Source organism: Streptomyces sp. NPDC036984 (assembly GCF_055607665.1).
The window spans coordinates 54,880-166,389 of record NZ_JBVJRL010000007.1 but is presented as its reverse complement, the minus strand read 5'-3'; the positions used below and the strand labels follow the sequence as shown (position 1 = coordinate 166,389).

At 72.2% G+C, this 111,510-nt stretch carries 106 protein-coding genes, 2 pseudogenes and 1 riboswitch (2 of these 109 cut by a window edge); of the genes and pseudogenes, 62 read left to right on the top strand and 46 right to left on the bottom strand.

Going from position 1 to position 111,510, the window contains the following annotated elements; all coding sequences use genetic code 11:
* Positions 1–950, bottom strand: the beginning of a protein-coding gene (gene tkt / locus ACZ7DL_RS16035) for a transketolase (protein WP_470774769.1). It extends 1,138 nt beyond the left edge of the window; 950 of the gene's 2,088 nt are visible here — the first part of the coding sequence; the start codon lies at positions 948–950; its stop codon lies beyond the left edge, outside the window.
* A 362-nt stretch (positions 951–1,312) separates the two neighbouring features.
* Between tkt and ACZ7DL_RS16030 the strand changes: the two genes are divergently transcribed.
* From ACZ7DL_RS16030 to ACZ7DL_RS16015, 4 genes are all read left to right on the top strand, one after another.
* On the top strand, positions 1,313–2,284 hold the full coding sequence (locus ACZ7DL_RS16030) for a heme o synthase (protein WP_470774768.1): 972 nt from the start codon (positions 1,313–1,315) through the stop codon (positions 2,282–2,284).
* A 93-nt stretch (positions 2,285–2,377) separates the two neighbouring features.
* The gene (locus tag ACZ7DL_RS16025; protein ID WP_470774767.1) at positions 2,378–2,698 is read left to right on the top strand and encodes a hypothetical protein; all 321 of its coding nucleotides are present in this window, start codon (positions 2,378–2,380) and stop codon (positions 2,696–2,698) included.
* Positions 2,699–2,914: 216 nt separating this feature from the next.
* Positions 2,915–4,021: an amidohydrolase family protein gene (locus ACZ7DL_RS16020; RefSeq protein WP_470774766.1), complete on the top strand. Its 1,107-nt coding sequence runs from the start codon at positions 2,915–2,917 to the stop codon at positions 4,019–4,021.
* A gap of 18 nt (positions 4,022–4,039) precedes the next feature.
* The gene (locus ACZ7DL_RS16015) at positions 4,040–4,777 is read left to right on the top strand and encodes a nucleotidyltransferase (protein ID WP_470774765.1); all 738 of its coding nucleotides are present in this window, start codon (positions 4,040–4,042) and stop codon (positions 4,775–4,777) included.
* Between the two features lies 1 nt (position 4,778).
* Here ACZ7DL_RS16015 and ACZ7DL_RS16010 read toward each other — a convergent pair whose 3' ends face one another.
* The 4 genes from ACZ7DL_RS16010 to ACZ7DL_RS15995 form a co-directional block, all read right to left on the bottom strand.
* Positions 4,779–5,789, bottom strand: a complete 1,011-nt coding sequence (locus ACZ7DL_RS16010) for a COX15/CtaA family protein (protein ID WP_470774764.1) — start codon at positions 5,787–5,789, stop codon at positions 4,779–4,781.
* A 59-nt stretch (positions 5,790–5,848) separates the two neighbouring features.
* A complete protein-coding gene (locus tag ACZ7DL_RS16005; protein ID WP_470774763.1) occupies positions 5,849–6,622 on the bottom strand; it encodes an ABC transporter permease in 774 nt (257 codons plus the stop codon).
* 180 nt (positions 6,623–6,802) lie between these two features.
* The gene (locus tag ACZ7DL_RS16000) at positions 6,803–7,726 is read right to left on the bottom strand and encodes an ABC transporter ATP-binding protein (protein WP_470774762.1); all 924 of its coding nucleotides are present in this window, start codon (positions 7,724–7,726) and stop codon (positions 6,803–6,805) included.
* 31 nt (positions 7,727–7,757) lie between these two features.
* Complete coding sequence (locus ACZ7DL_RS15995) at positions 7,758–8,573, bottom strand: AAC(3) family N-acetyltransferase (protein WP_470774761.1); 816 nt, start codon at positions 8,571–8,573, stop codon at positions 7,758–7,760.
* Positions 8,574–8,757: 184 nt separating this feature from the next.
* Between ACZ7DL_RS15995 and ACZ7DL_RS15990 the strand changes: the two genes are divergently transcribed.
* From ACZ7DL_RS15990 to ACZ7DL_RS15930, 13 genes are all read left to right on the top strand, one after another.
* On the top strand, positions 8,758–9,492 hold the full coding sequence (locus ACZ7DL_RS15990) for a helix-turn-helix transcriptional regulator (protein WP_470774760.1): 735 nt from the start codon (positions 8,758–8,760) through the stop codon (positions 9,490–9,492).
* Positions 9,489–10,910, top strand: a complete 1,422-nt coding sequence (gene sufB, locus ACZ7DL_RS15985; RefSeq protein WP_189985224.1) for a Fe-S cluster assembly protein SufB — start codon at positions 9,489–9,491, stop codon at positions 10,908–10,910. The genes ACZ7DL_RS15990 and sufB overlap by 4 nt, the downstream gene beginning before the upstream one ends.
* Positions 10,911–10,966: 56 nt before the next feature.
* Positions 10,967–12,151 (top strand): Fe-S cluster assembly protein SufD, encoded by a 1,185-nt coding sequence (sufD, locus tag ACZ7DL_RS15980; protein ID WP_470774759.1) that lies wholly within the window; start codon positions 10,967–10,969, stop codon positions 12,149–12,151.
* Positions 12,148–12,477, top strand: a complete 330-nt coding sequence (locus ACZ7DL_RS15975) for a non-heme iron oxygenase ferredoxin subunit (RefSeq protein ID WP_066992152.1) — start codon at positions 12,148–12,150, stop codon at positions 12,475–12,477. Before sufD ends, ACZ7DL_RS15975 begins: the two co-directional genes overlap by 4 nt.
* Positions 12,478–12,484: 7 nt before the next feature.
* Positions 12,485–13,249: a Fe-S cluster assembly ATPase SufC gene (gene sufC / locus ACZ7DL_RS15970; protein WP_356116133.1), complete on the top strand. Its 765-nt coding sequence runs from the start codon at positions 12,485–12,487 to the stop codon at positions 13,247–13,249.
* Complete coding sequence (locus tag ACZ7DL_RS15965) at positions 13,246–14,502, top strand: cysteine desulfurase (RefSeq protein WP_470774758.1); 1,257 nt, start codon at positions 13,246–13,248, stop codon at positions 14,500–14,502. The genes sufC and ACZ7DL_RS15965 overlap by 4 nt, the downstream gene beginning before the upstream one ends.
* A 16-nt stretch (positions 14,503–14,518) precedes the next feature.
* Positions 14,519–14,986, top strand: coding sequence for a Fe-S cluster assembly sulfur transfer protein SufU (sufU, locus tag ACZ7DL_RS15960; RefSeq protein WP_470774757.1), 468 nt, complete (start codon positions 14,519–14,521; stop codon positions 14,984–14,986).
* Positions 14,983–15,315 carry a metal-sulfur cluster assembly factor gene (locus ACZ7DL_RS15955; RefSeq protein ID WP_076092463.1) on the top strand — a complete coding sequence of 111 codons (333 nt, stop codon included), beginning with the start codon at positions 14,983–14,985 and terminating at the stop codon, positions 15,313–15,315. Before sufU ends, ACZ7DL_RS15955 begins: the two co-directional genes overlap by 4 nt.
* A 116-nt stretch (positions 15,316–15,431) precedes the next feature.
* The gene (locus tag ACZ7DL_RS15950; RefSeq protein ID WP_470774756.1) at positions 15,432–15,755 is read left to right on the top strand and encodes a DMT family transporter; all 324 of its coding nucleotides are present in this window, start codon (positions 15,432–15,434) and stop codon (positions 15,753–15,755) included.
* On the top strand, positions 15,755–16,288 hold the full coding sequence (locus ACZ7DL_RS15945) for a TetR/AcrR family transcriptional regulator (RefSeq protein ID WP_470774755.1): 534 nt from the start codon (positions 15,755–15,757) through the stop codon (positions 16,286–16,288). The genes ACZ7DL_RS15950 and ACZ7DL_RS15945 overlap by 1 nt, the downstream gene beginning before the upstream one ends.
* Positions 16,289–16,352: 64 nt before the next feature.
* Positions 16,353–17,339: a 2,3,4,5-tetrahydropyridine-2,6-dicarboxylate N-succinyltransferase gene (gene dapD / locus ACZ7DL_RS15940; protein ID WP_470774754.1), complete on the top strand. Its 987-nt coding sequence runs from the start codon at positions 16,353–16,355 to the stop codon at positions 17,337–17,339.
* Between the two features lie 216 nt (positions 17,340–17,555).
* Positions 17,556–18,107, top strand: coding sequence for a SigE family RNA polymerase sigma factor (locus tag ACZ7DL_RS15935; RefSeq protein WP_470774753.1), 552 nt, complete (start codon positions 17,556–17,558; stop codon positions 18,105–18,107).
* Entirely contained in the window at positions 18,104–19,348 is a 1,245-nt protein-coding gene (locus ACZ7DL_RS15930) for a WD40 repeat domain-containing protein (protein ID WP_470774752.1), read from the top strand. The genes ACZ7DL_RS15935 and ACZ7DL_RS15930 overlap by 4 nt, the downstream gene beginning before the upstream one ends.
* A 23-nt stretch (positions 19,349–19,371) precedes the next feature.
* Here ACZ7DL_RS15930 and dapA read toward each other — a convergent pair whose 3' ends face one another.
* Complete coding sequence (dapA, locus tag ACZ7DL_RS15925) at positions 19,372–20,271, bottom strand: 4-hydroxy-tetrahydrodipicolinate synthase (protein ID WP_470774751.1); 900 nt, start codon at positions 20,269–20,271, stop codon at positions 19,372–19,374.
* Positions 20,272–20,434: 163 nt separating this feature from the next.
* Between dapA and ACZ7DL_RS15920 the strand changes: the two genes are divergently transcribed.
* From ACZ7DL_RS15920 to ACZ7DL_RS15905, 4 genes are read left to right on the top strand one after another with little or no spacing between them, the layout of a single operon-like run.
* Positions 20,435–20,584, top strand: coding sequence for a hypothetical protein (locus ACZ7DL_RS15920; protein ID WP_470774750.1), 150 nt, complete (start codon positions 20,435–20,437; stop codon positions 20,582–20,584).
* Positions 20,581–21,276: a hypothetical protein gene (locus ACZ7DL_RS15915; protein ID WP_470774749.1), complete on the top strand. Its 696-nt coding sequence runs from the start codon at positions 20,581–20,583 to the stop codon at positions 21,274–21,276. Before ACZ7DL_RS15920 ends, ACZ7DL_RS15915 begins: the two co-directional genes overlap by 4 nt.
* A gap of 52 nt (positions 21,277–21,328) precedes the next feature.
* Positions 21,329–21,748 (top strand): phage holin family protein, encoded by a 420-nt coding sequence (locus ACZ7DL_RS15910; RefSeq protein ID WP_470774748.1) that lies wholly within the window; start codon positions 21,329–21,331, stop codon positions 21,746–21,748.
* Positions 21,745–22,278: a DUF3618 domain-containing protein gene (locus ACZ7DL_RS15905; protein WP_470774747.1), complete on the top strand. Its 534-nt coding sequence runs from the start codon at positions 21,745–21,747 to the stop codon at positions 22,276–22,278. Before ACZ7DL_RS15910 ends, ACZ7DL_RS15905 begins: the two co-directional genes overlap by 4 nt.
* A 57-nt stretch (positions 22,279–22,335) precedes the next feature.
* Here ACZ7DL_RS15905 and ACZ7DL_RS15900 read toward each other — a convergent pair whose 3' ends face one another.
* Positions 22,336–24,171, bottom strand: a complete 1,836-nt coding sequence (locus ACZ7DL_RS15900) for an endonuclease/exonuclease/phosphatase family protein (protein WP_470774746.1) — start codon at positions 24,169–24,171, stop codon at positions 22,336–22,338.
* Between the two features lie 267 nt (positions 24,172–24,438).
* On the opposite strand from ACZ7DL_RS15900, the gene ACZ7DL_RS15895 reads away from it, so the two are divergent.
* The 5 genes from ACZ7DL_RS15895 to ACZ7DL_RS15875 all read left to right on the top strand — a co-directional run bounded on the left by ACZ7DL_RS15895 (position 24,439) and on the right by ACZ7DL_RS15875 (position 31,188).
* Positions 24,439–25,866 (top strand): hypothetical protein, encoded by a 1,428-nt coding sequence (locus ACZ7DL_RS15895; protein WP_470774745.1) that lies wholly within the window; start codon positions 24,439–24,441, stop codon positions 25,864–25,866.
* A gap of 182 nt (positions 25,867–26,048) precedes the next feature.
* The gene (locus tag ACZ7DL_RS15890) at positions 26,049–27,503 is read left to right on the top strand and encodes an alkaline phosphatase PhoX (protein WP_470774744.1); all 1,455 of its coding nucleotides are present in this window, start codon (positions 26,049–26,051) and stop codon (positions 27,501–27,503) included.
* 497 nt (positions 27,504–28,000) lie between these two features.
* Positions 28,001–29,584, top strand: coding sequence for a TROVE domain-containing protein (locus ACZ7DL_RS15885; protein WP_470774743.1), 1,584 nt, complete (start codon positions 28,001–28,003; stop codon positions 29,582–29,584).
* A gap of 276 nt (positions 29,585–29,860) precedes the next feature.
* Positions 29,861–30,580: a 2'-5' RNA ligase family protein gene (locus ACZ7DL_RS15880; RefSeq protein WP_470774742.1), complete on the top strand. Its 720-nt coding sequence runs from the start codon at positions 29,861–29,863 to the stop codon at positions 30,578–30,580.
* 38 nt (positions 30,581–30,618) lie between these two features.
* A complete protein-coding gene (locus ACZ7DL_RS15875; protein WP_470774741.1) occupies positions 30,619–31,188 on the top strand; it encodes a TetR/AcrR family transcriptional regulator in 570 nt (189 codons plus the stop codon).
* 149 nt (positions 31,189–31,337) lie between these two features.
* On the opposite strand, the gene ACZ7DL_RS15870 is transcribed toward ACZ7DL_RS15875, so the two are convergent.
* The 7 genes from ACZ7DL_RS15870 to ACZ7DL_RS15840 all read right to left on the bottom strand — a co-directional run bounded on the left by ACZ7DL_RS15870 (position 31,338) and on the right by ACZ7DL_RS15840 (position 38,705).
* Entirely contained in the window at positions 31,338–32,525 is a 1,188-nt protein-coding gene (locus tag ACZ7DL_RS15870) for a TerD family protein (protein WP_470774918.1), read from the bottom strand.
* Between the two features lie 96 nt (positions 32,526–32,621).
* Positions 32,622–33,611 carry a zinc-dependent alcohol dehydrogenase family protein gene (locus tag ACZ7DL_RS15865; RefSeq protein ID WP_470774740.1) on the bottom strand — a complete coding sequence of 330 codons (990 nt, stop codon included), beginning with the start codon at positions 33,609–33,611 and terminating at the stop codon, positions 32,622–32,624.
* The gene (locus tag ACZ7DL_RS15860) at positions 33,608–34,453 is read right to left on the bottom strand and encodes a carbohydrate ABC transporter permease (protein WP_470774739.1); all 846 of its coding nucleotides are present in this window, start codon (positions 34,451–34,453) and stop codon (positions 33,608–33,610) included. The genes ACZ7DL_RS15865 and ACZ7DL_RS15860 overlap by 4 nt, the downstream gene beginning before the upstream one ends.
* On the bottom strand, positions 34,450–35,385 hold the full coding sequence (locus tag ACZ7DL_RS15855; RefSeq protein ID WP_470774738.1) for a carbohydrate ABC transporter permease: 936 nt from the start codon (positions 35,383–35,385) through the stop codon (positions 34,450–34,452). Before ACZ7DL_RS15855 ends, ACZ7DL_RS15860 begins: the two co-directional genes overlap by 4 nt.
* A complete protein-coding gene (locus ACZ7DL_RS15850; protein WP_470774737.1) occupies positions 35,382–36,752 on the bottom strand; it encodes an ABC transporter substrate-binding protein in 1,371 nt (456 codons plus the stop codon). The genes ACZ7DL_RS15855 and ACZ7DL_RS15850 overlap by 4 nt, the downstream gene beginning before the upstream one ends.
* Positions 36,753–36,851: 99 nt before the next feature.
* The gene (locus ACZ7DL_RS15845; RefSeq protein WP_470774917.1) at positions 36,852–37,616 is read right to left on the bottom strand and encodes a DeoR/GlpR family DNA-binding transcription regulator; all 765 of its coding nucleotides are present in this window, start codon (positions 37,614–37,616) and stop codon (positions 36,852–36,854) included.
* Between the two features lie 279 nt (positions 37,617–37,895).
* The gene (locus tag ACZ7DL_RS15840; RefSeq protein WP_470774736.1) at positions 37,896–38,705 is read right to left on the bottom strand and encodes an NAD-dependent epimerase/dehydratase family protein; all 810 of its coding nucleotides are present in this window, start codon (positions 38,703–38,705) and stop codon (positions 37,896–37,898) included.
* 239 nt (positions 38,706–38,944) lie between these two features.
* Between ACZ7DL_RS15840 and ACZ7DL_RS15835 the strand changes: the two genes are divergently transcribed.
* Together ACZ7DL_RS15835 and ACZ7DL_RS15830 are read left to right on the top strand one after the other, a co-directional pair.
* Positions 38,945–39,886, top strand: coding sequence for a 5-dehydro-4-deoxyglucarate dehydratase (locus ACZ7DL_RS15835; RefSeq protein WP_470774735.1), 942 nt, complete (start codon positions 38,945–38,947; stop codon positions 39,884–39,886).
* Positions 39,887–39,935: 49 nt separating this feature from the next.
* Positions 39,936–41,099 (top strand): hypothetical protein, encoded by a 1,164-nt coding sequence (locus ACZ7DL_RS15830; RefSeq protein WP_470774734.1) that lies wholly within the window; start codon positions 39,936–39,938, stop codon positions 41,097–41,099.
* On the opposite strand, the gene ACZ7DL_RS15825 is transcribed toward ACZ7DL_RS15830, so the two are convergent.
* Positions 41,036–42,268 carry an MFS transporter gene (locus ACZ7DL_RS15825; RefSeq protein WP_470774733.1) on the bottom strand — a complete coding sequence of 411 codons (1,233 nt, stop codon included), beginning with the start codon at positions 42,266–42,268 and terminating at the stop codon, positions 41,036–41,038. The two genes, ACZ7DL_RS15830 and ACZ7DL_RS15825, sit on opposite strands and share 64 nt — an antisense overlap.
* A 418-nt stretch (positions 42,269–42,686) precedes the next feature.
* On the opposite strand from ACZ7DL_RS15825, the gene ACZ7DL_RS15820 reads away from it, so the two are divergent.
* From ACZ7DL_RS15820 to ACZ7DL_RS15740, 17 genes are all read left to right on the top strand, one after another.
* Positions 42,687–43,268: a TIGR03086 family metal-binding protein gene (locus ACZ7DL_RS15820; protein WP_470774732.1), complete on the top strand. Its 582-nt coding sequence runs from the start codon at positions 42,687–42,689 to the stop codon at positions 43,266–43,268.
* A gap of 184 nt (positions 43,269–43,452) precedes the next feature.
* Entirely contained in the window at positions 43,453–43,758 is a 306-nt protein-coding gene (locus tag ACZ7DL_RS15815) for a hypothetical protein (protein ID WP_470774731.1), read from the top strand.
* Positions 43,759–43,796: 38 nt separating this feature from the next.
* Positions 43,797–44,075: a hypothetical protein gene (locus ACZ7DL_RS15810; protein WP_470774730.1), complete on the top strand. Its 279-nt coding sequence runs from the start codon at positions 43,797–43,799 to the stop codon at positions 44,073–44,075.
* Positions 44,076–44,227: 152 nt separating this feature from the next.
* Entirely contained in the window at positions 44,228–44,989 is a 762-nt protein-coding gene (locus ACZ7DL_RS15805; protein WP_470774729.1) for an MBL fold metallo-hydrolase, read from the top strand.
* 137 nt (positions 44,990–45,126) lie between these two features.
* The gene (locus tag ACZ7DL_RS15800; RefSeq protein WP_470774728.1) at positions 45,127–45,783 is read left to right on the top strand and encodes a GntR family transcriptional regulator; all 657 of its coding nucleotides are present in this window, start codon (positions 45,127–45,129) and stop codon (positions 45,781–45,783) included.
* Positions 45,780–46,691 carry a dihydrodipicolinate synthase family protein gene (locus ACZ7DL_RS15795; RefSeq protein WP_470774727.1) on the top strand — a complete coding sequence of 304 codons (912 nt, stop codon included), beginning with the start codon at positions 45,780–45,782 and terminating at the stop codon, positions 46,689–46,691. The genes ACZ7DL_RS15800 and ACZ7DL_RS15795 overlap by 4 nt, the downstream gene beginning before the upstream one ends.
* On the top strand, positions 46,688–48,421 hold the full coding sequence (gene araD / locus ACZ7DL_RS15790; protein WP_470774726.1) for an L-arabinonate dehydratase: 1,734 nt from the start codon (positions 46,688–46,690) through the stop codon (positions 48,419–48,421). The genes ACZ7DL_RS15795 and araD overlap by 4 nt, the downstream gene beginning before the upstream one ends.
* Positions 48,422–48,501: 80 nt before the next feature.
* Positions 48,502–49,437: a carbohydrate ABC transporter permease gene (locus ACZ7DL_RS15785; RefSeq protein WP_470774725.1), complete on the top strand. Its 936-nt coding sequence runs from the start codon at positions 48,502–48,504 to the stop codon at positions 49,435–49,437.
* Complete coding sequence (locus tag ACZ7DL_RS15780; RefSeq protein WP_470774724.1) at positions 49,434–50,318, top strand: carbohydrate ABC transporter permease; 885 nt, start codon at positions 49,434–49,436, stop codon at positions 50,316–50,318. The genes ACZ7DL_RS15785 and ACZ7DL_RS15780 overlap by 4 nt, the downstream gene beginning before the upstream one ends.
* Positions 50,315–51,454, top strand: coding sequence for a Gfo/Idh/MocA family protein (locus tag ACZ7DL_RS15775; RefSeq protein ID WP_470774723.1), 1,140 nt, complete (start codon positions 50,315–50,317; stop codon positions 51,452–51,454). Before ACZ7DL_RS15780 ends, ACZ7DL_RS15775 begins: the two co-directional genes overlap by 4 nt.
* On the top strand, positions 51,454–52,299 hold the full coding sequence (locus ACZ7DL_RS15770) for a DUF6807 domain-containing protein (RefSeq protein ID WP_470774722.1): 846 nt from the start codon (positions 51,454–51,456) through the stop codon (positions 52,297–52,299). The genes ACZ7DL_RS15775 and ACZ7DL_RS15770 overlap by 1 nt, the downstream gene beginning before the upstream one ends.
* Positions 52,296–53,858 (top strand): glycoside hydrolase family 43 protein, encoded by a 1,563-nt coding sequence (locus tag ACZ7DL_RS15765; RefSeq protein ID WP_470774721.1) that lies wholly within the window; start codon positions 52,296–52,298, stop codon positions 53,856–53,858. Before ACZ7DL_RS15770 ends, ACZ7DL_RS15765 begins: the two co-directional genes overlap by 4 nt.
* On the top strand, positions 53,855–55,195 hold the full coding sequence (locus tag ACZ7DL_RS15760; RefSeq protein WP_470774720.1) for an ABC transporter substrate-binding protein: 1,341 nt from the start codon (positions 53,855–53,857) through the stop codon (positions 55,193–55,195). The genes ACZ7DL_RS15765 and ACZ7DL_RS15760 overlap by 4 nt, the downstream gene beginning before the upstream one ends.
* Positions 55,196–55,324: 129 nt before the next feature.
* Entirely contained in the window at positions 55,325–56,104 is a 780-nt protein-coding gene (locus tag ACZ7DL_RS15755) for a rhamnogalacturonan acetylesterase (protein ID WP_470774719.1), read from the top strand.
* Positions 56,105–56,121: 17 nt separating this feature from the next.
* Positions 56,122–57,435: a pectate lyase family protein gene (locus tag ACZ7DL_RS15750; protein WP_470774718.1), complete on the top strand. Its 1,314-nt coding sequence runs from the start codon at positions 56,122–56,124 to the stop codon at positions 57,433–57,435.
* Positions 57,436–57,504: 69 nt separating this feature from the next.
* Positions 57,505–58,644 carry a pectinesterase family protein gene (locus tag ACZ7DL_RS15745; protein ID WP_470774717.1) on the top strand — a complete coding sequence of 380 codons (1,140 nt, stop codon included), beginning with the start codon at positions 57,505–57,507 and terminating at the stop codon, positions 58,642–58,644.
* A gap of 48 nt (positions 58,645–58,692) precedes the next feature.
* Positions 58,693–59,055: a hypothetical protein gene (locus ACZ7DL_RS15740; protein ID WP_470774716.1), complete on the top strand. Its 363-nt coding sequence runs from the start codon at positions 58,693–58,695 to the stop codon at positions 59,053–59,055.
* Between the two features lie 124 nt (positions 59,056–59,179).
* On the opposite strand, the gene ACZ7DL_RS15735 is transcribed toward ACZ7DL_RS15740, so the two are convergent.
* From ACZ7DL_RS15735 to ACZ7DL_RS15725, 3 genes are all read right to left on the bottom strand, one after another.
* Complete coding sequence (locus ACZ7DL_RS15735) at positions 59,180–59,638, bottom strand: hypothetical protein (RefSeq protein WP_470774715.1); 459 nt, start codon at positions 59,636–59,638, stop codon at positions 59,180–59,182.
* An 18-nt stretch (positions 59,639–59,656) separates the two neighbouring features.
* The gene (locus ACZ7DL_RS15730) at positions 59,657–60,028 is read right to left on the bottom strand and encodes a hypothetical protein (RefSeq protein ID WP_470774714.1); all 372 of its coding nucleotides are present in this window, start codon (positions 60,026–60,028) and stop codon (positions 59,657–59,659) included.
* Positions 60,029–60,130: 102 nt separating this feature from the next.
* On the bottom strand, positions 60,131–60,358 hold the full coding sequence (locus ACZ7DL_RS15725; RefSeq protein ID WP_470774713.1) for a hypothetical protein: 228 nt from the start codon (positions 60,356–60,358) through the stop codon (positions 60,131–60,133).
* Between the two features lie 254 nt (positions 60,359–60,612).
* Between ACZ7DL_RS15725 and ACZ7DL_RS15720 the strand changes: the two genes are divergently transcribed.
* Positions 60,613–61,410, top strand: a complete 798-nt coding sequence (locus ACZ7DL_RS15720; RefSeq protein WP_470774712.1) for an HAD family acid phosphatase — start codon at positions 60,613–60,615, stop codon at positions 61,408–61,410.
* 9 nt (positions 61,411–61,419) lie between these two features.
* On the opposite strand, the pseudogene ACZ7DL_RS15715 reads toward ACZ7DL_RS15720, so the two are convergent.
* The 3 genes and pseudogenes from ACZ7DL_RS15715 to ACZ7DL_RS15705 form a co-directional block, all read right to left on the bottom strand.
* Positions 61,420–62,454: pseudogene (locus ACZ7DL_RS15715) on the bottom strand (glycoside hydrolase family 43 protein); the annotation flags it as partial.
* 138 nt (positions 62,455–62,592) lie between these two features.
* Positions 62,593–63,432 (bottom strand): hypothetical protein, encoded by an 840-nt coding sequence (locus tag ACZ7DL_RS15710; protein ID WP_470774711.1) that lies wholly within the window; start codon positions 63,430–63,432, stop codon positions 62,593–62,595.
* Positions 63,429–63,998, bottom strand: coding sequence for a SigE family RNA polymerase sigma factor (locus tag ACZ7DL_RS15705; RefSeq protein WP_470774710.1), 570 nt, complete (start codon positions 63,996–63,998; stop codon positions 63,429–63,431). Before ACZ7DL_RS15705 ends, ACZ7DL_RS15710 begins: the two co-directional genes overlap by 4 nt.
* 246 nt (positions 63,999–64,244) lie before the next feature.
* Here ACZ7DL_RS15705 and ACZ7DL_RS15700 point away from each other — a divergent pair, with 246 nt between their 5' ends.
* Positions 64,245–65,642, top strand: a complete 1,398-nt coding sequence (locus ACZ7DL_RS15700; protein WP_470774709.1) for an NCS2 family permease — start codon at positions 64,245–64,247, stop codon at positions 65,640–65,642.
* A gap of 96 nt (positions 65,643–65,738) precedes the next feature.
* On the opposite strand, the gene ACZ7DL_RS15695 is transcribed toward ACZ7DL_RS15700, so the two are convergent.
* The 4 genes and pseudogenes from ACZ7DL_RS15695 to ACZ7DL_RS15680 all read right to left on the bottom strand — a co-directional run bounded on the left by ACZ7DL_RS15695 (position 65,739) and on the right by ACZ7DL_RS15680 (position 68,835).
* Positions 65,739–67,193, bottom strand: coding sequence for a peptidoglycan D,D-transpeptidase FtsI family protein (locus ACZ7DL_RS15695; RefSeq protein ID WP_470774708.1), 1,455 nt, complete (start codon positions 67,191–67,193; stop codon positions 65,739–65,741).
* 53 nt (positions 67,194–67,246) lie between these two features.
* Positions 67,247–67,392: pseudogene (locus tag ACZ7DL_RS15690) on the bottom strand (LuxR C-terminal-related transcriptional regulator); the annotation flags it as partial.
* A 143-nt stretch (positions 67,393–67,535) separates the two neighbouring features.
* A complete protein-coding gene (locus ACZ7DL_RS15685; protein ID WP_470774707.1) occupies positions 67,536–68,006 on the bottom strand; it encodes a GNAT family N-acetyltransferase in 471 nt (156 codons plus the stop codon).
* A 55-nt stretch (positions 68,007–68,061) separates the two neighbouring features.
* Complete coding sequence (locus ACZ7DL_RS15680) at positions 68,062–68,835, bottom strand: IclR family transcriptional regulator (RefSeq protein WP_470774706.1); 774 nt, start codon at positions 68,833–68,835, stop codon at positions 68,062–68,064.
* A 153-nt stretch (positions 68,836–68,988) separates the two neighbouring features.
* On the opposite strand from ACZ7DL_RS15680, the gene ACZ7DL_RS15675 reads away from it, so the two are divergent.
* From ACZ7DL_RS15675 to ACZ7DL_RS15660, 4 genes are all read left to right on the top strand, one after another.
* Complete coding sequence (locus ACZ7DL_RS15675; protein WP_470774705.1) at positions 68,989–70,518, top strand: aldehyde dehydrogenase (NADP(+)); 1,530 nt, start codon at positions 68,989–68,991, stop codon at positions 70,516–70,518.
* A gap of 247 nt (positions 70,519–70,765) precedes the next feature.
* A complete protein-coding gene (locus tag ACZ7DL_RS15670) occupies positions 70,766–71,281 on the top strand; it encodes a GNAT family N-acetyltransferase (protein WP_470774704.1) in 516 nt (171 codons plus the stop codon).
* 75 nt (positions 71,282–71,356) lie between these two features.
* On the top strand, positions 71,357–72,076 hold the full coding sequence (locus ACZ7DL_RS15665) for a DsbA family oxidoreductase (protein ID WP_470774703.1): 720 nt from the start codon (positions 71,357–71,359) through the stop codon (positions 72,074–72,076).
* 95 nt (positions 72,077–72,171) lie between these two features.
* Positions 72,172–73,233 (top strand): aminotransferase class V-fold PLP-dependent enzyme, encoded by a 1,062-nt coding sequence (locus tag ACZ7DL_RS15660; protein ID WP_470774702.1) that lies wholly within the window; start codon positions 72,172–72,174, stop codon positions 73,231–73,233.
* A gap of 103 nt (positions 73,234–73,336) precedes the next feature.
* Here the strand turns inward: ACZ7DL_RS15660 and thpD are convergent, their stop codons facing one another.
* The 5 genes from thpD to ACZ7DL_RS15635 form a co-directional block, all read right to left on the bottom strand.
* Positions 73,337–74,230, bottom strand: coding sequence for an ectoine hydroxylase (thpD, locus tag ACZ7DL_RS15655; protein ID WP_470774701.1), 894 nt, complete (start codon positions 74,228–74,230; stop codon positions 73,337–73,339).
* A 6-nt stretch (positions 74,231–74,236) separates the two neighbouring features.
* Entirely contained in the window at positions 74,237–74,641 is a 405-nt protein-coding gene (locus ACZ7DL_RS15650) for an ectoine synthase (protein ID WP_468392972.1), read from the bottom strand.
* Positions 74,642–74,660: 19 nt separating this feature from the next.
* Positions 74,661–75,932, bottom strand: coding sequence for a diaminobutyrate--2-oxoglutarate transaminase (gene ectB / locus ACZ7DL_RS15645; protein WP_470774700.1), 1,272 nt, complete (start codon positions 75,930–75,932; stop codon positions 74,661–74,663).
* Positions 75,933–75,945: 13 nt separating this feature from the next.
* On the bottom strand, positions 75,946–76,464 hold the full coding sequence (gene ectA, locus ACZ7DL_RS15640; RefSeq protein WP_470774699.1) for a diaminobutyrate acetyltransferase: 519 nt from the start codon (positions 76,462–76,464) through the stop codon (positions 75,946–75,948).
* A 255-nt stretch (positions 76,465–76,719) separates the two neighbouring features.
* On the bottom strand, positions 76,720–77,820 hold the full coding sequence (locus tag ACZ7DL_RS15635) for a pyridoxal-phosphate-dependent aminotransferase family protein (protein WP_470774698.1): 1,101 nt from the start codon (positions 77,818–77,820) through the stop codon (positions 76,720–76,722).
* A gap of 143 nt (positions 77,821–77,963) precedes the next feature.
* Here ACZ7DL_RS15635 and ACZ7DL_RS15630 point away from each other — a divergent pair, with 143 nt between their 5' ends.
* The 5 genes from ACZ7DL_RS15630 (at position 77,964) to ACZ7DL_RS15610 (ending at position 82,604) form a co-directional block, all read left to right on the top strand.
* Complete coding sequence (locus ACZ7DL_RS15630) at positions 77,964–78,812, top strand: transporter substrate-binding domain-containing protein (protein WP_470774697.1); 849 nt, start codon at positions 77,964–77,966, stop codon at positions 78,810–78,812.
* The gene (locus tag ACZ7DL_RS15625) at positions 78,809–79,642 is read left to right on the top strand and encodes an amino acid ABC transporter permease (RefSeq protein ID WP_470774696.1); all 834 of its coding nucleotides are present in this window, start codon (positions 78,809–78,811) and stop codon (positions 79,640–79,642) included. The genes ACZ7DL_RS15630 and ACZ7DL_RS15625 overlap by 4 nt, the downstream gene beginning before the upstream one ends.
* Positions 79,639–80,433, top strand: coding sequence for an amino acid ABC transporter ATP-binding protein (locus ACZ7DL_RS15620; RefSeq protein WP_470774695.1), 795 nt, complete (start codon positions 79,639–79,641; stop codon positions 80,431–80,433). The genes ACZ7DL_RS15625 and ACZ7DL_RS15620 overlap by 4 nt, the downstream gene beginning before the upstream one ends.
* A gap of 18 nt (positions 80,434–80,451) precedes the next feature.
* Positions 80,452–81,543, top strand: coding sequence for an amidohydrolase family protein (locus ACZ7DL_RS15615; protein WP_470774694.1), 1,092 nt, complete (start codon positions 80,452–80,454; stop codon positions 81,541–81,543).
* A gap of 134 nt (positions 81,544–81,677) precedes the next feature.
* Positions 81,678–82,604, top strand: a complete 927-nt coding sequence (locus ACZ7DL_RS15610) for an SCO1860 family LAETG-anchored protein (protein ID WP_470774693.1) — start codon at positions 81,678–81,680, stop codon at positions 82,602–82,604.
* A gap of 102 nt (positions 82,605–82,706) precedes the next feature.
* Here ACZ7DL_RS15610 and cobC read toward each other — a convergent pair whose 3' ends face one another.
* The 6 genes from cobC to cobM are packed head-to-tail and all read right to left on the bottom strand — an operon-like array spanning position 82,707 to position 89,039.
* Positions 82,707–83,801 carry an Rv2231c family pyridoxal phosphate-dependent protein CobC gene (cobC, locus tag ACZ7DL_RS15605; protein ID WP_470774692.1) on the bottom strand — a complete coding sequence of 365 codons (1,095 nt, stop codon included), beginning with the start codon at positions 83,799–83,801 and terminating at the stop codon, positions 82,707–82,709.
* Positions 83,791–84,717 (bottom strand): sirohydrochlorin chelatase, encoded by a 927-nt coding sequence (locus ACZ7DL_RS15600; RefSeq protein WP_470774691.1) that lies wholly within the window; start codon positions 84,715–84,717, stop codon positions 83,791–83,793. Before ACZ7DL_RS15600 ends, cobC begins: the two co-directional genes overlap by 11 nt.
* Positions 84,714–85,304: a precorrin-8X methylmutase gene (locus tag ACZ7DL_RS15595; RefSeq protein ID WP_470774690.1), complete on the bottom strand. Its 591-nt coding sequence runs from the start codon at positions 85,302–85,304 to the stop codon at positions 84,714–84,716. Before ACZ7DL_RS15595 ends, ACZ7DL_RS15600 begins: the two co-directional genes overlap by 4 nt.
* On the bottom strand, positions 85,301–86,992 hold the full coding sequence (cobJ, locus tag ACZ7DL_RS15590) for a precorrin-3B C(17)-methyltransferase (RefSeq protein ID WP_470774689.1): 1,692 nt from the start codon (positions 86,990–86,992) through the stop codon (positions 85,301–85,303). The genes ACZ7DL_RS15595 and cobJ overlap by 4 nt, the downstream gene beginning before the upstream one ends.
* Positions 86,989–88,224, bottom strand: a complete 1,236-nt coding sequence (gene cbiE / locus ACZ7DL_RS15585; protein ID WP_470774688.1) for a precorrin-6y C5,15-methyltransferase (decarboxylating) subunit CbiE — start codon at positions 88,222–88,224, stop codon at positions 86,989–86,991. Before cbiE ends, cobJ begins: the two co-directional genes overlap by 4 nt.
* A complete protein-coding gene (cobM, locus tag ACZ7DL_RS15580) occupies positions 88,221–89,039 on the bottom strand; it encodes a precorrin-4 C(11)-methyltransferase (protein WP_470774687.1) in 819 nt (272 codons plus the stop codon). Before cobM ends, cbiE begins: the two co-directional genes overlap by 4 nt.
* Positions 89,040–89,134: 95 nt before the next feature.
* Between cobM and ACZ7DL_RS15575 the strand changes: the two genes are divergently transcribed.
* A complete protein-coding gene (locus ACZ7DL_RS15575; protein WP_470774686.1) occupies positions 89,135–89,866 on the top strand; it encodes a ZIP family metal transporter in 732 nt (243 codons plus the stop codon).
* Positions 89,867–89,880: 14 nt separating this feature from the next.
* Here ACZ7DL_RS15575 and cobI read toward each other — a convergent pair whose 3' ends face one another.
* From cobI to ACZ7DL_RS15540, 7 genes are read right to left on the bottom strand one after another with little or no spacing between them, the layout of a single operon-like run.
* Positions 89,881–90,612, bottom strand: coding sequence for a precorrin-2 C(20)-methyltransferase (gene cobI / locus ACZ7DL_RS15570; protein WP_470774685.1), 732 nt, complete (start codon positions 90,610–90,612; stop codon positions 89,881–89,883).
* Positions 90,609–92,048: a cobyrinate a,c-diamide synthase gene (locus tag ACZ7DL_RS15565; protein ID WP_470774684.1), complete on the bottom strand. Its 1,440-nt coding sequence runs from the start codon at positions 92,046–92,048 to the stop codon at positions 90,609–90,611. Before ACZ7DL_RS15565 ends, cobI begins: the two co-directional genes overlap by 4 nt.
* Complete coding sequence (gene cobO, locus ACZ7DL_RS15560) at positions 92,048–92,647, bottom strand: cob(I)yrinic acid a,c-diamide adenosyltransferase (RefSeq protein WP_228623965.1); 600 nt, start codon at positions 92,645–92,647, stop codon at positions 92,048–92,050. The genes ACZ7DL_RS15565 and cobO overlap by 1 nt, the downstream gene beginning before the upstream one ends.
* Positions 92,647–94,650 (bottom strand): putative cobaltochelatase, encoded by a 2,004-nt coding sequence (locus ACZ7DL_RS15555; RefSeq protein WP_470774683.1) that lies wholly within the window; start codon positions 94,648–94,650, stop codon positions 92,647–92,649. Before ACZ7DL_RS15555 ends, cobO begins: the two co-directional genes overlap by 1 nt.
* Positions 94,647–98,297 carry a cobaltochelatase subunit CobN gene (cobN, locus tag ACZ7DL_RS15550; RefSeq protein ID WP_470774682.1) on the bottom strand — a complete coding sequence of 1,217 codons (3,651 nt, stop codon included), beginning with the start codon at positions 98,295–98,297 and terminating at the stop codon, positions 94,647–94,649. The genes ACZ7DL_RS15555 and cobN overlap by 4 nt, the downstream gene beginning before the upstream one ends.
* Entirely contained in the window at positions 98,294–99,802 is a 1,509-nt protein-coding gene (locus tag ACZ7DL_RS15545; protein WP_470774681.1) for a cobyric acid synthase, read from the bottom strand. The genes cobN and ACZ7DL_RS15545 overlap by 4 nt, the downstream gene beginning before the upstream one ends.
* A complete protein-coding gene (locus ACZ7DL_RS15540; RefSeq protein WP_470774680.1) occupies positions 99,799–100,743 on the bottom strand; it encodes a cobalamin biosynthesis protein in 945 nt (314 codons plus the stop codon). Before ACZ7DL_RS15540 ends, ACZ7DL_RS15545 begins: the two co-directional genes overlap by 4 nt.
* Positions 100,744–100,846: 103 nt before the next feature.
* Positions 100,847–100,986, bottom strand: a riboswitch (cobalamin riboswitch).
* A gap of 204 nt (positions 100,987–101,190) precedes the next feature.
* Here ACZ7DL_RS15540 and ACZ7DL_RS15535 point away from each other — a divergent pair.
* Both ACZ7DL_RS15535 and ACZ7DL_RS15530 read left to right on the top strand, forming a co-directional pair.
* Entirely contained in the window at positions 101,191–101,556 is a 366-nt protein-coding gene (locus tag ACZ7DL_RS15535; protein ID WP_470774679.1) for a CU044_2847 family protein, read from the top strand.
* Positions 101,537–105,823, top strand: a complete 4,287-nt coding sequence (locus ACZ7DL_RS15530; RefSeq protein WP_470774678.1) for an nSTAND1 domain-containing NTPase — start codon at positions 101,537–101,539, stop codon at positions 105,821–105,823. The genes ACZ7DL_RS15535 and ACZ7DL_RS15530 overlap by 20 nt, the downstream gene beginning before the upstream one ends.
* A gap of 39 nt (positions 105,824–105,862) precedes the next feature.
* Here the strand turns inward: ACZ7DL_RS15530 and ACZ7DL_RS15525 are convergent, their stop codons facing one another.
* The 3 genes from ACZ7DL_RS15525 to ACZ7DL_RS15515 form a co-directional block, all read right to left on the bottom strand.
* Positions 105,863–106,090, bottom strand: a complete 228-nt coding sequence (locus ACZ7DL_RS15525; protein ID WP_470774677.1) for a hypothetical protein — start codon at positions 106,088–106,090, stop codon at positions 105,863–105,865.
* Positions 106,091–106,124: 34 nt separating this feature from the next.
* Entirely contained in the window at positions 106,125–107,369 is a 1,245-nt protein-coding gene (locus tag ACZ7DL_RS15520) for an inorganic phosphate transporter (RefSeq protein ID WP_470774676.1), read from the bottom strand.
* 143 nt (positions 107,370–107,512) lie between these two features.
* Complete coding sequence (locus ACZ7DL_RS15515) at positions 107,513–108,397, bottom strand: lysozyme (RefSeq protein WP_470774675.1); 885 nt, start codon at positions 108,395–108,397, stop codon at positions 107,513–107,515.
* A gap of 223 nt (positions 108,398–108,620) precedes the next feature.
* Between ACZ7DL_RS15515 and ACZ7DL_RS15510 the strand changes: the two genes are divergently transcribed.
* The 3 genes from ACZ7DL_RS15510 to ACZ7DL_RS15500 form a co-directional block, all read left to right on the top strand.
* Positions 108,621–109,310 carry a class II aldolase/adducin family protein gene (locus ACZ7DL_RS15510; protein WP_470774674.1) on the top strand — a complete coding sequence of 230 codons (690 nt, stop codon included), beginning with the start codon at positions 108,621–108,623 and terminating at the stop codon, positions 109,308–109,310.
* Between the two features lie 286 nt (positions 109,311–109,596).
* Entirely contained in the window at positions 109,597–110,724 is a 1,128-nt protein-coding gene (locus ACZ7DL_RS15505) for an alpha/beta hydrolase (protein ID WP_470774673.1), read from the top strand.
* 321 nt (positions 110,725–111,045) lie between these two features.
* Positions 111,046–111,510 carry the start of a hypothetical protein gene (locus tag ACZ7DL_RS15500; protein ID WP_470774672.1) on the top strand. The gene runs 804 nt beyond the window's last position, so 465 of the gene's 1,269 nt are visible here — the first part of the coding sequence; the start codon lies at positions 111,046–111,048; its stop codon lies off the right edge, out of view.

Genomic DNA, 111,510 nt, shown 5'->3' with positions numbered 1-111,510 from the left:
GCCTTGCGGGTGTGCGCGATGACCTCGTCGGCGACCTCGAAGCTCTGCTCCGGGTCGAAGCCGAGGACGCGCTTGGTGGCCGCGACCTCCTCCTCGCCCAGCGCCGAGCCGTGCGCGGCCTCGGTGTTCTGCGCGTTCGGGGCCGGCCAGGCGATGATCGAGCGCATCGCGATGAAGGACGGCTTGTCCGTGACCTTCTTCGCCTCCTGGATCGCGGCGAAGATCGCCGCCGGGTCCAGGTCGCCGTTGTCCTGGGCCTCCACGCGCTGCACGTGCCAGCCGTAGGCCTCGTACCGCTTGACGGTGTCCTCGGAGACGGCCGTCTCGGTGTCGCCCTCGATCGAGATGTGGTTGTCGTCCCACAGCAGGATCAGGTTGCCGAGCTTCTGGTGGCCGGCCATCGAGGACGCCTCGGCGGAGATGCCCTCCTGGAGGCAGCCGTCACCGGCGATGCAGTAGACGAAGTGGTCGAAGGGGGACTCGCCGGCCGGCGCCTCCGGGTCGAACAGACCGCGCTCGTAGCGGGCGGCCATCGCCATGCCGACCGCGTTGGCGACACCCTGGCCGAGCGGACCGGTGGTGGTCTCGACGCCCTTGGTGTGCCCGTACTCCGGGTGGCCGGGGGTCTTGGAACCCCACGTCCGGAACGCCTTCAGATCATCCAGCTCCAGGCCGAAACCGGCCAGGTACAGCTGGGTGTAGAGGGTCAGGGACGAGTGGCCGGCGGACAGCACGAAGCGGTCGCGCCCGACCCACTCCGGGTCGGCCGGGTCGTGCCGCATCACCTTCTGGAAGAGGGTGTAGGCGGCCGGAGCCAGGCTCATCGCCGTACCGGGATGGCCGTTGCCGACCTTCTGTACGGCGTCGGCGGCCAGGACGCGGGCGGTGTCCACGGCCCGCTGGTCCAGCTCGGTCCACTCGAGGTCTGTGGTGGTCGGCTTGGTGCTCACCCTGGGTCAGGGCTCCTCTCCACATGATCGGTCGCCGGTCGTCGGGGCACGCGCCCACCCGGCCGCCGGCGTGCTTCTGCCCGCCGGCCGGTGCCGAGCCTACCCCCGTAAGGACGTGCGTTTTTTCGAGTGTTTCCAGACTGCCGGGACTCGGTGCGATCCGCCTCCCGACTGGCCGAGACGGCATTGGGCACATGAATACGGACCCTGTCATCTGAGCGCTCAATCGAGGGGTGGGCCACCTCTTATGGGGCGTGCGCCAACACGACCCCACCCCCGCGACGGCCGGGGTATGGGCAACGTCTAAAGTGGCGTGGTACGCGCGAGCCTTTACCGGATCCTCAGACGGGGGGCTTGCTGGGATGTCTCTGTCAGGGGTGTGCGTGACGGCCGTCGAATCCCGTCCAGCGGGTGTGCTCGGTGGTGCGAGCCAGAGCCCGGTTCACCGGCCGTTCGGGGCCCGTGTCAAGGCGTTCGTGGCGCTGACCAAGCCGCGGATCATCGAGCTGCTGCTCATCACCACGGTTCCGGTGATGTTCCTGGCCCAGCAGGGCGTGCCCGACCTGACGCTGGTCCTGCTGACCTGCGTCGGCGGCTACCTCTCCGCGGGCGGCGCCAACGCGCTGAACATGTACATCGACCGGGACATCGACGCCCTGATGGACCGCACCTCGCAGCGGCCGCTGGTGACCGGCATGGTCAGCCCGCGCGAGTGCCTGGCCTTCGGCATCACCCTGGCGGCCGTCTCGACGCTGCTGTTCGGCCTCACCGTCAACTGGCTGAGCGCCTGGCTGTCACTCGGGGCGCTCCTCTTCTACGTCGTCGTCTACACGATGATCCTCAAGCGGCGCACGTCACAGAACATCGTGTGGGGCGGCATCGCGGGCTGCATGCCGGTGCTGATCGGCTGGTCCTCGGTCACGAACTCGATGTCCTGGGCGCCGGTCATCCTCTTCCTCGTCATGTTCTTCTGGACCCCGCCGCACTACTGGCCGCTGTCCATGAAGGTCAAGGACGACTACGCGCGCGTGGGCGTGCCGATGCTCCCGGTCGTCGCCTCCAACAAGGTCGTCGCCAAGCAGATCGTCATCTACAGCTGGGTGATGGTCGCCGTCTCCCTGCTGCTGACCCCGCTCGGCTACACCGGCTGGTTCTACACGGCCGTCGCCCTCGCGGCCGGCGGCTTCTGGCTCTGGGAGGCGCACGGGCTGCAGAACCGGGCGAAGGCCGAGATCACCGGCGCCAAGCTGAAGGAGATGCGGCTCTTCCACTGGTCGATCACCTATGTGTCGATCCTCTTCGTCGCCGTCGCGGTGGACCCCTTCCTGCGCTAGACCCCCTTTTTCTCCGGTACGGGAGGGGTGGGTGGCCAAGGCCACCCACCCCTCCCGTCGCCGTTTGATCTACCCGTCGGTAGCATCCTGGCCATGGCAGACACGCAGCAGGTTGACGCGCGGGCCGAGCGCAAGGTGTCCCGGCTCGCCCACCAGATCAGCGCCTTCGCGAAGGCGCACGGCGGCGCGGAGGGCCAGGTGGCCCACATCGGCGAACGCGGCGCCCGCATCGTCCTCGTCGGCGAGGACGGCGGCTGGGGCGACCTGGTGGCCCCCAGCAAGGAGATCGCCGAGCAGGCGGTGGCCAGGTCCGGCATCACGGTCCACGAGTCCTTCGACGGTGAGTTCGCGGCGAAGGTGACGACGGGCCCGTACGAGTGGAAGCGGATGGCCGGCATGCAGATCGGCGGATGACCCGGGCGGTGCCGGTGGTTCGCCGACCGCCGGCTGCTCGTGGCCGGTCGCGCCCCGCGGCGGAGCCGCATCCGGATGCAGCCCCGTGCCCTGCGTCGGAGCCGCCTGCACATGCAGCCCCGACGCCCCTTCGGGGCGCTGCCGCCACCTGAGCCCCGATTCACCCGTTAGGACGTGCAAGGCAGCAAGCGCGCCCACGTCCTACGGGGAGCCCGGATGATCGAAACGCCGTCCCTCGTGGACCAGTACTGCCACGGGGTGCTCCGCACGGAGCTGGGACTCGGCACCTTCGAGGCCCAGTTGGCGCGTACCGAGGGGCCGCCCGCCCCCGGCACCACCCTCTTCGACACCCAGACCGGCTTCGCCGTACGGCGCTGGTGTCCGCCCCTGCTCGGCCTGGAACCGCACTGCCCGCCCGCCCGCTATCTGGCCCGGCGCCGGGAACTCGGCGTCTTCGAAGCAGACCGGCGGCTGCTGCGCGGCAGCGGTATCACCACCTACCTGGTCGACACCGGCCTGCCCGGTGACCTCACCGGCCCGGCGGAGCTGGCCACCGCGGGCGCCGCCCAGGCCCGCGAGATCGTCCGGCTGGAGCTGCTCGCGGAGCAGGTCGCCGACACCTCCGGCACCGTCGAGTCCTTCCTGGCCAACCTCGCCGAGTCGGTGCACGGGGCAGCCGCGAGCGCCGTCGCCTTCACCTCCGTCGCGGGCCTCCGACACGGGCTGGCCCTGGCGCCGGAGCCGCCGGGACCGGGGGAGGTGCGCGGAGCGGTGGGCCGCTGGCTGGCCGGACGGCGGGTCGGCGGCGCGCTCACGGACCCCGTGCTGCTGCGGCACCTGCTGTGGATCGCGGTCGCGTCCGGCCTGCCCGTGCAGCTGCACGCGGGCCTCGGCGAGCCCGGCTCCCGCATCGACCGCACGGACCCGGTGCTCCTCACGGACTTCGTCCGCGCCACCGCCGGCCTCGGCACCGACCTGATCCTGCTGCACGGCTATCCCTACCACCGCCACGCAGCGCATCTGGCCGGCGTCTTCCCGCACGTCTACGCCGACTCGGGCGCCGCGCTCGTCCGCACCGGCGCCCGGGCGGCCACGGTCCTCGCCGAGATCCTGGAACTGGCGCCCTTCGGCAAGATCCTTTTCTCCACCGGCGCCCAGGGCCTGCCCGAACTGCACGTCGTCGGCGCCCGCCTCTTCCGCGAGGCCCTGAGCCGTGTCCTCGGCACCTGGGTGGCCGAGGGCGCGTGGTCCCCGGAGGACGCCCAGCGGGTGGCCCGGCTGATCGCGGCGGACAACGCGCGCCGGGTGTACGGGCTCTGCTGAGCCGCCCAGACTGAGTGGATGACGACCACGTCCCTGCTCGACGGATTCCTGCACGCCCTGCTGTCCCTGCGCCCTCGCGCTGTCTGGGCGCACGGCTCACTGGCCGGCGGCGACTACCAGGAGGGCCGCAGTGACCTCGACCTGATCGCCGTCCTGCCCGGCCCGCTGGCCCTGGGGACCGTACGACGGCTGGTGGGGCTGCACCGGAGGCTGCACAGGGAACCCCTCGCGGCGAGGCTGCACTGCAGCTACCTCACCCCGGCCACCCTGCGCGACGTGGACCGCTCGCACCTCACCTGGGCGCACGGACGGGTGACGCGCCGCCCGGTCACCCCCGTGACCCGGCGCGAGCTGCACGCCTTCGGACGCGTGCTGTACGGCGAGGCCCCGGCCGCGCTGCTCCCACCGGTACCGGACCGGCAGCTGGCCGACTTCGTCGTGCGCGACCAGCGCGACTACTGGCGCCCGGCGGTGGACAGGGCGCGGCTGTGGCGGCAGGACGTCTGGGTCGACCTGGGCCTGCTGACCTTCGCCCGGGCCACGGTGACGCTGCGCGACGGCCGCCTGATCTCCAAGCGGGAGGCCCTGACCGAGCTTCCGGCGCTGGGCGCTCCGGCGGAGGTCGTCGAGGACATCACCCGCCGCCGGTACGACACCCCGGCTCCGGCCTCCACCGCCTGGCTCACCCGGCGCGCCGAGCTGACCCGCGCCTATCTGGCGCCGGCGATCGATGCCCTCGTCGCGGATTCCGGGTGACTCACGCGCGCGTGCCGACCGTCACCTCGGCCGAGGGGCCCGGCAGGTCCAGGGCGGCCTCCGGGCGTTCCCGCAGCGACAGCAGGACGCGGAGCACCCCGATCCACACCAGGCACGAGCCCAGCATGTGCAGGGCCACCAGGACCTCGGGCAGATGCGTGAAGTACTGCACGTAACCGAGCACGCCCTGCGCGAGCAGGATCAGGAAGAGGTCGCGCGTGCGGGCCAGCGGCCCCTGCGGTGCGTCGACCGCCTTCAGGACGAACCACAGGGCGAACGTCAGCGTGACGACGATCCAGGCGAGCACCGCGTGCAGCTTGGCGACCGTCTCCCAGTCGATCGGGATGCGATCCACCTCGCTGGAGTCACCGGCGTGCGGCCCGGCCCCGGTCACCACCGTGCCGACCGCGATGAGCAGCACGGACGCGGCCACCAGGAACCACACCAGCTGCTGTACGGCCTTGCCGACCAGCGGACGCGGCGCCCCGTCGCCCTCCCGCGTGCGCTGCCACATCACCGTGGCGACGGCGATCAGGGCCGAGGAGAGCAGGAAGTGCGCGGCGACCGTGTACGGGTTGAGACCGACCAGGACGACGATGCCGCCGAGCACCGCGTTGCTCATGACCACCCAGAACTGGGCCCAGCCCAGCCGGGTCAGTGAGCGCCGCCACAGCTTCTGGGTGCGCGCCGCGATGATCGCCCAGCCGACGGCCGCGCACAGCACGTACGTCAGCATGCGGTTGCCGAACTCGATCACCCCGTGGACGCCCATGGCCCGGGTGGTGGTCAGCGACTCGTCGGTGCAGGTGGGCCAGGTCGGACAGCCGAGGCCCGAGCCGGTCAGGCGGACGGCGCCGCCGGTCACGACGATGACCACCGACATCACGAGCGCGGCGAGCGCCGCCCGTCGGACGGTCCGGGAATCCGGGGTCCAGCGGTCGGCGATGAAGGCGAGCGGGTTGCGCAGGGCCGCTACGGCGTCGGCGCGGTTCAGCTTTGGCACGCCCCCCATCGTAGGCCGCCGCTTGTGCACGCGTTCACGAGGGGCACCCCCGGCGCGCGTCACACCGCTCACTCCCAGCGGAAGAACTTCCCGGCCGCGGCCAGGCCGGCCACCGCCCAGACGGCCAGAACGCCCAGGTCGCCCCAGGGCATGCCGGCGCCGTGCTGGAGCACGTCCCGCAGGCCGTCGGAGAGCGCCGCGATCGGCAGCAGACCGAGGGCGTGCTCCCCGGCCGTGCCGAACTTCTCCAGCGGCACGATCACTCCGCCGCCCACGAGCAGCAGCAGGAAGACCAGGTTGGCGGCGGCCAGCGTCGCCTCCGCCTTCAGCGTGCCCGCCATCAGCAGGCCGAGCCCGGAGAAGGCGGCCGTGCCGACGATGAGCAGCAGCAGGACGGCGGCGGGGTTGCCGTGCGGGGACCAGCCCAGCGCGAAGGCGATGACGGTCAGGAGGACGACCTGGAGGACCTCGGTGACCAGCACGGACGCCGTCTTCGCGGTCATCAGGCCCCAGCGGGGAAGCGGGGAGGAGGCGAGCCGCTTCAGGACGCCGTAGCGGCGCTCGAAACCCGTCGCGATGGCCTGGCCGGTGAACGCCGTCGACATCACGGCCAGGGCCAGGATGCCGGGGGCGAGGAAGTCGACCGCCTTGCCCTTGCCGGTGTCCACGATGTCGACCGAGCCGAAGAGCACCAGCAGCAAGGTCGGGATGACGACCGTCAGCAGCAGCTGCTCGCCGTTGCGCAGCAGCATCTTCGTCTCCAGCACCGCCTGCGCCGCGATCATGCGGGGGAGGGGGGCCGCACCCGGCTTGGGGGTGTAGGTGCCCGACGCGGTGGTCATGAGCGCAGCTCCTTGCCGGTCAGCTCCAGGCTGTGTCTTTCCGGGGGGCAACCCCCGGGCCCCCGGCCGGTCCGCGTGCGTGCCGGAATCATGAGCGCAACTCCTTGCCGGTCAGCTCCAGGCTGTGTCTTTCCGGGGGGCAACCCCCGGGCCCCCGGCCGGTCCGTGTGCGTGCCGGAATCATGAGCGCAACTCCTTGCCCGTCAGCTCCAGAAAAACGTCTTCCAGGGTGTGCCGCTCCACCGAGATCCGGTCCGGCATCACCCCGTGCTGGGCGCACCACGAGGTCACCGTGGCCAGCAGCTGGGGGTCGACCTTGCCGCCGACCCGGTAGGCGCCCGGGGTCAGCTCGGCGGCCGTGCAGTCGGCCGGGAGCGCCTTGAGCAGGGAGCCGACGTCGAGGCCGGGGCGGCCGGTGAAGCGCAGCGTGTTCTCGGCGCCGCCCTTGCACAGCTCCTCGGGGGAGCCCTGGGCGATGACCCGGCCGCCGTCGATGATCGCCACGTCGTCGGCGAGCTGCTCGGCCTCGTCCATGTGGTGGGTGGTGAGGATCACCGAGACGCCGTCGGCGCGCAGGTCCCGCACCAGGTCCCAGGTGGCCCGGCGGGCCTGCGGGTCGAGGCCGGCGGTCGGCTCGTCCAGGAAGACCAGCTCCGGGCGGCCCACGACGGCCATGGCCAGCGCGAGCCGCTGCTGCTGGCCGCCGGAGAGCCGGCGGTAACTCGTCCGGCCGCAGGAGCCGAGACCGAGGCGTTCGATGAGGGCGTCGACGTCCAGCGGGTGCGCGTGCAGCCTGGCGATGTGCCGCAGCATCTCGTCGGCGCGGGCGCCCGAGTACACGCCCCCGGACTGGAGCATCACACCGATGCGCGGCCGCAGCTCGGCGGACTGCCGTACGGGGTCGAGGCCCAGGACGCGCACCGCGCCGGAATCCGGCTTCCGGTACCCCTCGCAGGTCTCGACCGTGGTCGTCTTCCCCGCCCCGTTGGGGCCGAGTACGGCGGTCACGCCCGCCTGGGCCGCCAGGTCGAGGCCGTCCACCGCGGTCTTCGTGCCGTACCGCTTCACCAGGGCCTGGACCTGGACCACGGGCTCACTTCGCATGGTTCCAGAGTCTAGGGAGACCGGCCGCCGCTCAGGCGGCCGGGTGGGGGAAGTCCTCCGCACGGGGCCGGTGCAGCGGCAGCCACCGCTCGGCGTAGGCGACGGCGTCCGCCAGCGGGAACAGCCGTGCCTCCGCCGCGCCCACCTTGCCGCGTACGACGGGCCGGTCCCGCTCGAAGTCGTGGCCCAGCTCGTCGAACCGGTCCGAGGTGATCGACACCTCGCTCACCGTCTCCCAGCCGCCGCCGGGAGCCGGCCGGCCGACCCGCACGCGCGGCGCCGGTATCCGGTACTCGGCCAGGTGGAACGCGGTGCACGCGGTATAGCCGGCGCCGAGCAGCAGCACCCGGGCGCCCAGCTTCTCCAGCCGGCCCAGGGGGCTCCGCTCGCCGAGCCGGCAGTCGGGCGCGTGGCCGTCGGTGATCTCCCGCGCGCGCGGGCCGAGCGCCGCGAAGGAGGTCTGCGGGTGCGCACTGCGCAGGGCGCCCGGCCAGGTCCGTACGGTCTCCGGGACCACGCCGACCCCGAGGCTGGGCGTGATCAGGGGGTCGTACGGCGGCATGGTGGCCCGTATCCGGTCCCACCACTCCTCGGGCACCGGCGGGTTGCCCCACACGGCCGGATCGGACTGGTCGCCGGTCTGGGTGGGGACGACGAGCGTGCCGGACGGGCCGAGGGCGTCCAGGAGCCCCTGGACGACGGCGACCGCGCCTCCGTTGACCCAGCCGAGGGAACTCAGCGAGGAGTGGACGAGGAGGATCTCGCCGGTCTCGGCACCGAGCAGGCGCAGCTGTGCGGCGAGGGTGTCCCGAGTGACAAGAGGGCCGGTCGGAGGGGGTGCAACCATGGTCCGGGAGTCTTCCGGACAGGGCCTCTGGACGCCACCGGATTGACCTCGGACCGGTCCCGGAATGATCGATCAGAAGATCGTTTCCGCAGGTCAGATTAGGTATACCTAAGTGACGCAGGGCACCACCCGATGATCCGGACGGCGCTTGTCAGGCTCCGCGGAATTACGCAACAATGGCGTTGTGAAAAACGTCGGCGAGGCTCGGGAGACCCCCACGGGGGCCCCTCAGGAGGAGCTAGCGACCGGTGAGCGCTCGACGCGCAACCGGGTCGCTCGGTCCATCCTGGATCACGGGCCTTCGACCGTCGCCGAACTCGCGGGCCGGCTGGGACTGACCCAGGCGGCCGTCCGGCGTCACCTGGACGCACTGGTGGCCGACGACGTCGTGGAGCCGCGCGAGCAGCGCGTGTACGGCACGCGCACGCGTGGCCGCCCCGCGAAGGTCTTCGCCCTCACCGACTGCGGCCGGGACGCCTTCGACCAGTCGTACGACAAGCTCGCCGCGGACGCGCTCCGCTGGATCGCCGAGCAGGGAGGCGGTCCCGAGGCGGTCGCCGCCTTCGCCCGCGCCCGGATCGCCGCCCAGGCGAGCGCGTACCGCAAGGCGATCGAGGCCGTGACCCCGGACAAGCGCGCCGAAGCGCTGGCCAAGGCCCTGAGCGTCGACGGGTACGCTGCTACGGCGCGCAGCGCACCGGTCGGCGAGCAGCTCTGCCAGCACCACTGCCCGGTCGCCCACGTCGCGGAGCAGTTCCCGCAGCTGTGCGAGGCGGAGACGGAGATCTTCGCCGAGCTGCTGGGTACCCATGTCCAGCGACTGGCGACCATCGCGCACGGCGACGGCGTCTGCACGACGTTCATCCCCAAGATTTCCACTGACGCACCTGCAAGCACGGCCGGGAGGAACCCCGCATGACTCTCCCCACGGAGACTGCCCACCCCGAACTGGAGGGTCTGGGCAAGTACGAATACGGCTGGGCCGACTCGGACGTGGCCGGTGCCTCAGCCAGGCGCGGCCTGAACGAGGACGTCGTCCGCGACATCTCGGACAAGAAGTCCGAGCCGGAGTGGATGACCAAGCTGCGCCTGAAGGGCCTGAAGCTCTTCGAGAAGAAGCCGATGCCGAACTGGGGCTCCGACCTCTCGGGTATCGACTTCGACAACATCAAGTACTTCGTGCGCTCCACGGAGAAGCAGGCGGAGTCCTGGGAGGACCTGCCCGAGGACATCAAGAACACCTACGACAAGCTGGGCATCCCGGAGGCCGAGAAGCAGCGCCTGGTCGCCGGTGTCGCCGCCCAGTACGAGTCGGAGGTCGTCTACCACCAGATCCGCGAGGACCTGGAGGAGCAGGGCGTCATCTTCCTCGACACCGACACCGCCCTGAAGGAGCACCCGGAGCTCTTCAAGGAGTACTTCGGCACGGTGATCCCGGCCGGTGACAACAAGTTCGCCGCGCTGAACACCGCCGTGTGGTCCGGCGGCTCCTTCATCTACGTGCCGAAGGGCGTGCACGTCGAGATCCCGCTCCAGGCCTACTTCCGCATCAACACGGAGAACATGGGCCAGTTCGAGCGGACCCTGATCATCGTCGACGAGGGTGCCTACGTGCACTACGTCGAGGGCTGCACGGCGCCGATCTACAAGTCGGACTCGCTGCACTCCGCGGTCGTCGAGATCATCGTCAAGAAGAACGCCCGCTGCCGCTACACGACCATCCAGAACTGGTCGAACAACGTCTACAACCTGGTCACCAAGCGCGCCGTGGCCTACGAGGGCGCGACCATGGAGTGGGTCGACGGCAACATCGGCTCCAAGGTGACGATGAAGTACCCGGCCGTCTACCTGATGGGCGAGCACGCCAAGGGCGAGACCCTCTCCATCGCCTTCGCGGGCGAGGGCCAGCACCAGGACGCGGGCGCCAAGATGGTCCACATGGCGCCGAACACGTCGTCCAACATCGTCTCGAAGTCGGTCGCGCGCGGCGGTGGCCGCACCTCCTACCGCGGTCTGATCGAGATCGGTGAGGGTGCCGCCGGCTCGAAGTCCAACGTCCTGTGCGACGCGCTGCTGGTCGACACCATCTCCCGCTCGGACACGTACCCGTACGTCGACGTCCGCGAGGACGACGTCTCCATGGGTCACGAGGCCACCGTCTCCAAGGTCTCCGAGGACCAGCTCTTCTACCTGATGAGCCGCGGCCTCTCCGAGGACGAGGCGATGGCGATGATCGTGCGCGGCTTCGTCGAGCCGATCGCCAAGGAGCTGCCCATGGAGTACGCGCTGGAGCTCAACCGGCTGATCGAGCTGCAGATGGAGGGCGCGGTCGGTTAAGACCGCCCCCATCGCCAGCAGACGTCTTACTCAGGAAAGAGAGCACTACGACAGCCATGGCTGAGGCCCAGAACATCCCCGTGGGTTCCACCACCGCGGGCTCGATCGCGGTCGCCGCGGAGTCGACCGTCGTCTCGCGCATGAGCGCGCCCCCGTCCTTCGACGTCGCGGACTTCCCGGTCCCGCACGGCCGCGAGGAGGAGTGGCGGTTCACCCCGCTGGAGCGCCTGCGCGGGCTGCACGACGGCACCGCAGCAGCGAACGGCGACGGCGTGAAGGTGGAGGTGCAGGCCCCCGAGGGCGTCACCGTCGAGACCGTCGGCCGCGACGACGCGCGGCTCGGCAAGGCGGGCACCCCGGTGGACCGCATCGCCGCCCAGGCGTACTCCGCCTTCGAGAAGGCCTCGGTCGTGACCGTCCCGAAGGAGACCGTCCTCACCGAGCCGATCCGCATCGCGGTGCACGGCCAGGGGGGCACCTCCTTCGCCCACCAGGTGATCGAGCTGGGCGCCTTCGCCGAGGCCGTCGTGGTCATCGACCACACCGGTGACGCGGTGCTCGCCGCCAACGTCGACTACGTCCTGGGCGACGGCGCCAAGCTGACCGTCGTCTCCGTCCAGGACTGGGCCGACAAGGCCGTCCACGTCGCCCAGCACAACGCGCTGGTCGGCCGGGACGCCTCCTTCAAGTCGGTGGTCGTGACCTTCGGCGGCGACGTGGTCCGCCTGCACCCGCGGGTGGAGTACGCCGGCCCCGGCGGCGAGGCCGAACTGTTCGGCCTGTACTTCACCGACGCCGGGCAGCACCAGGAGCACCGCCTGCTGGTCACCCACAACACCCCGCACTGCAAGTCGAACGTCGTGTACAAGGGCGCGCTCCAGGGCGACAACGCGCATGCGGTCTGGATCGGTGACGTGCTCATCGAGGCCGAGGCCGAGGGCACGGACACCTACGAGATGAACCGCAACCTGGTCCTCACGGACGGCGCGCGCGTCGACTCGGTGCCGAACCTGGAGATCGAGACCGGCGAGATCGTCGGCGCCGGCCACGCCTCCGCCACCGGCCGCTTCGACGACGAGCAGCTCTTCTACCTGATGGCCCGCGGTATCCCGGAGCACGAGGCCCGCCGCCTGGTGGTCCGCGGCTTCTTCGCCGAGCTGGTCCAGCAGATCGGCGTCGCCGACATCGAGGAGCGCCTGCTCGCCAAGATCGATGAAGAGCTGGAGGCGTCGGTCGCATGACTGCCTCGTCGACGTTCCTGCGCGCCTGCGGGCTGAGCGAGCTGGAGGAGGACACCCCGAAGCGGGTGGAACTCGACGGCACGCCGGTCTCGGTCGTCAAGACCGAGGGCGAGGTGTTCGCCATCCACGACATCTGCTCCCACGCGAACGTCTCCCTCTCCGAGGGCGAGGTGGAGGACTGCCAGATCGAATGCTGGCTGCACGGCTCCGCCTTCGACCTGCGCACCGGCAAGCCGTCCGGCCTCCCCGCGACGCGCCCCGTCCCCGTATACCCCGTAAAGATCGAAGGGGACGACGTGCTCGTCTCCCTCACCCAGGAGTCCTGAGGCACCCATGGCAACGCTTGAAATCCGAGACCTGCACGTCACCGTCGAGGCCGACAACGCCACGAAGGAGATCCTCAAGGGCGTCGACCTCACCGTGAAGCAGGGCGAGACGCACGCCATCATGGGCCCCAACGGCTCGGGCAAGTCGACCCTCGCCTACTCGCTCGCGGGTCACCCGAAGTACACGATCACCAGCGGCACCGTGCTGCTCGACGGCGAGGACGTCCTGGAGATGTCCGTCGACGAGCGCGCCCGCGCGGGCCTGTTCCTGGCGATGCAGTACCCGGTCGAGGTCCCCGGCGTCTCGGTCTCCAACTTCCTGCGCACCTCCGCCACCGCCATCCGCGGCGAGGCCCCCAAGCTGCGCACCTGGGTGAAGGAGGTCAAGGAGGCCATGGAGCGCCTCAACATGGACCCGTCCTTCGCCGAGCGCAACGTCAACGAGGGCTTCTCCGGCGGTGAGAAGAAGCGCCACGAGATCCTTCAGCTGGAGCTGCTCAAGCCGAAGGTCGCGATCCTGGACGAGACCGACTCCGGTCTGGACGTCGACGCTCTCCGCATCGTCTCCGAGGGCGTCAACCGCGTCCGCGAGACCGGCGAGGTCGGCACCCTGCTGATCACGCACTACACGCGCATCCTGCGCTACATCAAGCCCGACTTCGTCCACGTCTTCTCCGCCGGCCGGATCGTGGAGTCCGGCGGTGCCGAGCTCGCCGACAAGCTGGAGGACGAGGGCTACGAGGCATACACGAAGGGTGGCGCATCCGCGTGACACAGCTGCCGGGCCTCCTCGACACCGAGGCGATCCGCAAGGATTTCCCCGTCCTTGACCGCCTGATCCACGACGGCAAGAAGCTCGTGTACCTGGACAACGCGGCGACCTCGCAGACCCCGCGCCAGGTGCTCGACGTGCTCTCCGAGTACTACGAACAGCACAACGCCAACGTCCACCGCGGTGTGCATGTGCTCGCCGAGGAGGCCACGGCGCTGTACGAGGGCGCGCGCGACAAGGTCGCCGCGTTCATCAACGCGCCGAGCCGCGACGAGGTGATCTTCACCAAGAACGCCTCCGAGTCGCTGAACCTCGTGGCGAACATGCTGGGCTGGGCCGACGAGCCCTACCGGGTGGACCACGAGACCGAGATCGTCATCACGGAGATGGAGCACCACTCCAACATCGTGCCGTGGCAGCTGCTGTCGCAGCGCACGGGCGCGAAGCTGAAGTGGTTCGGCCTGACCGACGACGGCCGTCTGGACCTGTCCAACATCGACGAGATCATCACCGAGAAGACGAAGATCGTCTCCTTCGTGCTGGTGTCGAACATCCTGGGCACGGTCAACCCGGTCGAGACGATCATCCGCCGTGCCCAGGAGGTCGGTGCTCTCGTCTGCATCGACGCCTCCCAGGCGGCGCCCCACATGCCGATGGACGTGCAGGCCCTCCAGGCCGACTTCGTGGCCTTCACCGGCCACAAGATGTGCGGCCCGACGGGTATCGGCGTGCTCTGGGGCCGCCAGGAGCTGCTGGAGGACCTGCCTCCGTTCCTCGGCGGCGGCGAGATGATCGAGACGGTCTCGATGCACTCGTCCACGTACGCCCCGGCACCGCACAAGTTCGAGGCGGGCACGCCCCCGATCGCGCAGGCGGTCGGTCTCGGCGCGGCCATCGACTACCTCCAGTCGATCGGCATGGACAAGATCCTCGCCCATGAGCACGCGCTGACGGAGTACGCGGTGAAGCGCCTGGCCGAGGTCCCGGACCTGCGGATCATCGGCCCGACGACGGCCGAGGACCGGGGCGCGGCGATCTCCTTCACGCTGGGCGACATCCACCCGCACGACGTGGGCCAGGTCCTCGACGAGCAGGGCATCGCGGTCCGTGTCGGCCACCACTGCGCGCGTCCCGTCTGCCTGCGCTACGGAATTCCTGCGACCACGCGAGCGTCGTTCTATCTGTACTCCACGCCGGCCGAGATCGACGCTCTGGTCGACGGACTGGAGCACGTACGGAACTTCTTCGGCTGAAGGGCGTGCTGAAAAGGTGAAGCTGGACTCCATGTACCAGGAAGTCATCCTGGACCACTACAAGAACCCGCACGGGCGTGGTCTGAGGGATGGCGACGCCGAGGTGCACCACGTGAACCCGACGTGCGGCGACGAGATCACCCTTCGCGTGAAGTACGACGGCACGAGGATCGAGGACGTCTCGTACGAGGGCCAGGGCTGCTCCATCAGCCAGGCCTCGGCCTCCGTGCTGAACGACCTCCTCGTCGGCAAGGAGCTGGCCGACGCGCGGAAGATCCAGGAGACCTTCCTGGAGCTGATGCAGTCCAAGGGCAGGATCGAGCCCGACGACGCGATGGAGGACATCCTGGAGGACGCCGTCGCGTTCGCCGGTGTCTCCAAGTACCCCGCGCGGGTCAAGTGCGCCCTCCTGAGCTGGATGGCGTGGAAGGACGCGACGGCCCAGGCGCTGGGTGGCGCCGACGCCGAAAGGAAGACGGCATGACCGACACCGCTGAGATGAAGCCGGCCTCGGAGGAAGAACTCCGGGAGGCCCTGATGGACGTGGTCGACCCCGAGCTGGGTATCGACGTCGTCAACCTCGGCCTGATCTACGGGATCCACGTCGACGAGTCGAACATCGCGACCGTCGACATGACCCTCACCTCCGCGGCCTGCCCGCTGACGGACGTCATCGAGGACCAGGCCAAGTCCGCCACGGACGGCCTCGTCAACGAGCTCCGGATCAACTGGGTCTGGATGCCGCCGTGGGGCCCGGACAAGATCACGGACGATGGCCGCGAGCAGCTTCGGGCGCTCGGGTTCAACGTCTGACACAGAGCCGGTGAAAGGGGCCGTGGCCAGCTGCCACGGCCCCTTTCGTGTGCTCGCTCCAGCCCGTCCGGCAGGCGCGGCGGCCGGCCGGAGGCCTCATATGTACGCTCGTACACATGGGATACCTGTTGCTCGCCGGCGCCATCGCCGCCGAGGTCGCCGCGACGACGGCGATGAAGTACACCGAGGGGTTCAGCCGGCTCTGGCCCTCGCTCCTGACCGCCCTGGGGTACGTCGTCTCGTTCGCGCTGCTCGCGAGGACGCTGAAGACCGTCCGGATCGGCACGGCGTACGCGATCTGGTCCGGCGTGGGCACCGCAGCCATCGCCGTGCTCGGCCTGCTGCTGTTCGGCGAGGGGCTGACCCTGGCCAAGGTCGCGGGGATCCTGCTGATCATCGTCGGTGTGGTGGTGCTGAACCTGGGCGGGGCGACGCACTGATGCCCCGCCGCCACGACCCCGATCGGCGCCGGCGCATCATCGACGCGGCGATCCGCGTGGTCGGCCGGGACGGCATCGCCGGGCTGAGTCACCGCACGGTCGCCGCCGAGGCCGACGTACCGCTCGGCTCCACGACGTACCACTTCGCCACCCTGGAAGAGCTGCTGGTGGCCGCGCTGCGGCAGACGAACGAGGGCTTCGGCAGGGTGCTGGCCGAGTGCCTCCCGGAGGGCGGCACGGGCGATCTCGCCGCGGAACTCGCCGGGGCGCTGGGGGAGTGGCTCGGCGGCGAGCGCACCGGCGTGGAGCTGGAGTACGAGCTGTATCTGGCCGCGCTGCGCCGGCCCGCGCTGCGTCCCGTCGCCGGCGAGTGGACGGAACAGACGGCCGCGCTGCTGGCCCGGCACACGGACCCGGTCACGGCGCGGGCGCTGCTCGCGCTGATGGACGGCATCTGTCTCCAGGTGCTGCTCACGGGCGGTTCCTACGACGAGGAGTACGCGCGCGCCGTGCTGGCTCGGCTGATCCCCTGAAGCCGCGCCCGGCACGTGAGACACGGTTCGCCCTGACCACCCCGCCCACGTTAGGTTTTCCTCCATGACCGAGTCTGCAACCCGTACCACCGGCGCCGTCGCCGCCGGCCTCGCCACGATCGCCTCCGACGGCACCGTTCTCGACACCTGGTTCCCCGCCCCCGAGCTGGTCGATGAGCCGGGCCCGGCCGGCACCGAGCGGCTGACCGCCGAGCAGGCGGCCGAGCTGCTGGGCGGCGGCGCGACCGCGGCGACCGGCCCGGACGCCCGCCGGGGCGTCGAGGTGGTCGCGGTCCGCACGGTCATCGCCTCGCTGGACGACAAGCCGGTCGACGCGCACGACGTCTACCTGCGCCTGCACCTGCTCTCGCACCGCCTGGTCAAGCCGCACGGCCAGAACCTGGACGGCATCTTCGGCCACCTCGCCAACGTCGCCTGGACCTCGCTCGGCCCGGTCGCCGTGGACGATCTGGAGAAGGTGCGGCTGAACGCCCGCGCCGAGGGCCTGCACCTCCAGGTGACCTCGGTCGACAAGTTCCCGCGCATGACGGACTACGTCGCCCCGAAGGGCGTGCGCATCGCCGACGCCGACCGGGTCCGCCTGGGCGCGCACCTCGCGGCGGGCACCACCGTCATGCACGAGGGCTTCGTCAACTTCAACGCCGGGACGCTCGGCACCTCCATGGTCGAGGGCCGGATCTCCGCGGGTGTCGTGGTCGGCGACGGCTCGGACATCGGCGGCGGCGCCTCCACGATGGGCACCCTGTCCGGCGGCGGCAACGTGATCATTTCCATCGGCGAGCGCTGCCTGATCGGCGCCGAGGCGGGCGTCGGCATCGCCCTCGGTGACGAGTGCGTGGTCGAGGCCGGCCTCTACATCACCGCGGGCACCCGCGTCACCATGCCCGACGGCCAGATCGTCAAGGCCCGCGAGCTGAACGGCGCCTCCCACATCCTCTTCCGCCGCAACTCGGTCACCGGCACGGTCGAGGCCCGCCCGAACAACGCGGTCTGGGGCGGCCTGAACGACATCCTGCACAGCCACAACTGACGCACCCGCCCAGAGCGTCCGCAGCGCCCCTCGCCGTCCGCGCAGGGGCGCTTCGTCATGTGGGCAGGGCCGCGGCCAGACCCGCAGCCGGCGCCGGGTGCGGCGGGCCCGGCGGAAATTTCTTCGGGCGGGAGGCATAGCGGGCGGCCGGTCGGCACGTCAGGAGGGGTGCAGGGCCTGGACAACGGGTGGGGCCCGGGGGAAGAGAAGGTGACGATGGATGCCGAAGCGCAGGAGAATTTCCGCGAGTTCGTGGCCGGCAGGTCGTCCGCGCTGCTGAAGACGGCCGTCCTGCTGACCGGCGGTGACCGGCACGCCGCCGAGGACCTGCTGCAGAACGCGCTGGTCAAGGCGGCCGGCCGATGGCAGCGGATCGACGAGCCGGAGGCGTACGTCCGGCAGATCCTGTACCGGCAGCAGATCAGCCGCTGGCGGCTGAAGTGGCGGCGACGCGAGGTCACGGTCGCCGAGCCGCCGGAGGCCGGTCACGACCCGGACGCCCCGGGCGCCGCCGAGCTGCGGCTGGTGCTGCGGACGGCCCTGTCCCGGCTCACCGCCCGCCAGCGCACCGTGCTGGTGCTCCGCTACTTCGAGGACCTGCCGGAGGCCGAGGTGGCCCGGCTCCTGGGCTGCACCGTGGGCACCGTACGGTCCACCACCCACCGGTCCCTGGCAAGGCTCCGTGAGCTGGCGCCCGAGCTGGCGTCGGTCGATCCCCGGCCGCAGCGGCCGTCCCGTGACTTCTCGCCCGTGGAGGTGCGTCCGTGAACGTGGAGGAACTCGTGCGCGAGGCGCTGCGGGAGCAGGCCGACCGGGAGCCGCCGGTACCGGCCGGGTTCGCCGACCGGGTGCTCGGGGTGCGCCGGCGCCGCCGTACCCGCAGGCTGGCCTCGGTCGCCGCGGCCACCGCCGCGGTGCTCGCGATCGCCGTCGGGGTGCCGCTGCTGGACTCCGGTCACAGGGCCGACGTGCGGCCGTCCGGGGTGCTGGACTCCGGCGATGTCCGGGCCCACCCGGACCAGTCGCCGCCGCGCGAACTGATCGGAGCCGGGGACGCGGTGCTGGCCGCCTACTACACCGCGGAGTCGAAGCCGCTGACCGAGAACCAGGCCGTCTCGGCACGCACCTACTGGCTGCTCGACCCGAGGAGCGGAAAGTACGAGAAGGACTCCCGCTGGTCCTTCGTCGCCGTCGCCCCCGGCATGAAGACCGCCGCCGTGCTGGAGCGGAACCTGCCCGCGCACCGGATCGGCCTGCTCGACCTCGCGACGGGGGAGGTCGAGCGGTGGATCCCGGTCCAGCACGGCGTCGGCGGGCTCGCGTTCTCGTACGACGGCACGAGGCTCGTCGCGACGACGTACGGCGAGAACCCCGATCTGCGGATCAGGGAGAAGGTGCACACCACCGACGGCAGGGCCGCGTGGATGTGGGCGGCCCGGTTCGGACAGTCGAGCCGGTCGGGGTTCTACGATCTCGACGTGGCCTCCGGCACGGGCTCCTGGACCCGGGTCGCACCCGACCGCAACACCAACTCCCGCGCGGACTTCGCCTTCAGCCGCAGCGGCGGGCTCGTGTACGCGCAGTACATCGGCGGCCGGGACGGCCTGCAGCGGTTCTACGACCTCAAGGGCAACAAGGTCGCCGCGCCCGCGGACGAGAAGCACCTGCGGTCGGACGTCCCCGCGCGGCTGTCCCCGAGCGGCAGGCTCGCCGCTCTCGGCCTGACGAAGGAGGTCGCCGGCTCGCCCGGCAGGTCGTACTCCTCCATCCGTGATCCCCGTACGGGCAAGGAGATCACCAAGGTCCGCGGAGGTCACCTGCTCGCCTGGGCCGACGACAGGCACCTCATCGCCTGGGAACGGGTGACGAGCCTGGAGGAGGAGTACCGACCCCGGCTCGTGCTGGTCACGATCGGCAGCGACAGGGTCGTACCGCTCAGTGGTGTCCAGGAGCCGGCTGAGCCCACCGGTCCGCGGCAGCCGTGGGAGCCCGTCTTCACCCGCCGCTGAGGCCTCGCCCCGGCCGCCGCGGATCAGCCCGCGGTGAGCGCCTCGTACACCGCCAGCAGCCCGTCGGCCGTCTCCCGGCCGGCGGGCAGCAGCGGCGCGCGCACCGGTCCGGCGGGTAGCCCGAGGCGGCCCAGCAGCGCCTTCGCGGTGACGGTGCCGGGCAGGCCCGCGCCCATCATCGCCTCGATCAACGGCATCGCCGCCAGCTGGAGCTCGGTCGCCCGGGCCGTGTCGCCGGCGTCGAACGCGGCAAGGATCGCGGCGACGTGCGCCGGTACAGCGTTGGCGACCGTGCTCACACAGCCCGCCGCGCCGACCGCGTACAGCGCCAGTACGTGCTCGTCGCAGCCCGCGTAGTAGGCCAGGTCCGTCTGGGCCAGCACCTTCTGGGTGCCGAGGAAATCGTAGGAGCAGTCCTTGACGGCCACGATCCGCGGGTGCCGCGCCAGGCGGATCATGGTGTCCGGTTCGATCCGGGTGCCGGTGCGGCCCGGGATGTCGTACAGCATCACGGGCACGTCGCTCGCGTCGGCGACCTCACGGAAGTGCGCGGCCACGGACTCCTGGGGCGGCTTGCTGTAGTACGGCGTCACCACCAGGACGCCGTCCGCGCCCGCCTTCCCGGCGGCGAGAGCCAGCTCCACGGTGTGCCGGGTGTCGGGCGTGCCCACGCCCGCGACCAGCGCGGCCCGGTCGCCGACCGCCTCCCGGACGGCCGCGACCAGCCGCGCCTTCTCCTCGTCGGTGGTGGTGGGCGACTCGCCGGTGGTGCCGTTGAGGACCAGGCCGTCGCACCCCTCGGCCACCAGCCGCGCGGCCAGCCGCTGGGCACCGTCCAGGTCCAGGGCGCCCGCCGCGGTGAGCGGCGTGATCATCGCGCAGAGGGTGCGGCCGAAGGGAGGGGGCTTGCGTGTACTCGTCATGGCAGTAGTCTCGGCAGCGCTTCGGTGAAGCTCTACTTAATTCTCCTACGGAGTATTGCTAAGAATTGCTGATGTGTGGGGGGTGTGGCCGGAGGCCCTGTGTCCAACTCGGCCCCTCATGGGTCACTATGGCCGAAAGGGTCACCGACACCCAGGAGGCGCCATGAAGCTCGGCAAGGCACTGGCCACCGGGGTCGCCGAGGAGCGGCCGCTCGTCCGGGAAGAGGAGCTGCGGCTGCCCGAGGAGGCCGCCCGCACCGAAGCGGCCGAACCGGCCGAGCCGGCCCGCGAAGAGGTCCCGGCCGTCCGATGAGGCTGCGGCTCCCGGCGGAACGCCCGACGGAGCCGCCGACCGGCTACAAGATCGCCCACCCGGTGCTGTCCCAGGACGGCACCCGGGCGGGGTTCACCGGAGTGTCGCTCGGCGGCGCGCTGCCGTACGGCGTCCTCGACGACGCCTCCTGCGTCTACGGCCGCCGGCACCGCCCGCCCGCGCGCCGGTGCGACTGCGGCTTCCACTGCGTGCACGACCGGGCGGCCGCCGAGGCCCTGCTCTGCACCACCGAACACCGGGCGGCCGTCCTGCTGGAGGTCTCGGTCCTCGGCGCCTACATCCGCTTCGAGCGCGGCTTCCGCTACGCCCGGCAGCGGGTGCGCACGGCCACGGCCGGACCGTGTACCTGCGGCGCCGGTTCCGTCGCGCTGGCCGAAGCCGGCTGGGGCCGGCCGGGCTGGCGGGCCCTGGCCCCCGTCTGCGCGGGGTGCGCGCGTGCGCGGACGTCCGTCTCGCTCGCGGGGTTCGCCCGGCTGGCCGGGCAGGGGCTGCTCGTGATCGCCGGAGCCGGCGGGGCCAGCCCGGCGGACGCCGAGTTGACGCCCGCCGCCGACCTCGGAGTCCCCGAACTCGTCGCCGAGGCCGCCCTGTTGCAGGCGCGGCTCGACTGGTTCCAGTCCCAACTCGCCCGCCTCGGCGAACGCGGGGCGGGCGGCGCCGGCGGGGGCTAAGGAGCCCCCGCATGGGTACCCGGATGTTCCGCACAGGAAGGAGGCGGACACCGTGACCGTCACCCCGCACGCACGGCCCGCGGCCGACGGCCACCCCTCCACGGGCGAACTCGTCGGCCAGGCCACCGAACAGCTCTCCCGGCTCCTGCGGCAGGAGGTCGCCCTCGCCAAGGAGGAGCTGGCCGAGAAGGGGCGCCGAGCCGGGCGCGGCGGCGGACTGCTGGGCGCCGCGGGCGCCGTCGGCTACGTCGGGCTGATCGTCCTGGCCGGAGCGGCCACCGCCGCCGTCTCCCTGGCGCTCCCCGTGTGGGCGGCGGCGCTGATCGTGGCCGCGGTCTTCTTCGCGGTGGCCGGCCTGCTGGCCGCGACCGGCCGCGCCCAGCTGCGCCGCGCCGCCCCGCCCACACCCGAGGAGACCCTCGGCAGCGTCAGGGCGGACGTCGACGCGATCAGGGAAAGGGCACACCGATGACGCACAGGAACCCGCACGGCTCGGGCGCCAAGGGCCCCGACGAGCTGCGGCAGCAGATCGAACACACCCGCAGCCAGCTCGGCGACACCGTCGCCCAGCTGGCGGAACGGGCCGATGTGAAGGGCCGGGCCCGGGCCCGGGCCAGCGACCTGAGGGACAAGGCCGGCGCCATGACCGTCCAGCTGCGCGCGAGCGCCGCCCAGGCGGGGCACGGGATGCAGGACCGGGCGGTCAAGGCGGGGCACGTCGTCCAGGAGCGCGCCGCGCGAGCCGGCCACACCGCGCAGGAACGGATGACGAAGGCCGGGCACCTGGTGCAGGAGCGGGCCGGTCAGGGCGGGCACGCCCTGCACCACCGGGCGGCGCACGCCGGTGACACCGCGCGGCACGACCTGCGCGTGCCGCGGCCGGTCCGGTCCGTCGTGGGCGCCGCGAAGCGGCATCCGCGGCCGGCCCTGCTCATGGGCGCGGTGGGCGGCTGCGTCGTCGCCGCGGCCGTGATCTGGCGCAGGATCGACCGCCGGCAGTGAGCACGGGACGCGGGGCCGGCCGGGCGCTCCGTCCGTCCGGCCGGCCCCGCCGCCGTGTCACGGACGGAACCGCAGCACCTGCGGGTCGTGGTCACTGATCTGGTCGTGGAACTCCGAGTTGACGTGCACGCTGTCGTACTCGAAGTCGCAGCCGCGGCGGATCGCCGGGCTGATCAGGATCTGGTCCAGGACCTGCTGGTTGCCCTGGTAGTCGTAGGTGTAACGCTCGCTCTGCGGCAGCGACTTGATCGCCGACCACAGCTCGCCGTCACCCTCGAGGATCTGCGTGGTCCCGGAGAACTCGAAGTCGTTCATGTCACCGAGCGCGATGACGTTCGCGTTCTTCTGGACGGACAGGATGTCCTTGACGAACGCGTTCACCGCGGTCGCCTGGGCGTGCCGCTGGATCTCCGAGCTGCGCATCGGCGGCTGGTACTGCGAGGCCAGACCCTGGTCGCCGCCCTTGGAGTTGAGGTGGTTGGCGATCACGAAGACGGTCTTGCCGCGGAAGACGAACTCGCCCGCGAGCGGCTTGCGGCTGTTGCTCCAGGCCGCGTTCGCCGGGTCGATCCGCCCCGGCGAGACCGTCAGCCGGGCCTTGCCGTGCACCTTGGTGACCCCGGCCGCGGTGGTCGAGTCGCCGCCCGCGCGGTCCACGAAGGAGACCCGCTCCGGGTTGAACAGGAACACCTGGCGGATGTTGCCGCCGGGCTCGCCACCGTCCTGGTCGTTGACCGGGTTGATGGAGCGCCAGTCGTACTTCGGGCCGCCCGCCGCGACGATCGCGTCGACCAGCTTGGTCACGGTCTCGTTCGCGTCGACCGTGCCGTCGTCCTTGGCGCCGTTGTTGTCCTGGATCTCCTCCAGGGACACGATGTCCGGCGACTGGAGGTTGTTCACGATCGCGGAGGCGTGCTTGTCGAAGGTGGCGTCCGACGGGTCGAGGTTCTCGACGTTGTACGTCGCCACCGACAGCTCGCGGCTCGACTGCTTCTGCGTGGTCTCGCGCTCCAGGCCGCCGCTGTCCAGCGTGCCGAGCTTGCTCGCGACGAGGGTGTAGCCGCCGAACTGGTTGAAGTCCAGCGGGCCGGTGGTGGTGCCCTCGAGGGTGTCGCCGACGTTCGCCTTCGGGAAGTCGGCGGTCGAGCCCAGCGACTGGACCTGGAGCCGGCCGGTGTTCTGGGAGTCGTAGGAGCCGTAGACCGTGCCGCCCCGGCGGCTCTGGTGCTCCCGCGGCTTCACCGTCACCCACAGCTCGCTGTACGGGTCGGTCGCGGTGACCACGCGAACGTCCTCGACCTGGACGTTCATGCCCTCCAGGGACTCGTAGTAGTCCAGGGCGTACGCCGACGGGTCCAGGGGCAGGCCGTTGATCGAGTTGCTCGCGGCGGTGTCCCCGGCGGGCGCGTACGCGTCCGGCACGGCGTCCTCGTCGACGACGGCCGGCGCCGGGACCGCGTTGCCGGCGGAGACGGTGGTGATCGTCGGCTTGGTGATCTCCGTCACCGACTGGTTGCCGGACGAGGTGCCGCCCGGGACGTACTCGGAGACCGTGCCGGCCACCTTCACCGAGTCGCCGACCGCGACCTTCGGGGCGGAGCTGGTGAAGACGAACACGCCCTCACTGGTGGCCGGGTTGTCGTCCGGGGCCGGGTCCTGGACCCAGAAGCCCTTGGAGGAGCCGTACGTGCGCGTGGCCGTGACGATGCCCGGGACGTCGGTGACCTTCTGGCCCGCGAACGGCGATATCCGGGTGGTGCCCTGAACGTCGTGGATGCGCACCGAGTCGGCATGCGCGGGCGTGGGGAGGACAACCATCTGGGCGGCTGCCGCCGCGGAACAGACGGCGGCGACGGTGAGCGCGGCGAGGCGCGCGGAAGACCTGCTCGGCAAGGGATCCCTCCGGGGACGTGCGTGAGCGCCGGGACGAGGGTGAACAAGAGCGTGTGAGGGGCTCGTAGCCCTCTGTGACACGCGTAGAGCCGAGTGAACAGTTGTCCCCCCAACTTCTACGCGCGTCAATCTCCTGCCTGGTGCCGGGAGTTGTCAAGGTTTCGGCCATGTACGGCTACTGACGGGGAGATGAACCGGGCGGCATGGGTGGAAATCCGTCTAGGCTGAGCGGCTGAGCCCGTTTCACGGTCCGAGGAGAACCAGCCGATGTCAGACAGCTCCCCCCTGCCGCCCGCGCGGCTGCACCCCGAAGCGGAGCTGGCGCGTGCCGCACTGTCCACGCCGTTGCTCTCCCGGGCCGCCCGCCTCGCCCGCTGGGCCGGGCCCGAGACCCGCGTGGACGCCGGCGGCGGACTGGCCGAGGAGCAGCTGCCCGCCGCCGCGGACCTGCTCGGACTCACCGGTGACGACGCCGCCGCGTACGCCGGCGAGGCATGGCGGGTCGCCGTCGACGCCGGCCTGGTCGAGATCGCCGACGAGGAGGCCGGCACCGTCCGAACGGGGGAGGAGCTGAAACTGCTCACCGGCGGCTCCCCGCGGGACGTGCTCACCGTGTGGCTCGCCGCGCTGGAGACCGTCATCGCCGACGCGGGCGTCCCCGACCTGGACGACCTGGTCGACGCGCTGGACGAGGGTGGCGAGGTCGATTTCGCGTCACTCGACTGGGATCCGCAGGCCGAGGCGGAGTTCCTCGACGGTGTCCTCGGCAACCTCTACCTGCTGACCGTCAGTGAGGACGGCCCCGGCCAGGGCCCCGTCCCGCTGCCCGCCCTGGCCGCCTCCGTGATCGTCCCCGACGACATGGGCGAGCCCACCAACGAGGTCCTGGAGCAGGTCTCCGACGCGATGATGCGGCTGGACGACCAGTTCCGGATGCTGGAGCCGGCCGGACTCGTGGAGTACCAGCCGGTGGACGAGGCGCTCATGGCCGACGCGGCGGAAGAGCCCGCGGCGCCCGTGGACGACACCGACGTCTTCCGTTACGGCATGGTCCGCCTCACTCCGCTCGGCGTGTACGGGCTGCGGGCGCGGCTGCTGGAGGCCGGGTTCGCGGCGCCGGCCGTCGGCGACCTCGTCGACAAGGGCGCGGACGTACTCCTCGACGGCACCGCCCGGTTCGGGCAGTCCGCCGCCCGGGCGGAGACCGAGCAGTGGCTCGCCCGCCGCGAACCACTCGCCGCCGCCCGGGAGTTGCTCGCTGCCGCCCGCGGCGCGGACGCGGGGGCGCCGCTGCGCAGGCTCCGCTGCCAGCAGGCGCTGTCGCTGGTGGGCGCCGAAGCCGAGCCCGCGCTGCGGGAGGTGCTGGACGACCCCGAGCTGGGCGGGCTCGCCCGGGTCTGGCTGAGCGAGCGGGGCGCGGCCGGCGTGCCGGCCCCGACCCAGCAACTGGTGTTCTGGCTGACCGTCGACACCGTGGCCGCGCAGCTCCAGGCCGAGGGCAACTCGGAGGAACTCCAGGCCCTGGTGGAGGGGCTGGCCGCGCAGCACAGCGGGTTCTTCGCGGCGGCCTGGCGGGTCGACCATCCCGCCACCGCCGAGGTGCTCGACGCGATGGGGCGGCTGCACCCGGACAAGAAGGTGGCCAAGGAGGCACGGAAGGCCGCGTTCAAGGCACGGTCCCAGCAGGGCGGATGAGCCCCGGCGCCTGAGACGACGGTGCTTTTGCCGGCCATGGCCCGGCGCATACGGATTCATGGAACAGGCGCCCCGGTGGTAGCCCCGTGTTCAACTCCCGTTCAGAAGCGGCGGGGAGCGTGTGCGCCGAACCGAGGCCCCCCACCCTCCACGGCACTACGACCGTCGTCACAGGAGACACCATGTCGCTCACCCGCAGGGACTTCGCCAGAAAATCCGCGATCACCGGTGCCGGGGTCGCCCTGGCGGGCAGCGTCGGCGCACTCGCCACCGCGCCGAACGCCCTTGCCGCCACGGACAACGAGGGAGCCGAGACCGAGTCCGCGCACGGGGGCCACCACCGCGGTGTCGGCTACGGCCCGCTGATCGCCGACCCGAACGGCATCCTGGCCCTGCCGGCCGGCTTCACGTACAAGATCATCACCTACACCGGCAAGACCAGGCTGGAGTCCGGCGAGTCCACCCCGTCCAACCACGACGGCACGGCCACCTTCGCCGGCCCGCGCGGCACCACGCTGCTCGTCAACAACCACGAGCTGGCCGGCGCCCGCGCCCAGTGGCCGCACCCGGTGCCGCTCATCGAGGGCCTCGTCTACGACCCGGCGGCGGCCGGCGGCTGCACGGTGGTCGAGGTCCGCCGCAGCGGCGAGGTCGCCGAGTGGGTGGGCATCGCCGGCACCGCCACCAACTGCGCGGGCGGCCGCACCCCCTGGGGCACCTGGCTGACCTGCGAGGAGACCGAGGACAAGGCCGGCAAAAACGGTTTCACCAAGGACCACGGCTACGTCTTCGAGGTCGACCCGCAGGACCGCCGGGCCAACCGCGACCCGAAGCCGATCAAGGCCCTGGGCCGCTATGCCCACGAGGCCGTCGTCGTCGACCCCAAGCGCGGCCACCTCTACCTCACCGAGGACGCCTCCGGCCCCAACGGCCTGTTCTACCGCTGGACCCCGCCGGAGGGCTTCCGCCACGGCCGCGGCAAGCTGCGCACCCTCGCCGACGACGCCGGCGTGCTCCAGGCGTTCAAGTGCTTCGACTCCGGCGGCAGGTTCGTGGACGACCTGTCCCGCGCCACCAAGATCGGCACCGTGTACGGCGTCGACTGGGTCGACGTCCCCGACCGCGACGCCAAGACCGTCTCGGTCCGCAAGCAGTTCACCGACGGCCAGATCACCCGCGCCCGCAAGCTGGAGGGCATGTGGTGGGGCGACGGCGGCATCTACGTCGTCTCCTCCTACGCCCGCCAGGAGAGCCCGATCCAGCACGACGGCCAGGTCTGGTTCTACGACCCCAAGCGCCGCACGCTGACGCTGAAGGTGCTGTTCGGGGTGAACCCGGACCCGGCCGAGGACGGCGCCTTCGACGGCCCCGACAACATCACCGTCTCCCCGTACGGCGGCCTGGTCATCGCCGAGGACGGCGAGGGCGTCCAGCACCTGTTCGGCGCGACCGACAGCGGCCGGACCTACCCGATCGCCCGCAACGAGCTGAACATCGGCACCGCCGAGGCGCCGGAGTACAGCGAGTTCACCGGCGTCACCTTCTCGCCCGACGGGAAGACCCTGTACGCCAACATCCAGAGCCCGGGCATCATGCTCGCCATCACCGGCCCCTGGAAGCGGCAGAAGTGCGACTGAGTTCCGCGCGGTGATTAATTCGCTCGCTCGTCCCGCGGCCTTTCTCCTAAAGTGATCCTCGTCCAGGTGCGACAGGCAGGACCTACTTCCGCTCATAACGGGGAGGCCGCGGGTTCGAGTCCCGCCACCGGCTTCGACGTGCCGGTGTAGCTCAGAGGCAGAGCACCATACGTCGGTTCCGCCGACCTCGATCTCTGGACACCGAAAATTCATGCACCTCCCGGTGCGCAGGCTGCGGTTACTTCTTTTGTGAAGAGAATCCGAACCGCCGCCGAACCGATCTCGGGAGGCGCAGCACACGGTGGGTGTCCGGTGCGCAGGCAGCGGTTACTTCCTTGGACAGCCGGTCGCGGGATTCGATACCCGTCAGCACCTTCGGGGTGCTGTAGCTCAGTGGTAGAGCAGCTGTATGTGTTCCGTCGCCGACTCCCGATCTCGGGCACCCTCCCTTTGCTGCGCCTCCCTCCGAAATGCGAAAGAATTCGGGGGAATTCACCATGGCGCGATTCAACACGCGTGCCGTCAAGGCGCAGCCGACGTCCGCGGTGACATCGACCGGCCGCGTCCTGCGGACCTACGAGGGCGGCCGAGGCCAGGAGCGCGACCCGCGCTCGGAACTTTTCCTGCTCGCCGTCGCCAACTTCGTCTCGCAGCAGACCTTCTACGAGAGCGGCGACCAGCGCGACGACCGGTTCACCCGCCTCGTCCGCGACCTGGCCGTCACCGACCCCGCCTGGACGGCCGGCCTGCTCGGCTGGCTGCGCGGCGAGGCCAACATGCGGACGGCATCCATCGTGGGCGCCGCCGAGTACGTGCACGCACGGCTGGCGGCCGGCGCCACCGACGGCCCGTCGAACCGGCAGGTCGTGAACTCCGTGCTCCAGCGCCCCGACGAGCCCGGCGAGCTGCTCGCGTACTGGACGTCGACGTACGGCCGTGCGATCCCCAAGCCCGTCAAGCGGGGCGTCGCCGACGCCGTACGACGGCTCTACCACGTCAGGTCGCTGCTGAAGTACGACACCGCGTCCAAGGGCTACCGCTTCGGCGACGTCCTCAACCTGGTGCACGCGGCGCCGGACCCGGACAAGCCCTGGCAGGGCGACCTGTTCCGGTACGCGCTGGACCGGCGGCACCACCCGGACACCGCCGTGCCGCCCGCCTCGCTGCCGGCCCTCGGCCTGCACCGCGAGCTGATGGCGCTGCCCGTCGACCGGCGGCGGGCGGTCGTCACCGCGCCCGACGGCGCCGAGCGGCTGGCCGCGGCCGGCATCACCTGGGAGGCGCTGGCCGGCTGGCTCCAGGGCCCCATGGACAAGGCGGCCTGGGAGGCCGTCATCCCGTCCATGGGCGCGATGGCCCTGGTCCGCAACCTGCGGAACTTCGACGAGGCCGGGGTCTGCGACGAGGTCGCCGCCCGGGTCGCGGCGAAGATCGGCGACCCGGCGGAGGTGCGCCGCTCGCGGCAGTTCCCCTTCCGCTACCTGGCCGCCTACCAGCACGCGCCCTCGCTGCGCTGGTCCTACCCGCTGGAGCAGGCGCTCGGCCACTCGCTGGCCAACGTGCCCGCACTGCCGGGCCGCACGCTGGTGCTGGTCGACCGCTCGGGCTCGATGTTCTGGTCGCAGGTGTCCGATCGTTCGCGGCTCAGCCGGGCCGACGCGGCGGCGGTCTTCGGCACGGCGCTCGCGCTGCGGGCGGCGGACGCCGACCTCGTGCAGTTCGGCTCGACCAGCGCGAAGGTGGAGTTCCGTACGGGCGAGTCGGTGCTGAGGATCCTCGAGCGTTTCGGCGACCTGGGCGGCACCGACACCACCGAGGCGGTGCGCCGGCACTACGCGCAGCACGACCGGGTGCTGATCGTCACCGACGAGCAGTACGCCCCGAACCGGCACGGCGCCCCGACCGACCAGATCCCGGACCGCATCCCGGTCTACACCTGGAACCTGGCGGGCCACCGGGCGGGCCACGGTCCGTCGGGCGCCGGCAACAGGCACACCTTCGGCGGCCTCACGGACGCGGCTTTCCGGATGGTGCCGTTGCTGGAGCGGGCGAAGAGCGCCGACTGGCCGTGGGCGGCCTGAACACCGAGGCCCTGATCCTGGCCCGCACTCCACCCGGGGTGCGGGCCACCCCGTGCCCGCCGCGGCCTCCCTCGGCGGGCGACCCGCGCTCGACGCCCCTCTCCTACCGCGGCAGGACCAGGAGGTGCCGGTGGCGGGAGGGGAGGACGGAGAGGCCGATGGTGAGGCGCCGAAGAGACACAGGCGGTCGAGCGGGCGGCCGACCGCCTCCGGGGCCTGTACCGGCCGGGACCGCCGAAGGGGTGCGGCCCGGGCGGGCGGGGCCATGATGGGGGTGTGCCCCACCCGCCGACGACCCGCCCGCCGAAGCCCGGCCCGCCCGAGGTCCCTGGCCCGCCCGAGGCCCCTGGCCCGCCCGAGGTCCCCGGTCCGGCCGCGGCCCCGGGTCGTCTCGAATCGTTCCCCACGCCCCGGACCGCCGTGGCCTGGCTGCCCCCGGCCGAACTCTGGCCCGCCATCCAGCGCATCCGCGCCGAGCACGACCCGCAGATCCGCCGCTGGCCGCCCCATGTGAACCTGATCTTCGGCTTCGTGCCGGAGGAGGACTTCCCGGCGGCGCTCCCCCTGCTGGCCGCCGCGGCCGCGGAGTGCGCGCCCTTCGACATCCGGCTCAGCGGGGTCCGCGCCTTCCGCCACCGGTCCTGTGCCACCGTGTGGCTCGACCCCGCGGCGGCCGGCGCCGCGCCCTGGACGGAGCTCCGGTGCGCGCTGGCGGAACCCTTCCCGTACTGCACGGACCGCTTCCCGCGCTACATCCCGCACCTCTCGCTCGGGCGCACCCGCGCCCCGCGGGTCCTCGCGGCCGAATGCGCCGCCCGGCTCGGCGTGCTGCACGCGCGCGTGGCCGACGTCGTGCTGCTCTCCCGCCGCGGCGACGGCCCCATGCGGACGCGCGCCACGGTCGCCCTGGGCACCGGCGCGACAGACCGCCGGCTCGGACCGGACCCGGAGACCGGCGGATACGAGCCACCGGAAGGGCGAACAGAGGCTCGATAAGATACGGGGAGGATCCCCGGTTGGCGAGGAGTACCCGGATGCCGCAGGTGAGGCCCATGCGCGCGGACGCCCGGCGCAATCACGAGCGGTTGCTGAAGGTGGCCGCGGAGGCGTTCGCCGAGCACGGGGAGAACGCCTCGCTGGACGACATCGCCAAGCGGGCCGGCGTCGGCTCGGGCACGCTCTACCGGCATTTCCCGACCCGGCGGGCGCTGCTGGAGGCGGCGTACGTCGACCGGGTCGAGGCGCTGGGGACGCGGGCCGGCGAACTGGCCGGGGAACTCCCGCCGGGCGAGGCCCTCAGGGAGTGGCTGTACGAGCTGAGCGTCGGCACCCTTCAGGTGCGGGGGATGAAGGCCCTGCTCAGCTCGGCGGTGACGGACGGCAGCGCGGCGGCGCCTACCGTGTGCGGGACCGTCGTCCAGGGTGCCGCGGTGCGGCTGGTGGAGGCGGCCCAGGCGGAGGGCACGCTGCGGCCGGACGTGCAGCCGGTCGAGGTGCTGCGGCTGGTGCACGGGGTGGCCGCGGCGGCGGAGCTGGGGGGTGGGCGGACCGAGGAGATCCGCCGTTATCTGCGACTGCTGCTGGAGGGACTGCGGGTCGGCTGAGGACGAGGGCTGCCGCGCCCCGAAGAGGCGCGCGGCTGTGCTGATGTGCGGCTCCGCCGCGTGGGCGCGACCAGCCACAGCTTGGCCGCAGCCGGGGACGGCCGCAAGGCCGGCGGCGAGTCCCCGGCGCGGCTTCGGCGCCTGCCGGGCTACAGTGCCCGCGCCCCCGGCTCCACCATGTTCCGCACCGTCCGCGCCTTCACGAAGTCGCCCATCGCCGTCATGTCCCACTCGCCGGAGAACTGGCGGATCAGCTTCGCCATCAGCACGCCCGTCTGCGGCTCGGCGCCGGTGAGGTCGAAGCGGACCAGTTCCTCGCCCGTGGCCGAGTCGACCAGACGGCAGTACGCCTTGGCGACGTCGGTGAACTTCTGGCCGGAGAACGAGTTCACCGTGAACACCAGGCCGGTGACCTCCTGCGGCAGGCGGCCGAGGTCGACGACGATCACCTCGTCGTCACCCCCGCCCTCGCCGGTCAGGTTGTCCCCGGAGTGCTTGACCGCGCCGTTGAGGATCGTCAGCTTGCCGAAGTAGCAGCTGTCGATGTGGTTGCGCTGCGGGCCGTAGGCGATCACCGAGGCGTCCAGGTCGATGTCCCTGCCGCGGAACGCCGGCTCCCAGCCGAGGCCCATCTGCACCTGGGAGAGCAGCGGCCGGCCGCCCTTGACCAGGGACACGGTCTGGTTCTTCTGGAGACTGACCCGGCCCTTGTCCAGGTTGATCTTCCCCGCACCCGGCGCGGGGGCCGGCGCCGGAGCGGCCGGCTGCGGCGGGGCGGCGGGGACTGCCGGGGCGGCGGCCGGCTGCGGCGGGGCCGCGGGGGCGGCGACCGGAGCAGCGGCGGGCTCCTCCACCGTCACGCCGAAGTCCGTCGCGATGCCGGCCAGTCCGTTGGCGTACCCCTGGCCGACGGCGCGGGCCTTCCACTGGCCGCCCCTGCGGTAGATCTCCACGATCACCAGCGCGGTCTCGGTGCCCAGCTGCGGCGGGGTGAACGCGGCCAGCACGGCGCCGCCGTCCGCGTCCCGGATCGTGGCCGTCGGCTCGATGCCCTGGAAGGTCTGGCCGGCCGCGTCCGGGCTGGCCGTGACCACGATCTTCTCGATCTCCGGCGGCACGGCGGCGGTGTCGACCGTGACCGCGTCGGGCGCCGTACCACCGCCGGAGCGGTACGTCACGCCGGGGCCCGTCGGCTGGTTGTAGAAGATGAAGTCGTCATCGGAACGCACCTTGCCGTCGGCGGTGAGCAGCAGGCCCGACACGTCGAGCCGCACCGGAGCGGAGACGTCCACCGTCACGCGCGCGGCCGAGAGAGGGATGTTCGAGCCTGGGGTCATAGCTGTCATGCCCGGTGAACGAACGACATGGCTTTACCGTTCCCTTACCAGCCGAACGGCCTACGGTGCCTCAGCGGCCCCGGCCCGCCGCGCGGCTCACGGCACCATCACGATCTTGCGTCCGACGCCGGCCGCGAACTGCGCCAGCGCCTGCGGGTAGCGCTCCAGCGGGATCCGGTCGCTGATGAACACCTCGGGGTCCAGGACACCGCCCGCGAACAGCTCGGCCGCCCGCTCGAAGCTGTGCAGCACCGCCATGGAGCCGGTGATGGTGATCTCCTGGTTGTAGATGCGGTACGGGTCGACGGTCACCCGGGTCGCGTAGTCGGCCACCCCGAACTGGAGGAACGTGCCGGCCTTCGCCACCCGGCCCAGGCCGTCCTGGATGGCCTTCGCGTTGCCGGTCGCGTCCACCACCACGTCCCAGCCCTGCGGCCGGTCCAGCTCGTCCGCGCTGCCGGCCGCGCCCGAGACACCGAGCCGGCGGGCCGTCTCCAGGCGGGCCGGGTTGACGTCCACCACGTCCACGCTCGCCGCGCCGGTCCGCTTGGCCAGCTCCAGCATCATCAGGCCCATGGTCCCGGAGCCGTAGATCAGCACATGGGCTCCCAGGCGGGCCTTCAGGACGTCGTAGCCGCGCACCGCGCAGGACAGCGGCTCCACAAGCGCCGCGTCCTCGGTGCGCACGTGCTCGGGCAGCTTCACGCAGTTCGCCACCGGGGCCACCGCGTACTGTGCCGCCCCGCCCGCCGTCGTCACGCCGATCGCGGCCCACCGCTCGCACAGGTTGTTGTGGCCGGTACGGCAGTAGCGGCACTCGTGGCAGTACAGGGACGGGTCCACGGCCACCCGGTCGCCGACCGCGACCTCGGTGACCTGGCTGCCCACGCCGACCACCTCGCCCGCGAACTCGTGACCCGGCACGATCGGCAGTTCGGGCGCGAACTCGCCCTGGAGGATGTGCAGATCGGTGCCGCACAGCCCGCACGCGGCGACCTCGACGACGACCTCGCGCGGGCCCGGCGTCGGGTCCGGGACCTCGGTGACGACGGCGCGGCCCACGGACTCGATGACGGCGGCCTTCATTTCACGGCTCCCAACGACAGGCCCTGGACCAGCTTGTCCTGGGCGGCGAACCCCGCGGCGAGCACCGGCAGGGAGATGACGAGCGACGCGGCGCACACCTTCGCCAGGAACAGGCCCTGGCTGGTGATGAAGCCGGTCAGGAAGACGGGGGCGGTCTCGGCGACCACGCCCGTCAGGACTCGGGCGAAGAGCAGTTCGTTCCAGCTGAAGATGAAGCAGATCAGGCCGGTCGCGGCGATGCCGGGCAGGGCGATCGGGGCCACCACGCGCGCGAGGATCGTCGGCAGCCGGGCGCCGTCGATCTGCGCCGCCTCGATCACCGCCACCGGCACCTCGGCGAGGAACGACTGCATCATCCACACCGCGATCGGCAGGTTCATGGAGGTGTAGAGGATGACCAGGAGCCAGATGTTGTCGAGCATCCCGGTGTTCTTCGCGAACAGGTAGATCGGCAGCAGACCGGCTACGACCGGCAGCATCTTCGTGGACAGGAAGAAGAACAGCACGTCCGTCCACTTCCGCACCCGCCGGATCGACAGCGCGTACGCCGCCGGCAGGGCGAGGAGGAGCACGCAGAGCGTCGAGACGAGCGACGCGACCGTCGAGTTGACCAGCGCCGGCCAGGGGCTCGCCCCGCCGCCGCTGCCGAAGAACTCGCGGTAGCCGTCCAGGGTGAGGGCGGCGCCGAAGGAGGGCGGGTTGGTCGCCGCGTCCGCCTCGGAGTGGAAGGACGTCAGCGCCATCCAGGCGATGGGGAGGAAGAAGACGATGCCGGTCAGCCAGGCCACCAGGCCGAGGGCCGGACCCCGGTGCTTGCGGACGGGCAGGGCGATGTCGCTCATGCGCGGGACACCTCCTCGCGGAACAGGGACGACACCACGCGCAGGGCGAAGGTCGCGATGAGGATCGAGCCGATGACCACCAGGACGCCGGCGGCCGAGGCGAGGCCGTTCTCGTGGGCCTGGTAGAAGCTCTGGTAGACGGTGTAGGGGAGGTTGGCGGTGCCCAGCCCGCCGGACGTGAGGGTGAAGACCGCGTCGAAGTTCTGGACGATGTAGATCGAGCCCAGCAGAGCGCCGAGTTCGAGGTAGCGGCGCAGATGCGGGAGGGTCAGGTGGCGGAAGATCTGCCAGTCGTTCGCGCCGTCCACCCGCGCGGCCTCGATCTGCTCGGGGTCACGGCTCTGGAGTCCGGCGAGCAGGATCAGCATCATGAACGGCGTCCACTGCCACACCAGGGAGGCCTCCACGGCGAGCAGCGGAGTACCGGAGATCCAGTCCGGCTGTGGGCCGCCCACAGAGTGCAACAGGCCATTGAGCAAGCCGTATTCAGGGTTGTAGAGCACATGCTTCCAGAGCAGGGCCGCGGCCACCGGGACCACCAGGAAGGGGGCGATCAGCAGGGTGCGGACGAGACCCCGGCCGCGGAACCTGTGGTTCAGCAGCAGTGCGAGCGCCAGCCCGAGGACCAGGCTGACCAGCACCACCGTGACGGTGAGCAGCACGGTCGTCCACACCGAGTGGCGCAGGTCCGCGTCCGTCAGCACCTGGCGGTAGTTGTCGAGGCCGGTGAAGCGGCGGGCCTTGGGGTAGAGGGCGTTCCAGTCGAAGAAGGAGATCGCCAGCGTGGCCACGAACGGCAGCTGTGTCACGACGATCAGGAAGACGAGGGCGGGCAGGAGAGGGGCCCGGGTGGCCCAGGCGCGCAGCCGGGCGGAGGGCTGCCGCGCGGTGCGTACCGGTGTCGCCGCACAGGGGGCTGTGGTCGCGGTCATCGTCCCTCGTACTCCTTCGAGATCCGCTCGGCGAGCTGCTGGGACTTCTTCAGGGCCGAACCGGCGGACTGGCGTCCGGCGATGGCCGAACTGATCTCCTGGGAGACCTTGGTGCCCAGATCGGTGAACTCCGGGATGCCGACGAACTGGATGCCGGGCGCGGGACGCGGCTGTACGCCGGGGTCGTTCGGGCGGGCGTTCTCGATGGCCTCCTTGGTCATGTCCTGGAAGGCGGCGGCCGACGCGCGGTAGTCGGCGTTCGTGTACGTCGAGGCCCGCTTGCCCGCCGGGACGTTCGACCAGCCGCTGGTCTCACCGACCAGCTGCTCGTACCGCTTGCCGGACGCCCAGGACACGAACTTCCACGCCTTGTCCGGGTTGCGGGAGGCCTTCTGGATGCCCCAGGCCCAGGTGTAGAGCCAGCCGGAGGATGTCGTCCGCTCGACGGGGGCGGGTGCGTAGCCGAGCCTGCCCTTGACCGGGGAGCCCTTCGCCTCCAGCAGTCCGGCCGCCGAGGTGGCGTCGTACCACATGGCGACCTTGCCCTGGGTCATGTTGTTCAGGCACTCGGCGAAGCCCGACTGGGCGGCGCCGGACTCGCCGTGCTCGCGGACGAGGTCGACATAGAACTTCGTGGCCTTCTCGAAGGCGGGGGAGTCGAGCCGGGCCGTCCAGTCCTTGTCGAACCAGGTGCCGCCGAAGGTGTTCACGACCGTCGTCAGCGGTGCCATCAGCTCGCCCCAGCCGGGCAGTCCGCGCAGGCAGATGCCCCGCATCCCGGGCCGGGCGCCGTCCGCCTTCGCGGCCAGCTCGGCGACCTGCCGCCAGGTGGGGCGGGCGGGCATCGTCAGGCCCTTCGCCGCGAACACGTCCTTGCGGTACATGAGGAAGGACGACTCGCCGTAGAAGGGCTGGCCGTAGAGCTTGCCGTCGGCGCCGGTGAGGGACTCGCGCATCGGCTTCAGGACGTCCTGCTCGTCGTAGGCCGGGTCCTTCGCGACGTACGAGTCCATCTCGTGCAGCCAGCCGTTGCGGGCGTAGATCGGTATCTCGTAGTTGGACAGGCTGGCCACGTCGTACTGGCCGGCCTGGTTGGCGAAGTCCTGGCTGATCTTGTCGCGGACGTCGTTCTCGGGCAGGACCGTGAAGTTGACCTTGATGCCGGTCTCCTTCGTGAAGTGCGCGGCGGTCAACTTCTGCAGTTCGGTCATCTGCGGGTTGTTGACCATCAGGACGTTGAGGGAGTTGCCGCCGGAACCGGTTCCGCCCGCACCGGCCCAACAGCCGGAGAGCAGCGGGGCGAACAGCGTCCCTACGGCGGCCAGGGCGAGCGTGGCTCGCGGCCTCCGTCGGCTCGGGGTGCGCATGGATCGCTCCTGGAGGGAGGGGAACATGAATAGGGAGGTATATGGATATATGGGGCGCTCGACGGTGTGGAGCGCCCTGGGGGACGGGGGATGGACGGGTCAGACCCGGACGACCTGCGGGCCCAGCAGGGAGTAGCGGTGGGCCTCGGCGGCCTGGAGCTGGGTGCTGGTCACGATCGTCTCCAGTGCGCCGATCTCCGCGAACCGGCAGAAGCTGACCGCGCCGAATTTGGTGTGCACGCCCACGAAGACCGTGCGCCGGGCGGCCCGGACGGCCTGCGCCTTGACCTCGCTGACCGCCGGGTCCGGGGTGGTCAGGCCGTGCTCGCGGGAGATGCCGTTGGCCCCGATGTAGGCGAGGTCGATCACGAAGCCGGCCAGCATCTTCGTCGTCCAGTGGTCGACGGTGGCCAGCGTGCCCGGGCGGACCCGGCCGCCGAGCAGCAGTACGGAGACCTGGCCGGCCTCCGCGAGGGCGCCCGCGACCGGCAGGGACGCGGTGACCACGGTGAGCGGCCGGTCCCTGGGCAGTGCCTCGGCGATGAGCTGCGGGGTGAAGCCCTCGTCGACGAAGACCGTCTCGGCGTCCCCGAGCAGGTCGGCAGCGGCGGCGGCGATCCGGCGCTTCTCGGGCACATGGCTGGTGGCCCGGAAGGCGAGTGTCGTCTCGAAGCCGGCGCTCTCCACCGGATAGGCGCCGCCATGGGTGCGGCGGAGCAGGCCGTGGTCCTCCAGTGCGCGCAGATCGCGCCGGATGGTCTCCTTGGCCACGCCCAGGTCGGAGGCGAGCGCGGTGACGTCCACCGAGCCGGTGGCACGCGCGGCCCGCACGATCTCGCGCCGGCGTTCTTCCGTCGTCCACATGCTCACGTCGTCACCCACTTCCCCGGGGAGCTGCCCGTTCGGGCCCCTGGGGGAAGTTCTACCGCCGGTGCGGGACGCTGACCAGGTCTGTTCCGGGCCCGATGGTGCCCGAGTGGGCCCGTTCCACACGGGCCGTGCCCGCTGCGGACCTGCGTGGCCGCCCGGAAGGGAGTGGGCTCGGGCACGGTGGATGCCCGGATACGGCGACGGGCGGGCCCGTTCGGTGCCCGCCCGCGCGTGTGGACGATCGTTTCCGGCCGCTCGTGGCCGCCGGTGGGGTCAGTACGGCCAGATCGGCGGATCGTTCACGAAGTGCCCGCCCAGGTGGCTGTGGGCCGGGTTCTCCGGGTCCAGCTCGCCCTGCTCGGCGATCAGCTTCTCGGCGTACGGCTCGGAGTCGTCGCGCGGGTCGTAGCCGAGCGCCCGCGCGGTCGTCAGGTCCCACCACAGCCGCGTGTTGGCGGAGGAGCCGTAGACGACCGTGTGGCCGACATCCTCGGCGGTGAGGGCGGCGTGGAAGAGGCGGGCGCCGTCGGCCGGGCTCATCCACACCGAGAGCATGCGGACGCCGGTCGGCTCCGGGAAGCAGGAGCCGATGCGCACGGAGACTGTCTCCAGGCCGTGCCTGTCCCAGTAGAGCTGGGCCAGGTCCTCGCCGAAGGACTTCGACAGGCCGTAGAAGGTGTCCGGGCGGCGCGGGGTGTCGACGGGGATCAACGGGTCGCCCGCGCGCGGGGCCGGCGTGAAGCCGACGGCGTGGTTGGAGGAGGCGAAGACGATCCGTTCCACGCCCTCCTGGCGGGCCGCCTCGTACAGGTTGTAGGTGCCCTCGATGTTCGACTTCAGGATCTTCTCGAAGGGCGCTTCCAGGGAGATCCCCGCGAGGTGGAGGACCGCGTCGACGCCCCGCACGGCCTCGCGCAGCGCCGCCTTGTCGGTGAGGTCCGCGGTGATCGCGTCCGGCTCGCCCTCGACGGGGCGCATGTCGAACAGGCGCAGCGCGTAGCCGTACTCCGGGAGCAGGGACCGCATCAGGGTGCCGAGCCCGCCGGCGGCGCCGGTGAGCAGGATGGTGCGGGGAGCGGGCATCCGTCGATCTCCTCGGGGGTCCTCGATGACAGGGAGGGGCTGCATGTGTGATCGTGATTCACATTCGTGGACACGCTAGGGAGCGGCCGCATGCCCCGTCAAGTGTGCCGTGACGGGCGGGAATCCGCTGCCCCTGTTGCGGGTTTCATGCGCTTGACCCGCGGCAACACCGGCCCGTAGCGTGAAGTCGTTCAGAAATATAGACGCCGATCAGAAGCATGCACCGACAGGGAGTGCCTGTGACGCCAGCCCCTCTCGCCGCCCGGCTCCGCGACCCGAGCGGGCCGCTCTTCTTCCCCGTCACCGCCTACGGCCCCGGCGGCTCACTCGACCTGGACGTCTACCGCACCCATGTACGCCGGGGCGTCGCGGCCGGTGCCGCCGCCGTCTTCGCCGCTTGCGGCACCGGGGAGTTCCACGCGCTGCTGCCGGAGGAGTTCGCGGCCTGCGTCCGGGCGGCCGTCGAAGCGGCCGAGGGGCGCGTCCCCGTGGTCGCCGGGGCCGGTTACGGTACCGCGCTCGCCGTCCGCTACGCGCGTCTCGCCGCGGACGCCGGCGCCGACGGCCTGCTCGCCATGCCGCCGTACCTGGTGCACGCCGGCCAGGAGGGCCTGCTGCGGCACTACCGCGAGGTCGCCGCGGCCACCGACCTGCCGGTCGTCGTCTACCAGCGCGACAACGCCGTGTTCACCCCGCGGACGGTGGTCGAACTCGCCCGCACGGACGGCATCATCGGCCTCAAGGACGGCCTCGGCGACCTCGACCTGATGCAGCGCACCGTCAGCGCCGTCCGCACCGAGGTCCCCGGCGACTTCCTGTACTTCAACGGCCTGCCCACCGCCGAGCAGACCCAGCTCGCCTACCGCGCGCTCGGCATCACCCTGTACTCCTCGGCAGTGTTCTGCTTCGTACCGGAGATCGCCCTCGCCTTCCACCGGGCCCTGGAGACCGGCGACCTGCCCACCGCGCACCGCCTCCTGGACGGCTTCTACCGCCCGTTCGTCGAACTGCGCGCCCAGGGCCGCGGATACGCCGTCTCCCTCGTCAAGGCCGGGGTACGGCTGCGCGGCCTGGACGTCGGCGAGGTCCGGCCCCCGCTGCACGAGCCGGCCGAGGAGCACGTCAAACAGCTCGCCCAGCTGATCGAACGCGGGTATGCCCTGCTGGAGGAGGACGCGTGAGCGAGCACGGCCGCGCGCCGGACGAGCGGTACGAGGACGAGGAGGACGTGTGAAGGCATCGGCGTTCGTCTACCCCTGGGACGTCAACGGGGACCCGGCGGCCCCCGCCCGCATCGCCGGACTCGGCGTCGAGCAGGTCACGCTCGCCGCCGCCTACCACTCCACCCGCGCGCTGACCCCGCGCCACCCCCGCCACCGCATCGTCACCGCCGAGTACGCGGCCGTCCTCTACCCGCCGGGCGACCGCTGGGCGGGCCGCGGCCTGCGGCCCTGCCCCGCCGGCCGCTGGGCCCCCGGCAACGCCTACGGAGAGGCCGCCGAAGCCCTCGCCGCGGCCGGTCTCGAGGTGCACACCTGGGTCGTCCTCGCCCACAACTCCCGCCTAGGCGCCGAACATCCCGACACCTCGGTCGTCAACGCCTACGGCGACCGCTACCCGTGGGCGCCCTGCATCGCCCAGCCCGCCACGCGCGCGTACCTGGTCGACCTGGCCGCCGAGGCCGCGGTACGCCCCGGCGCGCACGGCACCGAACTGGAGTCCCTCGGCTGGTACGGGCTCCAGCATCTGCACGCCCACGACAAGACCGCCGGCGTGGGCCTCGGGGACGCCGGGCAGTACCTGATGTCCCTGTGCTTCTGCCCGTCCTGCCGCACCGGCTACGGCGAGCAGGGCCTGACCGCCGACGCGCTGGCGGCGTCCGTACGCGAGGCGCTGGAACCACTGTGGCGGGGCGCGGCGGACGACGAGGGCTGGCCGACGGTCGCCAAGCTCCTCGGGGAGGACACGGCGACGGCCACGCGCGCATGGCGCGACATGACCGCCCGCACCCTCCAGGAGGAGGCCGTGGCCGCCGTACGGGCCGCCGCGCCCGCCGGCTTCCAGGTCCTGCTGCACGCCGACCCCGTCTCCTACCACTGCGGTGCCAACGTCGGCGTCGACCCCGCGCACATCCTGTCCGTGGCCGACGGCGTAGTGGTGCCCTGCACGGGCGGTACGGCCCTGCTGGCGCCCTTCGCCGCGCGGGTCCGGGAGCGGACGGTGCTGGCCGCCAACCTCACCGTCGTCTCCGGGATGGGCGGCAGCCCCGGCACGCTCGCGCGGGCCGCGGCACGCGCGCGTGCCGAAGGCGCGACGGAACTGCGGCTGTATCACGCCGGATTGGCGTCGGACGGGGACCTCGCGGCCGTGCGCGAGGCCCTCGGCGCCCGCTGAGCCAGGGGCAGCGCCGTCAGCAGCAGCGCCCCGCCGTAGAGCGGCAGCAGCAGGGCGGGGCCGCCCAGTTCGACCAGGCCGGCCCCGAGGGCGAGGCCGAGCACGTTCGGGGTGAAGAGCAGCGTGTTGGCGGTGGCCGTCGCCCGGCCGAGCAGCGGGCCGGGGGTCTCGCCCTGGACCGCGGTGAGCGCGGCGATCAGCACACAGGGCAGGCCCAGGCCGCTCGCCGCACCGGAGACCAGGGCCACCGGGTCCGCCGGAACGGCCCGTGCCACCACCGCCATCCCCGTCAGCGCGATGCCGGCCGCCGCGAACCGGCGCCCGCCGAGCCGCCGCAGCGCCGGCCCGGCGAGCAACCCGGCGGCCACCGAGCCGACGCCCTGGGCGGCGTAGAGCACGCCCGTGTAGGCGGGGGAGTGGCCCAGGCGGTCGACCACCGCGTACACCGTCGTACCGGCCAGCGCCGTCAGCAGCATGGTCGTACCGCCCGCCCGGACCATGGGGCGCAGCACCGGGTGACCCCACAGATGCCGGACGCCCTGCGCGGTCTGCTCCCGCCAGCCGCCACCGGGCCGGGCGGGCGGCTCCTCGCGCACCCGCAGCAGGCCGCACAGCCCGGCGGCCAGCACGAAGGTCGTGGCGTCCAGGCAGGCCACGGCCGGGCCGCCGTAGACCGTGTAGAGGCCCGCCCCGGTCAGCGGGGCGACGAGCTTCATGCCCTCCGTGAGGGCCATCCGCAGCCCGTTGAAGTCGCCGAGGAGATCCGGACCGGCCACGGCGGTCACCAGCGCCGACTCGGCGGCGTCGTGGACGGCACCGGCGGCGCCGTACAGGAACAGGACGGTGAACAGCAGCCACAGGCGGCCGGCGGAGTCGACGGCGAAGAGGGTCGGGAGCAGGGCCGCGAGGCCCAGGTTCAGGGCGATGAGCAAGGGCCTGCGCGGGACACGGTCGGCGAGCGTGCCGAGCACCGGGCCGGCCAGGGTGGGCGCCCACATCGCGAGCAGGCACAGGGCGGCCAGACCGTCGGACCCGGTCAGCTCCTTCACCCACACACCCGACGCCAGCCACAGCGAGGAGGTGCCGAAGCCGGACACCACCAGGCCGGTGAGGTACAGCGCCGCGTCGCGGTCGCGCAGCACGCGGAACACGGTCCAGGAAGTCGTCATGCCCGGTCATCGTGGGCCTAAGGCGGGGGCCGGCGGATCGGTCGGATGCCCTAGGGGGCTTCGTTTGGATCAGCCCGGGTCCGCGACGCCCGGCACGGCACCTCGCCGCGTTGTCGGACCACCCGAGTACGCCCAGTACGCGGGTGATCCTCCGCCTTGCGATGCACCGCACCATGCGCCGCGGCCTGATCCGACCTGATCCAAACGAAACCCCCTAGGTGTGTGCCGCACGGCCACGGTTGCGGTGAGGTGTTCGCCCCTGGCCCGCCCGGGTCCGCGTACCCGCGGTCGACCGCACGCGCTGTGGTGCCTCGGGGAGGGCCGCGGGCCGTGGGAGCGGCGGCGCGGCACCGATGAGATTCCGGGAGCCGGCCGGTCCATCCTTCGTACGCGGAGCACGACCGTGCAGGAGTGAGCGATGACCATGATGGACCTCGGCCCGCAGACGAAGATCCTGGCCCGGCTCGCCGAGTCGGTGACCGACGAGCAGCTGACCGCCGCCACACCGTGCCCGGACTACGCGGTGCGCAACCTGCTGGGCCATCTGCTGAAGCTGTCCGTGGCCTTCCGGGACGCAGCCCGCAAGGAGCTCGGCCCGACGACCGACACCAGCCCGGCCGCCGCCGTCCCGGACATCGGCCCCGGCTGGCGCGAGCGGCTGCCGGAGGCGCTGGACGAGCTGGCCGACGCCTGGCGCGACCCGGCCGCCTGGACCGGCGACACCCGCGCCGGCGGGGTGGACCTGCCGGGCGCGGTCGCGGGCGCCGTCGTCGCCGACGAGCTGGTGATCCACGGCTGGGACCTGGCCCGCGCCACCGGCCAGGACTACGCCCCCGACCCGGCCGCCGTCGACGCGGCCCTCGGGTTCCTGCTGGCCGCGACCGACGACCCGAACCGCGGCAACGGCCCGTTCGGTCCCGTCGTCCCGGTCCCGGAGGACGCGCCGCTGCTGGACCGGGCTATCGGTCTCGGCGGGCGGGACCCGGGATGGCGGCCCTGAGTCCGCTCCCCATGCGGCGGGTCCGCCCCCCATGCGGCGGGTCCGCCCCCCCCATGCGGCGGGTCCGCTCCCCATGTGGCGGGTCTCGGGGCCGACCGGCGGTCGCCGGGCGGCGGAAGCGGCGCATCGGGCCTACGGTGACGCTGAGAGGGGGGCAAGCCGAACGGGTACGGAGGAAGCCACCATGCAGGAGCACTACGTGTGGGTGACGACGCGCCGCCTTCAGCCGGGCACCTTGGACGACTTCGAGAGGGCGTGGCGCCCGGAGCCCGCACCGCAGGGCATGCACCGGGCCTACGCGTACTGGTCCGAGGACGGACAGGAGATCACCGGAGTGTCGTTCTGGGACTCCCGGGAGGCGTGCGACGCATGGCGGGCCTCCGAGCCGGAGGCGCAGCGGCGGGCGGCCATGGCCCCGTACGTCGCCGAGGAGCGCGAAGGCTTCTACCGCGGCCGCGAACTCACCCTGCCCAGCGCCACCCGCGGGTGACCGCGGCTGCCCCGGGCCGCCGCGCCTACGGTGGTGACATGAGCGAGATCGTCGTCGTGTACGAGCTGGAGCAGGCGGCGGCCGCACGCACTCCCGCGGACGGACCGCCCGAGGACCGGCTCCCCCGCAGGGTGCACGCGGCACCCGCCGCCCCCGGCAGGCCCGACGCCGCCGGCCCGCGGACCCTGTGCGGCAAGGACACCTTCGCCATGGCGAAAGCTCGTCGGATGCCGTCCCGGCGCCCTGGGGAGCCGTGGTACCCCGAGGAGTACGCGTCCGTGGTGTGCCCGGACTGCGACGCGGTGATGGAGATCTGATCCGCGCCGTGGACTGCGACGGGGTGACGGAGATCCGACGCGGGCCGTGGCCGGGCGGCCCACGGCCCCGGGACCCGTGAGCCGGACGGGGAGCGGGAGCTTCATGGCGAAGTGTGCCGGAGCGGGGCGCAAGGCGTCGTACCCTCCTGGCTATGCCGCTCACTCTCACCGTCCTCGGTACCGCCTCGCCGCACCCGGGTCCCGACCGGCCCTGCTCCGGGTATCTGCTGGCCGGATCGGGTGCCGAGGTGTGGGTGGACGCGGGGCCGGGCACGTTCGCCGCATTGCAGCGGCACACGGATCCCGCGCGACTCGCGGCGATCTGGATCTCTCACCTGCACGCCGACCACAGCGCCGATCTGCTGTCCGCCGCCTACGCCTTCGCCTTCGGCGGGATGACCCCGCCCGCGCCGATCCCGGTGTACGCGCCCCAGGGCTGCGCCCGCCGGCTGGCCGGCTTCTTCGGGCGGCCGGACGTCGACTTCCTGAAGAGCGTCTTCGACTTCCGCGACCTGTACGACGGCCACGACGTGCGGCACTGGAACCTCCGGCTGACCGCGCGCGCCGTTGCCCACGGCACCGAGGCGTACGGGCTGCGCGCCGAATGCCAGGGGAGCGTGTTCGCGTACTCCGGGGACAGCGGGCCCTGTGCCGCGCTCACCGAACTCGCCGTCGGCGCCGATGTGTTGCTGTGCGAGGCGGACATCGACGCGCATCGCGAGGGCGAACACCCCGGACAGGTGCATCTGACGCCGGAGGACGCCGGCCGTGTGGCCCGCGAGGCCCGGGTGCGCGAGCTGCTCGTCACCCATGTCGGGCCCACCCTCACCCGCGAGTCGGCCACCGCGCGGGCCGCCGCCGTCTTCGGCCGGCCCACCGCCGCGGCACACGAAGGCGCCATCCGCACCTTCTGAACCGGCCGTCGCACCTTCCTCCGGCTCAACTTCCTTTGTCAGAAGCATTGACGAAACCCTGGCCCCCTCCTACTTTCAACGCGTCGTACTTCGTACGTCATATATGAGACGCGATACGCGAGATCCGAGAGGGCCGTATGACCTCTGTGCCCACCCCGATCCCGTCCCGCACGCAGTACGTGCTCGACGCGATCAAGCACCGCATCCTCACCGGGCAGCTGACGCCCGGCCAGGCCCTGGTCGAGACGGAACTGGCCGCGCAGTTCGGGGTGTCCAAGACCCCGGTGCGGGAGGCTTTGAAGACCCTCGCCGGGACCGGCCTGGTCGTGATGAGCCAGTACAAGGGCGTCACGGTGCGCATGGTGGACGCGGACATGGCGCGCGAGGTCTACGACGTGCGGCTGCTGCTGGAGCCGGAGGCACTCCGCCGGGCGGTCGGGCGCGGCGCCTGCCTGGACGCGGCCCGCGACGCGCTGACGCGTGCCGACAACGCCACCGACACCGCCGAACGCTCCCTCGCCAACCGGGAGTTCCACCGCGCCCTCTATCTGCCGTGCGGCAACCCGCTGCTCGGCCGGATGCTGGACGAGGTCCGCGACCAGGCCGCCCTCGTCTCCGCCGTCGCCTGGGCCGCCGACCCCTCCTGGGAGCGGGAGGCCGCCGAGCACCGGGAGATCCTGCGGCTCGCGCTGGCCGGGGACGCGGACGGCGCCGCGCGCGCCCTGCACGGCCACATCGCGTCCTTCGTGCGCCGTGCGTTCCCCGAGCCCCTCCCTGAGGAAGGTCAGCAATGAGCAGCGTGACGTTCGAGACCCAACGGGCGGCCCTGGCCGACGTGGTGGCGATCCCGGTGACTCCCTTCGCCGAGGACGGCTCCGTCGACACCGGCACCCACCGGGCCCTGCTGCGTCGCCTGCTCGACGGCGGGATCAGAACCCTCACGCCGAACGGCAACACCGGCGAGTTCTACGCCCTCACCCCCGAGGAGCGCCGCCTGGTCACCGAGTCGACCGTCGCGGAGGCCGGCGACCGCGCCACCGTCCTGGTCGGGATCGGGCACGACCTGCCCACCGCGACCGCCTCCGCCCGGCACGCCCGCGACCTCGGCGCCCAGATGGTCATGGTGCACCAGCCGGTGCACCCGTACGTCTCGGCGGCCGGCTGGGTCGACTACCACCGTGCCATCGCCGAGGCCGTGCCCGAGCTGGGCGTCGTGCCGTACATCCGCAACGACCGGCTGTCCGGCGTCCGGCTCGCCGAACTCGCCGACCACTGCCCGAACGTGATCGGGGTCAAGTACGCCGTCCCGGACGCCGCCCGGTTCGCCGCCTTCGCCCGCGACGCGGGCCTCGACCGCTTCGTATGGGTGGCGGGCCTCGCCGAACCGTATGCCCCCTCCTACTTCTCCGCCGGGGCCTCCGGCTTCACCTCCGGGCTCGTGAACGTCGCCCCGGCCGTCGCGCTGAACATGATCGAAGCGCTCCGATCCGGTGACTACCCGGCCGCCATGAAGGTCTGGGAGCAGATCCGCCGCTTCGAGGAACTGCGCGCCGCGCACGGCAACGCCAACAACGTCACCGTCGTCAAGGAGGCCCTCGCCGCGCTCGGCCTGTGCCGCCGGGACGTCCGCCCGCCGAGCAGGCAGCTGCCCGAGGACGAGCGCGCCGAGGTCGCCGCCATCGCCGCCGGGTGGTCCATATGAGCGCACCCCGCAAGAGGCCCGAAAGCCTGAGAAGCCACCAGTGGTACGGCACCGACGGGCTGCGCTCCTTCAGCCACCGCGCCCGCACCCGCCAGCTCGGCTACCTGCCCGAGGAGCACCTCGGCAAGCCGGTCATCGCGATCCTCAACACCTGGTCGGACATCAACCCCTGCCACGTCCACCTCCGCGACCGCGCCCAGGCCGTCAAGCGCGGGGTGTGGCAGGCGGGCGGCTTCCCGCTGGAGTTCCCGGTCTCCACCCTCAGCGAGACCTTCCAGAAGCCGACCCCCATGCTCTACCGCAACCTGCTCGCCATGGAGACCGAGGAGCTGCTGCGCTCCTACCCGGTCGACGGCGCGGTGCTCATGGGCGGCTGCGACAAGTCCACGCCCGCGCTGCTGATGGGCGCCGCCTCCGTGGACCTGCCCGCCGTCTTCGTGCCGGCCGGGCCCATGCTCCCCGGCCACTGGCGCGGCGAGATCCTGGGCTCCGGCACCGACATGTGGAAGTACTGGGACGACAAGCGGGCCGGTCTCATCGGCGACTGCGAGATGGCCGAGCTGGAGAGCGGCCTGGCCCGCTCGCCCGGCCACTGCATGACGATGGGTACGGCGTCCACGCTCACCGCCGCCGCCGAGGCGCTCGGGGTGACCGTGCCGGGCGCCTCCAGCATCCCGGCGGTGGACTCCGGGCACGACCGGATGGCCGCCAAGGCGGGCCTGACGATCGTCGAGCTCGTCCACAAGGACCGCAGGCTGAGCGAGATCCTCACCCGGGAGGCCTTCGAGGACGCGGTCACCACCGTGCTCGGCCTCGGCGGCTCCACCAACGCCGTGATCCATCTGATCGCCATGGCGGGCCGGGCCGGGGTGAAGCTCACCCTGGACGACTTCGACCGCATCGCCCGCACGGTCCCGGTGCTCGCCAACGTCCGGCCCGGCGGACAGACGTACCTGATGGAGGACTTCCACTTCGCCGGGGGCCTGCCCGGGTTCCTCTCCCGGATCCCGGACCTGCTCCACCTCGACCGGCCGACAGTCTCGTACGACACCCTGCGCGAGCAGATCAGCGGCGCCCAGGTCCACGACGACGACGTCATCCGTCCCCGCGACCACCCGGTCGCGAGCGAGGGCGGGGTGGCCGTGCTGCGCGGCAACCTCTGCCCGGACGGCGCCGTCATCAAGCACATCGCCGCCGAGCCGCACCTGCTCAAGCACACCGGCCCGGCCGTCGTCTTCGACGACTACAAGGCCATGCAGCGCACCATCAACGACCCCTCGCTCGGCATCACCGCCGACAGCGTGCTGGTGCTGCGCAACGCCGGCCCCAAGGGCGGCCCGGGCATGCCCGAGTACGGCATGCTGCCCCTCCCCGACCACCTGCTGAAGCAGGGGGTGCGGGACATGGTCCGGATCTCCGACGCCCGGATGAGCGGCACGAGCTACGGCGCGTGTGTGCTGCACGTGGCACCCGAGTCGTACGTCGGGGGTCCGCTCGCCCTGGTGCGCACCGGAGACCTCATCACGCTCGACGTCGAGGCGCGCACGCTCCGACTGGACGTGGACGACGAGGAGTTGGAGCGGCGCAGGGCGGAGTGGGCGCCGCCGCCCGCGCGGTACGAGCGCGGATACGGCGCCCTCTACAGCGAGCAGATCACCCAGGCGGACACCGGCTGCGACTTCGAGTTCCTCGCCCGGCCGGGCACGGTGCAGGACCCGTACGCGGGCTGACTCGCCCTCGACCGCCGCTCCGCATGGTCGAGATATCGAACAATGATCGGAAAGCGCTTCACCGAGAACGGAGAACAGTCATGGCCCAAGCCGCAGCCGTGGCGAAACCGCCTGCGCCACCCCGGCGGCGCCGTGCCTCCGCCACCCCGCGCAGGCTGCCGTACCTGCTGATCGCCCCCGCAGCCCTGCTGATGCTGGGCTTCATCGCCTACCCGGTGCTCAGCGTCTTCTACTACAGCCTGCGGAACTACAACCCCACCAAGCCGTGGCGGAACGGCTTCGCGGGCCTGGACAACTTCACCCGGGCGTTCTCCCACGATCCGCAGTTCTGGGACACGCTGACCTTCAGCGCCAAGTGGGTCGTGGTCGAGGTCGGGCTCCAGCTGCTCTTCGGCCTGGCGCTTGCGCTCATCGTCAACCAGACCTTCGCGGGGCGGGCGCTGGGCCGTGCCCTCGTCTTCTCCCCCTGGGCCGTCTCCGGCGTGCTGACCTCCGCGATCTGGGTCCTTCTCTACAACTCCCAGACCGGCATCACCCGTTACCTCGCCGACGCGGGAATCGGCTCCTACGGCACCAGCTGGCTGTCGGACACCTCCACGGTCTTCCCGGCGGCCGTGGTCGCCGACCTCTGGAGGGGCGTCCCCTTCTTCGCGATCCTCATCCTCGCCGACCTCCAGTCCGTCTCCAAGGACCTCTACGAGGCGGCCGAGGTGGACGGGGCGAGCCGGCTCAAGCAGTTCTGGCACATCACCCTGCCCCATCTGAAGGACGCCATCGTCCTGTCCACGTTGCTGCGCGCGGTGTGGGAGTTCAACAACGTCGATCTCCTCTACACCCTGACCGGCGGCGGACCCGCCGGGGAGACCACGACCCTCCCTCTCTACATCGCCAACACCAGCGTCGACGCCCACAACTTCGGCTACGCCTCCGCCCTGACGACGGTGGCGTTCGTGATCCTGCTCTTCTGCTCGATCGTCTATCTGCGGCTGAGCAAGTTCGGAGGTGAGTCCCGGTGATCACCGAGATCGCTCCCGCACCCGAGCGCGAGGCCGCCGAGCCCGACAAGACCCGCAAGAGGCGCCTTGCCTGGGACGAGGTCCCGCGCCGGCAGATCTACGTCCCCCTGACGGTCTACCTCCTCTTCACCCTGATCCCCTTCTACTGGATCCTGCTCTTCGCGCTCCGCCCGGCCGGCTCCACCTCCCTGGTGCCCTGGCCGATGACCTTCGAGCACTTCGAGAAGGTGTGGACCGAGCGCAGCTTCGGCACCTACTTCGCCAACAGCGTCTACGTCGGCCTGGCCACCCTGCTGCTGACCACCGTGGTCGCCCTGGCCGGCGGCTACGCGCTCGCCCGCTTCGACTTCCGCCTCAAGCGCGGCTTCATGCTGGGCCTGCTCTGCTCCCAGTTCGTGCCGGGCGCGCTGCTGCTGGTGCCGCTGTTCCAGATCTTCGCCAAGCTGTCGATGATCAACTCGCTCGGCAGCGTCATCATCGCCGAGACCGTCTTCCAGCTGCCGCTGTCGATGATCCTGATCAGCGGGTTCATCCGGAACGTGCCGTACTCCCTGGAGGAGGCCGCCTGGGTGGACGGCTGCAACCGGCTCACCGCCTTCCGGATCGTCGTCCTGCCGCTCCTGCGGCCGGGGTTGATCGCCGTCGGCTCCTTCGCCTTCGTGCACGCCTGGAACCACTTCCTGTTCGCCCTGATGTTCCTCTCCGACCAGAGCAAGCAGACCATCCCGGTCGGCCTCAACACCCTGATGAGCGCGGACAGCGTCGACCTGGGCGCCCTGGCGGCGGGCGGCATCATCGCGGCCGTACCCGTGGTGATCGTGTTCGCCTTCATCCAGAAGTGGCTGATCACCGGGTTCAGCGCGGGGGCGGTGAAGGGATGACCGTACCCATCGTCCTGGCGGGCGCGCGCGGCCACGGCCGCTGGCACCTGGAGAACATCCGCCGGCTCCAGGCCGCGGGAGCCGTACGGCTGGCCGGGATCTGCGAGCTGGCCCCGCTGACCGGGGCGGAGATCCCGGACGGACTGGGCAGGCCCGAGCAGTCCGCCGACCTCGGGGCGCTCCTGGACTCCACCGGGGCCCGGATCGCCGTGCTCTGCACCCCGATCCCGACCCACACCGACCTGGCCCTCACCGCCGCGGCGCGCGGGGTGCACCTGCTGCTGGAGAAGCCGCCCGCCCCCTCCTACGCCGAGTTCCGCCGCATGGCCGACGGGGTCGCCGCGGCCGGGGTGGCCTGCCAGATCGGCTTCCAGTCGCTCGGCTCGCACGCGGTCCCCGCGATCCGGCGCCTCATCGCCGAGGGCGCGATCGGCGAGGTCATCGGCGTCGGCGGGGCCGGGGCCTGGGCCCGGGACGAGGCCTACTACCGGCGGGCGCCCTGGGCGGGCCGGCGACGCCTGAACGGCGCCGACGTCGTGGACGGGGTCCTCACCAACCCCCTCGCGCACGCCGTCGCCACCGCACTCGCCCTGCTCGGCGCCACCCGCGCCGAGGACGTCACCGGCATCGAGACCGAACTGCTGCGCGCCAACGCCATCGAGTCCGACGACACCTCCTGCGTCCGCGTGCGTACCCCGCGCGGACCGGTCACGGTCGCGGCGACCCTGTGCGCCGAACACCCCGGGGAACCGTACGTCCTGGTGCATGGGAGCGGTGGCCGGATCACCTTCTGGTACAAGCAGGACCGGGTGCTGCTCCAGCGGACCGGCCACGGCCTGCAGGAGACCGAGTACGGCCGCACGGACCTGCTGGAGAACCTCGTCGGGCACCTGGCGGACGGCACGGAGCTGCTGGTCCCGCCGGACGAGACCGGCGCCTTCATGCACGTGGTGGAGGCCGTCCGGACCGCCCCCGACCCGGTGCCGCTGCCCGAGCACGCCTGGCGGCCGCTGCCCGCCGAACACCGCCGGATCGTGCCCGGCGTCGACGGCCTGGTCGCGGCGGCCGCCGAGAGTCTCGCCCTCTACTCCGAACTGGGCGTCTCCTGGGCCCTGCCGAACGAGGTGAGCACCTGATGACAACCTCCGACAGCCTGGTCCTGCGGGTCGCGGGCCGCCCGGTCGGCCGCTATGTCACCCGGCCCGAGCTGCCCGCCCGGCTCGCCCCGCGCCCCCACCTGCACCCCGTCACCACCCTGGCCGGCACGGCGGTCACCGAGGTGAGCCCCGCCGACCACGCACACCACCTCGGTGTCGGTGTCGCCGTACCCGACGTCGAGGGGCACAACTTCTGGGGCGGCCGGACCTTCGTCCGCGACCGGGGACCGACCGAGCTGGACAACCACGGCGTCCAGCGGCACACCGGCTTCCGGCTCCGCGACCCCGACGGCTTCGTGGAGGAGCTGCGCTGGGTCGCCGCCGGGACCGAGCTGCTGCGCGAGCGCCGAACCGTCGCGGCCACCGGGCTCACCGGTACCGCCTGGGCGCTGGACTTCACCTTCTCCCTCACCAACGTCACCCCGGACCCCCTCTCGATCGGCAGCCCCGCCACCAACGGCCGGCCCGGCGCGGCCTACGGCGGTTTCTTCTGGCGGGCCCGCAAAGGCGTGGCGGCGCCGGAGGCGTTCACCGCCGACCGGGAGGGCGAGACGGAGGTCCACGGCACCCGCGCCGGCTGGGTCGCACTGGCCGGCGCCCACTGGACCCTGGTCTTCGCCGGCGCCACCGAGGACACCCGCCGGGACCCCTGGTTCGTGCGGACCGCCGAGTACCCCGGGGTGGGCTCCTCCCTGGCCCACGGCGAGCGGCTGACCGTCGCGCCCGGCGGGACCGTCGTACGCCGGGTCGTCACCGTCGTCGCCGACGGACGCCTGAGCCGGGCCGAGGCGGCCGCGCTGGCCGGCAGGGCGGTGACGCAGTGACCACCCCCGAGACCTACACCAACCCGGTCCTGAACGCCGACTGGTCCGACCCGGACGTCGTCCGCGTCGGCGACGACTTCTACCTCACCGCCTCCAGCTTCGGCCGGGTCCCCGGCCTGCCGCTGCTGCACTCGCGCGACCTGGTCAACTGGACGCTCGTCGGCCACGCCCTCGAACGCCTGGAACCCGAGGAGGAGTTCGCCAAGCCCCGGCACGACTGCGGGGTCTGGGCGCCGGCCATCCGGCACCACGACGACCGCTTCTGGATCTTCTGGGGCGACCCGGACCAGGGCGTCTTCCAGGTCAACGCGCCCGAGATCAGAGGGCCGTGGACCCGTCCGCACCTGGTGAAGGCGGGCCGGGGCCTGATCGACCCGTGCCCGCTGTGGGACGACGAGACCGGCGACGCCTACCTGGTGCACGCCTGGGCCAGGTCCCGCTCCGGCGTCAAGAACCGCCTCACCGGCCACCGTATGCACCCCGACGGCACCTCGCTGCTCGACGAGGGCAAGGTGATCGTCGACGGGGACCGCATCCCCGGCTGGTTCACCCTGGAAGGGCCCAAGCTCTACCGGCACGACGGCTGGTTCTGGATCTTCGCCCCCGCCGGGGGAGTGGAGACGGGCTGGCAGGGCGTGTTCCGCTCGCGCGGGTTCTTCGGCCCGTACGAGGAGCGGATCGTCCTGGAGCAGCGGGACACCGAGGTCAACGGGCCGCACCAGGGCGGCTGGGTGCGCACGGAGGCCGGCGAGGACTGGTTCCTGCACTTCCAGCAGCGCGGCGCCTACGGCAGGGTGGTCCACCTCCAGCCGATGCGGTGGGGAATCGAAGGCTGGCCGGTCCTCGGCGATGCCGGCGCCCCCGTCGCCGTACACCGGCGGCCCGCCCTGCCGTCGCAGCCGCCCGCCGCGCCCGCCACCGACGACGACTTCCCCGGCGGCCGGTACGGCCGGCAGTGGCAGTGGACCGCCAACCCGGGCGACGGCTGGGCCACCCAGCACTCCGGGGACGGCCTGCGGCTGACCTGCCTCCGCTCGGCCGACGTCCACGACCTGCGCACCCTTCCGAACATCCTCACCCAGCGGCTGCCCGGCCGGCCCGGCGTGGCCGACGTCGAGCTGCGGCTGGACGGCACCGGGCCGGGCGCGCGGGCCGGGCTCGTGGTGCTCGGGGACGCCTTCGCCTGGATCGGGCTGGAGCGCGGAGCCGACGGCACGGTCCGGCTCGTGCACCGGTTCGCGGAGGCGGTGGCCGACCGGGAGCGCGATGCCGGTGTCCCGCGCCCCGCGCCCGACGGTCGGGCGCGGCTGCGGATCGAGGTCGGGGCCGGCGCGCGGTGCCGGTTCCGGTACGACCTCGGGTACGGCCCGTGCCGCTCCGGGCCCGTCTTCGCCGCCACCCCCTGGCGCTGGGTCGGTGCCCTGCTCGGCCTGTTCGCCGCCGCACCCGAGGGACCGGGGCACGCGGGGTCGGCGACCTTCACCCGCTTCCGTATCACCTCCCCCCTCACCCCCACACCTTCCACTCCGTCGGATCCAGCAGAAGAGAGCCGCCCATGACCAACAGCATCCGCACCCGCAGAAGCCGGCGCGCCGCCCTGGCCGTCGCCCTGGGCTCCGTCCTCGCCCTCACCGCCACCGCCTGCGGCGACGACGGCAGCGGTGGCGCGGGGGACAAGGGGAAGGAGGGCTCCGGCAAGGGCACGATCACCTTCTGGGACAACAACGGCGGTGTCCGCACCGACGTCTGGAAGCAGATCATCGCCGACTTCGAGACGAAGTACCCCGACATCAAGGTCGAGTACGTCGGCGTGCCCGCCGCGAGCGTGCAGTCCAAGTACGACACCGCCATCCAGGGCGGCGGCCTGCCGGACGTCGGCGGGGTCGGCACGGCGATGCTGGCCGAGGTCGCCGCGCAGGGCGCGCTGGAGCCGCTGGGCGACCGGATCTCCGGCAGCTCGCTGAACGGCAAGCTCAACGCCAAGTTCCTGGAGAGCGTGACGGCCGCCGGCGGCGACGGCAGGACGTACACGGTGCCGACGTCCGCGAACAACGGCACGCTGTGGTACCGGACCGATCTGTTCGGCGCGGCCGATCTGGCGGCGCCGACCACCTGGACGAAGTTCTACGCGGCCGCCGACAAGCTCACCGCCAAGGGCAGGAACGCCTTCGGGTACACCATCCGCGGTGGCGAGGGATCCATCGCGCAGGCGCTGGACGCGATGTACGGGCAGAGCGGGATCACCTCCTTCTGGAACGGCGACAAGACCACCGTCAACGACCCGAAGAACGTCGCCGCCCTGGAGAAGTACGTCGGCCTGTACAAGAAGGACACCCCGTCCGCCGACGTCAACAACGACTTCACCAAGATGGTCGCCCAGTGGGATTCCGGCACGATCGGGATGCTCAGCCACAACCTGGGCTCCTACGCCGACCACGAGAAGGCGCTGAAGGGCAAGTTCAGGGGCATTCCCAACCCGACGCTGGACGACGGGACCCGGGTGCAGGTGTCCAACCCGGTCGACGGGCTGGCCCTGTTCAAGTCCAGCAAGAACAAGGCGGCCGCGTGGAAGTTCATCGAGTTCGCCGCCTCGCACGAGTCCAACAGCAAGTGGAACCAGGTCGCGGGACAGGTTCCGGCCAACACGGAGGCGGCACAGGACGCGTGGGTCCAGAAGAGCGAGCCGACGAAGCTCGCCGCGGAGGCGCTGAACGGGTCCAGCACGAAGATCGTGCAGCTGCCGTACTACCTGCCCGACTGGAACACCCTGTCCAAGGCCGACAACGAGCCGAACTTCCAGAAGGTGATGCTCGGGAAGCTGAGCGCGCAGGAGTTCCTGGACACGCTGGCCGATCAGCTCGACGCTGCGCAGGCCGACTGGAAGAAGAACCACTGAGAGCTCGGGTGGTCGCGGTGGTGGGGGACTGCGGGCCGGTGCGCGGCCGGACGCGCACGCGCGGCGGAGCCGCATATCGACCGCAGCCCCGCGCCCCCCGAAACGCATCGCCGTCGAAAGGCACATGCTGTGTCCCTTACGCGTAGACAAGTCACGTCCGCTGCTCTTGCCGCCGTTCCCCTCGCCGGGCGTTCCCGCCGGGAATCGCGCACCCTCCACATCGCCGGTGATTCGACGGCCGCCCAGAAATACGCCGACGCCGCTCCCGAGACCGGATGGGGCATGGCGCTTCCCTTCTTTCTCCGCACGGAGGTGAAGGTGGCCGATCACGCGGTCAACGGGCGGAGTTCGAAGAGTTTCGTCGACGAAGGGCGGCTGGACGCGATTCTCTCCGAGATCCGGGGTGGTGACCTGCTCCTCGTCCAGTTCGCGCACAACGACGAGAAGGCCACCGATCCCGCCCGGTACACCGAGCCCTGGACGACGTACCAGCAGTATCTGCGGCTGTACATCGAGGGGGCCCGAAAGCGTGGGGCGCGGCCCGTCCTCGCCACCCCCGTGGAGCGCCGCAGATTCGACGCCGGCGGCGACGCCCTGCCCACCCACGGCGACTATCCGGCGGCGATGCGCGCGCTCGCCGAGGCCGAGCACGTCGCGCTGCTCGACATCGAGGCGCTGTCGCTCGCGCTGTGGCAGCGGCTCGGGGCCGAGGCGACGAAGACCTACTTCAACTGGACCGCCACCGAGCAGGACAACACGCACTTCAATCCGCCCGGCGCGATCGCCGTGGCCCGGCTGGTGGCGCAGGAGCTGCTGCGCACCCGGGTGCTGCCCCCGCACGACGTCGTCCGGCTGCACGAGGACATCCCGACGTCCTGGATCACCTGGCCGCCCGCATCGGATTCGTGAACGAGGAGACCGTAACCGTGCGCATACCACAATGTCATGGACGCGTCATAGCGCCCCTCGTCGGCTGCACAGCCCTCGTGCTCGCCGTCACCGGCACCGCCTCCGCCCAGCCCCGGCATCCGGACCTCGCCCACCAGACCCTCGCGGCGAACGACGGCTGGGCGGCCTACGGCACCGGAACGACCGGTGGCGCCGCCGCCGATTCCGCCCACGTCCACACCGTCACCACCTGGGACGCCTTCAAGGCCGCCCTCGCCGGCGGCGGCAGCGCACCCAAGATCATCAAGGTGAAGGGCACCATCGACGCCGACGGCCCGAGCTGCGACTCGTTCGCCGTGCCCGGGTACGACTTCGCCACCTACCTGAAGACCTACGACCCGGCGGTGTGGGGGCGTTCGAAGACCCTCGACAGTGAGCCCGACGACAGCCCCGAGGGCCTGCGCCGCGCCTCCGCCGCCCGCCAGGACGCCTCCATCAAGGCCGCCGTCCCCGCCAACACGACCATCGTCGGCATCGGCCGGAACGCCGGCTTCAAGGGCGCCAGCCTCCAGATCAAGGGCGTCGACAACGTCATCGTCCGCAATCTGAGCTTCGAGAGCCCGCTCGACTGCTTCCCGCAGTGGGACCCGACCGACACCGCCGACGGCAACTGGAACTCCGAGTACGACAGCGCCGTGATCTACGGGTCGACCCACGTCTGGATGGACCACGACACCTTCACGGACGGGGACCACCCGGACAGCACCCTGCCGGCGTACTACGGCCGGATCTACCAACAGCACGACGGCGAGCTGGACATCGTCAAGGGGGCCGACCACGTCACCGCCTCCTGGAACGTCTTCGAGGACCACGACAAGACGATCCTCATCGGCAACAGCGACAGCGCCGCCACGGCCGCCGCCGACCGCGGCCATCTGAAGGTCACCTTCCACCACAACCTGTTCCGGAACCTGGTCGAGCGGGCCCCGCGGGTCCGCTTCGGGCAGGTGGACTCGTACAACAACCACTTCGTAGCCGGCGCCGGCTACTCCTACAGCTACGGCATCGGCATGGAGTCCCAGCTCGTCGCCGAGCACAACGCGTTCACGCTGCCCGACGGCGCCCGGGCCGGTTCCGTCCTGAAGAAGTGGAAGGAGGCGCCGGTCACCGCCGACGACAACTACGTCAACGGCGTGCCGACGGACCTCATCGCCGTCCACAACGCGCAGGTCCCGGGGGAGATCCTCCGGTCCGGGGCCGGCTGGACGCCGGCCCTGCGCACCGAGGTCGACCCCGCCCGGGCCGTGCCTGGCCTGGTCGACCACTGCGCGGGCGCCGGACACCTGCGCTGACCCCACCGGCCGGGGCGCGCGCCGTCCCGGCCGCACCCGCCCGGAGCCGCCCTCAGAAGGAGCACGCCCATGCCTCTGTCCAGACGAGGTCTCCTCGCCGCGAGCGCCGGGGCCGCCGCCGCGCTCGCCCTGGCATCCGCCCCCGCACACGCCCGCACGCGCCCGTTCGGCCGGTACGGCTCCCCGGCCCGCCGCCTCACCCCGGGCACCCTGTACGTCGACCCACAGGGAAGCGGTGACTTCACCACCGTGCAGGCCGCGGTGACCGCCGCCACGGGCAGCGGCCGGACCCTGGTCATCGCCCCCGGCACCTACCGGGAGACGGTCGCCGTCGACGCCGCCCGCACGGAGATGACCTGGCTCGGCGCCTCCGAGAACCCCCGGGACGTCGTGATCGTCTACGACAACGCGGCCGGCACCCCCAAGCCCGGCGGCGGCACCTACGGCACCACCGGCTCCGCGACGACGACCGTCCAGGCCGAGGGGTTCACCGCCCGCTGGATCACCTTCGCCAACGACTGGCTGCGCGCCGACCACCCGGACATCAGCGGCACCCAGGCGGTCGCCATCAAGGTGCAGGGCGACCGCGGCGCCTTCCTGCACTGCCGCTTCCTCGGCCACCAGGACACCCTGTACGCCGACTCCATGGCGCTCGGCGTCTTCGCCCGCCAGCACTACGCCCACTGCTACGTCGAGGGGGACGTCGACTTCGTCTTCGGCCGGGCCACCGCCGTCTACGAGCACTGCCACTTCCGCACCCTGAACCGCGCCGACCTCGCCGCCGCCCCCTACGGCTTCGTCTTCGCGCCCTCCACGGCCGTCGCCAACCCGCGCGGCTACCTGGTCTCGCACAGCCGTGTCACCAGCGCGGCACCGGACGCCTGCTACAAGCTGGCCCGCCCCTGGGTGCCCGGCTCCGACCCGACCGCCCGCCCGATGCTCACCGTCCGCGACACCTGGCTGGGCCCCGGCATCGACGCGGTCGCCCCCTACACCGACATGTCCGCCGCCCACCCGTGGCAGCTTCAGCGGTTCGCGGAGTACCGCGACACCGGCCCGGGCGCGGTCGTCACGGTGCCCGGGAACCGGCCCCAGCTGGCCGACGCGGAGGCCGAGTCGGCGACCCGGGCGGCCTACCTCGGGGACTGGACGCCCTTTCCGTTGGCGCCTGGAGCAGCCGAGAGTGAGTACGTCTACGCGCTTGGTTGAGTAGGGCGCCTCATGACGTGCACGAGGGCTGCCGACGATCATCGATTCATGAATCCTCAGACGCATGCGAGGCTCTCCGGCCCGTCGAAGCCGGCCCCGTCGGCTGCTGCCCGTCCTGGGGTCGTGTTGCTGACGGCTCTGCTCGGGGCTGCCACGGTCCTGTCGATCGCATGGCTGACTTTCCTGGTGAGCGTGCTCGCACTGTGGGGTGCGGCGGCAGGGACGGCCGTCGGTGGTCTTCTCGCGGAGTACGCGGCGGGCGTGGCCGGCGGTGCCGCACTGCTCGCCGCGCTCGCCTTTGTGCCCCGGGTGCGTCGCATGACGCCGGCCGGACGTCGGCTGTTGCTGACCGCGGTGGCGTGTCCTGTCCCACTCGTTCTGGCTGTCGTGACCTGGTTGAGCGTTGGCTGACCACTTCTCCTGCCTCGCACCGAACCGTTCATTAGGCCCGCCGGGGTGTGCAGTCCGGCCAGCTCGCCCCGTTCCGCCGCGAGCAGCCTGCTCAGGACGGGCTGTTCACCGGAGGCCGCCGGCATCACTCCGGGCTGCCCCACACCGCTTCCAGATCCTGACAGCGGACCGTGATGCTTGCGTCGGTGAGGGCGATCTCATGCACGCAGCCGCCGTCCTCGTCCGGGAGGATCTCGTCGAGCAGCACGGTGTCGACCAGCATCCAGTCGATCGCATGGTGGTACTCGATCGAAAAGTGCCGCACCCCCGAGTAGCTGATACACAGTCCCGACTCGTGCTTGAACCGGTTCGGCGCGAACTCCAGCACCAGCCGTCCGCTCTTGTCGGTCGCCGGACGGATCCCGGCCAGCTCCAGGTCCTTGACGCACCGGTCGGCCCGGGGGATGTCGTAGTGCCCCGGGTCGGAGACGAAGGCCCAGGCGCCCGGCGGGAGTACGCCGCGCAGACGAGGAAGCTCCGCCAGGTATGCCGACGGGTCGAGGAAGAATCCGGAGTCGTACCAGTAGGTCTCGACGAATTTCATGGTTGCGGTCTCTCCGTCTCACCGCACCGTCACGGTGACAAGACCGGGGTCCGGGAGATCCGTCGGGGCGGTGTCGCCGTACCACGAGAACTCGAGGGCCGAGAGCCTGCCGTCGCTCACCAGGACGAGCAGTTCGCCGAAGAGTTCGCCCGAGTCGTCCGTGACCGTGCCGGTGGCGGGGACGATGCCGTCCTTGATCCCTGCCTCTGGGACACCGGGTGGCACGTCCAGATCCACGCTCGGGGACTCGGTCCCCCAGTGGCGGGTGACACGGGTTTCCGCGAGCTGGTACCGCAGTTCCTGCCCGCCCGGGAATTCCGCCGAGAGAAGCTTGGCGAGGACGCGCTGTTCGAGGGGGGAGAGTGGTCTGCCGGCGCGGCGGTCCGTCATGGTGTCTTTCCTGGGAGGGACCTCATCCTGGATGAGGGTGGTTCCGATGTGGGGCACTCCGTCGGGCGTCTGCTTCCGCCCCGTCCGCAGTGACGACCGCCGTCAGTAGTAGTCCTCCTGCTTTCGCATATGCCCCGTGGGCTCGATCTCGTCGCGGAGGAATGTGTACACCTCGTCCTCTCCGTCGATCAACACGGCATAGGCGGCCGGAGTCGCTTCGCCGGGCGGTTCCGTGACGCCGAGGACGCCTCCGAGCTCGCCCTCCAGACGGGGTCTGCCGGAGGCCCGGAGGACGCGCACTTCTGCGTAGAACGGGAGGGTCTCCGCCATCGTGGGGTCGTTCCTCTTCCGTTGCCTGTGGGTGGTCTCGCCGGCGAGGGACACTTCGCGGGCGCGGACTGCGACCCTAGGGGCCACGGCGTCAAGGGAGTGTCAGATCGAGGTAATCGGAAGGCAATGCTCCTGACGGGGGTTCAAGAGAGCGTGCGTATCGATCGGATAACAGGGCTCGCACTGCGCGTTTGATGCGCGTAGACAATCTCTGACCTGGTACATCACTCTCATCCACCAGATCCGGAGAATCCATGCGGAAGTCCCTCAAGGCGGTCGCTGCCGGCGCCGCCTGTGTCGTCGCCGGGGCGGCGCTGTACGGCGCGGGCGCGGCCACCGCCGGCCAGTCGACAGCGAACTCCACCCACGAGCCTTACAACATAGGCCAGTTGGTGAAGGACATCGACACCTACTACGGCACCACCGCCGATGCGGGCGGCGTCTACCAGGCGTCCCCGGACAGCCCGTACGCCGACGACCTGGCGCACATCGACGCGGACGCCAAGCGCTACATCGACAAGGCCGCCCGCAAGGCGCACCACCGGGGCGAGAAGCCGGCCGTCGTCTTCGACATCGACGACACCCTGCTGCTCAGCCTCGACTACGAGAAGCGCTACAACTACACGTACAACTCCACCACGTGGGCCGACTACGTGAACAAGGCCGACCGCCCGGCCGTCTTCGGCAGCCCGGAGCTGGTGCGGTACGCCGAGTCCAAGGGCGTCGAGGTCTTCTACAACTCGGGCCTGAGCGAGGCGCAGCGCACCGCCGCGGTCGACAACCTGAAGAAGGTCGGCGCCGATGTGAACCTCGACGCCGACCACATGTTCCTCAAGGACAAGGCCAGCCCGCCGGCCTACCTGAAGGACTGCGCCACCCCGGGCACCTGGACCTGCACGACCGTGCAGTACAAGTCCGGGACGCGCAAGCACATCGAGGACGACCTGGGTTACGAGATCATCGCCAACTTCGGCGACCAGTACTCGGACCTGGAGGGCGGTTACGCGAACCGCACGTACAAGCTGCCGAACCCGACCTACTTCGTCTCCTGACGCTCAGCCGTAGGTCTTGAGCAGCCGCTCGTACTCGGCCCCCGTCACCGGCAGCACCGTGCCGTGGCGGGGGCTGGCGGGCAACCCGTAGCCGGTGGACCGGGTCCACGTGCCCGAGGCCGGATCGGTGGTCTCGAAGGGGACGTAGCCGCGCAGGCCGTACTCGTCGATGAACAGGTACCACTTCTTCTCGGTGTTGGACCGGAAGACGGTCGGCCCCTCGCCGCGCGCGATCGAACCGCTGCCGATGCAGTCCGCGACGAAGTCGTACGACGTGTCGGTCAGGTCCCGCGCCTTCTCGGCGGTGATGAACTTCGAGCACGGGGAGCTGGAGGAGGGGTCGCGCTCGTCCTTGGTGAAGCGGTAGTACGTCCCCCCGTCCTTGACGACCGTCGAGTCGATCACCGAGTAGCCGGGGTCGTCCCAGACCTTCGGCTCGCTGAAGGTGCGGAAGTCCCCGGTGGTCGCGTACAGCATGCGGTTGTACGTCGAACCGGTGTGGTCCGGGTCGTCGGCGGCGTACAGCTTCGACGCCCAGAAGACGACGTACTCGTGCCGCCGGTCGTCCCAGTACGCCTCCGGCGCCCAGGTGTTGCCCGCGCTGTCCGGTGCCACCCGCACCAGCCGCTGATCGGTCCAGTGGACCAGGTCGCGGGACTCCCAGACCATGACGGACCTGCTGCCGTGCCGCTGGACGTGGTCCCAGCTTCCGCTGCTGTCGCGGTACATCCGCAGGTCCGTGGCGATCAGATAGAACCGGTCGCCCTTGGGCGAGCGGATCACGAACGGGTCGCGCAGCCCCTTCTCCCCGATGGTCGACGTCAGCACCGGCTGCCCGCCGTTCAGTTCCCGCCAGTGCAGCGGGTCGTTGCCCGCGCTGAGCGCGTAGCGGATCTGCTCGCCGTCGGCCGTGCCCTCACCGGTGAAGTAGACGAAGAGGTATCCGGCGTACTTGGCGCGCGCGAGGTGCGCGGAGCCGGGCGGGGCGGCGGCCAGGGTGAGGAGGAGGGCGAGCAGCGGGACCAGCAGAGTTCGGAGACGCATAACAGTCCTGTGTGAGCGTGAGGGGTTCTGTTGGGTGCTGTGCGTTCTCGGAGTCTCACCAGTGAGGCGTGCCGCGTCAATCGGTGTGCGGGCGAGCGGGGCGGCCGAAAGTTTCGGTCGGTTTCGGCCGCGGCCGGCTCACGAGCCGTCATGCACGGCGAAGTCGCCGGTCACCGTGTACTCCCGGCCCGCCGCGGTACCGGTGAACGTGTACCCGTCGTCCTTCGCGTCCCGGCCCCCGCGGGCATGGTCGTACTGCCCCGCGAACACCCACTGACCCGCCGGGATCGTGCGCCCTTCCTTCAGTGTCCAGGTGTAGACGACGAACCCGCCCTTCTCGGCGACGCGCTGCGTGAAGTCCCCCTCCGGCAGCGAACGCCACGCACCCGTCGATGTCACCCCACCGGTCTGGGCCACCTTCAACTCGACCGACAGCGAGGTCAGTACCCGTGAGGTCTTCAGGGTCAGGTTGCTCTGTGCCCAGAAGTCGTTGCTGTGCGGGTCGATCGAGCCGTCCGACCACAGCGGGCCGTCCTGCTCGGCGCGGGCCACCGGCGGCCGGGCCGAGGCCGTGGCCTTCGGGGTGCGGGAAGGGGAGGAACCCGGTGTGCGGGACGGCTGGACGGTGCCCGGGTCCGCAACCGGGGCCGAGGGGCGGACGGGGGGCCGGGACGCCGCGGTCGGCGAGGGCGTGGGGGTCGGCGAGCCCGCCACCGTCCGCCGTACCGGCGGTTCGTCCTTGACCGCGGACGCCACCGCGTAGCCCCCGACCGCGAGCACACCGGCCACCGCGGCCGTCGCGCCGGCCACCCGGAACCACCCGGACAGCGCGGGGCGCACGGCCCGGTGGCCGGCCCGGGACCGCGCGGCCATGCCGCGCTCCACGCGGGCCAGGATGCGCGCGCGGTCGGGTTCGTGGGCCTCGGCCGCCTCGTGCAGCCGGGCGCGCAGCTCGTCGTGCACGTCCTGCTGCCTCATCGGTTCTTTCCTCCGCTCTCGCCGCCCCGGGTCGCCATCGCCGCGTGCACCCGCCGCGGGTCGCCCTGCGGGCCGAGCAGCCGCTGGAGTTCGGCCATGCCCTTGGACGTCTGGCTCTTAACCGTACCCAGCGACACTCCGAGCGCGAGCGCCGTGTCCTTCTCCGACAGGTCGAACGCGTGCCGGAGCACCACACACGCCCGTTTCCGGAACGGCAGCCTGCGCAGCGCCTCCTGGACGTCCACCACGCCGGGGACGTCGGGGTCCTCGGTTCTCTCCTCGCCGCGCGGCCAGAACAGCGCGATCCGCCGCCGCTCGCGCACCGCGCTGCGGATCCGGGTGCGGGCCAGGTTGGCGACCACGCCCCGCGCGTACGCCACCGGATGGTCGGCCGCGCGCACCCGGTCCCAGCGGTGCCACAGCGCCAGCAGCGCGTCCGCCGCCAGGTCGTCCGCGGCATCCGCCTCCCCGGTCAGCAGGTGAGCCAGACGGGAGAGTTCGGCGTAGTGCCGCTCGAAGAAGGCATGGAACTCCACGGAGGCGGCGTCGTCGACGACTGTGCCCACGGGTGACCTCTTCTCGGTGCAGCTCTGTGAGTGTCATGTGAATGACATGCGAAGGTCCGGAGGGGCGCCCGGACGGAGATCCGGAGCGTAGCAGTGATCGTTTTGTGTGGGCCGTACGGGGGGTCGGACAACGTATGGCTGTCCGAACTCGATTCCGTAACACGGAGAAAACCTGAAACGGGTTCGACGAGGGAACAATCCAGCCAGCATCCGCCCACTGATCATCAGCTGACGAGGAGCAGGACCATGTCGGTCGACCGGTACTTCAGGATCTCCGAGCGGGGATCCACGCTCGGGCGCGAGATACGCGGCGGCTTCGCCACGTTCTTCACCATGGCCTACATCCTTGTCCTGAATCCGATCATCCTGGGCAGCGCCAAGGACAAGTACGGCCACACCCTGGACACCGGCCAACTCGTCACCGCCACCGCGCTGGTGGCCTGTGTGATGACGATCGCCATGGGCGTCGGCGGCAACCTCCCGCTCGCCATCGCCGCCGGCCTAGGCCTCAACGCCGTCGTCGCCTTCCAGCTCGCCCCGCTGATGAGCTGGGCGGACGCGATGGGCCTGGTCGTCCTCGAGGGCCTCGTCATCTGCGTGCTGGTGCTCACCGGGCTCCGAAAAGCGATCATGAACGCGATCCCGCAGCAGCTGAAGCAGGCCATCGGCGTCGGTATCGGCCTGTTCATCGCCTTCATCGGCTTCGTGGACGCCGGGTTCGTCAGCCGGGTCCCGGACGCCGCGCACACCACCGTGCCGGTGCAGCTCGGTGCGGCCGGCCGGCTGACCGGCTGGCCGGTGCTCGTCTTCTGTCTCGGTGTGCTGCTCACCATCGCGCTGCTCGCCCGGAAGGTGAAGGGCGCGATCCTCGTCAGCATCGTGACGATGACCGTCGTCGCGATCGCCGTCAACGCCGTCGCCGACATCAAGAGCTGGGGACTGACCACACCCAAGGTGCCCGACAAGCTCGTCGCCGCCCCGGACTTCGGGCTGATCGGTCACTTCAGCCTGCTCGGCGGCTTCGCCGAGGCCGGTGTCCTCACCGCCGTCCTGCTGGTCTTCACCCTCATCCTCTCGGACTTCTTCGACGCGATGGGCACGATCGTCGGCATCACCGCGGAGGCCGGCCTGCTGGACGAGCAGGGGCAGGTGCCCGGCATCGGCCGCGTACTGTTCATCGACGGCGCCGCGGCCGTCGCCGGCGGGGCCGGCTCCGCCTCCTCCAACACCGCCTACATCGAGTCCGCGGCCGGCGTCGGCGAGGGCGCCCGCACCGGCTTCGCCAACCTGGTCACCGGCGGCCTCTTCGGCCTCGCCCTCTTTCTCACCCCGCTGCTCACCATCGTCCCGCTCCAGGCGGCGGCGCCCGCCCTGATCGCCGTCGGCTTCCTGATGATGACCCACGTCAAGCACATCGACTGGGACCGGTACGAGATCGCCATCCCGGCGTTCCTCACCATCGCCGCGATGCCGTTCACGTACTCCATCACCGATGGCATCGGGGCCGGGTTCCTGGCCTACGTCGTCATCAAGACGGTGCTGGGGAGGGCACGGGAGGTCAACTGGCTGCTGTGGGGCGTCTCGGCGCTGTTCCTGGTGTACTTCGCGATCGACCCGGTGGAGCAGGTGCTGGGTGTGAAGTGAGGGACGCGGGGCGATCGGCGGCGGGTTCGCCGCGGTGGATCGCGCCCACGCGGCGGAGCCGCATATCGCTACCGCCCGCGCCCCTTACGGGGCGCTTCACTTCAGGGCCGCTTGCATCATGGCCCTGGCCACCGGCGCCGCCAGGCCGTTGCCGCTCACTTCCGACCGCGCCGCGTCCGACTGCTCCACCATCACGGCGACAGCCACCTCCTTGCCGTTGCTGTCGGACTTGCCGTAGGAGGTGAACCAGGCGTACGGCGTCTTGCTGTTGTTCTCGCCGTGCTGGGCGGTACCGGTCTTGCCGCCGACGGTCACCCCGTCGATCAGCGCGTTCGTACCGGTGCCGTCCTTCACCACCGTCCGCATCGCCGACTGGAGCTGCTCGGCGGTGGAGGAGCTGATGATCTCCTCGGTGCCGGCGCTGTCGTCATAGTCCTTCAACACATCGCCGCCACTGTCGGTGATCCGCGACACCATGTGCGGCGATACCAGTTTGCCGCCGTTGGCAATGGTCGCGGACACCATGGCCATCTGCAGCGGCGTGGCCGTGACGTCGAACTGGCCGATGCCGGTCAGGGCGGTCTGCGCCTTGTCCATGTCGGACGGGTACACACTGGCGTAGGCCCGCACCGGCACGTCCTGCTCGTCGTCGTTGAAGCCGAACTTCTCGGCCATGGCCTTCACCTTGTCCTGGCCGAGGTCGACGGCCATCTTGCCGAAGACGTTGTTGCAGGAGTACTGCAGGGCCACCCGGATCGAGGCGTTCTCGCAGGGTGCGGACTTGTTCTCGTTCTCCAGGGGGCGCACCGTGCCCGGCAGGGTGTAGGGGTCGGGACTCACGGTGCGCTCGTCGACGTTCTCGTACCGCCCGTCCTCCAGCGCGGCGGCCGCGACGACCAGCTTGAACGTCGAGCCCGGCGGCAGCGGCTGGCGCAGCGCGCGGTTGGTGAGCGGCTTGTCCTCGTCCGCGTTGAGCGTCTTCCATGCCTTGCCGGCCGTGTTCGCGTCGGTGAGCGAGGCGGGGTCGTACGACGGCGTCGACACCGACGCGAGGATCCTGCCGGTCTTCGGGTCGATCGCGACGGCCGCGCCCTTGTTGTCGCCCAGCGCGCGGTAGGCCGCCTTCTGCACGGCCGGGTCGATCGTCGTGAGGACGTTGCCCGGGTCGGCGCGCTGCCCGGTGACCGTGTCCATCACGGTCATCAGCCGGTTGTCCGTGCCGTTGAGCAGGTCCTGGTAGATGCCCTCCAGCTGGGTGGGGGCGTAGGCCTGCGAGGCGTAGCCCGTCACCGCGGCGTACAGCTCGCCGTTCTTGTACGTCCGCTTGTACGCGAGGTCGCTTCCCTTCGTCCGGGCCGAGCCGGTGACCGCCTCTCCGGCCACGATGATGTTCCCGAGGGGCCGCGAGTAGGTCGTGATCGCGTTCCGCCGGTTGTCGTTGTCGTCCGCGAGGGCCTGGCCGTCGTAGTACTGCAGCCATGTGGCCCTGACCAGCAGGGCGAGCACGAGCAGCAGCGAGAAGACGGACGCCCGCCTGATCGTCTTGTTCATCCCGCTCGGAAGACGATCGAGACGGGGGCATCGTTCCCGTACGCCCGTCTTTCTCATCCGGCGTTCAGGAAGCCCGCCTCGATGCGGCGATCACCGCCTGGGTGCGGTCCCGGGTGCCGGTCTCCGCGAGGACGGCCGCCACATGCGACTTCACCGTCGCCGGGCCCACGTCCAGCCGCCGGGCGATCTCGGCCTGGCCCGCCGAGGTCGGCCGCGAGGGTGGGCGCGGTACCGGGCGCGTCCCCGTTCCCGCAACACATCCAGGACGCCGTCGAGTTCGCCGACCGTGCCCCGCGATGACGATCCGTCTCCGCCGGACGGGGGAGACGGAGCGGGGGAGGCTCAGCCCTCCAGGCGCAGGACGACCTCCTCGATCTCCTCGCCCCGCCCGTTCGCGAACCCCCGGGCCCGGGTCGTCTCATGGAAGCCGCACTTCTCCAGCACGCGCCGCGATCCGGCGTTGTCGGCCGCCGCCCGCGCGTACAGCGGCCGTTCGGGAACCTCGGCGAGCAGGGCCCGCAGAGCCGCCGTCGCCACCCCCCGGCCCCACCACGCGCGGTCGATCCAGTACGTCACCTCGCGGCCGCCCGGCTCGCCGTAGACGACGGCGCTGCCCACCACCCGCCCGTCGGCCAGCACCGTGCGCGACACGGCGGCGGACGCCCGGAGCCGCTGCCACCAGGCGTCGAAGGCGGCCCGGTCGCCCTGTTCCTCCGGGCCGAACGCGGCCATCCGGACGGACTCCGGGTCGGTCATCTGCCGGAAGAACGCCGGCAGATCGTCGTCCTCGACGGCACGCAGCACGATCTTCATGAGCCCGAGCCTACGGCCGACCTGCCCCGGGGCCCGGGATCCCCGGCCCCGCCGCTCAGAGTCGGCGGGTCGCCAGCGTCAGCCGGTCCCGGGCGTCGAACAGCGCGTCCTTGATCATTTGCTCGTGGGCGGGGGTCAGGCGGGCCACCGGCACCGAGCAGCTGATGGCGTCCCGGGCGGGCGTGCGGTACGGGATGGCCACCCCGAAGCAGCGCAGCCCCAGCGTGTTCTCCTCGCGGTCCACCGCGAAGCCCTGCTCCCGGATCTGGTGCAGCTCCTCGATGAGCTTCTCCCGGTCGGTGAGGGTGTTCTCGGTGAGCGCGGGCAGCGTCTCCGGCAGCAGCTTGCGCACCTGCTCGTCGGTGCAGGTGGCGAGGATCGCCTTGCCGAGCGAGGTGGAGTGGGCGGGCAGGCGCCGGCCGACCCGGGTGAACGGGCGCAGGTAGTGCTGGGACTGGCGGGTGGCCAGGTAGACCACGTTGGTGCCGTCGAGCCGGGCCAGGTGGATGGTCTCCGTGGTGTCGTCCGAGAGCCGGTCCAGGGTCGGACGGGCGGCGGCCACCACCTCGTCGCCGTCGATGTAGGAGGTGCCGACCAGCAGCGCCCGCACCCCGATGCCGTACCGCGTGCCCGTCGCGTCCGTCTCCACCCAGCCCAGCTCCACGAGCGTGCGCAGCAGCATGTAGAGGCTGGACTTGGGATATCCCACGGCTTCCTGGACGGCCGCGAGGGAGTGCATACCGGGCCGGCCGGCGAAGTATTCGAGCAGCTCAACGGTCCGTACCGCGGACTTGACCTGCGCCCCGCCCCCTGTGTCGCCTGCCGTCATCGCCCTTGACCCCTTCGTTCGACGAGGACCTGAGTTATATAGTCTCCGAACAGCGTATTCATCATCAGAGACAGTGTTCAGTATATCGAACGCGACTGATGGCTGACCTGGACAGTCAGTGGACAGTGCGGTCTTTACTGGGAGGGACCCGCGGTGGCAGCAGCACCAGTCTGGAGTGTCGACCCGCGCACCGGGAAGCAGCGTGAACAGGTTGCGGTGGAGGCCACAGCCCAGGAGGTGGACGCGGCCGTCCGGGCGGCCCACGCCGCGCGCGGCGCGCTCGCCGACCGCACGGTCCGTGCCGCCTTCCTGCGCTCGGCCGCCGCGTGCCTGGACGCGGCCCGGGACGGCCTGGTCGACACCGCCGACGCGGAGACCGCGCTCGGCCCGGCCCGGCTGAACGGCGAACTCGCCCGTACCTGCTACCAGTTGCGGGCCTTCGCCGACATCGTCGACGAGGGCGCCTTCCTGGACGTCATCATCAACCACCCCGACGACACGGCGACCCCGCCCATCCCGGACCTGCGCCGTTACAAGGTCTCGCTCGGCGTCGTCGCCGTCTACTCCGCCTCCAACTTCCCCTTCGCCTTCTCCGTCGCCGGCGGCGACACCGCGAGCGCGCTGGCCGCGGGCTGCCCGGTCGTGGTCAAGGCCCACCCCGACCACCCGGCCCTGTCCGAGCTGGTCGCCAAGGTGCTGCGCCGGGCCGCCGCCGAGCACGGCATCCCCGAGGGCGTGGTCGGCCTCGTGCACGGCTTCGAGGCGGGCGTCGAGCTGATCAAGCACCCGCTGGTCGCCGCCGCCGGATTCACCGGGTCGGTACGGGGCGGACGCGCGCTCTTCGACGCCGCCGCCGCGCGTCCGGTGCCGATCCCCTTCCACGGTGAACTGGGTTCGCTGAACCCGGTCCTGGTGACCGAGGCCGCCGCGGCCGAGCGGGCCGAGGAGATCGGCAAGGGCCTCGCCGGGTCCATGACCCTCGGCGTCGGCCAGTTCTGCGTCAAGCCCGGCCTGGTGCTGGTGCCGGCCGGCGGGGCGGGCGACCGGCTGGTGAAGTCCCTGACCGACGCCGTCAGCGACACCGAGGCCGGGGTGCTGCTCGACCACCGGATGCGGGACAACTTCATCGCCGGGGTGCGCGAGCGCGTCGGCCTGGAGGGTGTGGAATCCCCCGTGACGCCGGGCGCGGGCGGCGAGCACTCGGTCAGCGCCGGGTTCCTCACGGCGCCGGCGAGCCGGCTGGCCGAGGAGGGGGCGTACGACCTGCTGCTGGAGGAGTGCTTCGGGCCGGTCACCGTGGTGGTCCGGTACGACGACGAGGACGAGGCGACGGCGGTGCTCGCGCGGCTGCCGGGCAACCTGACGGCGACGGTCCAGGTGTCCTCGGAGGAAGCGGCCGGCAACGGCCGGGGTCCCGAGCTGCTCGCCGAACTGACCCCGCTGGCCGGCCGGGTGCTGGTCAACGGCTGGCCGACCGGGGTCGCCGTGGCGCCGGCCCAGCACCACGGGGGGCCCTACCCGGCGACCACGTCCACGTCGACGTCCGTGGGCGGTACGGCCATCGAGCGGTGGCTGCGGCCGGTGGTCTACCAGAACGCGCCGGAGGCGCTGCTCCCGGCCGAGCTGAAGGACGACAATCCCCTGGGGCTTCCCCGGCGGTTCAACGGGGTGCTGGAGCGGTAGCCGCGCGGTGGCGCGGTGCGGTGTGGTGCGCGGGCGGCCGCGGGTATGCGTGGCCGTCCGCGCCCCGGTCCGCCGCATCCGCCCGCGTGCGTGGCCGTTCGCGTCCCGGTCCGCCGCACCGGCCCCACCCCGAGCGCCTGCCGGCCCGGGTTTTCGGCCGGCACGAGCCGTGGAAACAGGCCGCGGCGCCCCGCGGGCGAACGGGGCCGCGGGGAACCGGGTGCCGGACGGCCGCGTCCTTCGTCGCATGATCAGTGACCGTGTGAAGGGCGTTCGGGTGATCCGCACCGCCCTGCCCGCCGAGGCGGAGAAGATCGCCGCACTGCACCACCGGGCCCGCTCGACGTACTACCCCGACGGCCTCCCGGACGACGGCATCGACTGGACCGCCGCCTGGCGCGGTGCCGTGGAGCGGCCCGACGGCCAGGTGCTGTGCGTCGTGGAACACGGCGCCCTCACCGGCATCGCGTCCTTCCGCCCGCCCGAGAACGGCCCCGCCGACACGGTGAAGCTGTACCAGTTCCACGTCGACCCCGACCACTGGCGCTCCGGCATCGGTACGGCCCTCCACACGGCCTGCGTCGAGCAGTGGCGCGCCGACGGCAGGCGGGCGGCGGTGCTCGACGTGCACGTGGACAACCGACGTGCCCAGGCGTTCTACGCCCGCCAGGGCTGGGTCCCGGACCCGGAGAACCCGCCCGCCGCGGGTGACCATCACCTCTTCCTGCGCTTCTGGGTGCCGCCGCGCACCGAGGCGGAATGAAACGGCCTGCTTGAACGTTCACGTACTGGCCGGGGAGAGCCCCCGCGCCCGTACGACCTGGAGAGAGCCGAAGACATGCGCGTCGAGATCTGGAGCGACATCGCCTGCCCCTGGTGCTATGTGGGCAAGGCCCGCTTCGAGAAGGCGCTGGCTGCCTTCCCGCACCGCGACGACGTCGAGGTGGTGCACCGCTCCTTCGAGCTGGACCCGGGCCGCCCCAAGGGCGATGTGCAGCCCGTGATCACCATGCTGACCAGGAAGTACGGCATGAGCGAGGCTCAGGCCCAGGCCGGCGAGGACAACCTGGGCGCGCAGGCCGCCGCCGAGGGCCTGGACTACCGCACCCGGGACCGCGACCACGGCAACACCTTCGACATGCACCGCCTGCTGCACCTCGCCAAGGAGCACGGCCGGCAGGACCAGCTGATCCAGATCTTCTACCGGGCCAACTTCGCCGAGGAGCGGTCCGTCTTCACCGAGGGCGACGAGCGTCTGGTGGAGCTGGCCGTGGAGGCCGGACTGGACGCCGACGCGGTCCGCGCGGTGCTCGCCGACCCGGACGCGTACGCCGACGAGGTCCGCGCCGACGAGCGCGAGGCGGCCGGGCTCGGCGCGACCGGGGTGCCGTTCTTCGTCCTCGACCGGAAGTACGGCGTCTCCGGCGCCCAGCCCGCCGAGGTCTTCAGCCAGGCGCTGACCCAGGCATGGGGTGAGCGTTCCCCGCTGGCGCTGGTCGGCCAGGGTGACGCCGAGGCCTGCGGCCCGGACGGCTGCGCGGTCCCGCAGCAGGGCTGAAACCGCAGGTCGGCGCGGTCGTATAAGCGCTGCTAAGGGGAACCACGTAAAAATTCGCAATGGACGCGTAGTTCCGCTGACCCCAGAGTGGTCCCATGGACACCACGGAGACGTTCGACAGCCTCGTCCGCGCCGAGTTCAGCCCGAAGAGCAACTACCTCAACACCGCGAGCAACGGCCTGCTGCCCGCCCGCACCGTCGCCGCCCTCCAGGCTGCGGCGCTGCTGCGGGCCGAGGGCCGGCCGCTGACCCCGCTGTACGAGGACGTGGAGACGACCCGGGCCGCCTACGCCCGGCTCGCCGGTGTGCCGGCCGACCGGGTGGCGGTCGGCGCCTCGGTGGCCGCGCACACCGGCGTGATCGCCGCCTCGCTGCCCGCGGGCGCCGAAGTCCTCACCGCCGAGGACGACTTCACCTCCGTGCTCAACCCCTTCCACATCCGCGGCGACCTCAAGGTGCGCACGGTCCCGCTGGAGCGGATCGCCGAGTCCGTCCGGCCGGGCACGGCGCTCGTCGCGGTCAGCGCGGCCCAGTCCGCCGACGGCCGGATCGCCGACCTGCCCGCCCTGCGCGAGGCCGCCCGCGCCCACGGCGCCCGCACCTACGTCGACTTCTCCCAGGCCGCCGGCTGGCTGCCGATGGAGGCGGACGCCTACGACTTCACCGCCTCCGTGTCCTTCAAGTGGCTGCTGGGCCCGCACGGCGCCGCCTTCTTCACGGTCCCCGAGGATTTCGGCGGGCTGACACCGGTGCTCGCGGGCTGGGTCGCGGCCGAGCGTCCCTGGGACAGCTGCTACGGCCCGGTGGCCGAACTCGCCCACTCCGCACGGCGGTTCGACCTCACTCACGCCCTGTTCACCTTCGCGGGCCTGCGCCGGTCCCTCGAACTCGTCGAGGAGCTCGGCGTGGCCGCGATCCATGCCCACGACCTCGCCCTCGCCGACCGGTTCCGCGCGGGACTCGCGGACCTCGGCCACGAGCCGGTGCCCGCTCCCGGCTCGGCCATCGTCTCCGTGCCCGGACTCGGCTCCCGGCAGCCCGGGTTGAGCGAGGCGGGCATCGAGGTCTCGAACCGCGCGGGCAACCTGCGCGCGTCCTTCCACCTCCACAACACCGCGGCGGACGTGGACCGCCTGCTGGAGGCGCTGTCCCGCTGAGGCCGGCACCACCGCGCAGGAGCGCGACGCCCGCATCGGCGAACACGACCGGGCCGGGCCTCCCGTCCCACACGAAGAGGCCCGGCCCGGTGGTCTCAGGCGGTCACTTCACCGGCGTGAAGTCCCGCGCGCCGATGAACTCCGGTCGGCGCACCGGTGCCGCGAACGGCTCCACCGCCGTGTTCTCCACGCTGTTGAACACGATGAAGACGTTGCTGCGCGGGAACGGCGTGATGTTGTCGCCGGAGCCGTGCATGCAGTTGCAGTCGAACCAGGTCGCCGACCCGGCCTTGCCGGTGAACAGCTTGATGCCGTGCTCGCTCGCCAGCGCGGTCAGCGCCTCGTCCGACGGCGTGCCCGCGTCCTGCATCTGGAGCGACTTCTTGTAGTTGTCCTTCGGCGTGGCGCCGGCGCAGCCCAGGAACGTCTTGTGCGAACCCGGCATGATCATCAGGCCGCCGTTGGTGTCGTGGTTCTCGGTCAGCGCGATCGAGACGGACACCGTCCGCATGTTCGGCAGACCGTCCTCGGCGTGCCAGGTCTCGAAGTCCGAGTGCCAGTAGAAGCCGCTCGCGCCGAAACCCGGCTTGACGTTGATCCGGGACTGGTGGACGTACACGTCCGAGCCGAGGATCTGGCGGGCGCGGCCGACCACCCGCGGATCGCGCACCAGGTTCGCGAAGACCTCGCTGATCCGGTGCACCTCGAAGACCGAGCGGATCTCCTTGGACTTCGGCTCCACGATCGACCGCTCGTCGGCGCGGATCGCCGGGTCGGTGACCAGCCGGTCCAGCTCACGCCGGTACACCTCGACCTCGTCCGGGGTGATCAGCTGGTCGACGGCGAGGAAGCCGTCCCGCTCGTACGCCTGGAGGTCGGCGGCCGGGATCGGGCCCGGCGTGTCCGGGGCGCCCCAGAGGACCGGGTCCTGGCGCGGGACGGTCACCTCACTGGTGCCGCGGGTGGGGTACAGGTCGGTGACGGTGGCAGTGGTCATCGTGTGTCACACCTCCTCGGGCTCGGTGAGCAGCGGGTAGACGCCGTTCTCGTCGTGGTCCTCCCGTCCGGTCACGGGCGGGTTGAACACGCAGAGGCAGTGGAAGTCCTCCTTGACGCGCAGCGTGTGCCGCTCGTGCCCGTCGAGGAGGTACATGGTGCCGGGCGTGATGGTGTACGTCTTCCCGGCCTCGTGGTCGGTGAGTTCGGCCTCACCCCGGGTGCAGACGACGGCCTCGACATGGTTGGCGTACCACATCGACGTCTCGGTCCCGGCGTAGAGAATCGTTTCGTGCAGGGAGAATCCGACCCGCTCCTTGGCGAGGACGATCCGCTTGCTCTCCCAGGTGCCGGACTTCGCTCTGACGTGCCGGTCGGTGCCTTCGATGTCCTTGAACGAACGGACGATCACGGTGCTGTTCTCCTCCTTGCTAGACGGTTTCCCGGACGGCACGGGCGAGGATGCTCAGCCCCTCGTCCAGTTCGTCGGGGGTGACGGTGAGCGCGGGCAGCAGCTTGACCACCTCGCCCTCCGGGCCGGACGTCTCGATGAGCAGGCCGAGCTCGAAGGCGCGCCGGGCGACCCGCGCGGCCCGTGCCTTCTCGCGGAACTCCAGGCCCCAGACGAGCCCGCGTCCGCGGTACTCCTTCACGTCGGCGAGGTTCTCCTCGGTGACGGCGATCAGCGCCTGCTCGACCTGCTCGCCGCGGGTGCGGGTCTGCTTCTCCATGGCCGAGCCGTCGGTCCAGTACGTCTCCAGCGCGGCGGTGGCGGTGACGAACGCCGGGTTGTTGCCGCGGAAGGTGCCGTTGTGCTCGCCCGGCTCCCAGACGTCCAGCTCGGGCCGGAACAGGCACAGGGACATCGGCAGCCCGTAGCCGCTGATCGACTTGGAGACGGTGACGATGTCGGGCGTGATGCCCGACTCCTCGAAGGAGAAGAAGGCGCCGGTGCGGCCGCAGCCCATCTGGATGTCGTCGACGATCAGCAGCATGTCCTGCCGCTCGCACAGCTCCTTGAGCGCGCGCAGCCATTCGGGCCGGGCGACGTTGATACCGCCCTCGCCCTGCACGGTCTCCACGATCACGGCGGCGGGCTTGTTGAGCCCGGAGCCCTGGTCCTCCAGCAGCCGCTCGAACCACAGGAAGTCCGGGACCGTGCCGTCGAAGTAGTTGTCGAACGGCATCGGGGTCCCATGCACCAGCGGGATACCCGCGCCGGCCCGCTTGAAGGCGTTGCCGGTGACCGCGAGCGAGCCGAGGGACATGCCGTGGAAGGCGTTGGTGAACGACACGATGGCCTCGCGGCCCTTCACCTTCCGGGCCAGCTTCAGCGCGGACTCGACGGCGTTGGTGCCCGTCGGGCCCGGGAACATGACCTTGTACGGCAGGTCACGCGGGCGCAGCACCAGGTCCTGGAAGGTCTGGAGAAAGGACCGCTTGGCCGTGGTCGACATGTCCAGGCCGTGGGTGATCCCGTCCCGCGACAGATAGTCGATCAACGCCCGTTTCAGCACCGGGTTGTTGTGGCCGTAGTTGAGTGAGCCGGCACCGGCGAAGAAATCGAGGTACGCATGGCCGTCCTCGTCGTACATCCGGCTGCCCTGCGCACGGTCGAAGACCGTGGGCCAGCCGCGGCAGTAGCTGCGCACCTCGGACTCGAGGGTCTCGAAAACGCTGAGGTCGGGCTGGGTGATGGTCACGGTGATTCGCTCCTCAGTGGGGGGTGGAGTCGGTCAGCGGGCCGATGCGGTACAGGACTTCGGACTCGTGCGGGCCGTCCGGGAACAGGCCGGCGGGGAACAGCACCTCGCGGCTGACCCGTGCGCCGTGCCGCTCGGCGAACGAGGTGAACAGGCGCTCGGAGGCGGTGTTGCCCGGGGTGATCGTGGTCTCCAGCTCGGTGATGCCGTGCTCGGCGGCGAGCCGTGCGGTCAGGCCGTCCAGCAGTGCGGCGGCGATGCCGTAACCCCGGTGGGCGGCGTCGACGGCCACCTGCCAGACGAACAGGGTGCGGGGGCGGTCCGGCCGCAGGTATCCGGTGATGAAACCGACCGGCTGCCCGTCCGCCCCGCGGGCCACCGCCGAGGTGCCGGCGAAGTCCCGGCACCACAGCAGATAGGCGTAGGAGGAGTTCAGATCGAGGGTTTTCGAGTCCTTGGCGAGACGCCAGAGCGAGGCTCCGTCAGTCGTCGCCGGCCGTTCGATGAGCAGGTCTGCGGGTGCGGCAGTCATGCGGCACGAATTTAGCGAGGCGAATTCGAAAATGCACGGCAGCTGCGACGGGGGCTGGTGGACGCTTCGGTGAAATGTCCGCATTGCCCCGTGATAAATCGGGGCAAATCGTCCCTGCTGTGGAGTGTGTCACAGCCCGGAAAGTGCAGAAAATCCACTGGAAAACTTCCCTGTTTAGCTCTGCAAAAAGCGGGCAGAAGAGGATGGGAAGCTATCTCCGGGGAAATTGGCGGGAATTGTGAAAGGGAATTGAAATTAACGCCAGGCGTTCTCCACGGCCCGGCGGGCGCCGGCCGGATCCACGGCCACGCCACGCTCGGCCAGTGCCGCGCCCAGGGCCGCCAAGGTGTTCCGCACCGCGTCCGGGGTCGCGTCGGGGCCGTAGTGGTTGACCCGGATCATCTCCTGGGCCAGTGCACCCCCGCCCGCCGCCAGCGGCAGCGCCGGGTCGCTCTCCAGGGCCCGCGCCACCAGCTCCGAAGCCGCCACCCCGGACGGCACCCGCAGCGTGGTGGCGACCGGCGCCGCGTCCTTCTCCTCGTACACGTACGGCTCCAGGCCCCCGCCCAGCGCCACCGCACCGGCCCGCGAGGCCAGCGCGGCGCGCCGGTGCCGGGCCGTCACCGTCTCCAGGCCCGCCGCCTCGATGCGCTCCAGGCACGCCTCGAGCGCCAGCATCTCCAGCTGGGCCGGAGCGTGCGGCAGCGCCTTGCGGCCGGCGTCGATCCAGCGGTCCTTCCAGTCCAGCAGCGACAGGTAGGAGCGGCGCGGGGCGTTCGGGTTGGCGGCCATCCGGGCCCACGCCCGCTCGCTCACCGAGATCGCCGACACGCCCGCCGGGCCGCCCATCGCCTTCTGTGCCCCGATCACGCACAGGTCCACGCCCCACGCGTCCGGCAGTACCGGCTCCGCGCCCACGGACGCCACCGCGTCCAGGTAGAAGAGGGCACCCTGCGCCCGTACCGCCTCGCCGATCTCCGCCACCGGGTTGGTGTTGCCGGTCGCCGCCTCCGCGTGCACCAGCGACACGAAGTCGATCTCCGGGTGCTCGGCGAACGCCTCCCGGATCTGCTCGGCGGTCACCGCCGTGTGGAACGGGACGGCGAGGTCGTGCACCGTGGCGCCGGCGTCGCGGAGCCAGTTGCCGAAGGTCTGGCCGTACGGTCCCGTGATCACGTTCAGGGCCACCGTGCCCGGGCCGGCCGCCGCGCGGATCGCGCCCTCCAGAGGCAGCAGCGCCTCACCCTGGGTGATCAGGACGTCCTGCCGGGTGTCCAGCAGCCGGGCAACCCTGTCCTCGATGGCGGCGAAGCGCTCGGCACTCAGCGGGGGCAGGTCGAGGAAGGGGTGGGTCACGGCGGTGCTCTTCCTTTTGTTCGCTTCGGTCGACTCCCTCGATCTTAGGTCCAGCGGCTCCGTTACCATCGGTTTGATTTGAGAGGCTCAAACTCTTCCTTATAATCGGAACCCACAGTTCCCCCACAGGAGACGATCCCTCCATGACAACGCTTCTCGGGCGCCGGACCCGCCTTCTGGCCGCCACCACCGCGACCGCCGCACTCGTGCTCGCCGTGGCCGGCTGCTCCTCCAGCGACTCGGGGAGCGGCAAGACCACCGTCAAGGGTGTGCACCTCGTCAAGGGCGGCCAGCTGACCACCTGCACCCACCTGCCGTACCCGCCGTTCCAGTCGGAGATCGACGGCAAGGTGCAGGGCTTCGACGTCTCCCTCATCGACCTCGTGGCCAAGGACCTCGGCGTCAAGCAGGACATCCTCGACACGCCGTTCGAGAACTTCAAGACCGGTGCGTTCCTCAACTCCGGCCAGTGCGACCTGGCCGCCGCCGGCATGACCATCACCGACGAGCGCAAGAAGAACGTCGACTTCTCCGACCCGTACTTCGAGGCCACCCAGGCCGTCCTGGTCGACAAGAAGAGCGGCGTCAACTCGCTCGCCGACGTCAAGGCCAAGGGCAAGAAGCTCGGCGCCCAGGCGCAGACCACCGGCGAGGACTACGTCAAGACCAAGGGCTTCGACCCGGTCTCCTTCGAGTCCTCCGACGCCGTCCTCAACGGCCTGCGCACCGGCCAGGTCCAGGCCGTCGTCATCGACTACCCGGTGGTCCAGGGCTGGCTGAAGGACAAGGCCAACGCGGACAAGTTCAAGGTGGTCGACAACCTCAAGACCGGTGAGCAGTACGGCTTCACGGTCAAGAAGGGCAACACGGCGCTGCGCAAGGCCATCAACAAGGCCCTCAAGGACGCCAAGGCCGACGGCACCTACAAGAAGCTCTACGAGCAGTGGATCGGCCCGTACAACGCCTCCGTGGCCTCTCCCGCCGCCTCATGACCGACGCGGACGTACAACTCCAGCCGAAGAAAAAGGGGCTGACCCGGCGTCAGAAGCGCCGGTTGTCCCGCGGCATCCAGTACGTCGTCTTCGTCGCCGCCGTGATCGCCATAGCGGTCACGGCGGACTGGGGCCGGCTGCAGAACCAGTTCGCCCAGGGCAGCATCGCGAAGCAGATGTGGCCGGACGTCATCACGCTGGCGCTGAAGAACACCGTGCTGTACACGGTGTCCGGCTTCGTCCTCGGACTGGTGCTCGGCCTGGTCATCGCGCTGATGCGGCTGTCCTCCGTAGGGCCGTACCGCTGGGTGGCCGGCATCTACATCGAGATCTTCCGCGGTCTGCCCGCCCTGCTGATCTTCGTCTTCATCGCGGTGGCCGTGCCGCTGGCCTTCCCCGGCACGGAGATTCCGGGCGGCACCTACGGCAAGGGCGCCCTCGGCCTCGGCCTCATCGGCGCCGCCTACATGGCGGAGACGTTCCGCGCCGGTATCCAGGCGGTGCCCAAGGGGCAGATGGAGGCGGCCCGTTCCCTGGGCTTCTCGCCGGCCAAGGCCATGATCTCCATCATCGTCCCGCAGGCCTTCCGGATCATCCTCCCGCCGCTCACCAACGAGCTGATCATGCTCTTCAAGGACTCCTCGCTGGTGTTGCTGCTCGGCGTGACCCTGGAAGAGCGCGAACTGTCCAAGTTCGGCCGCGACCTGGCCAGTACGACCGCCAACTCCACGCCGATCCTGGTCGCGGGCCTGTGCTACCTGCTGGTCACCATCCCGCTCGGCTTCGTCGCCCGCCGTCTGGAGGCCAAGGCCCAGAAGGAGATCAAGTGACCCGCCCCGAGATCCGCGTCCGGGACCTGCACAAGTCCTTCGGCGACAACCACGTCCTGCGCGGCATCGACCTGGAGATCGACCAGGGCGAGGTCGTCTGCGTCATCGGCCCCTCCGGCTCCGGCAAGTCGACGCTGCTGCGCTGCGTGAACCTGCTGGAGGAGCCCACCAAGGGCCAGGTCTTCGTCGGCGGCACCGAGGTGACCGACCCGGACGCCGACATCGACGCCGTACGCCGCCGCATCGGCATGGTCTTCCAGCAGTTCAACCTCTTCCCGCACCTGAACGTCACCGAGAACCTCGCGCTGCCGCAGCGCCGGGTCCTCGGACGGGACAAGGCGACGGCCGCGCGGATCGCCGCCGAGAACCTGGCCCGGGTCGGCCTGAGCGAGAAGGCGGACGCCTATCCGTCCTCCCTCTCCGGTGGCCAGCAGCAGCGCGTCGCCATCGCCCGCGCGCTCGCCATGGGCCCCGAGGTGATGCTGTTCGACGAGCCGACCTCCGCGCTCGACCCCGAACTCGTCGGGGACGTCCTCGCCGTCATGCGCATGCTCGCCCGGGAGGGCATGACGATGATGGTCGTCACCCACGAGATGACCTTCGCCCGCGAGGTCGCCGACCGGGTCGTCTTCATGGACGGCGGTGTGATCGTCGAGGACGGCAGCCCCGAGCAGGTCATCGGCGCCCCGCGGCACGAGCGCACCCGGCACTTCCTCTCCCGCCTGCTCGACCCGGCGATGGCCGAGGTGGAGGAGGAGACCTCCGACCAGGTGGGGAAGACCGAACCGTAGGCCGTTAAGGTGCCGTGCATGAGCGATGGCGCGGTGCTGCACGTGAAGGGCCGGGTCCTGGTCGGGCCCGACGAGGTCCGCGACGGGCTGTGGGTGGTCGGGGGCCGGGTGACCTACGACCGCCCCGCCGGAGCCCGGGACGTCCGGACCGTCGAGGGCTGGGCACTGCCCGGCCTGGCCGACGCCCACTGCCACGTGGGCCTCGACGCGCACGGCCCGGTCGACCGGAACACCGCCGAGAAGCAGGCGCTCGCCGACCGGGAGGCGGGCACCCTGCTCATCCGGGACGCGGGCTCCCCGTCCGACACCCGCTGGATCGACGACCGCGACGACCTCCCGAAGATCAAGCGTGCCGGGCGGCACATCGCCCGCACCCGCCGCTACATCCGCAACTACGCCTGGGAGATCGAACCGGACGACCTCGTCGCCTACGTCGCCCGGGAGGCCGAGCGCGGCGACGGCTGGGTCAAGCTGGTCGGCGACTGGATCGACCGCGACCTCGGCGACCTCGCACCCTGCTGGCCCCGCGAGGCGGTCGAGGCCGCCATCGCCGAGGCCCACCGGCGCGGCGCCCGCGTCACCGCCCACTGCTTCGCCGAAAGCTCCCTGCGCGACCTGGTCGAGGCCGGCATCGACTGCATCGAGCACGCGACCGGCCTGACCGACGACCTGATCCCGCTCTTCGCCGAGCGCGAGGTCGCGATCGTCCCCACCCTCGTCAACATCGCCACCTTCCCGAAGCTCGCGGACGGCGGCGACACCAAGTTCCCGCGCTGGTCCGCCCACATGCGCCGGCTGCACGAGCGCCGCTACGACACCGTCCGTAACGCCTACGACGCCGGTATCCAGGTGTACGTCGGCACGGACGCCGGCGGCTCACTGCCCCACGGTCTGGTGGCGGCCGAGGTGGCGGAGCTGGTCACCGCCGGAATCCCCGCCGTGGAGGCCGTGTCGGCGGCGTGCTGGGCGGCCCGCGCCTTCCTCGCCGCCCCCGGCCTCGTGGAAGGTGCCCCGGCCGACCTGGTGGTGTACGAGAGCGACCCCCGGGCGGACGTACGGGTGCTGGCGGCACCGCGACGGGTGGTGCTGAACGGGCAGGTCGTCGAGTAGATGTACCCCTGATTCGAATCGGCGTGCGGCATATCCACGTTTGAGTGAAGTAGCCCGGGATCGCTGACCGTTCACCCACAGGGCGTACAAGGTTGACGGGTCCCAAGCATGTTTCTTCTGGGGGTCCCACCGCCTTGAACAGCAACAACTTCCGCATGCCCGCACGCCGTCTGGCTGTCCTGGCCACGGCCACCGCCCTCACCGCGGCACCCGCGGTCCTCGGCGCGGGCGCCGCGCACGCGACCACCTACCACGGTCGCGCCTCCGCCGTCGTCCTGCGCACCGGACTCGACGTGTCCCTGCTCGACAAGACCGCGCACGTCCCGCTCGCGGTCTCCCTCAACGAGGTCCACGCCCCGCAGAGCGCCGACCGGACCGCGCTGTCCGCCCGGCTCGACGGCGTGAACGGCGGCAAGCCGTTCACCGTGCTCGGCGCGGACGTCGCCGAGGCCAGGGCCACGGCCACGGCGAAGCGGGCCGAGGGCTCGGTCCGGGTCGCCCATGCCAGGCTGCACGTGCCGGGCCTGCCCCTGCTGTCCCTGATCGAGGCCGACACGGTCACCGCCAAGGCGACCTGCGAGGCCGGCAGGGCACCGGCCGCCGCCGCGAACGTGCTGGGTGCCGTCACCGTCCTCGGCAAGCGCGTCACCCTCACCGCCGGGGGCCCCGTCGAGGTCAAGGTGCCCGGCGTCGGCGAGGTCCGCCTCGATCTCTCCCAGCGGACCACGACGACCCGCACGGCCGCCGCGACCGCCCTCGAACTCAAGGTCTCCGTCAATCCTCCCCCAGACTTCGTCCGGGGGGACCCCCAGCTCAACGTGGCCGACGTCGAGGGCACGGTCACCCTCGCCAAGGCGACCTGTGAGTCCCCGATGGTCCCGCCCACCGGGAAGCCGGTGCCGAGCCACGACCCGGCCGCCGACGTCCGCCCGCAGGGCGCCCGGGCCGACCTCGCGGAGACCGGCGGCAGTTCGGCGACTCCGTACATCGCCGGCGGCGCGGTGGCGCTGCTGCTGGTGGGCGGGGGAGCGGTGACGGTGGCTCGCCGGCGCAAGAGCTGACGACCCGGCACCCGGCCGCTCCCCGTCCCGCCGTCCCCCGGGACAGGGAGCGGCCTTCCGGCCCGCCCTTCCCGGCCGACAGCTCCTCGGGGCCCCGGCCTCTCAACCGAGCGCGGCAGGTGGGTGGGTGGGAGGATCCAGTGCGGCCGACAGGGCCTTCACGAAGCCGTTCACCGTCGCCCGGTCCCGCACAGCCACCCGTACCCATTCCTCCCCGAGCCCCGGAAACGTGTCCCCCCGGCGCACGGCATAACCAAGCTCCCGCAACCGCCGCCGCACCCCCGCCGCATCCGGCATACGCACCAGCACGAACGGCCCGTCCGCGGGCTCGGCCACCCGTACACCGCGGGACGCGAACGCCGTCAGCTCCGCCACCAGATGGGCCCGGTCCGCCGCGATGCGATGCGCCGCATGCCCCGCCTCCGCCAGCGCCCGCGGCGCCACACACGCCTCGGCCGCGGCCAGCGCCGGCGTCGACACCGGCCACAACGGCTGGGCCCGCTCCAACGCGGCGACGATCTCCGAAGGAGCCAGCACATAGCCGATGCGCAGCCCGGCCAGCCCCCAGGTCTTGGTGAGACTGCGCAGCACGACGAGACCCGGCACATCCGTCCGCCCGGCCAGCGCCTCCCGCTCTCCCGGCACCGCGTCCATGAACGCCTCGTCGACCACCAGCGTCCGCCCCGGACGGGCGAGCCGGACGAGTGTCTCCGCCGGATGCAGCACGGACGTCGGGTTGGTCGGGTTGCCGATCACCACCAGGTCCGCGTCCTCCGGCACGGCCGCCGGGTCCAGACGGAACCCGTCCTCCGCCCGCAGCAGCACCCGGCCCACGGTGTGCCCGGCATCCCGCAGCGCGGCCTCCGGCTCGGTGAACTGCGGGTGCACCACGACCGGCCGGCGGACCTCCAGAGCGCGGGCGAGCAGCACGAACGCCTCCGCGGCCCCCGCCGTCAGCAGCACCCGCTCCACCGGCAGGCCGTGCCGCGCCGCCACCGCCGCCCGCGCGGCCCGCCCGTCCGGGTAGGCCGCGAGGGACGACAGCGAGCCGGCGATCTCCTCCCGCAGCCACGGCGGCGGCGTGTCCGCGCGGACGTTGACGGCGAGGTCGACCAGCGCGGCCCCGCCGTCCCGCACTTCGGCGTCCCCGTGATGCCGCAGATCGTGCCCGGACCCGCCGGTCTCCTCAGTGCGCATGGCTGTGCGAGTGCCCCCCGTGATGGTGGTGCCCGTGACCGTGTCCGTGGTGGTGGCCGTCGTCGTCCGGGTGGAAGTGCGGCTGCTGCGGCAGCCCCACCTTGTCCTCGAAGCCCGGCAGCGCGATCCGGTACACGCACGAGTCGCAGTTCATGCGCAGATCGCCCTTGACGGCCTCCTCGTACCGCTCCATCACCAGGTCCAGCAGCTCCGGCTCGGGCCCGATGACGTCGGCCGAGCGGACCTCCTGCTCCGGGTGGGCCGCGGCCCAGGCGGACGTCTGCTCCCGCACGCGGTCGGGCAGGATGCCGGTGAACAGGAAGTAGGGCAGTACGACGATCCGCCGCGCCCCGAGCCGAGCGCAGCGGTCGAGCCCGCTCGGCACGTCCGGCGCCGCCAGCGACACGAACGCCGTCTCCACGGCCGCGTACCCGCGCCCCTCCCACAGCAGCCGCGCCGCCTTGAACACCTCGGCGTTGGCGTCCGGGTCGGTCGATCCGCGCCCCACGAGCAGGACGGTCACCTCACCGCGGTCCCAGTCGCCGAGCACCGCGTCGAGCCGTCGTTCCAGCACGCTCAGCAGCGACGGGTGCGGGCCCAGCGGACGGCCGTAGGTGTACGAGATCCCGGGGTGCCGCTCCTTCTCGCGGGCCAGCGCGGCCGGGATGTCGCCCTTGGCGTGCCCGGCGGAGACCAGCATCAGCGGCACGGCCGCGAACCGCCGTACGCCCTGCTCGACCAGCTCGGACACGGCCTCGCCCAGCGGCGGCGGGGACAGCTCGATGAAGCCGCCCGCGACGGGCAGGTCGGGGTGGCGGCGGCCGAGCTCCCGTACGAAGTCGCGGAACGCCTCGGCTCCGGCATCGTCCCGGGTGCCATGACCGGCGATGAGCAGGGCGGGCGGCGGGGTGGTCACGATTTCTCCTCGGAGTGTGAAACAGGGTGGTACAGCAGGGCGTTGAGCGCGGCGGACGCCACCGCCGACCCGCCCTTCTCGGACACGTTGCTCACGGCGGGCAGCCCGCTCATCCGCAATGCGGCCTTGGACTCGACCGCGCCGACGAAGCCGACGGGCAGGCCGATGACGAGGGCCGGGGCGGCGTCCAGGGTCAGCAGCTCCTCCAGCGCGGTCGGCGCATTGCCGATCACCCAGAGGGCACCCGGGCCGACCTGCTCGTACGCGAGCCGGATCGCGTGCGCCGAACGGGTCAGACCGGGCCCGGCCACGGCGTCCTTCAGCCGGCAGACGGTCTCCCGCCGGGTGATCCCGGCGGCCACCATCTCGACGTCCACGACCACCGGCGCCCCGGCGTGCAGCGCCGCGTGCGCCTTCGCCAACTCGCCCTCGTCCATGACGAGATCGCTCGCGTACTCCAGGTCGGCGGCGGAGTGGATGACCCGCTCCACCACCGCCCGGGTCAGCGGCGGGAAGTGCGAGGTGTCCAGGCGGGCGCGCAGCCGACGGTAGGACTCCTGCTCGATCGGATGAACGACGCGGTTCACTTCGGCTCCTCCTGCCAGCGGTAGCCGCGCGGCGTCACCATGCGCCCGGCGATGTTCCGGGTCGCGGTGTTGCCCACCGTCACGACCGTCATCATGTCGACCGTCGCCGGGTCGAGTGCGCCGAGCGTGGTGATCCGGCTGGACTCGTCGACGCGCGACGCGTTGCGCACGACACCCACCGGCGTGGCGGCACTACGGTGCTCGGCGAGGATGCCCAGCGCCTTCGGCAGCTGCCAGTCACGGCCGCGGGAACGGGGGTTGTAGAAGGTGACGACGATGTCCGCCTCGGCCGCCGCCCTGACCCGCCGCTCGATGACCTCCCACGGCGTGTGCAGGTCGGACAGGCTGATGGACACATGGTCGTGGCCCAGCGGCGCGCCCAGGATCGCCCCGGCGGCCAGTGCGGCCGTCACCCCGGGCACCCCGACCACGTCGATGTCGTCCGACGCCTCCGCGAGCGCCGGGGAGGCCATGGCGTACACGCCCGCGTCCCCGCTGCCGATCAGCGCCACCGCATGCCCCTCGCGGGCCTCCGCGACCGCCGTGCGGGCCCGCTCCTCCTCCGCGCCGAGCCCCGACTCCAGCACCCGGGTGCCCGGCCGCAGCAGATCGCGGATCTGGTCCACGTACTGGTCGAGCCCGACCAGCACCGAGGCCCGCCGCAGCTCGGCCGCCGCGCGCGGGGTGAGCAGGTCCCGGGCGCCCGGCCCGAGCCCGACCACCGCGAGCCGCCCGCGCCCCGGCCGCCGGACCACGGCACAGGTCGCCATGGCCGGCTGCCCGTCGGCACGCTCCGACTTCCGCTTGGGCACCAGGAGTTCACCGCCGCGCACCAGCGCGGCGGCCTCCGCCACGGACGGGGTGCCGACGGCCGCGAGCGGCGCGCCGGACGGGTTCGGCACCGCCACGGCCGACAGCTCCTCGGCGGAGTACGTCACCAGGGGCACCCCGAGCCGCTCGGCGGCGGCCACGATGCCGGGCTCCGCCGCCTTGGCGTCCACGGTGGCCAGTTCGGCGACGGACCGCGCGGACAGCCCGGCCTCGCGCAGCGCCTCCTCGACCAGACCGAGCACCTCCGCCGCCGGCGCCCCCTTCGACGCGCCGACCCCGACCACCAGGGTCGGCGGCCTGAGCAGCACCTCCCGCTCGCCGGGTGCCACGGCCCGGTCGGTGAGCCGGATCGTGTACGACCCCTGCGGCGACACCGGCAGCGGCGGCAGCGGCCAGGCCACCTCGGCCTCCAGCGCGACCGGTTCGCCGTCCAGCAGGGCCCGGGAGACCACGGCGACCGAACCCTCGTACGGCAGCCCGAGCGTGTCCAGGCCCGGCAGGCCGACGGCGTCCGTCGCGGTCGTCACCACCGGCTCCGCGCCCAGCACCTCCCCGGCCTCGCGGGCGAGGGCGTTGGCGCCACCGCAGTGCCCGCCGAGCAGCGCCACCGCGAACCGGCCGCCCTCGTCCACGCACACCACACCCGGGTCGGTCGTCTTGTCGCCGAGCAGCGGCGCCAGCAGCCGTACCACCGCCCCCGTCGCCAGGAAGCAGACCAACTGCTCGCACTCCGCGAACGCGGCCCGTACGGCCTCCCCGACGGGACCCTCGTACACGCGGGTACGGTCCGGCCAGGCCGCGGCCAGCCGGTCCCGCGCCGCCGTCCCCGCCGCGGTGGCGGAAATGAGGCCGATCACTGGGCAACTCCTTCACTAGACGCCGGGGTGCGCACGCCCCACAGCAGAAACACAGGATTGGTGGCCGCCAGCCGGGTCACGTCCCCGGGCAGCGGCGCCAGGCGCGAGGACTGGAGCAGCACCCCGTCGCAGGTGAACCCGGCGTCCGTCAGCGCCGCGCGCGCCGCCGGCACCCGGTCCAGCGCGGCCATGGCGACGACCACGGTCCGCCGGGCCCGCCGCGCACAGGCGGTGACGACGGCGGGCAGCTCCCGGCCCCCGCCGCCGACGAACACCGCGTCGGGGTCGCCGGCCAGGCCGGACAGCGCCTCCGGCGCCGTGCCGTGCACCACCTCCACGTCGACGCCGTGGGCGCTGGCGTTGGCGCGGATCCGCTCCACCCCGTCCGGGGTCTTCTCGACGGCGACGACGGCCGCGCCGAGCCGCGCGCACTCCACCGCGACCGAACCCGACCCGGCGCCCACGTCCCACACCAGGTCCCCGAGGCGCGGCCCCAGCCGGGCCAGGGCCAGCGCCCGCACCTCGAACTTGGTGATCATCGAGTCCCGGTGCGTGAACTCACCCTCGTCCAGCGCCCATCCGGCGGGCTGCCCCGGTACCCCGGCGACCGTACGCACCGCACCGAGGGCCCGCGTCTCGTCCAGACACAGCACCACGCTCACCGCCGTACCCCAGTCGCGGGCCGCCGCCTCGGCGGGCGTCACCCGCTCCACGCGCTCCCGCTCCGGGTCACCGAGGGCACTGGCCACGACCAGGACCCGGTCGGCGGGCAGCGCGGCGCCCAGCTCGGCGGGCCCGGCGCCCGGCCCGGTGAGCACGGCCACCTTCGGCCGCGCCCGGCAGACGTGCACCGCCGTCCGCAGTTCCCGGCCGTGCGCGCTGACCACGACCGCGTCGTCCCAGGGCAGCCCGATCCGCGCGAAGGCGGTGGCCACCGAGGACACCCCGGGCCGCACGTCCAGCACACCGGCACCGAACCGCTCGGCCAGCGCCCGTACGATCCCGAAGAACCCCGGATCCCCGGACGCCAGCACGACGACCGGCAGCTCCTTGCCGACATACTCGGCGATGGTGTCCAGGGCGGGCGCCAGCGGCCCGAGCACGATCCGTTCGGCGCCTCCCGGCAGCCGTACGGCGTCCAGGTGCCGCCGCCCGCCGACGACCAGCGCGGCCCCGGCGAGGACGTCCGCGGGCACCGTTGCCCCCGTCCCCGCACCGACGACCGTGATCAACTCTTCGTCCTCTGCTCCCGCAGGGCCCGCCGGGCCTCCGGGTCGGCCTTGCGGTAGCCGTGGAAGTGACCCGGGTGGTACAGGTGCGAGCGGGTGCCGTGGGCGTCCAGGGCCGGGCCGACCAGGAACAGCGTGTGCTTCCAGAGCTTGTGCTCCTTGACCGTCTCCTCCAGCGTGCCGATCGTGCACTTCACGACCAGCTCCTCCGGCCAGGTCGCCTGGTAGGCGACGACCACCGGGGTGTCCGTGGGATAGCCGCCCTCCAGCAGCTCCCGCACCAGCTGCCCGCTGCGCGCCGCCGACAGGAAGATCGCCATGGTGGTGCCGTGCCGGGCGAACTCGCGGACCTCCTCCCCGGGCGGCATCGGCGTCTTGCCGCCGCCCAGCCGGGTCAGCACCACGGACTGCGCGACCTCGGGGATCGTCAGCTCCCGCCGCGCGAGCGCGGCCACGGCGGAGAAGGAGGACACACCCGGGACCACCTCGGTCGCGATGCCGATCTCCGCGCAGCGGTCCAGCTGCTCCTGGGTGCCGCCCCACAGGGCCGGGTCGCCGGAGTGGATCCGGGCGACCTTCAGCCCTTCCTCGAACGCACGTCGGTACACGGCGACGACGTCCTCCAGCGACATGGCCGCCGAGTCCAGGATCTCGGCGTCCTCGCGGGCGTGTTCGAGGACCTCCGCCTGGACCAGGCTCGCGGCCCAGATCACGACGTCGGCCTCGGCGATGGCCCGCGCGGCACGGAACGTCAACAGGTCGGCGGCGCCGGGGCCGGCACCGACGAAGGTCACCTTGCCGGTGGGGGCATCGGCCATGGGAATCGGTCCTCTCTCAGGAGTCGGTACGCACGTCAGTACGTGAAGGGCTGTCGGACATGCGCGAACGCCGGTCCATCGGATAGCAAGGGCCTATGGCGGTCTTCGTCGCGCTCGGCGCGTTTCTGATGACGCTGGCCGGCGGGTGGACGGCACAGCGCGTGACCGACCGCCGCCATCTGGTCCTGGGCCTGGCCGGCGGGCTGATGCTGGGCGTGGTCGGCCTGGATCTGCTGCCGGAGGCGCTGCACGCGGCCGACCGCGAGGTCTTCGGCGTACCCGCCGCCCTGCTGCTGTTCGTGGCCGGCTTTCTCTTCGCCCATCTGGTGGAGCGCACGCTGGCCGCCCGCCAGGCCGCGCACGGCGGCGCCGAGGGACCGGGCCACCGGGCGCCCGAGGTGGGCCTCACGGCGGCGGCCGCGATGGTGGGCCACAGTGCCATGGACGGTGTGGCGATCGGCGCGGCCTTCCAGGTGGGCGGCGGCATGGGCACGGGCGTGGCGCTCGCCGTGATCGCCCACGACTTCGCCGACGGCTTCAACACCTTCACCATCACCAGCCTGTACGGCAACGCGCGCCGCCGGGCCCTCGGCATGCTGGTCGCCGACGCCTGCGCACCGCTGCTGGGCGCGCTGTCCACGGCCTTCTTCCGCATCCCCGAACCGGTGCTCGGCGGCTATCTCGGCCTCTTCGGCGGCGTACTGCTCTACCTCGCCGCCGCCGAGATCCTGCCCGAGGCGCACCACGAGCACCCGGCCCGCTCCACCCTGCTGTGCACGGTGGCCGGTGCCGCGTTCATCTGGCTGGTGGTCGGCATCTCCGGCTGACCACGCGCACGGTCTCACAGCTTCCCGCCCCGCCCGCCGTCCCGCCGCGGGGGCGCGATCAGCGTCGACAGATACGGCAGCGGCGTCCCGTCCAGCTCGGCGGCCGGCCGCACCGACTCCTCCGGCAGCCCCAGCGCCGAGCCCCACACGGCGTCCCCGAGCCGCCCGGTCTCGGCCAGCGCCTCGGCGACCTCGGCGGCCTGCCGCCCGAACTTGTACGCCACGACCGTCCCCGGCCCGGCCAGCGCCTCCTTCAGCACGGCCGACCCGGCCGTCACCGGGACCAGGGTGAGCGGCTCGGTGCCCTCCGTCAGCACGGCCCCCGACCGCGCCGCGAGATCCTGCATCGCGGTGATCCCGGGCACGGTCTCCACGACGACACCGGGCACCAGCTCCACGATGGTCTGCGCGAGATATGTGAACGTCGAGTACACGTTCGGGTCGCCGATGGTCGCGAAGGCGACGGACCCGTGCCGGGTCAGCAGTTCGGCGACGGCGGCCCCGGCCGCGTCCCAGGCCGCCTCCCGCCGCGCCCGGTCGGTCCGCTCGTTCAGCGCGAACACCACGCGGACGACGTTCTCCGCGGGCACGTAGTGCAACACGGTCGCCTCGGCCCGCCCGCGCTCCCCTGTGTCCATGACGGGCACGACGACGACCTCGGCGGCCCGCAGCGCGTTGACCCCCTTGACGGTCACCAGCTCCGGGTCACCGGGACCGACCCCGACTCCGACCAGCCTGCTGCTCATGACGTCCGGCACCTCTCCACGAACCGACGGGCGACACCGGGCTCGGACGCCCAGTGCGTGTGCAGATAACTCGCGTGCACGCCCTGCTGTACGAAACCTTCGACCCGCCGGGCCGGGGACCGCACGCCCCAGGCGGGAGCGGCACCGGCGCCCGGCTCGACGACCGTGCGATGGAACTCGTGGCCCCGCATCCGCGTCCCGGCCGCCGCCAGCACGCTGTCGCCGACGGCCACGGCGTCCCGGTAGCCGAGGGTGAGCCGCTTTGTCATGCGCGCGGTGGCGTCCAGGACGCCGCACATGGGCCGCCCGTCGAGCTCCCGGCACAGGTAGAGCAGTCCGGCGCACTCCGCGGCCACGGGGGCGCCGCTCGTCGCCAGTTCGGCGACGGCCTTGCGCAGCGGCTCGTTGGCGGACAGCTCGGCGGCGTACACCTCGGGGAAACCGCCGCCGATGACCAGGCCGGCGGTGCCTTCCGGCAGTTCCTCGTCCCGCAGCGGATCGAACGTGACGACTTCGGCTCCGGCGGCGGCGAGCAGCTCGGTGTGCTCGGCGTAGGAGAACGTGAAGGCGGGACCACCGGCGACGGCGACGCGTGGCGCCGGCTTCCCGGCCACCCGAGTCGCCGCGTCGTCCCGCTTCTCGGCCGGCCGAGTCGCCCCGTCGTCCCACCTCTCGGCCGACCGAGTCGGGTCGGCGGGCGGGCAAACGGGGGTCCAGGGGGCGCAGCCCCCTGGGAGGGCACCGGCACTCCGGGCAAGTGACACGAGCGCGTCCAGGTCACACCCCTGAACCACCTGCGCAGCCATGGCCCCGACGGAGTCGACCGCCGCAGCCCGCCGCTCGGCGACCGGCACCAGCCCCAGATGCCGGGAAGGCGTCGACACCTGCTCGGCCCGCCGCAACACACCCAGCACAGGCACCCCGGAGGACTCCAGGGCCTCCCGCAGCAGCTCCTCGTGCCGGTCGGAGCCGACCTTGTTCAGGATGACGCCCCCGATCCGCACCTGCGGATCCCAGGAGGCGAACCCGTGCACCAGCGCGGCCACCGACCGCGACTGCGACGAGGCGTCGACCACCAGCACGACCGGCGCCCGCAGCAGCTTGGCGACATGGGCGGTGGACGCGAGCTCACCCTCGCCCGCCGCCCCGTCGTACAGCCCCATCACGCCCTCGACCACGGCGATGTCGCAGCCCCGCGCCCCGTGCAGAAACAGCGGAGCGACCAGCTCCGGTCCGCACAGGTACGCGTCCAGGTTGCGCCCCACCCGCCCGGTCGCAAGAGCGTGATACCCCGGGTCGATGTAGTCCGGCCCGACCTTGTGCGGGGACACGGTGAGCCCCCGCGCGGCGAACGCGGCCATCAGACCCGTGGCGACGGTGGTCTTGCCGCTGCCCGACGAGGGCGCGGCGATGACCAGCCGAGGCACCGACGACATCACCACTCGATGCCCTTCTGGCCCTTCTGCCCCACGTCCATGGGGTGCTTGACCTTGGACATGTCGGTGACGAGGTCCGCGAAGTCCACCAGCTTCTCCGGCGCGTTCCGCCCGGTGATGACGACATGCTGGGTACCGGGCCGGTTCCGCAGCACGTCCACGACCTCGTCCGTGTCCACCCAGCCCCAGTGCATCGGGTAGGCGAACTCGTCCAGCACGTACAGCCGGTACGTCTCGGCGGCCAGGTCCCGCTTGACCTGCTCCCAGCCCTCCCGGGCCTTCTCCTCGTTGTCCATCTGAGCGTCCCGCTGGACCCACGACCAGCCCTCGCCCATCTTGTGCCAGTCGACGGTCCCGCCCTCGCCGGAGGCGCCCAGCACCCGCAGCGCGTTCTCCTCGCCGACCTTCCACTTCGCCGACTTGACGAACTGGAACACCCCGATGGGCCACCCCTGGTTCCAGGCGCGCAGCGCGAGCCCGAACGCGGCGGTGGACTTGCCCTTGCCGACGCCCGTGTGGACGACGACCAGCGGACGGTTCCGGCGCTGACGGGTCGTCAGACCGTCGTCCGGTACGACACTCGGCTGTCCCTGCGGCATTACGCTGCCCTCCTCGACGTCCCCTGCACATCCCTGACCAGCCCGGCGATCGAGTCCGCCCGCAATTCGTCCAGCGTGACGGCCGTACCGCCCAGCTCACCCGCCAGCTGCCCGGCGAGCCCGAGCCGCACCGGCCCCGACTCGCAGTCCACGACCACCGAGGCGACCCCGTCGGCCGCGAACAGCCGCGCCGCCCGCCCGGCGAGCGCGACCGGCTCCGGACCACCGGTGGCCCGGCCGTCCGTCACCAGCACGACCAGCGCCCGCCGCGCCGGGTCCCGCAGCCGCTCCACCCGCAGCACCTCGTGCGCCTTGAGCAGCCCGGCCGCCAGCGGCGTACGGCCACCGGTCGGCAGCGACTGCAGCCGCGCGGCGGCCGCGTCGACGGACGACGTCGGCGGCAGCGCCACGTCCGCGCCGGAGCCCCGGAAGGTCACCAGACCCACCTTGTCCCGCCGCTGATAGGCGTCGAGCAGCAGCGACAGGACGGCACCCTTCACCGCGCTCATCCGCTGCCGCGCCGCCATCGACCCCGAGGCGTCCACCACGAACAGCACGAGGTTCCCCTCGCGCCCCTCCCGGGTCGCCTGCCGCAGATCGTCCCGGCGGATCACCAGCCCCGGCCCGGACCGGCCGCGCGCCCGCTGGTGCGGTGCGGCGGCCTGCACGGTCGCGGCCAGATGCAGCTTGGTCAGCGCCCCCCGGGGCCGCCGGGCCCCGGTGGTCCGCCCGTGCTCGGTCCGCGCCCGCGACCGCCGCCCGGCGGCACCCTCACCGAGCCCGGGCACGCTCAGCACCTTGGTACGGAAGGGCTCGGCGGCACGCGCCGGGGCCTGCTCGCCCGACCCGGCACCGGACGGCTGCGGTTCACCGCTCTCCCCGGCCTCCGGCCGCGCAGCGGTGTCCCCGCCCCCCTGCGGCCCGGCATCGGGCGTCGGCCGACCGCCGCCCCCGGGACCGTCGGGATCGGGATCGGGATCGTCGTCGCCCTCGCCCGAGAACTGCTCCAAGGTCTCGTCCAGCTTGTCCTCGTCCAGACCCGGAGCGTCGAAGGGGTTACGCCGCCTGCGGTGCGGCAGCGCCAGCAGCGCCGCCTGCCGTACGTCCTCCGCCAGCACGTCGGTCCGCCCGGCCCACGCGGCCAGCGCGGTCGCCGTACGCGCCATCACGATGTCGGCGCGCATGCCGTCCACCTCGAAGGCCGCGCAGGTCGCCGCGATCTGCCGGAGCGCGCCGTCGCCCAGCCGCACCTGCGGCAGCAACTCCCGCGCCGCCACGATCCGCTGCCGTACGGCGGCCTCCTCCTGCGCCCACCGCGCGGCGAACCCGGCGGGGTCGTCGTCGTAGGCCAGCCGGCGCCGGACGACCTCCACCCGCTGGTCCGGCTCCCGCGAGGCGGCGACCTCCACGGTCAGCCCGAACCGGTCCAGCAACTGCGGGCGCAGCTCGCCCTCTTCGGGGTTCATGGTGCCGACGAGCAGGAACCTGGCCGCGTGCCGCACGGACACGCCCTCGCGCTCCACGTACGAGGCACCCATCGCCGCCGCGTCCAGCAGCAGGTCGACCAGGTGGTCGTGGAGGAGGTTGACCTCGTCCACGTACAGGATCCCGCGGTGCGCGTCGGCCAGCAGGCCCGGCTCGAACGCCTTCACGCCCTCGGCGAGCGCCCGCTCGATGTCGAGCGCGCCGACGAGCCGGTCCTCGGAGGCGCCGACGGGCAGCTCGACCATCCGCGCGGGCCGCTCGGTTCCCGGGCCGGCCTCGTGCGGCCCGTCCGGGCACGCGGGATCCGGGGCGGCCGGATCACACGAGAAGCGGCAGCCGGGCACCACGGCCACCTCCGGCAGCAGCGCCGACAGCGCCCGTACCGCCGTGGACTTCGCGGTGCCCTTCTCACCGCGCACGAGCACACCGCCGACCGCCGGCGAGACGGCGTTCAGCAGCAGCGCGAGCCGCAGATCGTCCTGGCCGACGACGGCCGTAAAGGGGAACGGGGTGCTCACTGGTCGCCCTCCAAGTCGCCTTCCAGCTCCAGGTACGTCGCGCGCAGCCGCTCCAGCGTGTCCGCGTCGGGCTCCGCCCACAGGCCACGGTCCGCCGCCTCCAGCAGCCGCTCGGTGATCCCGCGCAGCGCCCACGGGTTGGACTTCTTCATGAAGTCCCGGTTCTCGGGGTCGAAGACGTACTCGGCGCTGAGCTTCTCGTACATCCAGTCGTCCACCACGCCGGCCGTCGCGTCGTAGCCGAACAAGTAGTCCACGGTCGCCGCCATCTCGAAGGCACCCTTGTAGCCGTGCCGGCGCATGGCCGCCATCCAGCGCGGGTTGACCACGCGGGCCCGGAAGACGCGGTGCGTCTCCTCGCCCAGCGTGCGGGTCTTCACCTGGTCCGGTACGGCGGAATCGCCCACGTACGCCTCGGGGTTGGCGCCGGTCAGGTGCCGGACCATCGCGACCATGCCGCCGTGGTACTGGAAGTAGTCGTCGGCGTCCACCAGATCGTGCTCGCGCGTGTCGACGTTCTTCGCCGCCACGGCGATCCGCCGGAACGCCGTCTCCATGTCCCCGCGCGCCGCCCGCCCGTCGAGCCCGCGCCCGTAGGCGTAGCCGCCCCACACCGCGTACACCTCGGCCAGGTCGGCGTCGGAGCGCCAGTTGCGGGCGTCGATCAGCGGCAGCAGCCCGGCACCGTACGCGCCCGGCTTGGAACCGAAGATACGGGCCGTGGCCCGGCGCCGGTCGCCGTGCCCGGCGGTGTCCTCGTCCACGTGCGCCCTCACGTAGTTGGACTCGGCCGGCTCCGCCAGCTCGGCCACCGCCCGCACCGCGTCGTCGATCAGCCCGACCACGTGCGGGAACGCGTCACGGAAAAAGCCGGAGATGCGGACGGTGACGTCGATGCGCGGCCGCCCCAGCTCCGCCAGGGGGATCACCTCGAAGCCGGTCACCCGGCGCGAGGCGTCGTCCCACACCGGGCGGCAGCCCAGCAGCGCCAGGATCTCGGCGATGTCGTCGCCCTGGGTGCGCATCGCGGACGTGCCCCACACCGTCAGGCCGACGGACTTGGGGTACTCCCCGGTGTCGCTCAGATACCGCTGCACCAGCGAGTCCGCCAGCGACTGACCGACCTCCCAGCTCAGGCGGGAGGGAATGGCCTTGGGGTCGACGGAGTAGAAGTTGCGGCCCGTCGGCAGCACGTTCACCAGACCGCGGGTCGGCGAGCCCGAGGGACCGGCCGGGACGTAACCGCCGTCCAGAGCGCGCAGGATGTGCCCGATCTCGTCCGTCGTACGGGCCAGCCGCGGGACGACCTCCGCGCAGGCGAACTCCACCACGGCCACGGCGTCGGGGAGTTCGGCGCCGAGGACGTCCCGCAGGACGCCGTGCACGGCCGCGCCGTCCCACGCCCGGGACTCCATCGCCTCGGCGATCCGCCGGCACAGCTGCTCCAGCAGGTCGATCGCGTCGGCGGCGGTCCGGGCCGGCCCGTCGACCAGGTCCGACAGCTCCACCGGCACCTTCACCGGCGCTCCGGGCTCGGCCAGCAGCTCCTTCTCCACCAGCCCGAAGTGCTGCGCCAGCGAGGCCCGCAGCCCCGGCAGCGCGTTCGCCTGTCCGCCCCACACCTGGGACGCCCGCAGCACCGCGAGCACCAGGTTCACGCGCGGCTCGCCGACCGGTCCGCCGCCCAGGATGTGCAGGCCGTCCCGGATCTGCACGTCCTTGATCTCGCACAGATAGCCGTCGATGTGCATGACGAACTCGTCGAACGCGGCGTCGTCCGGCTGCTCGTCCACGTGCAGGTCGTGGTGCAGCTCGGCGGCCTTGACCAGCGTCCAGATCTGGGCGCGGACCGCCGGGGCCTTCGCCGGGTCCAGGTCCGAGACGAGCGCGTACTCGTCCAGCAGCTGTTCCAGCTTGGCCAGGTCCCCGTAGGTGTCCGCGCGTGCCATCGGCGGCACCAGATGGTCGACCACCGTGGCGTGCCCGCGCCGCTTGGCCTGGGTGCCCTCGCCCGGGTCGTTGACGATGAACGGATAGATCAGCGGCAGATCGCCGAGCACCGCGTCCGGCGCGCAGCCGGCGCTCAGCCCGAGGCCCTTGCCCGGCAGCCACTCCATCGTGCCGTGCTTGCCCATGTGCACGATCGCGTCCGCGCCGAAGCTGTTCTCCAGCCAGCGGTAGGCGGCCATGTAGTGGTGCGACGGCGGCATGTCGGGGTCGTGGTAGATCGCGATCGGGTTCTCGCCGAAGCCGCGCGGCGGCTGGATCATCACGACGACGTTCCCGAACTGGAGGGACGCGAGCACGATGTCGTCCCCGTCGACGTACAGGCTGCCCGGCGGCTCGCCCCACGCCTCCAGCATGGCGTCCCGCAGCTCCGGGTCGAGCTTCTCGAACCACTCCCGGTAGTCGGCCAGCGGCACCCGCGCGGGGGCCGCCGCCAGCTGCTCCTCGGTCAGCCACTCCACGTCGTGGCCGCCGGCCTCGATCAGCCGGTGGATCAGCTCGTCGCCCCCGGAGGGGTACTCGGTCAGGCTGTATCCGGCGTCGCGCAGCGCGTCCAGGACGCGGACCGCCGAGGCGGGCGTGTCCAGGCCGACCGCGTTGCCGACGCGGGAGTGCTTGGTCGGGTACGCGGTGAAGACCAGCGCGATCTTCTTCTCCGCGTCGGGCTTGTGCTTCAACCGGGCGTGCCGCAGGGCGATCCCGGCCACCCGCGCGGCCCGCTCCGGGTCGGCGATGTACACCGGGACGTCGTCCGGGCCCTGCTCCTTGAAGGAGAACGGCACGGTGATCAGCCGCCCGTCGAACTCCGGGATCGCGACCTGCATCGCCGCGTCCATGGGGGAGAGGGCCGCGTCGGACTCCTCCCAGGCGGCCCGCGAGGAGGTGAGGCACAGGCCCTGGAGCACCGGGACGTTCAGCTCGGCGAGCGCGCCGATGTCCCAGGACTCCTCGTCGCCGCCCGCCGACGCCTGCGAGGCGTGGGTGCCGCCGGCCGCGAGCACGGTGGCCACCAGCGCGTCGGCCCGGCCCAGCAGCTCGTACAGCCCGGCGTCGGCACCGCGCAGCGAACCGCAGTACACCGGAAGGGCGTTGGCACCCTGCGCCTCGACGGCTTCGCACAGGGTGTCCACGAAGGCGGTGTTGCCGCTCAGTTCGTGGGCCCGGTAGAACAGCACGCCCACGGTCGGCCGGCCGTCCCGGAGCTCGTACGCGCCGTGCACGCCGAACTCCGGCATCCTGCGCGGCTCGTCGAAGCCCTCACCCGTCAGCAGCACGGTGTCCGACAGGAACCGGGACAGCTCCAGCAGGTTCTCGGGCCCGCCCTCGACCAGGTACCTCAGCGCCTCCGCCACCACACCGGCCGGCACCGACGACTCGGCCATCAGCTCGGCGTCCGGCACGCTCTCGCCGCCCAGCAGCACGGTCGGGATGCCGGACGCCTTCAGCGCGGCCAGCCCGTCCTCCCACGCCCGCTTGCCGCCCAGCAGCCGGACGACGGCGATGTCGGCGCCCTCGATCAGGCCCGCCAGCTCCCCGGCGACGTCGACCCGGGTGGGGTTGCCGATGCGGTAGCCGGCGCCGGAGGCCCGGGCCGCCAGCAGATCGGTGTCGGCGGTCGACAACAACAACACAGTGCTCATGCGGGCGCTCCCGGTGGAATGAAAGGCAGTCCTTGCGGCGCGCCCGACTCGATGAGCCGCCAGAGCGCGTCCGTGTCCGCGTGCTGTTCGATCAGGTCGCCGAGCCGGTCGAGCTGCTGCTCGCGCAGCGCGGCGAACGAGGTGTCCGGCGCGGGTACGAAGCGGCGGCCCGCGGCGGCGGCCACCTCGCGCAGGAAGGCCCGCCGGAAGCCGTCCGACTCCAGTGAGCCGTGCCAGTGGGTGCCCCAGGTCTGGCCGACCCGGCAGCCGTCCAGGAAGGTCTCGCCACCGGTGACGTCGGCCACGCCGTGGTGGATCTCGTACCCCTCGACCCGCTCACCGAGGGCTTCCCCGGCCGGCCGGGTGAGGGTCTTCTCGCGGGCGAAGCGCACCCGGACGGGCAGCACGCCGAGCCCGTCGACCGCGCCGGCCCGCGACTCGACCTCGTCCTCGATGTGCTCGCCGAGGATCTGGAAGCCGCCGCAGATGCCGAGGACCGGCCTGTGCTCGGCGGCCCTGCGGACGAGGGCGTCGGCGAGCCCCCGCTCCCGCAGCCACTCCAGGGCCCGCACGGTCCCGCGGGTGCCCGGCACCACCACGAGGTCGGCGTCCGCCAGCTCCTCCGGCCGGTCCACGAACCGCACCACGACGCCCGGTTCGGCGGCCAGCGCGTCCACGTCGGTGAAGTTGGACATCAGCGGGATCGCGCACACGGCGACCCGCAGCACGTCCTCGCCGACCGGGGGAGTGACCGTGGACTCCCGTACGGTGCCCCGCAGCGAAACCCGCAGCCCGTCCTCCTCGTCGATGCCCAGCCCGTGCCGGAAGGGCAGCACACCGTACGTCCGCCGCCCGGTCAGGCCCTGGAGCATCTCCAACCCGGGCTCCAGCAGGCTGACATCGCCCCGGAACTTGTTCACGAGGAAACCGGCGACCAGCTCCTGGTCCTCCGGCGACAGCAGGGCGACGGTCCCGAAGAAGGAGGCGAAGACGCCCCCGCGGTCGATGTCCCCCACCACCAGCACGGGCAGCCGCGCGTTGCGCGCGATGCCCATGTTGACGATGTCGGTCCGGCGCAGATTGATCTCGGCGGGACTGCCCGCCCCCTCACAGATCACCGCGTCATACGTGCCCCGCAACTCCGCCAGGCAGTCCAGGACCGTGCCGAGCAGTCGCTGCTGGCGCCCGCCGTGGTAGCCGCGGGCGCTCAGCTCCCCGACCGGCTTGCCGAGCAGCACCACCTGGCTGCTCTGCTCGCCGCCGGGCTTGAGCAGCACCGGGTTCATCAGCGCGGTCGGCTCGATGCGGCAGGCCTGGGCCTGCATCGCCTGTGCCCGCCCGATCTCGGCGCCCTCGCGGGTCACGAACGAATTGAGGGACATGTTCTGCGCCTTGAACGGCGCGACCTTCACGCCCTGGCGGACCAGCCAGCGGCAGATGCCGGCCGTCACGACGCTCTTGCCGGCGTCCGAGGTGGTGCCGGCGACGAGGAGACCACCGTTCACTTCCCACGTCCTTTCAGGAGTCGGCGTGCGGCGAGCGTGCCGCCGAGGGCGAGCAGGGCGACGCGACGGGAGAGCCGTACGGCCCGGTCGATGTCGGTGACCCGGACGGCCCGCCCCGCGGCGCCGTTGAGCACGGGGCGGTGTTCGACCCGGCCGCCGTAGGACAGGGTGCCGCCGAGGCGTACGCCGAGGGCGCCCGCGAACGACGCCTCCACCGGCCCGGCGTTGGGGCTCGGGTGCTGCGCCGCGTCCGCCCGCCACGCCCGCACGGCGCCGCGCGGATCGGGCCCGGCCAGGACGGCGAGTACGGCGGTCAGACGTGCTCCCGGCCAGCCGGCGAGATCGTCGAGCCGGGCGGACGCCCAGCCGTAGCGAAGGTGGCGGGGCGACTTGTGACCCACCATCGCGTCCAGGGTGTTGACCGCCCGGAACCCGAGCAGCCCCGGCACCCCGGCCACGGCGCCCCACACGAGGGCGCCGACGACGGCGTCGGAGGTGTTCTCGGCGACCGACTCGACCACGGCCCGGGCGATACCGTCGGCGTCCAGCGCCTGCGGGTCCCGGCCGCACAGATGGGGCAGCCGGGCCCGGGCCGTCTCGACGTCCCCGGCCTCCAGCGCACGCCCGATGGTGCGGGCCTCCCGGGCGAGCGAAGTGCCGCCGACGACGGCCCAGGTGGCGGTGGCGGTCAGCGCGACGGAGGCGATGCGGGAGGGGCGTACGACGCGTGCGGCCAGCGCCCCGAGAGCGACGGCGCCACCGGCGCACACCGTGGTGTGCAGGGCGCCCCAGCCGCGGTGGTCGTGCCACAGTGCGCGTTCCACGGCCCCGGCCGCCCGGCCGAACGCGGCGACCGGATGCCCGCGGCGCGGATCGCCGAGGAGCAGGTCACCGAGGAGGCCGGCGGCGGCGCCGTACGCGTACGTGCGATCGGCACCCATCGGCTCAGCCGGCCGTGGGGACAGGAGCGGGCCTGGTACTGGTCCTCGATCGGCAGCCGAGCATGTCGATATGTGTCCTCACTCAGGGTGTCCGCGCCCTGGTTCGACGTGAATCGGCGGTGAGAGTTCCTGGCTCCCGGGGTTCTACCCCGGTGACAGTGGCGGGACCGCGCCGGATTCGCACCGGCTTCCTCTCCTGCCGCCGTACATGGCCTGGGCAGTCCACCACGCGCCCGGAACGGCCGTCAACTTGCCTTTGACCTGGGATGCCGGACTGTGCTGAGGCCCACACCGCTAGCACGCCGAGGGGCTCCGGGGGGCCGGCTTGCGGCAAAACCGCTCGCAGGGACGGCATTCACCCAACCCCCTTGTGCTCACGCACAGTGAACAACTCCAATAGCGCGTACGCCTCATAGGGGGCGCAACGGACGCGGGAGGGGACGCACGGTGGCGTACGTGGGCGAGATGCTGCTGGACGACGGCCAAGTCGTGCTGCTGGAGGTGGCCGGCGAGGGCCCGGTGGGCGTGCAGCGGGTCTCGCGGGGCGGTGTGGTGGCCGGGTCGGCCGCGGAGACCCTCCAACAGGCCCTGGCCCGGGTGCGTCCCGCGCTGGGCGCTCTGGTCACCGAGGCGCGCGGGATGGCGAGACCGCCGGAGTCCCTCACCGTCGAGTTCGGCGTCACGGTGAGCGCCGAGGCCGGGGTGGTCGTGGCGCGCGGGTCCACCGAGGCGCACTTCACGGTGAGCATGCAGTGGGCGAACGCGGACCCGTCGGACATCCCGGGACAGCGTGATGGCGAAGGCCGGCCCTGACGACGAACTCCCGCGGGGGATCGCCCGCTTCTGGAGCGAGGACGGCCGCGTCACCGGCACCGGCTTCCTGATCGCGGAGCGGACCCTGGTCACCTGCGCGCACGTCGTGGCGAGCGCGCTGGGCGGCGACGAGTCGGCCCCGGCGGCGCCGACGGCCGCGGTGTCCGTGGACTTCCCGCTGCTGAACCCGCCGTCCGCGCGCCGGGCGGCGACCGTCGCGCACTGGCGCCCGGTCACCGAGGACGGCGGCGGCGACATCGCCCTGCTGACCCTCGCGGAGACCGTCCCTGGCACGGCACCGGTCCGCCTCGCGGGCGGCACCGGGGTGTGGGGCCACCCGTTCCGCGTCCTCGGCTTCCCGCACCGCACCGAGGACCACGGGGTGTGGGTGCGCGGCCGCCTGCGCGCGCCGGTCGGCAAGGGCTGGACGTCCATGGAGGCGGCCTCCGGCTCGCCCGCGATCGCCCGGGGCTTCAGCGGATCGCCGGTCTGGGACACCGCGCAGGGCGGGGTGGTGGGGATGACCGTCGCGGTGGAGACGGGCGCTCCGGCGGCGACGGCGTACCTGATCCCGGCCGCCCTGCTGCTCGGCCTGGACCCCGCCCTCTGCCCCTCTCCCTTCCGCGGCCTGGAACCCTTCCGCGAACAGGACGCCCACGTCTTCTTCGCCCGCCGCGCCGACAGCGCACGCATCGCCGACGCCGTCCGCACCCACCCCTTCGTGCCGGTGGCCGGAGCGTCGGGGGTCGGCAAGTCGTCCCTGGTGCGCGCCGGGGTACTGCCCCTGCTGCGGTCGGCCGGCCATACGGTGACGGACTTCGCCGGACAGCCGGACACGGACCCGGTCCACACCCTGGCCGCCGCCCTGGCCGGCCAGTTCCCGGCGGCCCGCGACCTGGCCCGCGACCTGGCCCGGGAACCGGCCGGCGGCGCCCGCGCCCGGACGGCGGTGCTGCTCGGCGCCCGCATCCTGGAACACGCCGGTACGGCCGGACACGTCGTCCTCCTCGACCAGTTCGAGGAGACCGTCGGCGCCCGCCCCGCCGACGCCCGCGCCCTGCTCGACGTCCTGCTGCCGATGACCCGGGCCTGCCACCCGGAGGGCCGCCGCTTCCGGGTGCTGGCCACCCTGCGGTCGGCGTCCCTGGAGGAACTGGTCACGGACGGCCGGGCGGAGGCGCTCAGCGGCACGGTCCAGATGATCGCGCCGATGAGCCCGGCCCAGCTCGACGAGGTGGTGCGGCTGCCGGTCACCGCCGTCCCCGGCGTGGAGTTCGAACCGGGCCTGGCCGAGCTGATCGTCGCCGACGCGGGCGGTGAGCCGGGCGCGCTGCCGCTGGTGGAGTTCGCCCTGGCGGAACTCTGGGAGCGGCAGGAGCACGGCCGCCTCACGCATGCCGCGTACCGGGGGATCGGCGGGGTGGAGGGGGCGCTGGCCCGGTACGCCGACGAGAAACTGGCGGAGGTGTGCAAGGCCCCCGACGGCCCCGACGCGGCGGTCTCCCGGCGCCTGTTCGAACGCCTGGCCCGCCCGGTGAAGGGCAAGGAGTACGCCCGCGTGGCCCGCGCCTTCGACCGGCTCCCGCCCGAACTCCGCGCCGCCGCCCAGGACCTGGCCCGGACCCGGCTGCTCGTCATCGCCCGGGACAGCTCGGGCCGGGAGACGGTCGCGCTGGCCCACGAGGCGCTGCTGCGGCAGTGGCCGACCCTGCGCGGCTGGCTGGACGAGTCACGGGAGTTCCTGGCCTGGCACGAGCGGCTGCGGGCGCGGTTGCGGGAGTGGGAGGAGGGCGAGCGCCACCCCGAACTGCTGCTGCGCGGCTCCGAAGTGGCGGTGGCCCGCGGCAGGGAGGCCGAGCGGCCCGAGGAAGTCTCCGCCGCCGAACGCGAGTTCATCGAGCTGAGCCGGCAGCACCGGCGGCGCGCGCTGTGGCGGGGGCGCGGTGCGGTCGCGCTCGTGGCATGCCTCGCCGCGCTCGCGCTCACGGCGAGCCTCGTGATCGTCCACCTCGTCAACGGAGGCAAGGAGAGCGACCGGCAGGAGGCGGCGCGCAAGCTGGCGGGCTACGCGGAGAGCCGGGCCGCCGACGATCCGGTGGCGGCGGCGCTGCTGGCGCTCGCCGCACGCCGGACCAGTGACGTACCGGAGGCGCGGCGCGCGGTGCTGCGGACCTCCCTGCCGCTGTCCCGCGTGGCGTGGATTCAGCGGGTGCTTCCCGAGGGCTCGGTGCAGGCGACGGCGGCTTCGGCGGACGGGCGCGTGCTGGCCGTGCTCCAGCGGGGCAACGACGACGGCAAGCCGCACGTCTTCGTGTTCCGGCTCGGGACCGACGGCAGGGTGGCACCGCGGCGGAGCCCGGCCGACGTGCCCGTGCAGGCCGACGCGGTGGCCGTCAGCGACGACGGCACGAAGATCGCCGCCGCCGGGAAGGACGGGTGGGTGCAGGTGTGGCGGACGGGGCGGGCGCGGCCGGTCGCGTCGTGGCACTGGCATCCCTCCTCCCGTGACTGGAACGCCGCCGCCCTGGACTTCTCCCGCCGGGGCGACCTCGTGCTGCACGGAAGCACCGACAGCCCGGTGTGCGGGGGCGATGACATCGACGGGCACTGGTACGTCCGGGACCTCGCCGAGCGGCGCCGGCTCGCCCTTCCCCGCGGGTTCTTCGTGCCCGGTGAATGCGTGAGCCAGGTGGCGCTGCCCGCGGGTGGCGCACCCGACCGGGTGAGCGCCGTACGCAGGCAGGACGTGGAGACACCGAACGCGCAGAAGACCTGGTACCGCCTGTTGGACGGCACGCTGTCCGGGGAAGCGGCCCCCGCACCGGACGGGCTCGACGCGCTGCACGGGGCGGTGCTGGGGCCCGGCGGCAGGCTGACGGCTCGCCAGACGGCCGGTGACGGTCCCTGGACGGTGCGCACACGGGACGGGGCGGACCGCCCGAGCCGGGCGGACGTCGATGAGCTGGACCCTCCGCTGGAGTCCGGCGGACGCTTCCTCCTCATGGTCGAGGGGCACGACGAGGAGAGGGCAGCGAACCGCGACGCCATGCGGCTGGTGATCGAGGACAGCGAAACGGGGAGCCGTTACGGCACGGTCGTGCCCCACAGGGTGCGCACGGACCGCCTGACGGCCGTGCCCGGGGCGCGCCGGCGGGCGCCGCTGGTGTACGCGGTCGAAGGGCAGGAGGTCCTGGCGTTCCGGACGGAGCGGACCGCGTACCCGTGGGCCGGCCTCGGCGACGACGTGGAATCCGTCGCCTTCGGGCCCTCGGGCGCACGCCTCGTCGATGTCGTCATGCATTCCCCGTCCGATGCCCCCGGTTACACGTACAGCCTGGTGAGCAGGGCGGGCGGGAAGCCGGTGGAGAAGTGGCTGAAGCCCGAAGTCGACGTCAGCGGTGCGGTCGTCGCCGCCGACGGCCGCCATGTGATGGTCTGGGGCGGTGACTGGTGGCAGGTGCGGACGCTGCCCGGCCTCGTGCTCGGGAAGGGCCGCTCGAACCTGCCACAGGAGGTCCAGGACGTCTCACTCCTGGGAGAGAAGGACTTCGTGGTGATCCACACCACGGGCCTGACCCGGGTGTCCGGAGCCGACGGTAGGGAGCACCGCCTCGCACGGCCGGACTGCCCGCCCGACGACACCGGCAGGAATCCGCGCGCCTGCGCCGCGGTGGTCGGGCTGCCCGACGAGAAGGCCGCGATCGTGCGGAGAAACGGGGAGGCCGCGCTGTGGAGTCTGCGCGACGGGCGGCAGCGGGGGCCGACGGCGCATGTCCGCCGGCTGGACGACAGCGGCTGGTACACCCCGAACCTGGTTCTCGCACCGCATGCCTCCGTCGCAGCGGTCACGACCGCCGAGGGGGTCTGGCTCTGGTGGCCCGGTACGGGCCGCACCAGGCAGCTGGCGCCGGAGGCGTGGGCCTACGGTCCGTTCGGCGACGACGGGCGGACCTTCGTCCTGATGCGGGACACCGACCACACCAACTCCGGGAGGTACCTCGAACTGTGGGACACCGGGCGCGGTGCGTTCCTCACCACGCTGCATCTCTGGTCCCCCTGGGACAGGTTCCGGCTGGACGGGAACCGGATCACCGCGGAGTCCGCGCTCGGCCGGGTGACCCTCCCGCTGGCCCCGTTGTACGGCGGCACGACCCGCCTCTGTCCGGTCCTCGCGGCCTACCCCCTCCGTGACCTGAAGGATCTCCTGACGACGGGCGAGACCCTGCCCCGCGCCGCCGACACGCGTCAGCCCTGCCGGCCCCGCTGAAGCGGGGGACCCGGCAGGGCTGACGTCGGGGTCTCGGTCTCAGGCCTTGGCCACGATGAGGTGGATGCCGTACGCCACCGCCGCCGCGCAGGCCGCGAAGCAGAGGTAGGCGCCGGTGACGGCGAGGGCGGCGGAGCCACCCTGGGCCGTGGCCTTCTCGCGCCGGTTCAGGCCCGCGATGCCGAGGGTGAACAGGGTCACCAGGCCGACGGTGAACACGAGGCTGACACCGAAGACGGAGCCGAGGGCTGCCCAGTCGATCTTCATGGGGATGCTTCCTTCAGTAACCGTGTGCTCGGGGTCAGACCGCGGCGGCCGGCGGGACGGCCGGGGCCGGCTCGGCGGCCGGGGCGGGGATGGTGGCCGTCAGGTCCTCGGTGACCGTGCCGACGGGCGGCGGGGTCACGGCGGCGATGGCGGTGGTGACCACGCCGGCCGGCTCGTCGGTCTCCGCCACCACGTTGGTGTGGTCGATCACCTCGCGGCGGGAGAACTTCCAGATCGCGGCGCTGGCGGCGACCAGGAAGACGGCGACGGCGGCGGTGCCCCAGTCACCCAGGTCGGTGACGGCCTCGGCGCCCGCGCCCACCAGCGCGGCGGCCGGGAGGGTGAGCGCCCAGGCGATGAACATGCGGGTCGCGGTGGACCAGCGGACGACGCCGCCCTTGCGGCCGAGGCCCGCGCCCATCACGGAGCCGGAGACGACGTGCGTGGTGGAGAGGGAGAAGCCGAGGTGGGAGGAGGCCAGGATGGCCGTCGCGGCGCTGGTCTGGGCGGCGAAGCCCTGGCGCGGCTCCAGGTCGGTCAGGCCCTTGCCCATGGTGCGGATGATGCGCCAGCCGCCGATGTAGGTGCCGAGCGCGATGGCCAGGCCGGCGGAGAGGATCACCCAGGTGGGAGGGTTGGAGCCGGGGGCGATGGCGCCGCCCGCGATCAGCGCGAGGGTGATGATGCCCATCGTCTTCTGCGCGTCGTTGGTGCCGTGGGCGAGGGAGACCAGGCCGGCGGAGGCGATCTGGCCGACGCGGTAGCCCTTGCGGGTGGCCTCGCCGTCGGCGGTGCCGCCGATGCCGTAGGAGAACCGGGTGGCCAGCAGCGACGCGACGCCCGCCACGAGCGGCGCGGCGACCGCCGGGAGCAGCACCTTGGTGACCAGGACGTCACCGTGGACCGCACCGAAGCCGGCGGAGGCGACGGTGGCGCCGACCAGGCCGCCCATCAGGGCGTGCGAGGAGCTGGAGGGCAGGCCCACCAGCCAGGTCAGCAGATTCCAGAGGATCGCGCCGACCAGGGCGGCGAAGATGACCTCGGGACGGATGCCGGTCTCGTCGACGAGACCCTTGGAGATCGTGTTCGCGACCTCCACGGAGAGAAAGGCGCCCCCAAGATTGAGGACGGCGGACATGGTCACCGCGATCTTGGGCTTCAGGGCGCCTGTGGAGATGGTGGTGGCCATCGCGTTCGCGGTGTCGTGGAAACCGTTCGTGAAATCGAACGCGAGTGCGGTTATTACCACAATCGCGAGGATCAGCGAGAAGCTTTCCATTTACCCAGGCAATCGTTCGAGGTCGTTGGCTGGTCGAACGTAGGCAACCTGGGTGAACGGAAGATGAACTGGGGCGGGCGTCGGGGTGTCAGTCGGGGGTGCTCGGGATTCCGTTCTGCTCGCCCGGCCCAGACGCCCCTTGGCTACCGGCTCCGCGCGAAGACCCGCAGCCGGGTCGCGGACCCGTTGAAGAGATTTTGGTCACCCGGCAGCCCGCCCTCGGTGCGGTACTGCCAGAACGTCCAGTACCGCCAGCCGCCCGGCAGCGCCCCCGGCCGGCCGGTGCCGTGCCGGGCGAGCCAGAGGGCATGCGAGGAGGAGAAGGCGCGGCTGTTGCCGGTGCACTGCTTCCACCACTCGGTCGTGGTGTAGATCACCGGGCGGCGGCCGGTCTCCCGCTCGAGCTCGTCGCTGAACGACCGGATCCAGCGGACCATCCGCCCCTTGTCCAGCCCGTAGCACCGGAGCCTCTCGCTGTACGGGTTGTACTCGATGTCGAGCGCCGGCGGCAGCGTCCAGCCGTCCGCCCGCCAGTCGCCGCCGTGCCGCACGAAGTACGCGGCCTGCCGTGCGCCGGAGGACCGGTCCGGCCGGGCGAAGTGGTACGCGCCCCGGATCAGGCCGGCCTCGCGGGCGCCGGTGTACTGCCCGGAGAAGTAGGGATTGCGGTAGTCCGTGGACTCGGTCGCCTTGACGTAGACGAACCGCGCGCCCTCCGCCCGGGCCTCCGGCCAGTCGACGCGCTCCTGGTGGGACGACACGTCATGCCCCCGGGGCAGAGCCCGGACGGCCGCCGCCGGCCCACCCGCTTCCCCGGGCCCGGCGGCTTCCACCGGTCCACCTGCCGCTGCCGGTCCGCCTGCCTGGCCCGGCTCGCCTGCCTGGGCCGGCCTGCCCGCCGTCGACGGCCCGGCCGCTTTCACCGGAGCGGTCGACGCGCTCGCGGTGCCGGCGAGGGTGAGGGCCGCCGCTGTGGCCGCAGCGAGGACACCGGCGCGGCGGCGGACAGGGGTGCGTTGACGTGCCATGCGTCTCTCCGGGTGGCGGACGACGGCCGCTCTCGCCCTCGCGGGCGGCGGTGGTCGTCCGGATCGTCCAGGGGGCAAGAGAGATCATTGAAGGCCGCTGGTCAGCCGATCCGCGCCGATTCCCGGCGTTTCCCGGCGAGATCCGCCCGTTCGGCCGTACGGTTTCCGGACCGGAACGGCCGCACCGCCCGCCCTCCGCCGGGCCGGCTGGCAGGATCGCCGCATGGCTGAACTGCGGCGGAACGCGGACGACGGGCGACGGGACGCGCAACAGGACGAGGCAGGCCTCTGGGCGGAACTGGTCGAGACGGCACGCCGGACCGTCACCGACGGACTGGTGGTCGGCACTTCCGGCAACGTCTCCGCCCGCCTCGGCGACCTCGTGCTGGTCACCCCGTCCGGCGTCCCCTACGACCGGCTCACCCCCGCCGACATCACCGGCGTCGACCTCACCGGGCGCCAGGTGCTCGGCACGCTGGTGCCGACCAGTGAGCTGCCCATGCACCTCGCCGTCTACCGCACCACCGACGCCCGCGCCGTCGTCCACACCCACGCCGTGCACGCGACCGCGGTCTCCACGCTCGTGCCCGAACTCCCGCTGGTCCACTACATGGCCGCCGCTCTCGGCGGACCCGTCCGGGTCGCCCCCTACGCGACCTACGGCACCGGCGAACTGGCCGAGAACATGCTCCGCGCCCTGGCCGGCCGCTCCGGCTGCCTGCTCCAGAACCACGGCACGATCACCTACGGCGCCACGCTCGCCCAGGCCTACGACCGCACCGCCCAGCTGGAGTGGATGTGCCGCCTGTGGCTGACGGCGTCCTCGGTACCGGGCCTGACACCGTCCCTGCTGACGGAGGCACAACTGGCGGAGGTCGGGGAACGCTTGAAGGGGTACGGCCAACGGAGGTGACCCCTTGCCGAGCAGTGACCCGTTCCGCACCCCGCCGACCCCGCTCGCGTCGCTCCGCAGCACCTTGCCGACCGGGCTCTCCTTGATCCGCAGCACCGTCCCGACCCGGCTCGCCTCGATCCGCAGCACCGTCCCGACCCGGCTCGCCTCGATCCGCCGCGTCGGCGCTCGCGCTCGGCCACGACGTGCCCGTCCCGTGGTGCCGAAGCCGTCCGGAACCCGGCGCTCCGCACCACGTCCGGCCCTTCCGCTGGCCGCCGGCCGGAACCCCCACGACACTGGACTGGTGCGCACCGCAAAGGCGACCGCCACCGCGCTCACCGCGGTCCTTGCCGCCGGCACGGCGTCCGTGGTCGCCGGCCGGCTCGCCAGCGACGCCGCGCTGAAGGCGTCCGCGGGCCGCCCCCTGCCCACCGAGCCCCGCCTCACCGTGCACGGCACGGCCGCCGGCCAGATCACCCTGACCCGCGACCTGGCCGCCCTGCGCCCCGGCACCTACGGCCTCGCCGGCGACGGCTCCCACGCGGTCGTCGGCCCCGTTCTGAACGCGGCCGCGCACACCGCCGACACCGTCGTACGCCGCCTGGACCGCGTCACCCACGGAACCCTCGCCGCCGGCGACGCGGTCTGGCTCACCCCCAACCTGTACGTCGGCAACCCCCGCACCGCTCTCGGCCTGGACCACGCCGACGTCGACGTGCCCGGCGAACTGGGCGCTCTGCCCGCCTGGTTCGTGCCCGGCCACCGGGACACCTGGGTGATCGCCGTACACGGCCTCGGTACCACGCGGGAACACGCCATGAATGTCATGGGTTTCCTGCACGGCCGCCGGCTGCCGGTCCTCGCCCTCGCCTACCGCGGCGACCTCGGCGCCCCACGCCCGCCGGACGGGTTGAACCACCTCGGCGAGACGGAGTGGCGGGACGTCGAGGCGGCGATCCGCTACGCCGTCCGCTACGGAGCCCGCCGGGTCGTCCTGCTCGGCTGGTCCACCGGCGCCACCATGGCCCTGCGCGCCGCCGAGCACTCCGCCGTCCGCGACCGCATCGCCGGGCTCGTCCTCGACTCGCCGGTGCTCAACTGGGAGGCCACCCTGCGCGCCCTGGCCAGGGCCCGGCGCACCCCGCAGCCGCTGCTGCCGCTCGCCGTGCGGGCCGCGCAGGGCCGGGCCGGACTGCACGCCGACCGGATCGCCGAGACCGCCGACCCCGCCCGGCTGCGGGTCCCCACGCTGGTCATCCACGGCCCGGACGACCAGGTGGCCCCCTGGGAGTTCTCCCGCCGGCTCGCCCGGCGCCGCGCCGACCTCGTCGCCCTGCACACCGTCCCGCACGCTCCGCACGCGGCGATGTGGAACGCGGACCCCACGGAATACGAGGAACGGCTGCGCCGGTTCCTGACCCCGCTGATGTGACGCCCTGCCCCCGGCGGCCGGCCGGTCCGGTGCTGAGCGTTCCGTTTCCTGCCGTACGGCTGGCTCGATCACGTCGCTCGGGCCCACCCGAACCCGGTGCGTTGGCCAGCCCCGTCGCCCGCCGTGACATTCCGTTTGGGTTTTCGGACCGTCAACCGGAAGACTGCACCCGTGACGTCCCGTATCCCGCGCGACTCCAGGCTCCGACTCGTCCGACCGCGACCCCTGGCCGCCGCCCCCAGAGCTGTGAACCAGCGGCGCCCAGGCCGCCCCGCACCCCGGCCGCCGGAGGGTACGCCCGCCCGCGCCGAGCTGGCCGGAATGGCCCGCACCGGCCTGGCCGGCGCGGCGCGCGTCGCCCGCTGGGCCGACGCCGCCCTCGGCCCCGGCCAGGGCGGTGCCACCGCCGACGGCAAGGCCACTCTCTCCGACGCCACCGCCGAGCGCGCCGCCGCAGACCTCGGCCTGAGCGTCGCTCAGGTCCGTGCCGACTGGGACACCGCCCGCCTCGCCGGACTGGTCGAGGTGCACGGCGACAGCGCGCGCCCCGGCTGGCGGCTGCGCGCCTGGAACCGCGACGACAGCGCCGTACTGCGCGGCTGGGTCGCCCTCTTCGACGCCTGGTCGCTCGCCTGCCCCGAACCCGCCGGGCACGAGCCGGCCGCCGTCGCCGAGGTCGTCTCGGCCATGCCCCAGGTGCTCTCCTTCCTCCAGCTGTCGGCCGGCCCGGTCCCCGTCGAGCAGCTGCTCGACCTGCTCCAGCAGCGGGTCACCGAACTGCGCACC

Bases quoted from the DNA above. Each gene is read 5' to 3' on its own strand.
- ACZ7DL_RS15890 (WP_470774744.1), top strand. From the start codon at position 26,049: ATGTCGCTCACCCGCAGGGACTTCGCCAGAAAATCCGCGATCACCGGT.
- ACZ7DL_RS15815 (WP_470774731.1), top strand. From the start codon at position 43,453: ATGCAGGAGCACTACGTGTGGGTGACGACGCGCCGCCTTCAGCCGGGC.
- ACZ7DL_RS15845 (WP_470774917.1), bottom strand. From the start codon at position 37,616: ATGTGGACGACGGAAGAACGCCGGCGCGAGATCGTGCGGGCCGCGCGT.
- ACZ7DL_RS15840 (WP_470774736.1), bottom strand. From the start codon at position 38,705: ATGCCCGCTCCCCGCACCATCCTGCTCACCGGCGCCGCCGGCGGGCTC.
- cobO (WP_228623965.1), bottom strand. From the start codon at position 92,647: ATGCCGCAGGGACAGCCGAGTGTCGTACCGGACGACGGTCTGACGACC.
- ACZ7DL_RS15935 (WP_470774753.1), top strand. From the start codon at position 17,556: ATGGATGCCGAAGCGCAGGAGAATTTCCGCGAGTTCGTGGCCGGCAGG.
- ACZ7DL_RS15950 (WP_470774756.1), top strand. From the start codon at position 15,432: ATGGGATACCTGTTGCTCGCCGGCGCCATCGCCGCCGAGGTCGCCGCG.
- araD (WP_470774726.1), top strand. From the start codon at position 46,688: ATGAGCGCACCCCGCAAGAGGCCCGAAAGCCTGAGAAGCCACCAGTGG.
- ACZ7DL_RS15510 (WP_470774674.1), top strand. From the start codon at position 108,621: ATGGCTGAACTGCGGCGGAACGCGGACGACGGGCGACGGGACGCGCAA.
- ACZ7DL_RS15855 (WP_470774738.1), bottom strand. From the start codon at position 35,385: ATGACCGCGACCACAGCCCCCTGTGCGGCGACACCGGTACGCACCGCG.
- dapA (WP_470774751.1), bottom strand. From the start codon at position 20,271: ATGACGAGTACACGCAAGCCCCCTCCCTTCGGCCGCACCCTCTGCGCG.
- ACZ7DL_RS15745 (WP_470774717.1), top strand. From the start codon at position 57,505: ATGCCTCTGTCCAGACGAGGTCTCCTCGCCGCGAGCGCCGGGGCCGCC.
- ACZ7DL_RS15800 (WP_470774728.1), top strand. From the start codon at position 45,127: ATGACCTCTGTGCCCACCCCGATCCCGTCCCGCACGCAGTACGTGCTC.
- ACZ7DL_RS16005 (WP_470774763.1), bottom strand. From the start codon at position 6,622: ATGACCACCGCGTCGGGCACCTACACCCCCAAGCCGGGTGCGGCCCCC.
- ACZ7DL_RS15740 (WP_470774716.1), top strand. From the start codon at position 58,693: ATGAATCCTCAGACGCATGCGAGGCTCTCCGGCCCGTCGAAGCCGGCC.
- ACZ7DL_RS15770 (WP_470774722.1), top strand. From the start codon at position 51,454: ATGACAACCTCCGACAGCCTGGTCCTGCGGGTCGCGGGCCGCCCGGTC.
- ACZ7DL_RS15915 (WP_470774749.1), top strand. From the start codon at position 20,581: ATGAGGCTGCGGCTCCCGGCGGAACGCCCGACGGAGCCGCCGACCGGC.
- ACZ7DL_RS15975 (WP_066992152.1), top strand. From the start codon at position 12,148: ATGACTGCCTCGTCGACGTTCCTGCGCGCCTGCGGGCTGAGCGAGCTG.
- ACZ7DL_RS16030 (WP_470774768.1), top strand. From the start codon at position 1,313: ATGTCTCTGTCAGGGGTGTGCGTGACGGCCGTCGAATCCCGTCCAGCG.
- ACZ7DL_RS15685 (WP_470774707.1), bottom strand. From the start codon at position 68,006: ATGAAGATCGTGCTGCGTGCCGTCGAGGACGACGATCTGCCGGCGTTC.
- ACZ7DL_RS15525 (WP_470774677.1), bottom strand. From the start codon at position 106,090: ATGAAGATCGACTGGGCAGCCCTCGGCTCCGTCTTCGGTGTCAGCCTC.
- ACZ7DL_RS15665 (WP_470774703.1), top strand. From the start codon at position 71,357: ATGCGCGTCGAGATCTGGAGCGACATCGCCTGCCCCTGGTGCTATGTG.
- ACZ7DL_RS15660 (WP_470774702.1), top strand. From the start codon at position 72,172: ATGGACACCACGGAGACGTTCGACAGCCTCGTCCGCGCCGAGTTCAGC.
- thpD (WP_470774701.1), bottom strand. From the start codon at position 74,230: ATGACCACTGCCACCGTCACCGACCTGTACCCCACCCGCGGCACCAGT.
- ACZ7DL_RS16025 (WP_470774767.1), top strand. From the start codon at position 2,378: ATGGCAGACACGCAGCAGGTTGACGCGCGGGCCGAGCGCAAGGTGTCC.
- ACZ7DL_RS16015 (WP_470774765.1), top strand. From the start codon at position 4,040: ATGACGACCACGTCCCTGCTCGACGGATTCCTGCACGCCCTGCTGTCC.
- ACZ7DL_RS16010 (WP_470774764.1), bottom strand. From the start codon at position 5,789: ATGGGGGGCGTGCCAAAGCTGAACCGCGCCGACGCCGTAGCGGCCCTG.
- cobC (WP_470774692.1), bottom strand. From the start codon at position 83,801: ATGCGCACTGAGGAGACCGGCGGGTCCGGGCACGATCTGCGGCATCAC.
- ACZ7DL_RS15695 (WP_470774708.1), bottom strand. From the start codon at position 67,193: ATGAACAAGACGATCAGGCGGGCGTCCGTCTTCTCGCTGCTGCTCGTG.
- ACZ7DL_RS15540 (WP_470774680.1), bottom strand. From the start codon at position 100,743: ATGGGTGCCGATCGCACGTACGCGTACGGCGCCGCCGCCGGCCTCCTC.
- ACZ7DL_RS15820 (WP_470774732.1), top strand. From the start codon at position 42,687: ATGACCATGATGGACCTCGGCCCGCAGACGAAGATCCTGGCCCGGCTC.
- ACZ7DL_RS15775 (WP_470774723.1), top strand. From the start codon at position 50,315: ATGACCGTACCCATCGTCCTGGCGGGCGCGCGCGGCCACGGCCGCTGG.
- ectA (WP_470774699.1), bottom strand. From the start codon at position 76,464: ATGACTGCCGCACCCGCAGACCTGCTCATCGAACGGCCGGCGACGACT.
- ACZ7DL_RS15995 (WP_470774761.1), bottom strand. From the start codon at position 8,573: ATGGTTGCACCCCCTCCGACCGGCCCTCTTGTCACTCGGGACACCCTC.
- ACZ7DL_RS15720 (WP_470774712.1), top strand. From the start codon at position 60,613: ATGCGGAAGTCCCTCAAGGCGGTCGCTGCCGGCGCCGCCTGTGTCGTC.
- ACZ7DL_RS15625 (WP_470774696.1), top strand. From the start codon at position 78,809: ATGACCGACGCGGACGTACAACTCCAGCCGAAGAAAAAGGGGCTGACC.
- cobI (WP_470774685.1), bottom strand. From the start codon at position 90,612: ATGAGCAGCAGGCTGGTCGGAGTCGGGGTCGGTCCCGGTGACCCGGAG.
- ACZ7DL_RS15810 (WP_470774730.1), top strand. From the start codon at position 43,797: ATGAGCGAGATCGTCGTCGTGTACGAGCTGGAGCAGGCGGCGGCCGCA.
- cobM (WP_470774687.1), bottom strand. From the start codon at position 89,039: ATGGCCGATGCCCCCACCGGCAAGGTGACCTTCGTCGGTGCCGGCCCC.
- ACZ7DL_RS15860 (WP_470774739.1), bottom strand. From the start codon at position 34,453: ATGAGCGACATCGCCCTGCCCGTCCGCAAGCACCGGGGTCCGGCCCTC.
- ACZ7DL_RS15710 (WP_470774711.1), bottom strand. From the start codon at position 63,432: ATGAGGCAGCAGGACGTGCACGACGAGCTGCGCGCCCGGCTGCACGAG.
- cobN (WP_470774682.1), bottom strand. From the start codon at position 98,297: ATGAGCACTGTGTTGTTGTTGTCGACCGCCGACACCGATCTGCTGGCG.
- ACZ7DL_RS15870 (WP_470774918.1), bottom strand. From the start codon at position 32,525: ATGACCCCAGGCTCGAACATCCCTCTCTCGGCCGCGCGCGTGACGGTG.
- ACZ7DL_RS15785 (WP_470774725.1), top strand. From the start codon at position 48,502: ATGGCCCAAGCCGCAGCCGTGGCGAAACCGCCTGCGCCACCCCGGCGG.
- ACZ7DL_RS15920 (WP_470774750.1), top strand. From the start codon at position 20,435: ATGAAGCTCGGCAAGGCACTGGCCACCGGGGTCGCCGAGGAGCGGCCG.
- ACZ7DL_RS15530 (WP_470774678.1), top strand. From the start codon at position 101,537: ATGGCGAAGGCCGGCCCTGACGACGAACTCCCGCGGGGGATCGCCCGC.
- sufD (WP_470774759.1), top strand. From the start codon at position 10,967: ATGGCTGAGGCCCAGAACATCCCCGTGGGTTCCACCACCGCGGGCTCG.
- ACZ7DL_RS15875 (WP_470774741.1), top strand. From the start codon at position 30,619: ATGCCGCAGGTGAGGCCCATGCGCGCGGACGCCCGGCGCAATCACGAG.
- ACZ7DL_RS15630 (WP_470774697.1), top strand. From the start codon at position 77,964: ATGACAACGCTTCTCGGGCGCCGGACCCGCCTTCTGGCCGCCACCACC.
- ACZ7DL_RS15885 (WP_470774743.1), top strand. From the start codon at position 28,001: ATGGCGCGATTCAACACGCGTGCCGTCAAGGCGCAGCCGACGTCCGCG.
- ACZ7DL_RS15795 (WP_470774727.1), top strand. From the start codon at position 45,780: ATGAGCAGCGTGACGTTCGAGACCCAACGGGCGGCCCTGGCCGACGTG.
- ACZ7DL_RS15520 (WP_470774676.1), bottom strand. From the start codon at position 107,369: ATGGAAAGCTTCTCGCTGATCCTCGCGATTGTGGTAATAACCGCACTC.
- ACZ7DL_RS15680 (WP_470774706.1), bottom strand. From the start codon at position 68,835: ATGACGGCAGGCGACACAGGGGGCGGGGCGCAGGTCAAGTCCGCGGTA.
- sufB (WP_189985224.1), top strand. From the start codon at position 9,489: ATGACTCTCCCCACGGAGACTGCCCACCCCGAACTGGAGGGTCTGGGC.
- ACZ7DL_RS15615 (WP_470774694.1), top strand. From the start codon at position 80,452: ATGAGCGATGGCGCGGTGCTGCACGTGAAGGGCCGGGTCCTGGTCGGG.
- ACZ7DL_RS15575 (WP_470774686.1), top strand. From the start codon at position 89,135: ATGGCGGTCTTCGTCGCGCTCGGCGCGTTTCTGATGACGCTGGCCGGC.
- ACZ7DL_RS15730 (WP_470774714.1), bottom strand. From the start codon at position 60,028: ATGACGGACCGCCGCGCCGGCAGACCACTCTCCCCCCTCGAACAGCGC.
- ACZ7DL_RS15865 (WP_470774740.1), bottom strand. From the start codon at position 33,611: ATGAAGGCCGCCGTCATCGAGTCCGTGGGCCGCGCCGTCGTCACCGAG.
- ACZ7DL_RS15565 (WP_470774684.1), bottom strand. From the start codon at position 92,048: ATGTCGTCGGTGCCTCGGCTGGTCATCGCCGCGCCCTCGTCGGGCAGC.
- ACZ7DL_RS15670 (WP_470774704.1), top strand. From the start codon at position 70,766: ATGATCAGTGACCGTGTGAAGGGCGTTCGGGTGATCCGCACCGCCCTG.
- ACZ7DL_RS15895 (WP_470774745.1), top strand. From the start codon at position 24,439: ATGTCAGACAGCTCCCCCCTGCCGCCCGCGCGGCTGCACCCCGAAGCG.
- ACZ7DL_RS15700 (WP_470774709.1), top strand. From the start codon at position 64,245: ATGTCGGTCGACCGGTACTTCAGGATCTCCGAGCGGGGATCCACGCTC.
- dapD (WP_470774754.1), top strand. From the start codon at position 16,353: ATGACCGAGTCTGCAACCCGTACCACCGGCGCCGTCGCCGCCGGCCTC.
- ACZ7DL_RS15760 (WP_470774720.1), top strand. From the start codon at position 53,855: ATGACCAACAGCATCCGCACCCGCAGAAGCCGGCGCGCCGCCCTGGCC.
- ACZ7DL_RS15945 (WP_470774755.1), top strand. From the start codon at position 15,755: ATGCCCCGCCGCCACGACCCCGATCGGCGCCGGCGCATCATCGACGCG.
- ACZ7DL_RS16020 (WP_470774766.1), top strand. From the start codon at position 2,915: ATGATCGAAACGCCGTCCCTCGTGGACCAGTACTGCCACGGGGTGCTC.
- ACZ7DL_RS15725 (WP_470774713.1), bottom strand. From the start codon at position 60,358: ATGGCGGAGACCCTCCCGTTCTACGCAGAAGTGCGCGTCCTCCGGGCC.
- ACZ7DL_RS15905 (WP_470774747.1), top strand. From the start codon at position 21,745: ATGACGCACAGGAACCCGCACGGCTCGGGCGCCAAGGGCCCCGACGAG.
- ACZ7DL_RS15735 (WP_470774715.1), bottom strand. From the start codon at position 59,638: ATGAAATTCGTCGAGACCTACTGGTACGACTCCGGATTCTTCCTCGAC.
- sufC (WP_356116133.1), top strand. From the start codon at position 12,485: ATGGCAACGCTTGAAATCCGAGACCTGCACGTCACCGTCGAGGCCGAC.
- ACZ7DL_RS15805 (WP_470774729.1), top strand. From the start codon at position 44,228: ATGCCGCTCACTCTCACCGTCCTCGGTACCGCCTCGCCGCACCCGGGT.
- ACZ7DL_RS15955 (WP_076092463.1), top strand. From the start codon at position 14,983: ATGACCGACACCGCTGAGATGAAGCCGGCCTCGGAGGAAGAACTCCGG.
- ACZ7DL_RS15850 (WP_470774737.1), bottom strand. From the start codon at position 36,752: ATGCGCACCCCGAGCCGACGGAGGCCGCGAGCCACGCTCGCCCTGGCC.
- ACZ7DL_RS15825 (WP_470774733.1), bottom strand. From the start codon at position 42,268: ATGACGACTTCCTGGACCGTGTTCCGCGTGCTGCGCGACCGCGACGCG.
- ACZ7DL_RS15515 (WP_470774675.1), bottom strand. From the start codon at position 108,397: ATGGCACGTCAACGCACCCCTGTCCGCCGCCGCGCCGGTGTCCTCGCT.
- ACZ7DL_RS16000 (WP_470774762.1), bottom strand. From the start codon at position 7,726: ATGCGAAGTGAGCCCGTGGTCCAGGTCCAGGCCCTGGTGAAGCGGTAC.